The sequence below is a fragment of the Streptomyces sp. NPDC043908 genome (genome assembly GCF_056435525.1).
Genome location: NZ_JBWKEI010000002.1, coordinates 57,672 through 172,076, shown reverse-complemented (window position 1 = coordinate 172,076; position 114,405 = coordinate 57,672). Strand labels below are relative to the sequence as shown.

General features: G+C 71.7%; 106 protein-coding genes and 5 tRNA genes (2 of these 111 running past the window's edge). 79 read left to right on the top strand and 32 right to left on the bottom strand.

From position 1 onward, the window contains the following. Positions 1-336: the end of a phosphoglycerate dehydrogenase gene (gene serA, locus AC069K_RS05120; RefSeq protein WP_358836666.1), read on the top strand. It extends 1,254 nt beyond the left edge of the window; 336 of the gene's 1,590 nt are visible here — the last part of the coding sequence; its start codon lies off the left edge, out of view; the stop codon is at positions 334-336. 100 nt (positions 337-436) lie between these two features. After that, positions 437-1,033, top strand: a complete 597-nt coding sequence (locus AC069K_RS05115) for a TetR/AcrR family transcriptional regulator (RefSeq protein ID WP_478612204.1) — start codon at positions 437-439, stop codon at positions 1,031-1,033. Here the strand turns inward: AC069K_RS05115 and AC069K_RS05110 are convergent. Then, the gene (locus AC069K_RS05110) at positions 1,022-2,191 is read right to left on the bottom strand and encodes a PucR family transcriptional regulator (protein ID WP_478613283.1); all 1,170 of its coding nucleotides are present in this window, start codon (positions 2,189-2,191) and stop codon (positions 1,022-1,024) included. The genes AC069K_RS05115 and AC069K_RS05110 overlap by 12 nt on opposite strands. Positions 2,192-2,375: 184 nt before the next feature. Here AC069K_RS05110 and AC069K_RS05105 point away from each other — a divergent pair, with 184 nt between their 5' ends. Together AC069K_RS05105 and pruA are read left to right on the top strand one after the other, a co-directional pair. After that, complete coding sequence (locus AC069K_RS05105) at positions 2,376-3,302, top strand: proline dehydrogenase family protein (RefSeq protein WP_358836535.1); 927 nt, start codon at positions 2,376-2,378, stop codon at positions 3,300-3,302. A 34-nt stretch (positions 3,303-3,336) separates the two neighbouring features. Continuing rightward, positions 3,337-4,968 (top strand): L-glutamate gamma-semialdehyde dehydrogenase, encoded by a 1,632-nt coding sequence (pruA, locus tag AC069K_RS05100; protein ID WP_365100759.1) that lies wholly within the window; start codon positions 3,337-3,339, stop codon positions 4,966-4,968. Positions 4,969-5,056: 88 nt separating this feature from the next. On the opposite strand, the gene AC069K_RS05095 is transcribed toward pruA, so the two are convergent. After that, positions 5,057-5,761: a nitroreductase family protein gene (locus AC069K_RS05095; protein ID WP_365100761.1), complete on the bottom strand. Its 705-nt coding sequence runs from the start codon at positions 5,759-5,761 to the stop codon at positions 5,057-5,059. A gap of 66 nt (positions 5,762-5,827) precedes the next feature. On the opposite strand from AC069K_RS05095, the gene AC069K_RS05090 reads away from it, so the two are divergent. Further along, complete coding sequence (locus AC069K_RS05090; RefSeq protein ID WP_365100762.1) at positions 5,828-6,370, top strand: GNAT family N-acetyltransferase; 543 nt, start codon at positions 5,828-5,830, stop codon at positions 6,368-6,370. Between the two features lie 42 nt (positions 6,371-6,412). Here the strand turns inward: AC069K_RS05090 and AC069K_RS05085 are convergent, their stop codons facing one another. Continuing rightward, a complete protein-coding gene (locus AC069K_RS05085) occupies positions 6,413-7,261 on the bottom strand; it encodes an NAD-dependent epimerase/dehydratase family protein (RefSeq protein WP_478612200.1) in 849 nt (282 codons plus the stop codon). A gap of 124 nt (positions 7,262-7,385) precedes the next feature. Here AC069K_RS05085 and AC069K_RS05080 point away from each other — a divergent pair, with 124 nt between their 5' ends. Next, entirely contained in the window at positions 7,386-8,219 is an 834-nt protein-coding gene (locus tag AC069K_RS05080) for a helix-turn-helix transcriptional regulator (protein ID WP_358836540.1), read from the top strand. A 25-nt stretch (positions 8,220-8,244) separates the two neighbouring features. Here AC069K_RS05080 and AC069K_RS05075 read toward each other — a convergent pair whose 3' ends face one another. Both AC069K_RS05075 and AC069K_RS05070 read right to left on the bottom strand, forming a co-directional pair. Continuing rightward, on the bottom strand, positions 8,245-8,994 hold the full coding sequence (locus AC069K_RS05075; protein ID WP_365100766.1) for a hypothetical protein: 750 nt from the start codon (positions 8,992-8,994) through the stop codon (positions 8,245-8,247). Further along, entirely contained in the window at positions 8,991-9,341 is a 351-nt protein-coding gene (locus AC069K_RS05070; RefSeq protein ID WP_478612197.1) for a PadR family transcriptional regulator, read from the bottom strand. The genes AC069K_RS05075 and AC069K_RS05070 overlap by 4 nt, the downstream gene beginning before the upstream one ends. Positions 9,342-9,616: 275 nt before the next feature. Between AC069K_RS05070 and AC069K_RS05065 the strand changes: the two genes are divergently transcribed. Then, on the top strand, positions 9,617-9,748 hold the full coding sequence (locus AC069K_RS05065) for a hypothetical protein (RefSeq protein ID WP_358836543.1): 132 nt from the start codon (positions 9,617-9,619) through the stop codon (positions 9,746-9,748). A 28-nt stretch (positions 9,749-9,776) separates the two neighbouring features. Here AC069K_RS05065 and AC069K_RS05060 read toward each other — a convergent pair whose 3' ends face one another. Beyond that, the gene (locus AC069K_RS05060; protein ID WP_478612194.1) at positions 9,777-11,345 is read right to left on the bottom strand and encodes a purple acid phosphatase family protein; all 1,569 of its coding nucleotides are present in this window, start codon (positions 11,343-11,345) and stop codon (positions 9,777-9,779) included. A gap of 209 nt (positions 11,346-11,554) precedes the next feature. Between AC069K_RS05060 and AC069K_RS05055 the strand changes: the two genes are divergently transcribed. Both AC069K_RS05055 and AC069K_RS05050 read left to right on the top strand, forming a co-directional pair. Beyond that, positions 11,555-12,595 carry a 3-isopropylmalate dehydrogenase gene (locus AC069K_RS05055; protein ID WP_365100770.1) on the top strand — a complete coding sequence of 347 codons (1,041 nt, stop codon included), beginning with the start codon at positions 11,555-11,557 and terminating at the stop codon, positions 12,593-12,595. Between the two features lie 240 nt (positions 12,596-12,835). Next, positions 12,836-13,921: a branched-chain amino acid aminotransferase gene (locus tag AC069K_RS05050; protein ID WP_365100771.1), complete on the top strand. Its 1,086-nt coding sequence runs from the start codon at positions 12,836-12,838 to the stop codon at positions 13,919-13,921. 500 nt (positions 13,922-14,421) lie between these two features. On the opposite strand, the gene AC069K_RS05045 is transcribed toward AC069K_RS05050, so the two are convergent. Continuing rightward, positions 14,422-15,849 carry a cytosine permease gene (locus tag AC069K_RS05045; RefSeq protein WP_478612193.1) on the bottom strand — a complete coding sequence of 476 codons (1,428 nt, stop codon included), beginning with the start codon at positions 15,847-15,849 and terminating at the stop codon, positions 14,422-14,424. A gap of 169 nt (positions 15,850-16,018) precedes the next feature. Between AC069K_RS05045 and ureA the strand changes: the two genes are divergently transcribed. The 7 genes from ureA (at position 16,019) to AC069K_RS05010 (ending at position 24,932) form a co-directional block, all read left to right on the top strand. Further along, complete coding sequence (gene ureA, locus AC069K_RS05040) at positions 16,019-16,720, top strand: urease subunit gamma (RefSeq protein WP_478612192.1); 702 nt, start codon at positions 16,019-16,021, stop codon at positions 16,718-16,720. Then, a complete protein-coding gene (locus AC069K_RS05035; RefSeq protein ID WP_478612191.1) occupies positions 16,717-18,450 on the top strand; it encodes an urease subunit alpha in 1,734 nt (577 codons plus the stop codon). The genes ureA and AC069K_RS05035 overlap by 4 nt, the downstream gene beginning before the upstream one ends. Before the next feature lie 10 nt (positions 18,451-18,460). Further along, positions 18,461-19,495: an agmatine deiminase family protein gene (locus AC069K_RS05030; RefSeq protein WP_478612190.1), complete on the top strand. Its 1,035-nt coding sequence runs from the start codon at positions 18,461-18,463 to the stop codon at positions 19,493-19,495. Positions 19,496-19,520: 25 nt separating this feature from the next. Next, entirely contained in the window at positions 19,521-20,144 is a 624-nt protein-coding gene (locus AC069K_RS05025; protein ID WP_365113986.1) for a TetR/AcrR family transcriptional regulator, read from the top strand. Between the two features lie 80 nt (positions 20,145-20,224). Beyond that, positions 20,225-21,550 carry an MFS transporter gene (locus AC069K_RS05020; RefSeq protein WP_478612189.1) on the top strand — a complete coding sequence of 442 codons (1,326 nt, stop codon included), beginning with the start codon at positions 20,225-20,227 and terminating at the stop codon, positions 21,548-21,550. A 283-nt stretch (positions 21,551-21,833) separates the two neighbouring features. Then, a complete protein-coding gene (gene cimA / locus AC069K_RS05015; RefSeq protein WP_365113982.1) occupies positions 21,834-23,465 on the top strand; it encodes a citramalate synthase in 1,632 nt (543 codons plus the stop codon). A gap of 93 nt (positions 23,466-23,558) precedes the next feature. Beyond that, the gene (locus AC069K_RS05010) at positions 23,559-24,932 is read left to right on the top strand and encodes a hypothetical protein (protein ID WP_478612188.1); all 1,374 of its coding nucleotides are present in this window, start codon (positions 23,559-23,561) and stop codon (positions 24,930-24,932) included. 8 nt (positions 24,933-24,940) lie between these two features. On the opposite strand, the gene AC069K_RS05005 is transcribed toward AC069K_RS05010, so the two are convergent. Continuing rightward, positions 24,941-25,549, bottom strand: a complete 609-nt coding sequence (locus tag AC069K_RS05005; RefSeq protein ID WP_478612187.1) for a YceI family protein — start codon at positions 25,547-25,549, stop codon at positions 24,941-24,943. Positions 25,550-25,713: 164 nt separating this feature from the next. Continuing rightward, positions 25,714-27,057, bottom strand: a complete 1,344-nt coding sequence (locus AC069K_RS05000; RefSeq protein ID WP_478612185.1) for a helix-turn-helix domain-containing protein — start codon at positions 27,055-27,057, stop codon at positions 25,714-25,716. Positions 27,058-27,169: 112 nt separating this feature from the next. Here AC069K_RS05000 and AC069K_RS04995 point away from each other — a divergent pair, with 112 nt between their 5' ends. The 4 genes from AC069K_RS04995 (at position 27,170) to AC069K_RS04980 (ending at position 32,927) form a co-directional block, all read left to right on the top strand. Further along, on the top strand, positions 27,170-28,522 hold the full coding sequence (locus AC069K_RS04995; protein WP_478612183.1) for a M64 family metallopeptidase: 1,353 nt from the start codon (positions 27,170-27,172) through the stop codon (positions 28,520-28,522). A gap of 105 nt (positions 28,523-28,627) precedes the next feature. Next, positions 28,628-30,970: a polysaccharide lyase 8 family protein gene (locus AC069K_RS04990; protein ID WP_478613280.1), complete on the top strand. Its 2,343-nt coding sequence runs from the start codon at positions 28,628-28,630 to the stop codon at positions 30,968-30,970. A gap of 154 nt (positions 30,971-31,124) precedes the next feature. Next, entirely contained in the window at positions 31,125-32,708 is a 1,584-nt protein-coding gene (locus tag AC069K_RS04985) for an acyl-CoA carboxylase subunit beta (protein ID WP_365113970.1), read from the top strand. A 12-nt stretch (positions 32,709-32,720) separates the two neighbouring features. Beyond that, a complete protein-coding gene (locus AC069K_RS04980; protein ID WP_358990263.1) occupies positions 32,721-32,927 on the top strand; it encodes an acyl-CoA carboxylase subunit epsilon in 207 nt (68 codons plus the stop codon). Between the two features lie 275 nt (positions 32,928-33,202). Here AC069K_RS04980 and AC069K_RS04975 read toward each other — a convergent pair whose 3' ends face one another. From AC069K_RS04975 to AC069K_RS04940, 8 genes are all read right to left on the bottom strand, one after another. Beyond that, entirely contained in the window at positions 33,203-33,784 is a 582-nt protein-coding gene (locus tag AC069K_RS04975; protein ID WP_069978110.1) for a GTP-binding protein, read from the bottom strand. Then, positions 33,765-34,334 carry a DUF742 domain-containing protein gene (locus AC069K_RS04970; RefSeq protein WP_365107007.1) on the bottom strand — a complete coding sequence of 190 codons (570 nt, stop codon included), beginning with the start codon at positions 34,332-34,334 and terminating at the stop codon, positions 33,765-33,767. The genes AC069K_RS04975 and AC069K_RS04970 overlap by 20 nt, the downstream gene beginning before the upstream one ends. A 115-nt stretch (positions 34,335-34,449) precedes the next feature. After that, entirely contained in the window at positions 34,450-34,863 is a 414-nt protein-coding gene (locus tag AC069K_RS04965) for a roadblock/LC7 domain-containing protein (protein WP_026057603.1), read from the bottom strand. A 10-nt stretch (positions 34,864-34,873) separates the two neighbouring features. Then, on the bottom strand, positions 34,874-38,215 hold the full coding sequence (locus AC069K_RS04960; protein ID WP_478612179.1) for a nitrate- and nitrite sensing domain-containing protein: 3,342 nt from the start codon (positions 38,213-38,215) through the stop codon (positions 34,874-34,876). A 340-nt stretch (positions 38,216-38,555) separates the two neighbouring features. Beyond that, positions 38,556-39,137 (bottom strand): GTP-binding protein, encoded by a 582-nt coding sequence (locus tag AC069K_RS04955; protein WP_358837020.1) that lies wholly within the window; start codon positions 39,135-39,137, stop codon positions 38,556-38,558. Further along, on the bottom strand, positions 39,118-39,525 hold the full coding sequence (locus AC069K_RS04950) for a DUF742 domain-containing protein (protein WP_067164662.1): 408 nt from the start codon (positions 39,523-39,525) through the stop codon (positions 39,118-39,120). Before AC069K_RS04950 ends, AC069K_RS04955 begins: the two co-directional genes overlap by 20 nt. 109 nt (positions 39,526-39,634) lie before the next feature. Next, the gene (locus AC069K_RS04945) at positions 39,635-40,048 is read right to left on the bottom strand and encodes a roadblock/LC7 domain-containing protein (protein ID WP_067164664.1); all 414 of its coding nucleotides are present in this window, start codon (positions 40,046-40,048) and stop codon (positions 39,635-39,637) included. A 9-nt stretch (positions 40,049-40,057) separates the two neighbouring features. After that, complete coding sequence (locus AC069K_RS04940; RefSeq protein ID WP_478612176.1) at positions 40,058-43,765, bottom strand: sensor histidine kinase; 3,708 nt, start codon at positions 43,763-43,765, stop codon at positions 40,058-40,060. A 583-nt stretch (positions 43,766-44,348) separates the two neighbouring features. On the opposite strand from AC069K_RS04940, the gene AC069K_RS04935 reads away from it, so the two are divergent. The 9 genes from AC069K_RS04935 (at position 44,349) to AC069K_RS04895 (ending at position 48,361) form a co-directional block, all read left to right on the top strand. Further along, positions 44,349-44,534, top strand: a complete 186-nt coding sequence (locus AC069K_RS04935; RefSeq protein WP_365107017.1) for a hypothetical protein — start codon at positions 44,349-44,351, stop codon at positions 44,532-44,534. Between the two features lie 149 nt (positions 44,535-44,683). Beyond that, positions 44,684-45,475, top strand: a complete 792-nt coding sequence (locus AC069K_RS04930) for a fumarylacetoacetate hydrolase family protein (RefSeq protein WP_365107020.1) — start codon at positions 44,684-44,686, stop codon at positions 45,473-45,475. Continuing rightward, positions 45,468-46,946, top strand: a complete 1,479-nt coding sequence (gene gltX, locus AC069K_RS04925) for a glutamate--tRNA ligase (RefSeq protein ID WP_478612173.1) — start codon at positions 45,468-45,470, stop codon at positions 46,944-46,946. Before AC069K_RS04930 ends, gltX begins: the two co-directional genes overlap by 8 nt. 69 nt (positions 46,947-47,015) lie before the next feature. Further along, complete coding sequence (locus AC069K_RS04920; RefSeq protein ID WP_478612171.1) at positions 47,016-47,735, top strand: HAD family hydrolase; 720 nt, start codon at positions 47,016-47,018, stop codon at positions 47,733-47,735. An 89-nt stretch (positions 47,736-47,824) separates the two neighbouring features. Continuing rightward, a tRNA-Gln gene (locus AC069K_RS04915) sits at positions 47,825-47,896 on the top strand. Positions 47,897-47,937: 41 nt separating this feature from the next. Beyond that, positions 47,938-48,010, top strand: a tRNA-Glu gene (locus AC069K_RS04910). Positions 48,011-48,072: 62 nt separating this feature from the next. Further along, positions 48,073-48,145: transfer RNA gene (locus tag AC069K_RS04905), tRNA-Glu, on the top strand. Between the two features lie 16 nt (positions 48,146-48,161). After that, positions 48,162-48,233 (top strand) — tRNA-Gln (locus tag AC069K_RS04900). 55 nt (positions 48,234-48,288) lie between these two features. Next, a tRNA-Glu gene (locus AC069K_RS04895) sits at positions 48,289-48,361 on the top strand. 99 nt (positions 48,362-48,460) lie between these two features. Here AC069K_RS04895 and AC069K_RS04890 read toward each other — a convergent pair. Continuing rightward, positions 48,461-49,108 carry a MerR family transcriptional regulator gene (locus tag AC069K_RS04890; protein WP_478612169.1) on the bottom strand — a complete coding sequence of 216 codons (648 nt, stop codon included), beginning with the start codon at positions 49,106-49,108 and terminating at the stop codon, positions 48,461-48,463. A gap of 102 nt (positions 49,109-49,210) precedes the next feature. Here AC069K_RS04890 and AC069K_RS04885 point away from each other — a divergent pair, with 102 nt between their 5' ends. After that, on the top strand, positions 49,211-49,696 hold the full coding sequence (locus tag AC069K_RS04885) for a DUF4188 domain-containing protein (RefSeq protein ID WP_365107032.1): 486 nt from the start codon (positions 49,211-49,213) through the stop codon (positions 49,694-49,696). A 631-nt stretch (positions 49,697-50,327) separates the two neighbouring features. On the opposite strand, the gene ndgR is transcribed toward AC069K_RS04885, so the two are convergent. Then, positions 50,328-51,044 carry an IclR family transcriptional regulator NdgR gene (gene ndgR / locus AC069K_RS04880; RefSeq protein WP_005311436.1) on the bottom strand — a complete coding sequence of 239 codons (717 nt, stop codon included), beginning with the start codon at positions 51,042-51,044 and terminating at the stop codon, positions 50,328-50,330. A gap of 171 nt (positions 51,045-51,215) precedes the next feature. Here ndgR and leuC point away from each other — a divergent pair, with 171 nt between their 5' ends. The 4 genes from leuC to AC069K_RS04860 all read left to right on the top strand — a co-directional run bounded on the left by leuC (position 51,216) and on the right by AC069K_RS04860 (position 54,548). Further along, complete coding sequence (gene leuC, locus AC069K_RS04875; protein ID WP_478612166.1) at positions 51,216-52,640, top strand: 3-isopropylmalate dehydratase large subunit; 1,425 nt, start codon at positions 51,216-51,218, stop codon at positions 52,638-52,640. Positions 52,641-52,646: 6 nt separating this feature from the next. Further along, the gene (gene leuD, locus AC069K_RS04870; protein WP_478612164.1) at positions 52,647-53,240 is read left to right on the top strand and encodes a 3-isopropylmalate dehydratase small subunit; all 594 of its coding nucleotides are present in this window, start codon (positions 52,647-52,649) and stop codon (positions 53,238-53,240) included. Positions 53,241-53,487: 247 nt separating this feature from the next. Further along, positions 53,488-53,715, top strand: coding sequence for an SCO5555 family protein (locus AC069K_RS04865; protein WP_358837315.1), 228 nt, complete (start codon positions 53,488-53,490; stop codon positions 53,713-53,715). Positions 53,716-53,858: 143 nt separating this feature from the next. Continuing rightward, positions 53,859-54,548, top strand: a complete 690-nt coding sequence (locus AC069K_RS04860; RefSeq protein WP_358837316.1) for an HU family DNA-binding protein — start codon at positions 53,859-53,861, stop codon at positions 54,546-54,548. A 97-nt stretch (positions 54,549-54,645) separates the two neighbouring features. On the opposite strand, the gene AC069K_RS04855 is transcribed toward AC069K_RS04860, so the two are convergent. Next, entirely contained in the window at positions 54,646-54,849 is a 204-nt protein-coding gene (locus AC069K_RS04855) for a hypothetical protein (RefSeq protein WP_101390320.1), read from the bottom strand. A 10-nt stretch (positions 54,850-54,859) separates the two neighbouring features. Continuing rightward, entirely contained in the window at positions 54,860-55,483 is a 624-nt protein-coding gene (cofC, locus tag AC069K_RS04850; RefSeq protein ID WP_478612161.1) for a 2-phospho-L-lactate guanylyltransferase, read from the bottom strand. A 243-nt stretch (positions 55,484-55,726) separates the two neighbouring features. Here cofC and AC069K_RS04845 point away from each other — a divergent pair, with 243 nt between their 5' ends. From AC069K_RS04845 to AC069K_RS04835, 3 genes are read left to right on the top strand one after another with little or no spacing between them, the layout of a single operon-like run. Beyond that, a complete protein-coding gene (locus AC069K_RS04845; RefSeq protein WP_358837620.1) occupies positions 55,727-56,479 on the top strand; it encodes a lysophospholipid acyltransferase family protein in 753 nt (250 codons plus the stop codon). Next, positions 56,476-57,489, top strand: coding sequence for an NAD(P)H-dependent glycerol-3-phosphate dehydrogenase (locus AC069K_RS04840; RefSeq protein WP_478612158.1), 1,014 nt, complete (start codon positions 56,476-56,478; stop codon positions 57,487-57,489). The genes AC069K_RS04845 and AC069K_RS04840 overlap by 4 nt, the downstream gene beginning before the upstream one ends. A 34-nt stretch (positions 57,490-57,523) precedes the next feature. Then, positions 57,524-58,690: a D-alanine--D-alanine ligase family protein gene (locus AC069K_RS04835; protein WP_358990270.1), complete on the top strand. Its 1,167-nt coding sequence runs from the start codon at positions 57,524-57,526 to the stop codon at positions 58,688-58,690. Positions 58,691-58,735: 45 nt separating this feature from the next. Here the strand turns inward: AC069K_RS04835 and AC069K_RS04830 are convergent, their stop codons facing one another. Together AC069K_RS04830 and AC069K_RS04825 are read right to left on the bottom strand one after the other, a co-directional pair. Further along, the gene (locus AC069K_RS04830) at positions 58,736-59,218 is read right to left on the bottom strand and encodes a DUF3515 domain-containing protein (RefSeq protein ID WP_365107046.1); all 483 of its coding nucleotides are present in this window, start codon (positions 59,216-59,218) and stop codon (positions 58,736-58,738) included. A 20-nt stretch (positions 59,219-59,238) separates the two neighbouring features. Then, positions 59,239-59,472 (bottom strand): Lrp/AsnC family transcriptional regulator, encoded by a 234-nt coding sequence (locus tag AC069K_RS04825; RefSeq protein WP_064070330.1) that lies wholly within the window; start codon positions 59,470-59,472, stop codon positions 59,239-59,241. 248 nt (positions 59,473-59,720) lie between these two features. Between AC069K_RS04825 and AC069K_RS04820 the strand changes: the two genes are divergently transcribed. Then, positions 59,721-60,683 (top strand): thiamine-phosphate kinase, encoded by a 963-nt coding sequence (locus AC069K_RS04820; RefSeq protein ID WP_358833538.1) that lies wholly within the window; start codon positions 59,721-59,723, stop codon positions 60,681-60,683. Beyond that, entirely contained in the window at positions 60,680-61,489 is an 810-nt protein-coding gene (thiD, locus tag AC069K_RS04815; protein ID WP_478612155.1) for a bifunctional hydroxymethylpyrimidine kinase/phosphomethylpyrimidine kinase, read from the top strand. Before AC069K_RS04820 ends, thiD begins: the two co-directional genes overlap by 4 nt. An 83-nt stretch (positions 61,490-61,572) precedes the next feature. On the opposite strand, the gene rpmB is transcribed toward thiD, so the two are convergent. Next, positions 61,573-61,758 carry a 50S ribosomal protein L28 gene (gene rpmB / locus AC069K_RS04810; protein ID WP_003957616.1) on the bottom strand — a complete coding sequence of 62 codons (186 nt, stop codon included), beginning with the start codon at positions 61,756-61,758 and terminating at the stop codon, positions 61,573-61,575. Positions 61,759-62,000: 242 nt separating this feature from the next. Here rpmB and AC069K_RS04805 point away from each other — a divergent pair, with 242 nt between their 5' ends. The 9 genes from AC069K_RS04805 (at position 62,001) to mutM (ending at position 71,246) form a co-directional block, all read left to right on the top strand. After that, complete coding sequence (locus AC069K_RS04805; RefSeq protein WP_478612152.1) at positions 62,001-63,593, top strand: DAK2 domain-containing protein; 1,593 nt, start codon at positions 62,001-62,003, stop codon at positions 63,591-63,593. Between the two features lie 61 nt (positions 63,594-63,654). Continuing rightward, positions 63,655-65,862 (top strand): ATP-dependent DNA helicase RecG, encoded by a 2,208-nt coding sequence (gene recG, locus AC069K_RS04800; RefSeq protein ID WP_478612150.1) that lies wholly within the window; start codon positions 63,655-63,657, stop codon positions 65,860-65,862. A gap of 106 nt (positions 65,863-65,968) precedes the next feature. Further along, positions 65,969-66,553, top strand: coding sequence for a 16S rRNA (guanine(966)-N(2))-methyltransferase RsmD (rsmD, locus tag AC069K_RS04795; protein WP_478612148.1), 585 nt, complete (start codon positions 65,969-65,971; stop codon positions 66,551-66,553). Positions 66,554-66,573: 20 nt separating this feature from the next. Next, the gene (coaD, locus tag AC069K_RS04790; protein ID WP_365107140.1) at positions 66,574-67,056 is read left to right on the top strand and encodes a pantetheine-phosphate adenylyltransferase; all 483 of its coding nucleotides are present in this window, start codon (positions 66,574-66,576) and stop codon (positions 67,054-67,056) included. Between the two features lie 96 nt (positions 67,057-67,152). Further along, complete coding sequence (locus tag AC069K_RS04785; protein WP_478612146.1) at positions 67,153-68,295, top strand: ATP synthase F0 subunit B; 1,143 nt, start codon at positions 67,153-67,155, stop codon at positions 68,293-68,295. 210 nt (positions 68,296-68,505) lie between these two features. Next, positions 68,506-69,156 (top strand): YceD family protein, encoded by a 651-nt coding sequence (locus AC069K_RS04780; RefSeq protein WP_358833540.1) that lies wholly within the window; start codon positions 68,506-68,508, stop codon positions 69,154-69,156. 2 nt (positions 69,157-69,158) lie between these two features. Further along, complete coding sequence (rpmF, locus tag AC069K_RS04775) at positions 69,159-69,332, top strand: 50S ribosomal protein L32 (protein WP_026165248.1); 174 nt, start codon at positions 69,159-69,161, stop codon at positions 69,330-69,332. Between the two features lie 19 nt (positions 69,333-69,351). Further along, on the top strand, positions 69,352-70,185 hold the full coding sequence (gene rnc, locus AC069K_RS04770) for a ribonuclease III (protein WP_358833533.1): 834 nt from the start codon (positions 69,352-69,354) through the stop codon (positions 70,183-70,185). Between the two features lie 200 nt (positions 70,186-70,385). Beyond that, positions 70,386-71,246: a bifunctional DNA-formamidopyrimidine glycosylase/DNA-(apurinic or apyrimidinic site) lyase gene (mutM, locus tag AC069K_RS04765; protein WP_478612144.1), complete on the top strand. Its 861-nt coding sequence runs from the start codon at positions 70,386-70,388 to the stop codon at positions 71,244-71,246. Here the strand turns inward: mutM and AC069K_RS04760 are convergent. Next, the gene (locus AC069K_RS04760; RefSeq protein ID WP_478612142.1) at positions 71,219-71,632 is read right to left on the bottom strand and encodes a winged helix-turn-helix transcriptional regulator; all 414 of its coding nucleotides are present in this window, start codon (positions 71,630-71,632) and stop codon (positions 71,219-71,221) included. The genes mutM and AC069K_RS04760 overlap by 28 nt on opposite strands. 415 nt (positions 71,633-72,047) lie before the next feature. On the opposite strand from AC069K_RS04760, the gene AC069K_RS04755 reads away from it, so the two are divergent. Next, positions 72,048-72,458, top strand: coding sequence for a hypothetical protein (locus tag AC069K_RS04755; RefSeq protein WP_478612140.1), 411 nt, complete (start codon positions 72,048-72,050; stop codon positions 72,456-72,458). A gap of 347 nt (positions 72,459-72,805) precedes the next feature. On the opposite strand, the gene AC069K_RS04750 is transcribed toward AC069K_RS04755, so the two are convergent. Both AC069K_RS04750 and AC069K_RS04745 read right to left on the bottom strand, forming a co-directional pair. Then, positions 72,806-74,038, bottom strand: coding sequence for a helix-turn-helix domain-containing protein (locus AC069K_RS04750; protein ID WP_478612138.1), 1,233 nt, complete (start codon positions 74,036-74,038; stop codon positions 72,806-72,808). Between the two features lie 155 nt (positions 74,039-74,193). Beyond that, positions 74,194-74,565, bottom strand: a complete 372-nt coding sequence (locus AC069K_RS04745) for a GntR family transcriptional regulator (RefSeq protein WP_478612136.1) — start codon at positions 74,563-74,565, stop codon at positions 74,194-74,196. 421 nt (positions 74,566-74,986) lie between these two features. Here AC069K_RS04745 and AC069K_RS04740 point away from each other — a divergent pair, with 421 nt between their 5' ends. The 4 genes from AC069K_RS04740 to AC069K_RS04725 are packed head-to-tail and all read left to right on the top strand — an operon-like array spanning position 74,987 to position 78,323. Continuing rightward, positions 74,987-75,409 (top strand): XRE family transcriptional regulator, encoded by a 423-nt coding sequence (locus AC069K_RS04740; RefSeq protein WP_478612134.1) that lies wholly within the window; start codon positions 74,987-74,989, stop codon positions 75,407-75,409. A gap of 49 nt (positions 75,410-75,458) precedes the next feature. Then, on the top strand, positions 75,459-76,889 hold the full coding sequence (repSA, locus tag AC069K_RS04735; protein ID WP_478612132.1) for a replication initiator protein RepSA: 1,431 nt from the start codon (positions 75,459-75,461) through the stop codon (positions 76,887-76,889). A 1-nt stretch (position 76,890) separates the two neighbouring features. Further along, complete coding sequence (locus tag AC069K_RS04730) at positions 76,891-77,085, top strand: helix-turn-helix transcriptional regulator (protein ID WP_478612130.1); 195 nt, start codon at positions 76,891-76,893, stop codon at positions 77,083-77,085. Beyond that, positions 77,085-78,323 carry a tyrosine-type recombinase/integrase gene (locus tag AC069K_RS04725; RefSeq protein WP_478612128.1) on the top strand — a complete coding sequence of 413 codons (1,239 nt, stop codon included), beginning with the start codon at positions 77,085-77,087 and terminating at the stop codon, positions 78,321-78,323. Before AC069K_RS04730 ends, AC069K_RS04725 begins: the two co-directional genes overlap by 1 nt. 20 nt (positions 78,324-78,343) lie before the next feature. Here AC069K_RS04725 and AC069K_RS04720 read toward each other — a convergent pair whose 3' ends face one another. Further along, complete coding sequence (locus AC069K_RS04720; protein WP_478612126.1) at positions 78,344-79,186, bottom strand: CAP domain-containing protein; 843 nt, start codon at positions 79,184-79,186, stop codon at positions 78,344-78,346. Between the two features lie 180 nt (positions 79,187-79,366). Between AC069K_RS04720 and AC069K_RS04715 the strand changes: the two genes are divergently transcribed. The 4 genes from AC069K_RS04715 to AC069K_RS04700 all read left to right on the top strand — a co-directional run bounded on the left by AC069K_RS04715 (position 79,367) and on the right by AC069K_RS04700 (position 85,689). After that, positions 79,367-79,648 carry an acylphosphatase gene (locus tag AC069K_RS04715; RefSeq protein ID WP_358833529.1) on the top strand — a complete coding sequence of 94 codons (282 nt, stop codon included), beginning with the start codon at positions 79,367-79,369 and terminating at the stop codon, positions 79,646-79,648. Between the two features lie 382 nt (positions 79,649-80,030). Beyond that, positions 80,031-80,249 (top strand): hypothetical protein, encoded by a 219-nt coding sequence (locus AC069K_RS04710; RefSeq protein ID WP_067164723.1) that lies wholly within the window; start codon positions 80,031-80,033, stop codon positions 80,247-80,249. Positions 80,250-80,509: 260 nt separating this feature from the next. Further along, positions 80,510-84,067: a chromosome segregation protein SMC gene (gene smc / locus AC069K_RS04705; protein WP_478612123.1), complete on the top strand. Its 3,558-nt coding sequence runs from the start codon at positions 80,510-80,512 to the stop codon at positions 84,065-84,067. A gap of 206 nt (positions 84,068-84,273) precedes the next feature. Continuing rightward, positions 84,274-85,689, top strand: coding sequence for a sugar porter family MFS transporter (locus tag AC069K_RS04700; protein WP_358833527.1), 1,416 nt, complete (start codon positions 84,274-84,276; stop codon positions 85,687-85,689). A gap of 41 nt (positions 85,690-85,730) precedes the next feature. Here the strand turns inward: AC069K_RS04700 and AC069K_RS04695 are convergent, their stop codons facing one another. Together AC069K_RS04695 and AC069K_RS04690 are read right to left on the bottom strand one after the other, a co-directional pair. After that, a complete protein-coding gene (locus AC069K_RS04695) occupies positions 85,731-86,702 on the bottom strand; it encodes an LLM class flavin-dependent oxidoreductase (protein ID WP_365107072.1) in 972 nt (323 codons plus the stop codon). Positions 86,703-86,805: 103 nt separating this feature from the next. Beyond that, a complete protein-coding gene (locus AC069K_RS04690) occupies positions 86,806-88,254 on the bottom strand; it encodes a cytosine permease (protein ID WP_478612120.1) in 1,449 nt (482 codons plus the stop codon). Between the two features lie 189 nt (positions 88,255-88,443). On the opposite strand from AC069K_RS04690, the gene ftsY reads away from it, so the two are divergent. After that, positions 88,444-89,673, top strand: coding sequence for a signal recognition particle-docking protein FtsY (ftsY, locus tag AC069K_RS04685; RefSeq protein WP_365107077.1), 1,230 nt, complete (start codon positions 88,444-88,446; stop codon positions 89,671-89,673). Positions 89,674-89,824: 151 nt separating this feature from the next. Here the strand turns inward: ftsY and AC069K_RS04680 are convergent, their stop codons facing one another. Then, the gene (locus tag AC069K_RS04680) at positions 89,825-90,472 is read right to left on the bottom strand and encodes a bifunctional DNA primase/polymerase (protein WP_478612118.1); all 648 of its coding nucleotides are present in this window, start codon (positions 90,470-90,472) and stop codon (positions 89,825-89,827) included. A 429-nt stretch (positions 90,473-90,901) separates the two neighbouring features. Between AC069K_RS04680 and nsdA the strand changes: the two genes are divergently transcribed. From nsdA to ftsH, 6 genes are all read left to right on the top strand, one after another. Beyond that, positions 90,902-92,377 carry a transcriptional repressor NsdA gene (gene nsdA, locus AC069K_RS04675; RefSeq protein WP_358833522.1) on the top strand — a complete coding sequence of 492 codons (1,476 nt, stop codon included), beginning with the start codon at positions 90,902-90,904 and terminating at the stop codon, positions 92,375-92,377. Positions 92,378-92,712: 335 nt separating this feature from the next. Further along, a complete protein-coding gene (locus AC069K_RS04670) occupies positions 92,713-94,056 on the top strand; it encodes an ammonium transporter (RefSeq protein ID WP_478612115.1) in 1,344 nt (447 codons plus the stop codon). Beyond that, positions 94,053-94,391: a P-II family nitrogen regulator gene (locus AC069K_RS04665; protein WP_004924863.1), complete on the top strand. Its 339-nt coding sequence runs from the start codon at positions 94,053-94,055 to the stop codon at positions 94,389-94,391. Before AC069K_RS04670 ends, AC069K_RS04665 begins: the two co-directional genes overlap by 4 nt. Positions 94,392-94,428: 37 nt before the next feature. Next, the gene (locus AC069K_RS04660) at positions 94,429-96,876 is read left to right on the top strand and encodes a [protein-PII] uridylyltransferase (RefSeq protein WP_478612113.1); all 2,448 of its coding nucleotides are present in this window, start codon (positions 94,429-94,431) and stop codon (positions 96,874-96,876) included. 686 nt (positions 96,877-97,562) lie between these two features. Next, positions 97,563-99,104, top strand: a complete 1,542-nt coding sequence (gene ffh / locus AC069K_RS04655; RefSeq protein ID WP_365107087.1) for a signal recognition particle protein — start codon at positions 97,563-97,565, stop codon at positions 99,102-99,104. A 188-nt stretch (positions 99,105-99,292) separates the two neighbouring features. Continuing rightward, on the top strand, positions 99,293-101,209 hold the full coding sequence (gene ftsH, locus AC069K_RS04650) for an ATP-dependent zinc metalloprotease FtsH (RefSeq protein ID WP_478612110.1): 1,917 nt from the start codon (positions 99,293-99,295) through the stop codon (positions 101,207-101,209). A 13-nt stretch (positions 101,210-101,222) separates the two neighbouring features. Here the strand turns inward: ftsH and AC069K_RS04645 are convergent, their stop codons facing one another. Further along, positions 101,223-102,056: a methyltransferase domain-containing protein gene (locus AC069K_RS04645; RefSeq protein ID WP_365107092.1), complete on the bottom strand. Its 834-nt coding sequence runs from the start codon at positions 102,054-102,056 to the stop codon at positions 101,223-101,225. 165 nt (positions 102,057-102,221) lie between these two features. On the opposite strand from AC069K_RS04645, the gene proS reads away from it, so the two are divergent. From proS to AC069K_RS04570, 15 genes are all read left to right on the top strand, one after another. Continuing rightward, positions 102,222-103,634 carry a proline--tRNA ligase gene (gene proS / locus AC069K_RS04640; RefSeq protein ID WP_478612108.1) on the top strand — a complete coding sequence of 471 codons (1,413 nt, stop codon included), beginning with the start codon at positions 102,222-102,224 and terminating at the stop codon, positions 103,632-103,634. 260 nt (positions 103,635-103,894) lie between these two features. Next, positions 103,895-104,488 carry a hypothetical protein gene (locus tag AC069K_RS04635; protein WP_365107098.1) on the top strand — a complete coding sequence of 198 codons (594 nt, stop codon included), beginning with the start codon at positions 103,895-103,897 and terminating at the stop codon, positions 104,486-104,488. 270 nt (positions 104,489-104,758) lie between these two features. Further along, positions 104,759-105,199, top strand: coding sequence for a 30S ribosomal protein S16 (gene rpsP, locus AC069K_RS04630; protein WP_358835125.1), 441 nt, complete (start codon positions 104,759-104,761; stop codon positions 105,197-105,199). A 2-nt stretch (positions 105,200-105,201) separates the two neighbouring features. Continuing rightward, on the top strand, positions 105,202-105,441 hold the full coding sequence (locus AC069K_RS04625; protein ID WP_358835126.1) for an RNA-binding protein: 240 nt from the start codon (positions 105,202-105,204) through the stop codon (positions 105,439-105,441). Positions 105,442-105,586: 145 nt separating this feature from the next. Next, complete coding sequence (gene rimM, locus AC069K_RS04620; protein ID WP_478612104.1) at positions 105,587-106,195, top strand: ribosome maturation factor RimM; 609 nt, start codon at positions 105,587-105,589, stop codon at positions 106,193-106,195. Next, positions 106,195-107,016: a tRNA (guanosine(37)-N1)-methyltransferase TrmD gene (gene trmD, locus AC069K_RS04615; protein WP_478612102.1), complete on the top strand. Its 822-nt coding sequence runs from the start codon at positions 106,195-106,197 to the stop codon at positions 107,014-107,016. The genes rimM and trmD overlap by 1 nt, the downstream gene beginning before the upstream one ends. Positions 107,017-107,180: 164 nt before the next feature. Beyond that, positions 107,181-107,531 (top strand): 50S ribosomal protein L19, encoded by a 351-nt coding sequence (rplS, locus tag AC069K_RS04610; protein ID WP_358835129.1) that lies wholly within the window; start codon positions 107,181-107,183, stop codon positions 107,529-107,531. A 79-nt stretch (positions 107,532-107,610) separates the two neighbouring features. Continuing rightward, complete coding sequence (lepB, locus tag AC069K_RS04605) at positions 107,611-108,384, top strand: signal peptidase I (RefSeq protein WP_365107105.1); 774 nt, start codon at positions 107,611-107,613, stop codon at positions 108,382-108,384. Beyond that, positions 108,377-109,810, top strand: coding sequence for a signal peptidase I (gene lepB, locus AC069K_RS04600; RefSeq protein WP_478612099.1), 1,434 nt, complete (start codon positions 108,377-108,379; stop codon positions 109,808-109,810). Before lepB (AC069K_RS04605) ends, lepB (AC069K_RS04600) begins: the two co-directional genes overlap by 8 nt. Then, positions 109,701-110,648 (top strand): signal peptidase I, encoded by a 948-nt coding sequence (gene lepB, locus AC069K_RS04595; protein WP_365107143.1) that lies wholly within the window; start codon positions 109,701-109,703, stop codon positions 110,646-110,648. Before lepB (AC069K_RS04600) ends, lepB (AC069K_RS04595) begins: the two co-directional genes overlap by 110 nt. Positions 110,649-110,739: 91 nt before the next feature. After that, complete coding sequence (gene lepB, locus AC069K_RS04590; RefSeq protein WP_478612097.1) at positions 110,740-111,477, top strand: signal peptidase I; 738 nt, start codon at positions 110,740-110,742, stop codon at positions 111,475-111,477. Next, complete coding sequence (locus tag AC069K_RS04585; RefSeq protein ID WP_478613272.1) at positions 111,467-112,051, top strand: NUDIX hydrolase; 585 nt, start codon at positions 111,467-111,469, stop codon at positions 112,049-112,051. The genes lepB (AC069K_RS04590) and AC069K_RS04585 overlap by 11 nt, the downstream gene beginning before the upstream one ends. A gap of 13 nt (positions 112,052-112,064) precedes the next feature. Continuing rightward, entirely contained in the window at positions 112,065-112,373 is a 309-nt protein-coding gene (locus tag AC069K_RS04580) for a DUF2469 domain-containing protein (RefSeq protein ID WP_003965949.1), read from the top strand. A 253-nt stretch (positions 112,374-112,626) separates the two neighbouring features. Further along, a complete protein-coding gene (locus tag AC069K_RS04575; RefSeq protein ID WP_478612095.1) occupies positions 112,627-113,022 on the top strand; it encodes a YraN family protein in 396 nt (131 codons plus the stop codon). After that, on the top strand, positions 113,023-114,405 hold the 5' portion of the coding sequence (locus AC069K_RS04570; RefSeq protein WP_358835135.1) for a YifB family Mg chelatase-like AAA ATPase. Its footprint extends 234 nt past the window's final position; 1,383 of the gene's 1,617 nt are visible here — the first part of the coding sequence; the start codon lies at positions 113,023-113,025; its stop codon lies off the right edge, out of view.

Genomic DNA, 114,405 nt, shown 5'->3' with positions numbered 1-114,405 from the left:
CTCTCCGGCGGCGAGGAGGTCGCGGTCTCCGGCACGCTGGCTGGCCCCAAGCACCTCCAGAAGATCGTGGCCATCGGCGAGTTCGACGTGGACCTCGCGCTCGCGGACCACATGGTGGTGCTGCGCTACGAGGACCGCCCCGGCGTCGTCGGCACGGTCGGCCGGATCCTGGGCGAGGCCGGTCTGAACATCGCGGGCATGCAGGTCGCCCGCGCGGAGGAGGGCGGCGAGGCCCTCGCGGTCCTGACCGTGGACGACACGGTGCCGCAGCCGGTGCTGAACGAGCTGGCCGAGACCATCGGCGCGGCCTCGGCCCGCTCGGTGAACCTGGTCTGAGACGGGTTGCCCGCGCCCCGGTCCTCCCGGGGCGCGGGCGGTGCGCGCCTCGCCATACGCGCGTATTACACGTACGTATAAAACAGGGTAGGCTCCCCGCATGGGACACCGTGAGGATCTGCTCGAAGGCGCCAAGCGCTGCCTGCTGGAGAAGGGGTTCGCGCGGACGACCGCGCGGGACATCGTCAAGGAGTCGGGGACGAACCTCGCGTCCATCGGCTACCACTACGGCTCCAAGGACGCGCTGCTCGCACAGGCGTACATCGCCCTGGTCGAGGGTGTCTCGGACGCCTTCGAGGCGCCCGAACAGGGCCCGGCCACCGCGCCCGGCTCGCTGGAGCGCTTCCAGGAGGTGTGGTCGAACATCATCTCCACCATGGAGCAGCCCGGCTCGATGTGGCACCTCAGCATGGAGATCATCGTCATGGGTGATCAGCTCCCCGGGGTGCGCGACCATCTGGCGCAGGCCCAGCGCGAGGGCGCGCGCGGCATCATCCCCATGTTCATGGGGGGCGAGGAGGCCGAGGTCGGTGACGACGAGGTCGACACGCTCGGCAAGCTCTACATGACGCTGATGATGGGGCTCATCGCCCAGTGGACCTTCGACCCGGGGACGGCGGCGAGCGGCGCCGAGCTGACCGAGGGGATGCGGCGGCTCATCCGCGCCGTGGACGCCGGCGGGCCCTCACAGGCGTGACGCCTTCAGCGCCATGTGCAGCAGCAGCCGGTCCTCGCCGTCGGCGAGGTCGAGCCCGGTGAGCTGCTCGACCCGGGAGAGCCGGTAGTAGAGGGTCTGGCGGTGGATCCCGAGCGCCGCCGCCGTCCGTCCCGCCTGGCCCGCGTGGTCGAGGAACACCTCGGCGGTGCGGGCCAGTTCGGTGTGGGCCGGGGTGAGCAGGGAGGCGACCGCCGCGTCGTGCGCGGCGGTGCCGGGCAGCGCCGTCAGCAGCCGGTACGGGCCGATCCCCGCCCACTGGGCGACCGGGCCGAGCCCCGGTTCGGCGAGCGCGGCGCGGGCCGCGCCGGTCGCCTCGTGCCAGGAGGCGGGCAGCTCGCCCAGGCCCCGGCGGGCCGGCGCGACCCCGGCCGCGGCGCCCGGGCCCGCCGTGGCGCGCAGCCGCTCGGCGGCGGTCAGCGCGGGCGCGAGCGCGTCGGCCGAGCGCAGCCGCACCAGCGCCCCGAGCACCTGAGCGGGAGCGGCGGTGTCGTCCGCGCCCTCCTCGCCGTGCGCCCCCCACGGCACCGCGCACACCGCCGCCGTCCCCGGCACGGTCCGCACCGACGGGGTCTCCCGGGGCCAGGGGCTGACGCAGACCACCGCGTGCAGGCCGTCCGCGTCCGGGCCGAGCGCCGCCCGCAGGGCCGTCGTCGCCATGTCGCGCTGCCAGCCCGGCCCGGCGGTCAGGGCCGCCCGGAACTCGCGGGACAGGTCGGTGCCCGCCCGCGCCTCGTCGGCGAGCAGCCCGCCGATCCGGGAGGCCACCTCCATCGCCGCGGCCAGCCGGTCCTCGGCCGGGCCGGGGTCGGCGTCCAGCAGCCACACGTACCCGAGCACCACGCCCCGGTGGCGCACCGGCAGACAGATCCGGTCGCGGAAGACGCCCGCCTCGGGGGCGGCCGGGATACGGACCGGGCCGGTCGCGCGGGTGATGCCGAACCCCTCGAACCAGGCGCGGACCGCCGGGGTGGAGCGGCGGGTCAGGATCGAGCGGGTGCGCACCGGGTCCATCGCCGCGTCGTCCTCGGAGTCGTGCGCCCCGAACGCGATCAGCCCGAAGTCCCGGTCCTCCAGGGTCGCGGGGGCGCCGAGCAGCGCCGAGATCTCATCGACCAGGTCCTGGTAGTCGCCCTTCACAGCAGCCATTCTCGCGCACTCCGGCGCCGCCTTCAGACATCTGTCTGAGATGCGGGGCACGGATGCGTGACAGGTGTCGATGGCAGACGATCGGACGGATATCTAGGTTTCACGGTGGTTCTCCGTGCCGTTCCCCGATCGTCGGGTTCCGGCCTCCTGCTATCCCTTTCCATGGAGGTGCCCCGTGCTGGGTCCCGTGATCCTCGCCGCGTCGCGCAGCGACAAGATGCGCCGCTTCGTCTCGGCCGCCCCCGGCACCAAGCAGGTCGTCGACCGGTTCATCGCCGGGGAGACGGTCGACGAGGTCGTGCCGATCGTCGAGGACGCCGCCGCCAAGGGCCTGGAGGTCACCCTGGACGTGGTGGGCGAGGACATCACCACCGTGGAGCAGTCCCACGCCGCGCGGGACGCCTACCTCCAGCTGATCGAGCGCCTCAAGGCCCTGGACCTGGGCACCCGCGCCGAGATGTCCGTGAAGCTGTCGATGTTCGGCCAGGCGCTGGAGGGCGGCCACGAGCTCGCCCTCGCCAACGTCCGCCCGGTCGTCGAGGCCGCCGCCGCCATCGGCACCACGGTCACCCTGGACGCCGAGGACCACACCACCCTCGACTCGATGTTCGCCATCCACGAGGAGCTGCGGAAGGACTTCCCGCAGACCGGCTGCGTCATCCAGGCCTACCTCTTCCGCACCGAGGAGGACGCCCGCCGCCTGGCCGCCGCCGGCAGCCGGGTGCGGATCGTCAAGGGCGCCTACAAGGAGCCCGCCTCCGTCGCGTACCAGGACAAGGGCGAGATCGACAAGGCGTACGTCCGTGTCCTGAAGATCCTCATGGACGGCGAGGCGTACCCCATGATCGGGTCGCACGACCCGCGGCTGATCGCCATCACCCAGGAGCTCGCGCGGCGCGCCGGGCGCAAACTGGACGAGTACGAGTTCCAGATGCTGTACGGCATCCGCAGCGACGAGCACCTGCGGCTCGCGGCCGAGGGCCACCGGATGCGCGTCTACACGGCGTACGGCACCGACTGGTACGGCTACTTCATGCGCCGTCTCGCGGAGAAGCCGGCCAACCTGCTCTTCTTCGCCCGCTCCATCCTCACCAAGGGCTGAGCCCACCACCCCTCACCAAGGAGTTCAGAGACTCATGGACGCTGTAACCCAGGTCCCCGCTCCCGTCAACGAGCCGGTGCACGGCTACGCCCCGGGTTCGCCCGAGCGCGCGCGCCTGGAGGCCAAGCTCAAGGAGCTGGCCGAGAACCCGATCGACCTGCCGATGACCATCGGCGGCGAGAAGCGGATGGGCGGCGGCGAGCGCTTCGACGTCGTGCAGCCGCACAACCACAAGGCCGTCCTCGGCACCTTCGCCAACGCCACCACCCAGGACGCGCAGGACGCCGTCGACGCGGCCCTCGCCGCCGCCCCGGCGTGGCGTGCGATGTCCTTCGACGACCGCGCCGCGATCATCCTGCGCGCCGCCGAGCTGCTGGCCGGCCCCTGGCGCGAGACGCTGGCCGCCTCGACCATGCTCGGCCAGTCCAAGACCGCCCAGCAGGCCGAGATCGACACCCCCTGCGAGCTCGTCGACTTCTGGCGCTTCAACGTCCACTACGCCCGCCAGCTCCTCGCCGAGCAGCCCCCGGCGAACTCCCCGGGCGTGTGGAACCGCATGGACCACCGCCCGCTGGAGGGCTTCGTCTACGCGATCACGCCGTTCAACTTCACGGCCATCGCGGGCAACCTGCCGACCGCCCCGGCCCTGATGGGCAACGTGGTCGTGTGGAAGCCGTCCCCGACCCAGACCCACGCCGCCGTGCTGCTCATGCGGCTCCTGGAGGAGGCCGGTCTGCCCAAGGGCGTCATCAACCTCGTCACCGGCGACGGCCTGGCCGTCTCCGAGGTCGCCCTGAACCACCGCGACCTGGCCGGCATCCACTTCACCGGCTCCACCAAGACCTTCCAGCACCTGTGGAAGACGGTCGGCGCCAACATCGAGAAGTACCGCACCTACCCGCGCCTGGTCGGCGAGACCGGCGGCAAGGACTTCGTCGTCGCGCACCCCAGCGCCGACCGCGCGGTGCTGAAGACCGCGCTGACCCGCGGCTCCTTCGAGTACCAGGGCCAGAAGTGCTCGGCCTCCTCGCGCGCGTACGTCCCCGCGTCGATCTGGAACGACGGCTTCAAGGAGGAGTTCGCGGCCGAGGTCGACGCCATCACCATGGGTGACGTCACCGACCTGTCGAACTTCATCGGCGCCGTCATCGACGAGCGCTCGTTCGCCAAGAACAAGGCCGCGATCGACCGGGCCAAGGCCGACGCCTCCTGCACGATCGTCGCCGGCGGCACCTACGACGACTCGGTCGGCTACTTCGTCCGCCCGACCGTCATCGCGTGCACGGACCCCGAGAACGAGGTCTTCACGACCGAGTACTTCGGCCCGATCCTCGCGGTCCACGTCTACGAGGACGACAAGTACGACGAGATGCTGACCCAGATGGAGTCGGTCTCGGACTACGCCCTCACCGGCTCGGTCATCGCGGGCGACCGCGCGGCGGCGGCGTACACGATGGACAAGCTCCGCTACGCGGCGGGCAACTTCTACATCAACGACAAGTCGACCGGCGCCGTCGTCGGCCAGCAGCCCTTCGGCGGCGGCCGCGCCTCGGGCACCAACGACAAGGCCGGCGCCCCGCAGAACCTGATGCGCTGGACGCTGACCCGCGCCATCAAGGAGACGCTGGTCCCGCCGACCGACTACACGTACCCGCACATGGGCTGACCGCCGGTCGCCTCGCGAACCCCGCCCCCGTCCTTGGTCCCCCAACCGAGGACGGGGGCGGTTCGCGTTCCCGGCCGCGGGCCGGCGCTCAGACCTCCACCAGCACCTGGTCCAGGGACTTGCGTACGAGGTCGGGGACCTCGCAGCCCTCGGCGGGGTAGCCGACCGGGACCACCGCGAACGCCTTCTCGTTGACGGGACGGCCGAGCACCTCCCGCAGGAACCGCATCGGGCTGGGGGTGTGGACCAGCGCGGCCAGACCACTCTGGTGCAGGGCGCTCAGCAGCAGCCCGACCGCGATCCCCACCGACTCGTCCACGTAGTAGTGCTTGTGCCGGGTGCCGTCCTCGGCCAGCCAGTACCGCTGCTGGAAGACCACGATCAGCGCCGGGGCGTCGGTGAGGTGGCTCTTGACGGCGTCCGTGCCCAGCGGGCGCAGCGCCGCCAGCCACTCCTCGCCCAGCCGGCCGTCGTAGGAGACCCGCTCCTCGTGCTCGGCCGCCTCCCGTATCCGGCGCCGTACCTCCGGATCGCGGACGAGGACGAAGGTCCAGGGCTGCTGGTGCGCGCCCGAGGGGGCGGTCGCGGCGCACGCGACGGCGTCCCGGACCACCTGCTCGGGGACCGGGTCGGGGGAGAACTGCCGTACGGTCCTGCGCTCGTCCATCGTGGCGCGCAGGGCCGCCGCCCGCGCCAGGGACTCGGCGGCGGGCATCCGGGCGGGGCGGTAGGGGACCGGGCGGTAGGGCTCGCCGTGCGTGGGCGTCCACCGCTGCTGGGGGGAGGGTGACATGGGAGCGAGTCTGGCGCTGCCGTGCCCGGTACGTAAGGGCGCGAAGTGGCCTGTCACAGTGGTCCCATGACTGAGTCTCAGCACACCGCGCACACCTCGCAGCTCGGCCCGGACGGCCTGCCGAGGATCCGCGCCCTGCTCGACACCGCCTTCGACGGGGACTTCGACGACGAGGACTGGGACCACGGCCTCGGCGGCGTCCACTCCTTCCTCGACGACGAGCAGGGCCTCGCCGCGCACGGCAGCGTGATCATGCGCCGGGTGCTGCACGGCGGCCGGTCCTACCGCGTCGGCTACGTCGAGGCCGTCGCCGTGCGCGCGGACCGGCGCCGCCAGGGGCTCGGCGGGCGGGTCATGGCCGCCCTGGAGCACGTGATCGACGAGGCGTACGCGTTCGGCGCGCTCTCCGCCTCCGACGAGGGCGCCGCGCTCTACCGCGCCCGCGGCTGGCAGGTCTGGCCCGGCCGGATCGAGGTCCTGAGCCCGGACGGGGTGGTGCGCCTCCCCGAGGAGGAGGGCACCACCTTCCTGCGCCCGGCCGCGGGCCGCCCGCTGCCCGACCCGGCCCAGCCGCTGGTCTTCGACTGGCGCGACGGCGACGTGCTGTGAGGCGCGGGCCCCGGAGCGCGGGCGGGCGGCGAGGACAGGCCCTCAGAGCACGCCCGCGTCCCGGGCCGTCCACACCGACGGGTACAGCGGGCGGAAGCCCAGCTCGTCCCGGAGCCGCAGCGTCGACATGATCGTGTAGAACGGGTCCGGGTCGGTGCGTTCCGCCAGCTCCGGCGGTACCTCCACCCCGTTGAGCTGGTGCAGCTCGACCGCCGTCACAGGGCAGTCGTCCGCGATGTTGTACTTGCGGCCCGCCACCCCCGGCGCGTACAGCAGTCGCATCAGCGCCTGCGCCACGTCCGCGTGGTGCACCATCGGCAGCCGCTGGTACGCGGCCCACTGGCCCGCCCAGTACACCGACTGCGCCAGGTGCGGGTCGCCCTCGCCGTAGACGAAGGCGAGCGCGCCGACCCGGACGTCTAGGCCGTGCTCGCGGTGGAGGGCGAACAGGCCCTGTTCGGCGGCGGCCTTGGACTCCGCGTACGTCCCCCACAGCGGACCGCCGGGCACCGGCTCGTCGTCCTCGGTCAGCGGACGCCCGCGCCCCAGGCCGTACGCCAGGTTCGACGACACCTGGACGAACCGGCTCACCCCGGCCTCCAGCGCCAGCCGGCCCAGCGCCAGCGCCGCGTCGCGGTTGACCGCGCGGTTCTCCTCGTCCGTCACGTTCCGGTAGGACACCGCCAGGTTCACCACCGCGTCCACCTCCGCCAGCGCCTTGCGCACCGACTCCTCCTCGCGGACGTCGCCGACCGCGACCTCGTGGGCGCCGAGGGCCGTGCCGCGGGCCTCGTCGCGCACCAGGACCCGCACCAGGTCGGCCCGCTGGACCAGCCTCGGCACGAACCTGCGGCCGACCTCGCCCGTCGCCCCCGTCACCAGGATCCGCATCTTCCGCTCCTCTCGATGGCCTGGCCCCAGCCTGGCGCGAGCCGGCCCGCGGCGGGAGGGACGTCCCCATCCAGGGAGCGGCACTCCCTGGATACGGACCCGTACGGACCGTCATGCTGGGGGTGTGGACAGAGAAGAACTCGCGGACTTCCTGCGGCACTGCCGGGCCCGGCTCGAACCCGCGGACGTGGGCCTGGCGGCCGGGCCCCGGCGGCGGACGGCCGGGCTGCGCAGGGAAGAGGTCGCCCAGCTCACCGGGATGTCGGCGGACTACTACACCCGTCTTGAGCAGGCCCGCGGCTCGCGCCCGTCCCGGCAGATGCTCACCGCGCTGGCGCGGGCGCTGCGGCTCAGCCGGGACGGGCGCGATCACCTCTTCCACCTGGCGGGCGAGGAGCCGCCGCGCGAGCGGCACGGCTCGGTCCACGTACGACCGGGCCTGATGCTGATCCTCGACCGGCTGCACGACGCGCCCGCGCAGGTGATGAGCGACTGGGGCGAGGTGCTCGCCCAGAACGCGATGGCGGCCGCCCTGGTCGGCGAGGCCGCGCCGGGCCGGAACATCATCCGCGGCTACTTCACCGAGCCGTCGCTGCGCGCCCTCTTCCCGCCCGAGGACCGGGCCGGGCACGCCCGCAGCCATGTGGCCCAGCTGAGGGCGGTGCTCGCGGCCCGGCCCGCCGACCCGGAGCCGGCGGCGCTGGTGGCCGAACTGCGGGGGTGCAGCGAGGAGTTCGCCGCGCTGTGGGACGAGCACGAGGTGGAGACCCGGCACGCCAGGGCGAAGCGGTTCCTCCACCCGGTGGTGGGCCTGCTGGAGCTGGACTGCGAGATCCTGCTCAGCTCCGGCGAGGGCCAGTTCCTGGTGGTGCACTCGGCCCGCCCGGGCACCGAGGCCCACCAGCGGCTGGAGCTGCTGCGGGTGGTGGGCCTCCAGGACCTGACGGTCGGCGGCTGAGGGGCCGGGGTGTCTCGGGGCGGGGTCACGCGTCCTCGACGCCCTGTGCGATCTCGCGCTTGACGCGCCGCCAGCCCAGGGCGCAGGCCACCGGGGTGGCGACGGCCGCGCCGATCAGCGCCGGGTACATCACCAGATCGCCTCCGTAGTGCACCGCGGCGGCGCTGGCCGTGCCCGAGACGACCGCGGCGGCGAGCATCTGCTTGAGCTTGCCCCGGTAGGTGGTGCTCAGCAGGAGCTTCCTGGCGGGCGGCGCCACCAGCTCGTCGAGCCCGGCCGCCGGGCCGGCACTGGCCGCCTTGGGGCGCTTGAGGTACATGTACAGCAGCCAGTGCCCGCACGGCTCCCAGCCGTCGGGGGCGAGCCGGGCCGTGACCGCCTCGCGCTCGGCGGCGTTGCCGGCGTTCTCGCGGCGGTACTCCCACCGCATCGCCGCCGCCGGGTCGCGTCGGCAGACGAACCGGCCGAGCCGGTCCAGGCCCTCGACCTCCCAGCCCTGGTCGCCGTAGTGGTTGAGGTGCTTGCGGTCGGTGTAGATGTCGGTGGCCCACTTCCAGGTCTCCGCCTCCGCCGCCGGCTCCTGGGCGGCCCGGCCGCCGGTGAGCCGGGCCGCGAAGTCCTCCGGGGCGCCGAACTCCTCGTACGGATCGGTGGACCCGGACTCCGCCAGATAGCCGGTGAGCTCCGCGACGGTCGCCGTCACCTCGCTCCGCGGCATCCCGGCCGCCCGCAGCCTCCCGGCGAGGGCCCCGAAGTAGTCGCTCTGCTCGCTCATGACGGTCGTCCCCCTGGTGTCGCGCTGGTCAGCATGGTCTTCACGGCGGTGTGGAACTCCAGCCAGGACGCGCCCTGCTCGGCGAGGGCCCGCCGGCCCTCCTCGGTCAGCCGGTAGTAGCGGCGGCCCGGCCCGCGCTCGGCGGCGCGGAACTCCCCGACGGCGAGCCCGGCCTCTTCGAGCCGGTTCAGGACGGGGTAGAGCGTCCCGCCCTTGATCTCCCCGAGCCCGGCCGCGGCCAGGGTCTTGGAGATCTCGTACCCGTAGCTCTCCCCTCCCTTGAGGCAGGTGAGGACGAGGAGGTCGAGGACGCCCTTGAGCCAACTGGATCTGCGGTCTGCGGCCATGGCTGTATTCCAGCACCACCTAGATAGGAATGCAAACTAGATGGCACCGCCTGAACGAACGGCACCGGAGGCGGCCGTCTCAGATAGTAGGAAATCCGAGTAATCGTGGAGACAGAAGCGGAGTCCTCCCTTAGCTTGGGAGGAGCCGAACGTCTCGCTAGATCCAGCGAATGGCGGTCGCGAGCGCGGTGCCCCCAGGCAGGCAACCCCTGCGGCAGCGCTCCCCGCCCCTTCCGGCGCCTCGATATCCCCGTGATCTCAAGGAGTCGATCCTCATGTCCGAGACGACGACCGTCCGCCGTGTCCGCCATGTCGCCCGTACCAGCGACGCCGACCGCAAGAACGCCGCCGCGGCCCTCCAGCGCGCGCTCGACCGCAGGGACAACGGGGGCGCCACCGGGCACTAGCCCCTGGGCCGCGTGCCGTGCGCGGCCGTCAGCCCCGGCGGATCTCGAAGTGGTCGATCCGCGCGCCCGACTCGGCCAGCGCCGAGACCGTCATCGACGGGTGGAGCCCCGCCCGCACCCGCACGGCGAGGAACGAGTAGCCCGTGAAGCGCACCCGGGACCACTCCACGGTCCCGGATGCCTTCGCGCGGCCCTTGAGCCAGTGGTAGCTCGCCACGCTCTCCCGGTCCTTGACGTGGCCCTCGTAGCTGTCGGGGGCCGGGAAGCCGTAGAGCGCCCGGCCCGCGCCCCCGGCCGTGACATAGACGATGCCGTCCCGCGTCGGGTCGGTGCGCTCACCGATCGCCACCCTGCGGCCCACGGCGCCGCGCAGGATCGCGTCGGTGCGCTCGTACACATGGTTGTGGCCGTTGATGACCAGGTCCACCTGGTGCTTCTCGAAGAGCGGCACCCAGGCGTCGCGCACCCCGCCGTCCGAGGCGTGGGCGCTGGTGGTCGAGAAGGCGCAGTGGTGGAAGAAGACCACGACGAAGTCGACCCGGCGGTCGGCGCGCAGTTCGCCCAGCCGCCGCTCCAGCCACCGCGTCTGCCCGCCGCCGCTGATCCCGAAGTTGGCGGGGATCTCGTACGAGACGTCGTTGGCGTCCAGCGCGACCACGCCCACGTTGCCGTGCACGAACGAGTACGCCCCGGGCAGCCGGACCGGGTCCGGGCCGTTGCACGGCAGCGACCAGCGGGCGTTCTGGCCGCCGTAGCCGTCCGGCGAGTACCAGGCCTCCATGTCGTGGTTGCCGGTGGTCACCATCCACGGCACGGTCTTGGCGACCGACTCGGTCTGGGCGAGGAACTGGTCCCAGACGCGCGCGTCGTAGGTGTCGCCGCTGGTGCCCGAGCCGGACGGGTCGGCGTAGCAGAGGTCGCCCGCGTGCAGGTGGAACGCCGGGTTCTGACCGAGGATCACCTGGTTGTTGCCGAGCGCGTGGTAGCTGATGCCCTGGTCGCCGAAGGCCGTGAAGGTGAACGCCTCGGCGCGCTCGGGCGCGGTGGTGAAGGTGCCCAGCGTGGCGAGGTTGCGCGGGTCGGCCGGGTCGAAGCCGTCGTGGCCGACTCCGTAGGAGTACGTGGTGCCCGGCCGCAGCCGCTCCAGGCGCGCGTGCACGTAGTACTGCTCGGCCGCCGCGATCCTGCCCCCGTTGAGCACCGGCGTGGCGAGGTGGCGCATCTCGGCGCCGATGCGGTGGCCGAGTGCCCACGGCTTGAGCCCGATCCGGATGAACGGCCGCCGCACCGCGAACGGCACCTGCCAGGAGACCGCCATCTGCGTCCTCGGGTCGGCGCCATAGGCCAGATGCCGTCCGAACGGCGCCACCAGCGAACCGTCCACCTCGCAGGCCGGACCCCGCGAGGTGAGGACGGCGGGCGCGGCGTGGGCGGGCGCGGCCGCGATGCCGATACCGGCGCCGGCGACCGCGGCGGTCGCCACGGAGGTGCGCAGCACACCGCGCCGGGTCAGCCGCGCACGCAGGTACGCGTGCTGCTCGGCCATGTCCATACGGCCCGCGAGCTTCTCGGGGATGCCGAAACGAGGGATGTCCACGGCCGGAAACGTCCTCTCCTCACACGACGCGCGGCTCACCGACCGGTGAACGGGGCGCGTACAGCTCCTCATGCAACTCCCCTCGATTCCCCGGCACCTCACCCCCGCCAGCCATTCGGCGGCCTGCCCGAGGGGGAGGGGCCCGGCGCGTCCAGTCCGTATCGTGGACTCGACATGTCAATGCATGGGACGCGGAGTACGGTGCCCTCATGTCTCGCAGCATCGATCTCGCAGTGATCCCCGGTGACGGCATCGGCCGGGAAGTGGTGGCCCAGGGCCTCAAGGTCCTGAGCGCCGTCCTTCCAGCGGATGTGAAGCTGGAGACCAAGGAGTACGACCTCGGCGCCCGGCGCTGGCACCGCACCGGCGAGACCCTGCCGGACACGGAGCTGGAGGCGCTCGCGACCCACGACGCGATCCTGCTCGGCGCCATCGGCGACCCGAGCGTGCCGTCCGGGGTCCTGGAGCGCGGGCTGCTGCTGAAGCTGCGCTTCGCCTTCGACCACTTCATCAACCTGCGGCCGTCGAAGCTGTTCCCGAACACGGCGACCCCGCTGGCCGGCCGCCCCGAGATCGACTTCGTGGTGGTCCGCGAGGGCACCGAGGGCCCCTACACGGGCAACGGCGGCTCGCTGCGCACCGGCACCCCCGCCGAGGTCGCCACCGAGGTCAGCGTGAACACGGCGTACGGCGTGGAGCGCGTGGTGCGCGACGCGTTCGCCCGCGCCCAGGCGCGCCCCCGCAAGAAGCTGACGCTGGTTCACAAGAACAACGTCCTGGTCTTCGCCGGGCACCTGTGGAAGAACATCTTCGACGCGGTGGCGAAGGAGTACCCGGACGTCACCACGGACTATCTGCACGTCGACGCCGCGACGATCTTCTTCGTCACCCAGCCCGAGCGGTTCGACGTGATCGTCACCGACAACCTCTTCGGTGACATCCTCACCGACCTCGCCGCGGCCGTGACCGGCGGCATCGGCCTGGCCGCGTCCGGCAACATCAACCCGACCGGCGCGTTCCCCTCGATGTTCGAGCCGGTCCACGGCTCCGCGCCCGACATCGCGGGCCAGGGCAAGGCCGACCCCACGGCCACGGTCCTCTCCGTCGCCCTGCTCCTGCGCCACCTCGGTCACGAGTCCGAGGCCGCCAGGATCGAGGACGCCGTCCAGGCCGACCTGGCCGCACGGGACGGCTCGGCCCGTACCACCGACGAGATCGGCGACGCGCTCGCCGTACGAGTATCGGGCTGACCCGAGCGCTCTTTCCCAGACAAGCCGCCGGGTCGCACCAGCACCCGGCGGCTTTTCCTGTACGGCCCCGGGGTGCCACCATCAGTCCCTGGGCCGCACTCACACCGTTTCAGTCATGGTCCCGCACGAGCGATAATCGAACGTGGGACCGCGGCATGCGGAAAAGCTCGGACGTCCTAGCAGCAGCGAAGACGGCGTGAGCGCGGTCCGACCCACACAACCGGTGAAGGACACGCAACCATGACGACGCCCACGATCGAGCTCAAGCCCTCCGCGAACCCGCTGTCGGACGCGGAGCGTGACGCGATCCTGGCAAGCCCCGGATTCGGCCGCCACTTCACCGACCACATGGTGACGGTGAAGTGGACCGAGGGCCGGGGCTGGCACGACGCGGAGCTCACCCCGTACGCGCCGCTGTCGATGGACCCCGCCAACATGACGCTGCACTACGCGCAGACGATCTTCGAGGGTCTCAAGGCCTACCGTCAGCCCGACGGCACGGTGGCGACCTTCCGCCCCGAGGCCAACGCGGAGCGCTTCCGCGCGTCGGCCCGCCGGATGGCGATGCCCGAGCTGCCGGACGAGCTGTTCATCGCCGCCTGCGACGCGCTGATCCAGCAGGACCGGGCGTGGGTCCCGTCCTCCGGCGAGGCCTCGCTCTACCTGCGGCCGTTCATGATCGCGAGCGAGGTGGGGCTGGGGGTGCGCCCGGCCAACGAGTACCTGTTCATCGTGATCGCGTCGCCGGCCGGGGCCTACTTCCCCGGGGGCGTGAAGCCGGTGTCGGTCTGGCTCTCCGAGGAGTACGTGCGCGCGGTCAAGGGGGGTACGGGCGCGGCCAAGACCGGCGGCAACTACGCCGCGTCCCTGGTCGCCCAGGCCGAGGCGGCGGGGCACGGGTGCGACCAGGTGGTCTGGCTGGACGCGGTGGAGCACCGGTGGATCGAGGAGATGGGCGGGATGAACCTGTACTTCGTGTACGGCGACCGCATCGTCACCCCGTCGCTGACCGGCTCGCTGCTGCCGGGCATCACCCGCGACTCGCTGCTGAAGATCGCGCGGGACCTCGGCTACACGGCCGAGGAGGGGCGGATCTCCACGGAGGACTGGAAGCGGGACACGGAGGCGGGGACGCTGACGGAGGTCTTCGCGTGCGGGACGGCGGCGGTGATCACGCCGGTGGGGTCGGTGAAGTCGGCTCGGGCGAGCTGGACGCAGGGGGACGGTGAGCCGGGGGAGGTCACGATGAGGCTGCGGAAGGCCCTCCTCGACCTCCAGACGGGGGCGACGCCGGACACGCACGGCTGGATGCACCGTCTGGGCTGAAGGGTTTGCCCCACCCCGCCCCTTCCCTAAACCCTCCGGGGGCGGCGCAGCTCTCGGGGGGGAGCCCCCGTCCCCGAGCGGGGGCTCCGCCCCCCGCGCCCCTGAAGGCACGGGGCCTGCGGCCCCCACCCCCCGCTGCGCGTCAACCTGCCGCCCGGTGGGGGCTGGTCGCGCAGTTCCCCGCGCCCCTGAAGGTACGGGGCCTGCGGCCCTCGCACCCCGCTGCGCGTCAACCTGCCGCCCGGTGGGGGCTGGTCGCGCAGTTCCCCGCGCCCCCAAGGGGCTCCGCCCCTCGGGCGCCGGAAGAGCCGGAGTACCCAGGGGCGCGGGGAACTGCGCGGGCAACCCTCCACCGGGCGGCAGACGAACCCCGGGCCGATGAGGGGCGCGGGGGACTGCGCCACCGGGGCGTAGGCGAAGGGGTGTGGGCAACCCCCGCTCGTCCGCAGACGGACACGGGGGGGCGGGGGCGCAGCCCCGGGGGGTAGGGCGAGGGGACCTCAGCCCGTCTCCGCCCCCGGAGGGTTCAGGGAAGGGGCGGGGTGGGGGAGAACCCCGCGGCTCAGCGTCGCGTACACCGCACCCCCCACCACCCCCGAAAGCAAAAAGCTGCAATCCACCCCACCGGTGAACCGCAGCAGCGGCCCCGCGTACCCGGGAAGCGACACCGCCAGCACCCCCACCCCCGCCCCCAGCCCCCACGCCACCGCGGCCCGCCAGTTCCAGCCGCCCCGGTACCAGTACGCCCCGCCCCGCGACCGCCGGTTGAAGACCTGGAGGGCGTCCGCGTCGTACACACCCCGGCAGCGGACGAAGCCGATGAGGGTGATGACCGCCCACGGCGTCCCGACCGCCGTCAGCAGCAGGACGAACGACGTCATCGCCGCCTGCGCGTCCCACGCGTAGTGGCCGGCGAACACGCACACCGTCGCCACCCCGGCCACCGCGAACGTCGCCCGCGTACGCGAGGCGCGCGGCAGGATCGCGTCGAGGTCGAGCCCCATCGAGTACAGCATCAGCCCCGCGTTGCCCACCGACCCCGCCGACGCCGCGAGGAGGAGAGGCACCAGGTACCAGCCGGGCGCGGCCGCCACCAGCGGACCCGCGTAGTCCGCCGCCGCCCCCGCCGCGTACGCCGTGAACGTGCCGAACAGCTGCGGCACCAGCAGCCCGGCGACCAGGCCGAGCCAGGTCGCGTGCAGCACCCGGCGCGGGGTGTGGCGGGTGGGGGAGATGTAGCGCGTGTAGTCGCCGAGCAGCGTGATGAACGCGATCGGGCCGCTCAGCCCCGCCGCCACCAGCGCCAGCAGCCACGTGGGCCAGAACGAGCCGAGCAGATAGCCGCCCGCGTCGGGGAGGGCGGCCGTCGTGAAGTGCGGGGCGTAGGCCGCGATCCCCAGGACCAGCAGCGCGGTCATGCCGAACGCCAGGACCCGGGACAGGCGCAGCAGCACCCGGTACCCGTACACCGCGCCGACCACCGTCGCCGCCGCGAGCACCGCGTACACGATCCCGTACGAGACGCCGCCCATGGGCAGGCCGAAGAGCCGGTGCAGGACGCCCGCCATCGCGTCGCCGCCGATCCAGACCGTGAGGGCCGTGTAGCCGAGGGAGAGCAGCAGGCCGACCACCGAGCCGACCAGCCGGCCCCGCACCCCGAACTGCGCGCCCGACGACGTCGACAGGTTGGTCGCCGTGCGCAGGGACACCAGCGCCAGCGGGGCCGTCAGCACCGTGCCCACCAGCGTGCCCGCGACGACCGCGCTCACCGACGCCCACCAGCCGAGGCCGAAGGAGACCGGGAGCCAGCCGAAGACGATCACGCCCAGGCAGAGGTTGGAGCCGAGCAGGATCGACACCAGGTCGCGTGGCCCGCTGGTGCGTTCCTCCTCCGGGATCGTGTCGACTCCGCGCTGTTCGATCTGCATGGGCTGCCCCTGACGCTCGATGGCCTTGACGCGCTGGCCTGATTTCGACGTTCCGGTTCTTTGAGTGGCGTTCAATGTGGGGGCTCTCACCTGTTCCAGTCAACCCCTTGTTCAGTTCTCTACAGCGATTAGTGTGGTTAGAGTGGTGCTCTAATCGGAGGTGTGGTGCGTGCGACTTACCCCTACAGAACGTGACCGGCTGCTGCTCTTCGGCGCCGCCGAGCTCGCCCGGGCCCGCCGGGCGCGCGGACTGCGGCTGAACGTCCCCGAGGCCACCGCGCTCATCGCGGACACCGTCTGCGAGGCGGCCCGCGACGGGCGCCGGCTCGCCGACGCCATCGCCGCCGCCCGGAGCGTCCTCGGCCCCGACGACGTCCTGCCGGGCGTCGCGGACGTGGTCACCGAGGTGCACGTCGAGGCGGTCTTCGACGACGGCTCGCGGCTCGCCGTGGTCCCCGCGCCCCTCGGCGGCGCCGCCGGACTCGGCGCGGACGCCCCCGGCGCCGTGCTGCCCGGCCCGCAGGGCCCGGACCGCGAGCCCGCCCTCCGGCTCACCGTGCGCAACACCGCGCCCGTCCCGGTCAGCGTCACCTCGCACTTCCACTTCTTCGAGGCCAATCCGCGCCTCGACTTCGACCGCGCCGCCGCGTACGGGACGCGCCTGTGCGTACCGGCCGGGTCCTCGGTCCGGTTCGACCCGGGCGGCGAGGCCGAGGTCGGACTCGTCCCGATCGGCGGCGCCCGGATCGCCATCGGGTTCGCCGGACTGGTCGACGGGCCGCTGGACGCGCCCGGGGCCCGCCACGAGGCCCTGCGCCGGGCGGCCGCCTGCGGCTACCTGGGCGCGCGCCCGGAAGGAGCGGTTTCATGAGCAGGCCCAGCCGCCACAGCGACCACTGCGCGCCCGGCAGCCGCCACATCGACCCCGACGAGTACGCGGCGGTCTTCGGGCCCCGGGCCGGGGACCGGATCCGGCTCGGGGACAGCGGGCTCACCGTCCGGGTGGAGTCGGACTCCCAGCGGCCCGGCGACGAGTTCCTCGCCGGGTTCGGCAAGACCGCCCGCGACGGACTGCATCTGAAGGCCGCCGCGGTCCGCGACACCTGCGACGTCGTGATCAGCAACGTCGTCGTCATCGACGCGGTGCTGGGCATCCGCAAGGTCTCCATCGGCATCCGCGAGGGCCGCATCCACGCCATCGGGCGCGCCGGGAACCCGGACACCCTCGACGGGGTGGACGTCGTCGTCGGCACCGGGACCAGCATCGTCTCCGGCGAGGGGCTGATCGCCACCGCGGGCGCGGTGGACACCCATGTCCATCTGCTCTCGCCGCGCATCATGGAGGCCTCGCTCTCCTCCGGTGTCACCACGCTCATCGGCCAGGAGTTCGGCCCGGTGTGGGGCGTCGGCGTCAACTCGCCCTGGGCGCTGCGGAACGCCTTCGCGGCCTTCGACGCCTGGCCCGTCAACATCGGCTTCCTGGGCCGGGGTTCGTCCTCCGACGGCGCCCCGCTGGTGGAGGCGCTCGCCGAGGGCGGCGCCTGCGGCTTCAAGGTCCACGAGGACATGGGCGCGCACACCCGCGCCCTGGACACGGCGCTGCGGGTGGCCGAGGAGCACGACGTGCAGGTCGCGCTGCACAGCGACGGCCTGAACGAGTGCCTGTCGGTGGAGGACACCCTCAAGGTCCTGGAGGGGCGGACCATCCACGCCTTCCACATCGAGGGGTGCGGCGGCGGCCACGTCCCCAACGTGCTGAAGATGGCGGGCGTGCCCAACGTCATCGGCTCGTCCACCAACCCGACCCTGCCGTTCGGCCGGGACGCGGTCGCCGAGCACTACGGGATGATCGTCTCCGTCCACGGCCTCAAGCCGGACCTGCCCGGCGACGCGGCCATGGCCCGCGACCGCATCCGGGCCGGCACCATGGGCGCCGAGGACGTGCTGCACGACCTGGGCGCGATCGGCATCACCTCCTCCGACGCCCAGGGCATGGGCCGCGCGGGCGAGACCGTACGGCGCACCTTCGCCATGGCCGCGAAGATGAAGGCCGAACTCGGCCCCCTGGAGGGCGACGGCGAGGGCGACGACAACGCGCGCGTGCTGCGCTACATCGCCAAGCTCACCATCAACCCGGCGCTCGCCCACGGCCTCGCGCACGAGATCGGCTCCATCGAGGTCGGCAAGCTGGCCGACCTCGTGCTGTGGCGGCCCGCCTACTTCGGCGCCAAGCCGCAGATGGTGCTCAAGTCCGGCTTCCCGGCCTGGGGCGTCACGGGTGATCCGAACGCGGCGACCGAGACCTGCGAGCCGCTGGTCCTCGGCCCGCTCTTCGGCGCCCACGGCGCCACCCCCGCCGAGCTCTCCGTCGCCTTCGTGGCCCGCGCCGCCCTCGACCAGGGAGGCGATCTGATGCCGACCCGCCGGCGCCGGGTCGCCGTGCGCGGCACCCGGGGCATCGGCCCCGCCGACCTCGTCCTCAACTCCCGTACCGGAGCGGTCGACGTGGACGGACGCACCGGACTGGTCACCCTCGACGGCGATCCGCTGCGCTCGGAGCCCGCCGACTCCGTCTCCCTCAACCGCCTCTACTTCCTCTAAGGACCCGACGATGACCGCTGCCGCCGACGGCTTCCGCATGCCCGCCGAGTGGGCCCCGCACGAGCGCACCTGGATGGCGTGGCCCGGCCCCAACGTGACCTTCGCGAACGAGGACGAGCTCGCCGAAGCCCGCGCGGCCTGGGCGGCCGTGGCCCGGACCGTGCGCCGCTTCGAACCCGTCACCGTCGTCTGCGGCCCCGGTCAGAGCGCCGATGCCGGCGCCCTGCTCGGCCCCGGCATCGATCTCGTGGAGCGCGGGCTCGATGACGCCTGGATGCGCGACATCGGCCCCACCTTCCTGACCAACGGCTCCGAACTCGCCGCCGTGGACTGGACGTTCAACGGCTGGGGCGCCCAGGACTGGGCCCGCTGGGAGCACGACGCCAAGATCGGCGCGTACGTCGCGGACCTGGCCGGGGCGCGGACGTACGCCTCGCGCCTGGTCAACGAGGGCGGCGCGATCCACGTCGACGGCGAGGGCACGGTCCTGCTCACCGAGTCCGTGCAGCTCGGCTCCGAGCGCAACCCCGGCTGGACGCGCGAGCAGGTCGAGGCGGAGGTCCACGGCATGCTCGGCACCCGCAAGGCGATCTGGCTGCCGCGCGGCCTCACCGCCGACTACCCGCCGCACGGCTACGGCACGCTGGGCCACGTCGACATCGTCGCCGCGTTCGCCCGCCCCGGCGTGGTCGTCGCCCACACCCAGCCCGACCCGGCCCACCCCGACCACGAGGTGTGCAGGGAGAACGTGGCGCTGCTGCGGAGCCAGACCGACGCGCGGGGCCGGAGCATCGAGGTGGTGGAGGTCCCCGCCCCGACCGTCCTCACCGACGACCACGGCTGGGTCGACCACTCCTACATCAACCACTACCTCTGCAACGGCGGCGTCGTCCTGTGCGGCTTCGACGACCCGAGGGACGAGAACGCGGCGGGCATCTTCCGCCGGCTCTTCCCCGACCGGACCGTGACCCTCGTCGACGCACGTACGATCTTCGCTGGGGGCGGTGGCATCCACTGCATCACCCAGCAGCAGCCCAGGGTGTGATCCCGGAGGAACCAGGAGGAGGGGCATGGCCGGTCCGGCCCGCGCGCGGAAGAACGCGCCGCCGCGCGAGGAGGTGCTGGCCGCCGCCATGGCCACCATCGCCGAGCGCGGTCTCGACGGCCTGACCATGGCCGGTCTCGGCCGCGAGGTCGGCATGTCCAGCGGCCATCTCCTCTACTACTTCCACAGCAAGGACGAACTGCTGCTCCAGACCCTGGAGTGGAGCGAGGGCCGGCTCGGCGCCGAGCGCCGGGCGCTGCTCTCCCGGCCGGGCGCGGTCCGCGAACGCCTCGACGCCTACGTCGACCTGTATGTGCCCGACGGCGTCCGCGACCCGCACTGGATCCTGTGGCTGGAGGTCTGGAACCGCTCGCAGAACGCCGCCACCGACGCCGCCGCCCGCGCCCGCCAGGCCGCCATCGAGGGCGCCTGGCACCGCGACCTGGTCGCGATCATCGCGGAGGGCGTCTCGCGCGGCGAGTTCCGCCCGGTCGACGCCGACCGCTTCGCGGCCCGGCTGCGGGCGCTGCTCGACGGCTTCAGCGTCCATGTGGCGGTCGGCATACCCGGCACCGGACGCCCCCAAGTCCTCGACCACGTACGGGAGTTCGTGGACGAGTCACTCGTGCGACCCCCGACCGGGGGCTGAACACAACGTACGCAAGTACGCCTTATCGTTGCGTGCGTCACCCTTGTCGGCCGCACCGGGCTGGGCCACCGTGATCTTCCATGGGACGAGAGCAGTGGAAGAAGATCTGGGTCGGTTCGGCCGGCAACATGGTCGAGTGGTTCGACTGGTTCGTGTACGCCACCTTCGCGGTGTACTTCGCGGACGCGTTCTTCCCCAAGGGGAACGAGACCGCCAACCTCATGAACACCATGGGGATCTTCGCCGTCGGCTTCTTCATGCGGCCGGTGGGCGGCTGGCTGCTCGGCCGCATCGGTGACCGCCGGGGCCGCAAGGCCGCGCTGACCCTGACCGTCACCCTGATGTCCGCCTCCGCGATCCTGATCGCGGTGGCGCCGACGTACGGGGTGGCGGGGTACGGGGGAGTGGCGGTCCTGCTGGTCGCGAGGCTGTTGCAGGGCCTGTCGGTCGGCGGTGAGTACGCGGCGAGCGCGACCTACCTCACCGAGGCGTCCGACCCCCGCCGCCGGGGCTTCGCCTCCAGCTTCCAGTACGTGTCGATGACCGCGGGCCAGCTCGTCGGCCTCGGCCTCCAGATCGTCATGCAGCGCACCCTCTCCGAGGACGCGCTGCACAGCTGGGGCTGGCGCGTCCCCTTCATCGTGGGCGCGCTGGGCGCGGCCGTCGTCTTCTATCTGCGCCGCAACATGCTGGAGACCGAGGTCTACGAGGAGTCCGGCGCGGCGCGCGACGAGGAGCGGGGCACCCTGAAGGCGCTGGGGCGCCACCGCAGGGAGGCGTTCCTGGTCATGGCGCTGACGATGGGCGGCACGGTCGCGTACTACACGTACACGACCTATCTGACGAAATTCCTCTCCAAGAGCGCGGGCATGCCCAAGCCGACGGCGTCGCTGGTGTCGTTCTGCGCGCTGTTCGTCTTCATGTGCCTCCAGCCGCTCGCGGGCATGCTCTCGGACCGGATCGGCCGCCGTCCGCTGCTGATCACCTTCGCGGTGGGCTCGACGTTCCTGACCGTGCCGGTCATGACGATGCTCAAGCACGCGGGCACGTTCTGGCCGGCCTTCGGCCTGGCGCTGCTCGCCCTGGTGGTGGTGACGGGCTACACGTCGATCAACGCCTGCGTGAAGGCGGAGCTGTTCCCGACCGGCATCCGCGCCCTGGGCGTCGCGCTGCCGTACGCCATCGCCAACGCCCTGTTCGGCGGTACGGCGGAGTACGTGGCGCTGTGGTTCAAGCGGGGCGGGATCGAGTCCGGCTTCTACTGGTACGTGGCGGGGTGCGCCGCGGTGAGCCTGGTGGTGTACCTGACGATGAGGGAGACGCGGGACATCGACCTGCACCGGGTCGCGCCCGCCCCCGCCGCCGCCCCCCTGGCCGCGGGCACGGACGGGGTGCCCGCATCCTGAGACCCCGGGCCACGGCGTGGCGGCCGTGTGGCAGACTGCGACCGTGCTCGCTTTCCGGATGATTATGGACAGCAGCGCGCCGGTCCGCAGTGACCGCTGAACCCGCGGCACAACCCCCGCGGCAGCGGACATCGTGCCCCAGACCCGCGCGCAGACCCTTCGCACCCGCGAGGGGTCTTTTCGTTTCCCGGCCCCACCTCGGCCGGACGCGAACCGCACGCGATGATGGGGGCAGTGGAGCCAGCCAGTCCGGAGCCACTCACCCGACAGGAGTCACCCCAGCATGACGGCCAACGAGGCACCCGAGGACAGTCATGGCGTCGACCGCGTCGATGATGGATTCCACGTCTTCGACACCACGCTGCGCGACGGCGCCCAGCGCGAGGGCATCAACCTCACCGTCGCGGACAAGCTGACGATCGCCCGGCACCTGGACGACTTCGGGGTGGGCTTCATCGAGGGCGGCTGGCCCGGCGCGAACCCCCGCGACACGGAGTTCTTCGCCCGCGCCCAGCAGGAGATCACCTTCAGGAACGCCCAGCTGGTGGCGTTCGGCGCGACCCGCCGCCCCGGCGGCAGCGCGGCCACCGACCCGCAGGTCAAGGCGCTGCTGGCGTCCGGAGCCCCGGTGATCACGCTGGTCGCCAAGTCCCACGACCGCCATGTCGAGCTCGCCCTGCGCACCACGCTGGAGGAGAACCTGGAGATGGTCCGGGACACCGTCTCCCATCTGCGCGAACAGGGCCGGCGCGTCTTCGTCGACTGCGAGCACTTCTTCGACGGGTACCGGGCCAACCCCGAGTACGCCAAGTCCGTCGTCCGGGCCGCGAGCGAGTCCGGCGCGGACGTCGTCATCCTCTGCGACACCAACGGCGGCATGCTGCCCGCCCAGATCCAGGCCGTGGTCGCCACCGTCCTCGCCGACACCGGCGCCCGGCTCGGCATCCACGCCCAGGACGACACCGGCTGCGCCGTCGCCAACACCCTCGCGGCGGTCGACGCGGGCGCCACGCACGTGCAGTGCACGGCGAACGGCTACGGCGAGCGGGTCGGCAACGCCAACCTCTTCCCGGTGGTGGCGGCGCTGGAGCTCAAGTACGGCATGAAGGTCCTGCCCGAGGGCGCGCTCGCCGAGATGACGCGCATCTCGCACGCGATCGCCGAGGTGGTCAATCTGACGCCCTCGACGCACCAGCCGTACGTGGGCGTCTCCGCCTTCGCCCACAAGGCGGGCCTGCACGCCTCGGCGATCAAGGTCGACCCGGACCTCTACCAGCACATCGACCCCGGCCTGGTCGGCAACCGCATCCGGATGCTGGTCTCCGACATGGCCGGCCGTGCCTCCATCGAGCTCAAGGGCAAGGAGCTCGGCGTCGAGCTCGGGGACGACCGCGAGCTGGTCGGCCGGGTCGTGGCACGGGTGAAGGAGCGCGAGCTCAAGGGCTACACGTACGAGGCCGCCGACGCCTCCTTCGAACTGCTGCTGCGCGCCGAGGCCGAGGGCCGGGCCCGCAAGTACTTCCGCGTGGAGTCCTGGCGCGCCATCGTCGAGGACCGCCCCGACGGCACCCACGCCAACGAGGCGACGGTCAAGCTGTGGGCCAAGGGCGAGCGGATCGTGGCGACGGCGGAGGGCAACGGCCCCGTCAACGCGCTCGACCGCGCCCTGCGGGTGGGCCTGGAGCGCATCTACCCCCAGCTGGCCAAGCTGGAACTGGTCGACTACAAGGTCCGCATCCTGGAAGGCCGCCACGGCACGGACTCCACGACCCGGGTCCTGATCACGACCACGGACGGGGCGGGGGAGTGGGCCACGGTGGGAGTGGCGACGAACATCATCGGGGCGTCCTGGGGGGCGCTGGAGGACGCGTACACGTACGGGCTGCTCCGGGCGGGAGTGGAGCCGCCGGAGTAGCGGACCCCGCCCCGGGCCCTTCGCGGGCCCGCGGCCCCGCTCCGCGCCGGAGGTTTTGTCCGTTTCGAAAGCGACTCCGGTAGCGTCGGAAGCATGAGGCTCCGCGTTCTGCTCGCGTCCACCGCCGCCGCACTCCTCGCGCTGGCCCCCGTGGCCACGGCGACCGCCACCGCCGCGCCCGCCGCGTCCGGGGTCGGCGAGGTCGCCGCCGCGCTGAGGAAGGCGCCGGTGTACGTCGACCCGGGCGCCGCCGCGCAGCTCCCGGCCGCGCAGGCCGACGCCCTGGCCAAGAAGATCAAGGACGCCGACAAGCCGCTCTTCGTGGCCGTACTGCCCGCGACCTCCGCGTTCCCCAGGGACACGCTCCTGCGGAACCTCCGTACGGACACCGGCGTCACCGGCCTGTACGCGGTCCGCCTGGGCGACGCCTTCAACGCGGGCGCCGACCGGAGGGTCATGTCACCGCAGGCCGTGGAGAACCTGAAGACCGCGGTACGGGCCCCGGGCACCGCCTCGGACGCCGCCACCCAGCTGAACGCGTTCGTGGACCAGGCCCTGCCCGGCCTGCGCGGGCACGCCCCCGCCTCCTGGGGCGGCGGCGCGGGATCCGGCGACGACGACGGCGGCTCGGCGACCGGGCTGATCGCCCTGGGCGCGGTCGCCGTGGCGGGCGGCGCCGGCGCGTACGCCCTGGTGCGGCGCAACCGGAGGAGGAAGGCCGAGGAGGAGCGGGCGGCGCTCCGGCGGCTCCAGGTGGTCGTGGACGAGGACATCACCGCGTTCGGCGAGGAGCTGGACCGGCTCGACTTCCATCCGGCCGAGGCGGGCGCCGACGATGCCATGCGCGCCGACTACGAGCGCGCCCTCGACGCGTACGAGACCGCGAAGACCCTGATGGCGGCGGCCCGGCACCCCGCCGACGTGCGCGGGGTCACCCAGGCCCTGGAGGACGGGCGGTTCTCGCTCGCCACCCTCGCCGCCCGCCGCGAGCACCGGCCGCTGCCCGAGCGCCGCGCCCCCTGCTTCTTCGACCCGCGCCACGGCCCCTCGGTCGAGGACGCCACCTGGTCCCCGGCGGGCGGCGCCCCGCGCCAGGTCCCCGTCTGCCTCGCCGACGCGACGCGCCTGCGGGACGGGCAGGACCCGCTGGTACGGCAGGTCGACACGGACGGGGGACGCCGTCCGTACTACGACGCGGGTCCGGCGTACGGGCCCTGGGCGGGCGGGTACTTCGGCGGGGGCATGCTGCCCGGACTGCTGATGGGCACGATGCTCGGCTCCATGCTGGCCACCCCGGCGTACGCGGTGGACTACGGCGGCGCGGACTTCGCGGGGCCGGGGCAGGGCTTCGACGGGGGTGACGTCTCCGGGGCGGACTTCGACGCGTCCGACTTCGGTGGCGGGTGGGGCGACGGGGGCGGTGGGGACGGCGGTGGCGGCGGCTTCGACGGCGGCGGTGGCTGGTAGGGCCCGGCTCAGACCGACTTGATCGCCGAGATGTCGAAGGTCAGCCGGACCTTGTCGCTGACCACGACGCCACCGGTCTCCAGCGCGGCGTTCCAGGTCAGGCCCCAGTCGGAGCGCAGGATGTCGGCGCTGCCCTCGAAGCCGACGCGCTGGTTGCCGTAGGGGTCGGTGGCCGAGCCGTTGAATTCCAGGTCGATGGCGAGCGGCCGGGTGACGTCCTTGATGGTGAGGTCGCCGATGACGCGGTACTTGTCGCCGCCGAGCTGCTGGGCCTCGGTGGAGCGGAAGGTCATCAGCGGGAACCGCTCGGCGTCGAAGAAGTCGGCGCTGCGCAGATGGGCGTCGCGGTCGGCGATGCCGGTGTCCACGGACGCGATCCTCACCTCGATGACGGCGGAGGAGGCGGCGGGATCGGTGCCGTCGAGGGTGAGGGTGCCCTCGTGCTCGGCGAACGAGCCGCGGACGTTGGTGACCATGGCGTGGCGGACGGTGAATCCGATGCTGCTGTGGGCCGGGTCGATGGTGTAGGTGCCGGTGAGGGCGGCGAGGGCGGGGTCGACGGGGGCGGGGGCGGTGAGGGTGGTGGTGCCGCTGTTCTTGCGGGTGAAGATTCCCATGATGCTCGTGCTCCTTCGGCGGTTGGTTGAAGGTTCAACGAGATTGACTGTAGACCTATTCCGTTAAAGTTTCAACAACTCTGACGGCATGCCGCGCCGAGGCGGTGTCCGGAGCCGCCCGGAGGGGGCGGGGAGAGGGCGGGGGGCCCAGTACCGCGGGGGCCCTAGTACCGCGGTGGCACCGGCGCGGGTCCCAGCGTGGTGGTCCCCGGGGCGGCCCGGTGTCCCAGCCCCGTCCGGTACGCGTCGAGCGCCGCCTCCGTGCGCCCGGTCCGCCGCAGCAGATCGCCGAGGAGACGGCACAGGTCCGCCAGGTCGCCGGAGGCCCCGCTGCGCTCCAGGAGGCCGAGGGCGGTGACGTAGTGCTCCTCGGCCGTGTCGAGCTCGCCGCGCTCCTCGTGGATCAGCCCGAGCAGGCGGTGCGCGCCGCCCGCGTGGACCGCGCCGTGCCGGTCGCCCAGCTCGGGCGCGGGGTCCACGAGCGGGGTGAGCAGCGAGGCCGCCTCCTCGTGGCGGCCCAGGCGGCGCAGCACGTCGGCGAGTTCGACCTCGACCTGGCAGGTGAAGAGCGCGGCCCGTTTCGCCGCCAGCATGTCGCGGGCCGTGCGCAGCTCCCGCTCGGCCGCGTCCAGCTCCCCGCCCTGGGCGTGGACGTAGCCCCGCATCCAGTGGCAGTGCGCGAGATCGGTGCGCAGCCGCAGCTGGCGGTAGACCGCCTGGGCCTTGGCGAGGGAGGCGTCGGCGTCGGCCGTGCGGCCCTCGGCCAGGAAGGTGCGGGCGACCTGGCGGTGCATGCCCGCCACCAGGGCCGGATCGCAGACCTGCGGGGCGAGGGCGAGGGCCAGCTCGGCGGCGTGCGCGGCGCGGGCCTGGGCGCCCATGTCCAGATAGGGGCCGATGATCGCCGAGTAGAGGAGGACCAGGGACTCCGGGTCGTTGAGGCCCGAGGTGCCCAGCTCGTCGATGGTGGACTCCAGCAGGTAGCAGGCGTAGCGCAGCTCCCCGGCCAGGACGTGGGCGATGGCCCGGCCCCGGATCGCGCGCGCCCGGCGCGGCAGCGGCTCGTCCGCCTGATGGCGTTCGGCGGCCTCGAAGTGGCGTATCGCGTCGGGCAGTTCGCCGGTCTCCAGGGCGCACTCGCCCAGGCCCAGGAGGGCCTCGGCCTGTTCGGGGAGCAGGTCGTGCAGCTCGGCCTCGGTCAGCAGCCGGCGGTAGCGCACGGCGGCCTCGTCCGCGTCCCCGGTGGCCAGGAGCCGCTGGGCGTCGGTGAGTTCCAGGCGCAGTGCGGTGGCGAGGTGCGCGGGGCGGCCGGTGGCGAGCTCCTCGTAGGTGGTGCCCAGCCGGTCGGCGAGGTGGCGCAGCGCGGCCTCGGACGGCCTGACCTTCCCGGATTCCAGGGTGGACACATAGGCCGGGGTGTAGGCGGGCTCGGCCAACTGCCGCTGGGTGAGTCCCCGTTCGGCACGCAGTCGCTGCACCCGGCGGCCGATCACGGCAGGTTCGTCCATCGCGTCTCCCTCGTCCCAGGGCATTGCGCATGCCCCGCGCGCCCCCTAACTTAAGCGGACCGTTCAACAGATTTATCCGACCGCTTAACTTCCGTCACCGGGGGAGGATTTCATGCGCCCAGCCTTTCTGCGCAGAACCATAGCGGCGACCGGGCTCACCGGATCCGTCGTGGCCGCGTTCCTGTCCGTGCCCACCGAGGCCGCCGAGGCCGCCGACACGCCCGCGCCCCGGCCGCGCGTGGAGGTCGAGATACCCGGGCCGGAGGGCGGCGCGGTCGCCGGGTCCGGGCATGTGCGCGTTCCCGCGGCCGGTGCCGTGCGTTCCGGCGGCCGGCTCTCCGCGCGGGCCGCGGACGCCGACGGGCAGCTCGACGAGATCGTCGACAACGGGCCCAGCGCCGACCGGCTCGACGTGGTCATCGTGGGCGACGGCTACACCGTCGACCAGCAGGAGCAGTTCCACGCCGACGCCAAGGAGAAGTGGGGCGAGGTCACCGGCGTCGAGCCGTACACCACGTACCGGAACCTCTTCAACGTGTGGACCGTGGACGCCGTCTCCGCGCAGTCCGGTGTCTCCGGCGACCCCGCCCGGGGCGACGTGAAGAACACGGCGCTGGGCTCGTACTTCTGGTGCGACGGCATCGAGCGGCTGCTCTGCGTCGACCAGGACAAGGTGGACGCCTACGTCGCCAAGGCGCCGCAGGCCGACCTGGTGATCGTGCTCGCCAACAGCACGAAGTACGGCGGCGCCGGGTACAACGAGCCGAGCCAGAAGCTCGGTTACGAGGGCATCTCCACCGCGTCCGCCGGCAACGCCAAGTCCGGGCAGGTCGCCATCCACGAGACCGGGCACTCGCTGGGCAAGCTCGCCGACGAGTACTTCTACCCGGGCACGCCCGGCTACGAGCACTACTCCGGGCCCGAGGTCGCCGAGTCCAACATCTCCGTGCTGAGCGCCGAGCAGATGGCCGCGCAGCGCACCAAGTGGTACCGCTGGCTGGGCGAGACCTCGCCGGACGGCGGGACCGTGGGCACCTACGAGGGCGGCGGCTACTACGTCACCGGCCTCTCCCGGCCCACCGACAACTCCATCATGCGCATCCTCGGCAAGCCCTTCAGCCTGCCCGGCCGCGAGGCGATGATCGCCGGGTTCTACCGGCACGCCTCGATCGCCACGGCCGCCGTGCCGACCGCACGGACCCTGCGCGTCCACGACAAGGCGCGGGTGACCGTGCCCCGGCTGGTGGGCGCCGCGCAGCCGAGGATCCGCTGGTACCTGGACGGGCGGGAGCTCACCCGGTTCGAGGGGCGCACCTGGCTCGGGGTCGCCCAGGCCGTCCTCTCCCCGTGGGACCGGCGCACCCACCAGCTGAAGGTCACCGTCACCGACGGGACCGCGTCGGTGCGCGATCCCCAGGTGCGTGCCGGGCTGAGCGACTCCGTGGTGTGGAACGTACGTCGGTAAGCGCTTTCCGATTGGTGCGTCCGGGGCATTGAGGGCCCCGGGCGCACCGTGCTACACCAACGGCAGCGGTCTCCACCCCACCCCCCTCCGGGAGCCCCCGTGCCCTTGCTGCCGTCCCGACGCACCTTCCTGACCGTGGTGGGCGCAAGCGCTCTCACCCTGGCCGCCGTCCCCGAGGCGTCCGCCACCGAGGCGTCCGCCGCCGACGAGTTCGCCGTCCTGCGCGGGCGCTGGCGCGACCTCTCGCTCGGCACCGGCTTCGACGCGGGCGCCGAGCCGTACGCCTCCCGGCTCAGGGAGACCGGCGACCGCGCCCGCGCCTTCCGGGCCTCGATGGCCCCGGGCGACCACGGGCTCTGGCCGGACAGCCCCTTCGACCCGCCCGCCGGGATCACCCGCAGCTACAGCCGGCTGTGGACCATGGCCGAGGCCTTCCTCCAGCCCGCCACCGGCCTGACCGGCGACACCGCCCTGCTCGCCGACCTCCTCGCCGGACTCGACCACGTGGGGGCGACGGTCTACAACCCGTCCACCACGCGGTACGGCAACTGGTGGGAGTGGCAGATCGGCAGCCCCCGGCTGCTCACCGACCTCGTCAACGCGCTCTACGCGCACGTGGGCGAGGCACGCGTCCAGGCCGCCTGCGCCGCCGTCGACCACTTCGTGCCCGACTCGGTGTTCGCCGACTACTCGGGCACCTCCACCGGCGCCAACCGCGTCGACCTCTGCCGCTCGGTCGCCGTGCGCGGGGCGGTCGGCCGCGCCCCCGCCAAGCTCGCGCTGGCCCGCGACGCCCTCTCACCGGTCTTCCCGTACGTCACCCGGGGCGACGGCCTCTACGCCGACGGATCGTTCGTCCAGCACACCTCGATCGCCTACTCGGGTACGTACGGACAGGTGATGCTCGACGGGCTCGGGCGGCTCTTCACGCTGCTCGCCGGGACCAGCTGGGCCGTCACCGACCCCGCACGCCAGATCGTCCTCGACAGCGTGGAGCACGCCTACGCGCCGCTCATCCACAACGGGCTGGTCATGGACAGCGTCAACGGGCGGGCCGTGAGCCGGGGGTATCTGCGCGCGGACGACGCCCAGGTGATGCGGAGCGACCACTTCCACGGGGAGGGGCTCATGGCCGCCGTCGCCGTTCTCGCCCAGGGCGCCTCGCCGGCGGAACGGGCCCGGTGGCACGGGCTGATCAAGGGGTGGGCCGAGCGGGACCCCACGCACCCGGTGCTCGCCGCGCGGCAGTTCGGGGTCGCCGACCTCGCCCGGCTCCAGGCGGTGGTGGAGGGACCCGTGGCCGCGGCCCCCGAACCGGTCGGACACACCCTCTTCGCCGCCATGGACCGGGCCGTCCACCGGCGGCCCGGCTGGACCGCGAACATCGCCATGGCCTCGGACCGGATCTCGTACTACGAGTGCGGCAACGGCGAGAACCCGCGCGGCTGGCACACCGGCGCCGGAATGCTCTACTGGTGGCCCGGTGAGCAGGGCAACGACCAGTACACGGACTGGTTCTGGCCGACCGTGGACCCCTACCGGCTGCCGGGGACCACCGTGTCCACCCGGCGCCTCGCGGACCGCGAGGGCGGCGAGTGGGGCGCGTCCCGGCCCGCCGTGCGCTGGGTGGGCGGGGCGAACGACGGGGAGTTCGGGGCCGTCGGACAGCACCTGAAGGGCCTCGGCTCCACGCTCCAGGCGCGCAAGTCCTGGTTCTGCACGGCCGGGACGGTCATCTGCCTCGGCGCCGGGATCACCGCCACCGACGGCGTCCGGGTGGAGACGGTGGTCGACAACCGGAACCTGGGGGAGGGCGGGAGCGCCGTCTTCTCCCGGGACGGGGCCGCCCGGACCCGCTGGGCGCATCTGGAGGGGCACGGCGGCTGGGTCTTCCCCGGCGGCACCACCGCCCTGCACACCCTGCGCGAGGCCAGGACCGGGGCGTGGAGCGACATCAACACCACCAGCTCCACCGAGCGGCGCACCCGGACCTATCAGACGCTGTGGCTGGACCACGGGGTCGACCCGGCGGGCGCCTCCTACGGCTACCAGCTGATGCCGGGCGCCTCGCGGCAGACCGTGGCCGCCCGCGCCGCCGACTCCGGCTGGTTCACCGTCCTGGCCAACACCGCCGCCTGCCAGGCCGTCTCCGTCCCCTCACTCGGCCTCGTGTGCGCCAACTTCTGGCAGGCCGGGAGCGCGGGCCCGCTGTCGGCCACCGCCCCGGCGAGCGTGCTCGTACGGACCACGGGGGCGGCGGCCACGCTCCGGGTCAGCGAGCCGCCGCGCACCGGAGAGCCCTTCGAGGTGGTGTGGAGGCATGCCGTACGAGGGGTGTCCGGTGCCGATCCGTCCGTCGAGGTCCTGGCCGCCGATAAGGAGCTGCGGCTGCGGATCACCCCGGGCACGGTGGGCGCCTGCCATCGCTGTGATGTGACTCTCATCTGATCCGGTTGTTGGACCCCTACAACGCGGCACGGGTCTGAGCTGGCACTTCGCCTGCATCGCGGGATTGTTCTGTTCAGGGGTACCAGGAAAACGGTCCGGAGACTGTACAGAGTCGACGGCGGGAAATTCTTGGTCGGGTTCGTAGGGTCGATGCATGACCGTTGTGGACGAAACCCCGGGCGAGCCCAGTGACGCGCGTGGCCGTGTGGCCGAGCTGCTGGCCCTGCGCGAGCAGGCCCGGCGCGGGCCGAGCGAGCGCGCCACCGAGGCGCAGCACGCCAAGGGCAAGCTGACCGCGCGCGAGCGGATCGAGCTGCTGCTCGACCCGGGTTCGTTCAAGGAGGTCGAGCAGCTGCGCCGGCACCGCGCCACCGGCTTCGGCCTGGAGGCGAAGAAGCCGTACACGGACGGTGTCATCACCGGCTGGGGCACGGTCGAGGGCCGTACGGTCTTCGTCTACGCGCACGACTTCCGGATCTTCGGCGGCGCCCTCGGCGAGGCCCACGCCACCAAGATCCACAAGATCATGGACATGGCCATCGCGGCCGGTGCGCCCCTGGTCTCCCTCAACGACGGCGCCGGCGCCCGGATCCAGGAGGGCGTCAGCGCTCTCGCGGGCTACGGCGGCATCTTCCAGCGCAACACCCGGGCCTCCGGCGTCATCCCCCAGATCTCCGTGATGCTCGGCCCGTGCGCGGGCGGCGCGGCCTACAGCCCGGCCCTGACCGACTTCGTCTTCATGGTCCGCGAGACCTCGCAGATGTTCATCACCGGCCCGGACGTGGTCCGCGCGGTGACCGGCGAGGAGATCACGCAGAACGGGCTCGGCGGCGCGGACGTGCACGCCGAGACCTCGGGCGTGGCCCACTTCGCGTACGACGACGAGGAGACCTGCCTCGCCGAGGTGCGCTACCTGCTGTCGATGCTCCCGTCCAACAACCGGGAGAACCCCCCGTCGCACCCCAGCGAGGACCCGGCCGACCGGCGCGGCGACGTGCTGCTCGACCTGGTGCCCGCCGACGGCAACCGCCCGTACGACATGCACAAGGTGATCGAGGAGCTCGTCGACGACGGCGACTACCTGGAGATCCACGAGCGCTGGGCCCGCAACATCATCTGCGCGCTGGCCCGGCTCGACGGCCAGGTCGTGGGCATCGTGGCCAACCAGCCGCAGACGCTCGCGGGCGTCCTGGACATCGAGGCCTCGGAGAAGGCCGCCCGTTTCGTCCAGATGTGCGATGCTTTCAATATCCCGATCGTCACCCTTCTGGACGTTCCCGGCTTCCTGCCGGGCGTCGACCAGGAGCACGGTGGAATCATCCGGCACGGTGCCAAGCTGCTGTACGCGTACTGCAACGCCACCGTGCCCCGGATCTCGCTGATCCTGCGCAAGGCCTATGGAGGGGCGTACATCGTGATGGACTCCCAGTCCATCGGTGCCGACCTCACCTACGCGTGGCCCACCAACGAGATCGCGGTGATGGGCGCCGAAGGCGCCGCCAACGTCATCTTCCGCAAGCAGATCGCGGAGGCCGAGGACCCCGAGGCGATGCGCGTGCGCATGGTCAAGGAGTACAAGGCCGAGCTGATGCACCCGTACTACGCGGCCGAGCGCGGGCTGGTCGACGACGTCATCGACCCCGCCGAGACCCGCGAGGTGCTGATCGCCTCCCTGGCGATGCTGCGCACCAAGCACGCCGACCTGCCGTCCCGCAAGCACGGCAACCCGCCTCAGTAACGAGGAGCCCGAGTGAACACCCCGACTTCTTCCCCTTCCGTCCTCCGTGTGGAGAAGGGCGAGGCGGCGCCGGAGGAGCTGGCGGCCATCACGGCCGTCCTGCTCGCCCGCGCCGCCGCCCAGCCCGCCCCGGCCCCGTCCCGCGGCCGCGACACGGCCGGCTGGCGCCGCCTGGAGCGCACCCCCGGCTTCCGGACCGCGCACTCCTGGCAGGGCTAGCGCTTCGCTGGGGGCGGTGACTTCGTCTGCGGGCCGGTGGGGGGCCGGTCGCGCAGTTCCCCGCGCCCCTCAAAAGCGAAAGGCCCCGGCCGCTCCTTACGGAGCGGCCGGGGCCTTTCGCGCATGGCCGTGCGGTACGGGGCGACCACCAGGGGCGCGGGGAACTGCGCGACCAGCCACCACCGGCCCGCAGACGAACGACTGCGCTTCCAGCGCGAAAGGCCCCGCCGCTCCTCTCGGAGTGGGGGGCCTTCCGTGTCGTACAGGGGCAGGGCCTACCGCAGGCGTGCCATCAGCGCGTGCTCGACCAGGGTGATCAGCGCGCTCTTCGCGTCCGCGCGGTGGCGGGCGTCGGTGGTGATGATCGGGGTGTCGGGGCCGATCTGGAGGGCCTCGCGGACCTCGTCGGGGGTGTACGGCTGGTGGCCGTCGAAGCCGTTGAGGGCGATGACGAACGGCAGGCCGCTGTTCTCGAAGTAGTCGACGGCCGGGAAGCAGTCGGCGAGACGGCGGGTGTCCACCAGCACCACGGCGCCGATGGCGCCGCGGACCAGGTCGTCCCACATGAACCAGAAGCGGTCCTGGCCGGGGGTGCCGAACAGGTACAGGATCAGGTCCTGGTCGAGCGTGATGCGGCCGAAGTCCATCGCGACCGTGGTGGTCGTCTTGTCGCCCGTGTGCGTGAGGTCGTCGATGCCCGCGGAAGCGGACGTCATGACGGCCTCGGTACGCAGGGGGTTGATCTCCGAGACCGCGCCGACGAACGTGGTCTTGCCCACGCCGAAGCCGCCCGCCACCACGATCTTCGCGGAAGTAGTGGAGCGGGCAGCACCGCCGCTAGAGCTTGCGAAGTCCACTGAGCACCCTTTCGAGCAGTGTCACATCTGGCTGGCCGCCGGCGGACTCGTCGCCGCCGGGCTGGTGGATGGCGACAAGTCCGGCCTCCGCCAGGTCGGCGACGAGGATTCGGGCAACGCCGAGGGGGATGGAGAGGAGTGCCGAGATCTCGGCGACCGACTTGATCTCACGGCACAGTTGGCAGATCCGCTGGTGCTCGGGCAACTGCCCTTGCAGCCGGGCGGGTTCCGCCGTGGTGTGCACCAGCGCCTCGATGGCGAGCTGGTAGCGCGGCCGGGTGCGGCCGCCGGTCATGGCGTACGGACGCACCAGGGGGTTGTGCGTGCCGCCCGCCGGGGAAGGCTGGGGGGTCTGCCGCGGCTGCACCGGCTCGATGCGGGGCTGCGGCGGCTGGTCGTACGGGCCCGGCCGGCGGTGGGGCTGCTGGTACGTGTGCTGGCCCTGGCCGCTTCTGCTGGGGGCGGAGGGAAAGTTGAACCGGTTCTGCCCGTGCTCACCCTGAGACTGCTGTCCACCGTTGTATGGGTGTCCGCCTGGGGGTGTTGTCACGTTTCCTCCTCCGACTGCCGGTCGCCCGTTCCTGTGGGACCGCGCCACCGCACCTTATGGCGCGGTGGCGAGAAACGCACTGCCTGACTGGTAGTTGAGAACGGGAAGTTCACAACTAATTAAGGAGACTGCCCTGGAGTTCCGCGCGCAGGTCCGGGGTGAGGACGGTGCCCGCGCGGTCGACAAGGAGAGCCATCTCATAGCCCACGAGACCGATGTCGGCCTCGGGATGGGCGAGTACGGCGAGCGAGGACCCGTCCGAGATGGACATGATGAAGAGGAAGCCGCGCTCCATCTCCACGACCGTCTGGTTGACGGCGCCGCCCTCGAAGATCCGGGAGGCGCCCGCGGTCAGGGACGTCAGTCCGGAGGCAACAGCCGCCAGCTGATCGGCCCGGTCCCGGGGGAAGCCTTCGGACATCGCCAGCAGGAGTCCGTCGGCGGAGACCACCACCGTGTGGGACACCCCGGGGGTGTTGTCCACGAAGTTGGTGATCAACCAGTTCAGATTCTGCGCCGCCTGGCTCATCGGGCTCACACTAACGCTCCTGGTTGTAGGTGTTACTGGTGTCCGACCCCGCGCTGCGGCCCTGTTGGACACCGCGGCGCAGGTTGCTCAACCTGCCGCGGACGTCCTCCGGAGCGCGGGAGACCTGTGGGCCGCCCTGCGGGGTCTGCTCGGCCGCGCCCTCGACCAGATTGGCCTTGGGCACCCGCCGGGGAAGCCCGGAGGGGGTGACCCCGCCGGCCTTCGGCTCACGCAGCTTCTCGGCCCGCGTCCAGCGCTCGTCGTTGGTCGAACGCCAGTCGCCGGTGGGCTCGTCGGCGGTGGACGCGACGCCGTTCGCGGCTCCGGAACCGGTGCCGTTCACGGCCGCGTTCGCGGATCCGTTCACGGACGCGGGCCCGGTGCCGGTGCGGGCGTCGCCACCGTCGGGGCGCCGCTGCTCGGGCCGCTGCGGTTCGGACTTGTGCTGCGGCTCCTGGGCGGCGGGCTGCCAGTTCTGCTGGCCGCTGCCGCGCCTGGGCAGACCGGCGCCGGTCAGCTCGTGGGCGGAGGCCGGGGTGGGGCCCGGCCGGTCGAAGCCTACGCGGTCGCGGCCGTCGCCGGGAACGTCCGGAGCGGATTCCGCTTCCTCGTTCCCCTGCGGGTAGTCGGCCGTGTAGGAGTCCTGGTACGAGCCGTTCCGCTGCCACTCGCCCTGGTGGGGGGTGTCGCCGTAACCGCCGTCGTACTGCGGACCGTCGGCCGCGGGCGCCTGGTAGGCGGCCTCCGCATAGCCCTGGTCCCGGTAGTCGTTCTGCTGCTGTCCGTAGGACTCCTGCGGGTAGGCGCCGGGGTAGTCCTGCGCGTAACCCTGCTGTCCCTCGAACTGGTTGTCGTACGAGGTCTGCTGTCCGTTGTAGGACTCCTCGTACGGGGCCTCGTAGGACTGCCCGCCGCCGTAGTTCTCGTCGTACGCGGCGCCCTGCTGCACACCGTCGACCTCGTCGCGGTAGAGCGGACGGTCGCCGCCCTGCGCCTGGGCCTCCAGGGCCGCGCGGCGCTCCTCGCGCATCAGCGAGCGGTTGACCGGGTCGAGCTGGAGGCCCTCGCCCTGCTCGCCCGTCTCGTAGCGCGAGTCGTCGAAGCCGAGCTCGGCGGCGGTGCGCATGGCCGGGGCCGGGGCCTGGTACTCCTGCTGCTCCGGGATGATCTGCGAGACCGTGAAGTCGTCGCCGGGCGCCGCCTCGCCACCGCCACCGTGGGTGATCGCGTCCGGGAGCATGACCAGCGAGGTGGTGCCCGCCTGCTCGCCGGAGGGGCGCAGCTGGACGCGGATGCCGTGGCGGTCGGCGAGCCGGCCGACCACGAACAGGCCCATGCGCTGGGAGACGGCGGCGTCCACGGTCGGCGGGTTGGCCAGCTTGTGGTTGATGTCCGCGAAGTCCTCGGCGGTGAGGCCGATGCCCTTGTCGTGGATCTCGACCATGACGCGGCCGTCGGGGAGCCGGGTCGCGGTGACCCGGACCTTGGTCTGCGGCGAGGAGAACGTGGTGGCGTTCTCCAGGAGCTCGGCGAGCAGGTGCACGAGGTCGGTCACGGCCTGGCCGTGGATCTCGCTCTCCGGCACGCCGGACAGCTCGATGCGCTCGTACGACTCCACCTCGGAGGAGGCGGCGCGCAGCACGTCGACCAGCGGGACCGGCTGGTTCCAGCGGCGGCCCGGCTCCTCGCCGGCGAGGACCAGGAGGTTCTCGCCGTTGCGGCGCATACGGGTCGCGAGGTGGTCCAGCTTGAAGAGGCTCTCCAGCTGGTCCGGGTCGGCCTCGTTGTTCTCCAGGTCCGTGATGAGGGTCAGCTGGCCCTCGATCAGGGACTGGTTGCGGCGCGACAGGTTGGTGAAGATCGCGTTGACGTTGCCCCGCAGGAGGGCCTGCTCGGCGGCGAGCCGGACGGCCTCGCGGTGGACCTGGTCGAAGGCGCGGGCGACCTCGCCGATCTCGTCCGTGGAGGTGATCGGGATGGGCTCGACGCGGGTGTCGACCCGGCCGGGCTCGGTCCGCGAGAGCTGGTCGACGAGCATCGGCAGTCGGGTTTCGGCCACCTCGAAGGCGGCGGAACGCAGCCGGCGCATCGAGCGGCTCATCTGGCGGGCCACCATGCCGGCCAGGATGAAGGCGGCGAGCAGCGAGACCACGACGATCGCGCCGTTGATGTACGCGGAGGTCTTGGCGTCGTCGGCGATCTGGCCGGCCTCGTCCACCGCCTTGGTGACCAGGTCCTGCTCGATCTCGGTGTAGCCGTCGAACTTGGCGGTGGAGGCGGCCATCCAGGCCTCGGCGTTGATGCCCTGGGCCTTGAGCTGCTTGGCGCTCTGGCCCTCGCCGATCGCGGCGGCCATGCTGTTGAAGGGCGAGCCGTCGCGGGCCGGGGCGGCGCCGATGCGCGGGCCGTCGTCGGCCTGCTGGCGCACCGCGGGAAGGTCCTTGGCGGCCTGGGCGGCCTTGGCCTCCATGACCTGCTTCAGGTGCGCGCTGTCCGCGTCCGTACCACCGGCGTCGAACTCGCCGAGGGCGATGAACTCCAGGTAGTTGTACGAGTTGAACGCCTTGACCTGCATCTGGAAGGTCTTGGTGTCCTCGCTCGGCCGGAGGATGAGGTGCAGGCCGATGGAGCGCTGGAGCGACTCCGCGGCCTTGGCGAGGTCGACCGCGTAGACCATGCGGCCGTAGCTGGTGATGTTGCCGGTGCCCAGACCGAGCTCGTTGGAGAACGTGCTCAGGTAGTGGGGGATCTGGGTGTAGCCCTCTTCGGTCAGCACCGGGTTCTTCGCCTCGACGCCCTTGGCGTAGGCGGTCTTGCGCAGCGCGTCGAGGTTCTTCTCGGCGTCGCGGACCTTGGCCAGGCGGCGCTTGAGGCTCGCCGTGTCCGGCATGCCCTGCACTTCCTGGTCGAACTTGGCGCGGGCCGCGTCCGAGGTCGCGATGGCCTTGGCGATGACCTCGCTGTCGCGCTTGTTCTGGAGCAGGGGCTGAGCGGTGAGGTCACGCTCGTTGAGCAGGGCCTGGCCGTACTCCGAGGCGGCGCGCACGATCTGCGCCGTCTTCTCGGCGTCCCGCGCGTCGCGCCAGGTGGATATGGAGTTCTTGACCTCGAAGCCGCCCATGACGAGGCCGACGAGGGCGGGGATGAGGAGGATGGCGTTCAGACGGGCGGCCACCCGCCAGTTGCGCGGCGAGAACTTGCTCCGGCTCCCCGTGTCGGGACCGGCGGTCTGTCCCGCGCCCGCTCCCCCGGAGGGGGTCGGGTGCTCGTCCGGCGTCGCCGCACTGCGCTGCGGCGGGGTGAAGTTGCCCCGCGCCTGCTGCGTCGCGGAGCTCGTCGTGCTTCGCCTCACTCGACCAACAACCTCTCGGCGCCGGCACCTCTCGCGGTGTGCCTTTAAATGTTCTGAGCCGTACTACTCGGGAGTTCGTCGAATTCCAGCACGCCAGAGGGGTCCGTTCCAAACAGCTGGAATCCGGGGTTCCGAGTGGCACACGCCTCAGATAAAACGGGCATAAAGAGCGAGCCCCGCCAAAAGGCGGGGCCAATGTGAGCACAGTGACACCACGCGAACGCGGCGGGTGGCCGCGCCCGGGGAATTCTCTGTCGAAATGTTATGAACACAGGGGCGGATCGTGTCAAAGGACACAGTCCGCCCCCGTTCTCCTACGACAACTGCCGTATACGACTTCCTACTTGAGTCGTGCCATCAGTGCGTGCTCGACCAGGGTGATCAGCGCGCTCTTCGCGTCGCCGCGGTGGCGGGCGTCGGTGGTGATGATCGGGGTGTCGGGGCCGATCTGGAGGGCCTCGCGGACCTCGTCGGGGGTGTACGGCTGGTGGCCGTCGAAGCCGTTGAGGGCGATCACGAACGGCAGGCCGCTGTTCTCGAAGTAGTCGACGGCCGGGAAGCAGTCGGCGAGACGGCGGGTGTCCACCAGCACCACGGCGCCGATGGCGCCGCGGACCAGGTCGTCCCACATGAACCAGAAGCGGTCCTGGCCCGGCGTACCGAAGAGGTACAGGATCAGGTCCTGGTCGAGCGTGATGCGGCCGAAGTCCATGGCCACCGTCGTGGTGGTCTTGTCCCCGGTGTGGGTCAGGTCGTCGATGCCCGCGGAAGCGGACGTCATGACGGCCTCGGTGCGCAGCGGGTTGATCTCCGAGACGGCCCCGACGAACGTGGTCTTGCCCACGCCGAAGCCGCCCGCCACCACGATCTTCGCGGACGTGGTGGAGCGGGCGGCACCGCCGCTAGAGCTTGCGAAGTCCACTGAGCACCCTTTCGAGCAGCGTCACATCCGGCGTGCCGCCGGCCTCTCCATTGCCCGGCTGGTGGATGGCCACCATGCCGGCCTCCGCCAGGTCGGCGACAAGAATCCGGGCCACACCGAGCGGCATCTGCAGCAGCGCCGAGACCTCCGCCACCGACTTGACCTCGCGGCACAGGTGGCAGATCCGCTGGTGCTCCGGGAGGAGCGTGGCCAGGTGCGCCGGGTCCGCGGTCGTGCTGACCAGCGCCTCGATGGCCAGCTGGTAGCGCGGCCGGGTCCGGCCGCCCGTCATGGCGTACGGGCGGACCAGCGGCTGGTCGCCTTCACTGTCGTAGTGCGCGTCGTGCAGAGCGCCGTACGAATCGTGTGAGGCGGGTGGCGGGGTCATTGATCCTCCGGGCGGGACAGCAGGGACAGCGAGTGTCTTCGAGCCGTCTGATGTGGCCGGTGGGGGGCGGGGCGCGGCCGGACGGTGGTTTCTGACTGAGTGGGGGGCCTCAGTGGAGCAGGCTCCCCTGGAGCTCCGCTCGCAGGTCCGGGGTGAGGACGGAGCCGGCGCGGTCGACCAGGAGGGCCATCTCGTAACCGACCAGGCCGATGTCGCACTCGGGGTGGGCGAGCACGGCCAGCGAGGAGCCGTCGGAGACGGACATGAGGAAGAGGAAGCCGCGCTCCATCTCCACCACGGTCTGGGCGACGGTGCCGCCCTCGAAGATCCGGGACGCACCCGCGGTCAGCGAGGTGAGGCCGGACGCCACGGCCGCGAGCTGGTCGGCCCGGTCCCGCGGGAATCCTTCGGACATGGCAAGCAGCAGGCCGTCGGCGGAGACCACCACCGTGTGGGACACCCCGGGGGTGTTGTCCACGAAGTTGGTGATCAACCAGTTCAGATTCTGCGCCGCCTGGCTCATCTGACTCAACTATCGCTCCTGCTGGTGAGTGGGGTCCATCGAGAAACTGCCGGTCGACGGGCCGTTGCCGGCCTGCCGCCCCTGCTGGATACCCCGGCGGAGATTGGTCAGCCGACCGCGCACATCGTCGGGCGCGCGCGAGACCTGGGGGCCTGCCTGGTTCTGCTGCTGCTGTGCGGTACCCGCGACCAGGTTGGCACGCGGTACCCGCTTGGGCAGACCGGAAGTGGTGACACCGCCGGCGGCGGGCTTGCGGGCCCGCTCGGCCTGGCGGACGAGTTCGTCGTTGGGCGAGGGCCGCCAGCTGCCGTTGCCAGCCGCGCCGCCCGCGTCCCGCTGCCCGGGCGCCGGACGGCGCTCGGGGCTCTGCGGAGCCGCGGCCGGGGGCTGCGCCGGACGCAGGCCCTGGGGCCCGCCCTGACCGGCCTGGCCCGGGTGACCCTGGCCCTGCTGGGAAGCGGGCTGACCCGGCTGCTGACCGTCCTGACCGCCCTGGCCGTGGAACCAGTTGGTCTCCAGGGTGTCATACAGCGGCGTACGTCCGTCACCGGCGTGGGGCGCCGGCGGCAGGGCCTCGGGCTGCGACTGCTGCGGCGGGGACCCGGCACCCGGACGCCGGTTGCCCTGGGGCTGCTGCGGCGCCTGGTACTGCTGGGGCTGCTGTTGCTGCTGCTGCTGCTGCTGCGGGGGACGGGGCGCGTCGAAGTCCGGCCGGGCGAACTCCGAGGTGGCCGCGGGCCCCTGGCGGTCGTCCATCGGCGGACGGGCGTACTGGCCGGTGTTCTGGCCGGCGCCGGGAGCGCCGCCCTGACCCTGGCCCGGGTTCTGGCCGTACGCGCCGGGGCGCTCGAACTGGCCGGTCGCCTGCGGCGGCAGGGCCGCGGGGTCCTGGGAGCCCTGCGGGGCGCCGAAGACGTCCGGGCGCACGAACTGGCCGGTGGACTGCGGCGACGGGGGCCCGTCCTGGCGGCCGGGCGGCGGCCCGTCGAAGTCGGGGCGGGCGAACTCGGCCGTGGAGCCGGGGCCCTGGCGCTCGTCGAGCTGCGGCCGGGGGTACTGGCCGGTGTGCTGCTCGCTCTCCTCGTGACCGCGCGGTCCGTCCTGTGCCTGCTGCTCGTTGCCCCAGCTCGCGGCCTGCGGGCGCTGCGGGGCGCCGCCGCCGGGCAGCTCGGCGCGCGGGGCGCCGCCCTGCGGGGGCTGCGGGCGGTCGCCGCGGCGCGGGGCCGGCGGCTGCTGGGCCGGGATGCCGGTGCCGAAGGCGCCGACCTGGCCGAAGCCGCCCTGGTTCTGGCCCTGGCGGGGCTGCGGGGCGCCGCCGTCGCGCGGGGGCAGAGCGGCACGGGGACCCGCGCCCCCGGCCACCGCACCGCGCGGGGCGCCCGTGCCGAGCCGTCCGCCGCCACCGGGGCCGCCGGCCGGGCCGCTGCCGAGCGCACCGGCCAGACCCGCGCGGGCACCGGGGCCCGGGGTCACGCCGGGGCGGCCCGCGCCGGGGCCCGAGGGGCCCTGGCCCTGGGGGCCGCCGGGCTTGCCGGGAGCCTTCTTGCCGCCCTGGGCGACGTCGACGGGCAGCATGACGAGCGCCGTCGTACCGCCGGAGTCCGAGGGGCGCAGCTGGATGCGGATGCCGTGACGCAGGGAGAGGCGGCCGACCACGAACAGACCCATGCGGCGCGAGACCGAGACGTCCACGGTCGGCGGCGAGGCGAGCCGCTCGTTGATCGCGGCGAGGTCCTCGGGGGAGAGGCCGATGCCGGTGTCGTGGATCTCGACGAGCACCCGGCCGTCGGGCAGGGCGTGACCGGTGACGCGGACCTTGGTCTGCGGCGAGGAAAACGAGGTGGCGTTCTCCAGCAGCTCGGCGAGCAGGTGCACGAGGTCGTTGACCACGCGGCCGGCGACGTCGGTCGCGGGCACGGCGGCCAGTTCGATGCGCTCGTACTGCTCCACCTCGGAGGCGGCGGCGCGGAGCACGTCGACCAGCGGGACCGGGCGGGTCCAGCGCCGGCCGGGCTCCTCACCGGCGAGGACGAGGAGGTTCTCGCCGTTCCGGCGCATACGGGTCGCGAGGTGGTCGAGCTTGAAGAGCGAGGAGAGCTGGTCCGGGTCGGCCTCGCGGGACTCCAGCTCGGAGATGAGCGAGAGCTGGCGCTGGATGAGGCCCTGGGAGCGGCGCGAGAGGTTGGTGAACATCGCGTTGACGTTGCCTCGCAGCAGCGCCTGCTCGGCGGCGAGGCGGACGGCCTCGCGGTGCACGTCGTCGAAGGCCGCGGCCACCTGGCCGATCTCGTCCCGGGAGTGCACGCCGACCGACTCCACGGACGTGTCGACGTCCTGCGGGTCGGACTCGGAGAGCTGCTTGACGAGCTCGGGCAGCCGGTCCTGGGCGACCCGGGTGGCGGTGTCCTGGAGGCGCCGCAGCGAGCGGATCATGGACCGGGCCACGACGAACGCGCCGACCAGCGAGACGCCGAGGACGATGAGGATCAGGGCACCGTTGAGGATCGCGTCCCGCTGCGACTGGTCGCGCAGCTCGCGGGCCTTCTGCTCCATCTCGCCGAGCAGGGTCTGCTCGATCGTCTTCATCTGGTTGATCTTGTTGGAGTCCTGGTCGTACCAGTCGAGGTACGAGCGCCTGGTCTCCGTGGCGAGGCCGCCCTTGAGGACGCGCTGGGAGTACGCGTTGGCCGCGGTGATCTCCGTGTTGCCCTTGTCGAGCGGGGCCATCAGCTCTTCGGGGTTGCCGTGGTTGCTCTCGTAGACGATCGAGAACGACGACAGCTCCTGGCGCTCGCCGTCCGCCGCGGACTTGGCGTAGAGGCGGTCGGACTCGGCGAGGGTGCCGGTCTTGTCCTTGGTCGCGGGGAGCGCGGCGGCGATGATCGCGCGCTGGATGGAGGCGTACTCCTTGGCGGAGGAGAACGCGGCCAGCGCACGGGTGCGCTTGATCATCTCCGGGTTGGAGGTGGCCTGCGCCATGTCCTGGGAGAGGCTGAGCAGACCGCGGATGAGGCGGCTGTAGCCCTCGACGGTCTGGGAGTCCGAGACGTCGCCGCGGTAGGCGCTCTTGCGGATGTTGTCGAGGTCCTGGAGCTGGATCGCGATGGCCGTGACGTTACGGCGGATCGACTCCAGGGCGTCGTCGTTGTCCGGGTTGTCGACGTCCTGGGTGGCCGTCATGAACGACTGCTTGACCCGGTCGGTGGTGGACTTGGCCGTCTGGACCATGTCCGCGCCGGTGTCGGTGGCCAGCGGGCCCGCCGACTTGTCGCGCTCCTCCTGGAGCGCGGCGGCCAGCTCGGTGGCCTGCTTGGTCATGTCGGTGAGCAGCTGCATGTGGTCCAGCTGCTTCATGTCGTTCATCGACTCGTTGATGCGCAGCCCGCCGAGGGTGGTCGCGGCGACCACGGGCAGGGTCAGCAGCGCGACCAGTCGGGTGGAGATGCGCCAGTTGCGCAGGGCTATTCGCGACCCGGTGTCCACGGCCGGCTTCGGCTTGGGCGCGGCCGAGGGCTTCTCGCCGCCCGCGGCGGAGCGGCCCGTGGGGCCGGAGGGGCCGGCCTTGTCGTCACCGCCCGGCGAAGGAGCCGACGGATTCTGGGTGGCCCGGGGGTTCTGGGCGTGCTGGGGCGAGGAACTGACTGATGTGGGGCCAGTCCCGCCGTGCGGCTCCTGCTCCGCCGCAGCGCTGCCATCCCTCTTGAAACGTCCCTGCACTAGCGTCGCAACCTCTGGACCAGGCGTCCCCCGCTCTGAACGGAAGGGACGGTGTCGGCGTCGTGGGGCAAGTGTGCGCCCCATGTGTTGGTCGTGAGTGACCGGCGCTTGTTGGTCTCCCCCTCCCCGCCGCCACTCGGCGCTGCGTTGCGCCCCTGCGCGCCGGTCAGTGACCCGCGGCGGTGCGTGGAATTCCAGCACAGTGCCGGATCTCCAACAAGGCCCGTGTACCGGGCTGTGACCTGAGTGACACATTGTGATGAACGAGTCACGAGCCGTAGAAACTGGGCACGGATGAATCGGACTTTTGCCCACGAGTCGCTTACGTGGGAGGTGCTACCCAGTCGCCATGATCAAGAGCGGAATGGAGGGTTCAGTGGTGCAATGTCCGATTGGTCGGGCCGAGTTGACGGGGCGTATTGTCCGGAATGGTTACCAACTCGTGAGCAAACTCACACGATGATCGTCGCCTCTACAGCCGTTTGCCGGGAATTCGAATGTTTAGCCTGACGCTTTACAGGGATGGCCAATCCGACAACCGGCGCCGCCGCGCGCCCCGCAACCGACAGGGTCCGAACGGCAGATGAAGACGACGATGATGATCCGCACCATAGCCAACCCCCGCCGCACCACCCTCGCGCACCTCGCGGACGCCGAGGAGATGACGGCGGAGCTCCTGCCCGAGCACCCGGTCGACCTGCCCGCCCAGACGGCCAACCCGCGCCGCACCACCCTGATGGACGCCCCGGTCGTCGTCGCCGCCCCGTGAGCCGAGGGGGGCGCTCCCCCCTTCCCGTACGCCACCGGGCGCTCCCACCGGCCCGGACGGCGTCCTCGGAGCGCAGGTCGCCCCCTCACCCGCGTTAGCCTGGAGCGTCAGTCTCCAGCCAGCGACCAAGTGAGGGGCGACAGCATCCCGTGCGCATCGCCAGATTCTCCATCGACGGCAATGTCGCCTTCGGCGCGGTCGAGGACACCCCGCAGGGGCCCGTGCTCGACATCATCAAGGGCATTCCGTACGCCGACTTCGAGCTCTCCGGGACCAAGGTCCCGCTGAGCAAGGTCCGGCTGCTGCCGCCGGTGCTGCCGAACAAGGTCGTGGCCATCGGCCGCAACTACGCGGAGCACGCCAAGGAGCTCGGCAACGCCATCGTCGACGACCAGGGGCGTCCCGAGGCGCCCGTCGCCTTCTTCAAGCCCACCACCTCGGTGATCGGCTCCGGCGACGCGATCGAGTACCCCTCCTTCTCCGACGAGCTGCACCACGAGGCCGAGCTGGCCGTGGTGATCGGCCGGATGTGCCGCGAGGTCCCGCGCGAGCGCGTCAAGGACGTCATCTTCGGCTACACCTGCGCCAACGACGTCACCGCGCGCGACGTCCAGCGGCGCGAGAAGCAGTGGGCCCGCGCCAAGGGCTTCGACACCTCGTGCCCGCTCGGCCCCTGGGTGGAGACCGACCTCGACCCCACCGATCTCACGATCCAGGCGACGGTCAACGGCGAACAGCGCCAGCTGGGCCGCACCAGCGACATGATCCGCTCCATCGAGGACCTGGTCGTCCACATCACCGAGGCCATGACGCTGCTCCCCGGCGACGTCATCCTCACCGGCACCCCCGCCGGGGTCGGCCCCCTCAACGCCGGCGACGAGGTCGCCGTCACCATCGAAGGCATCGGCACTCTCACCAACAAGGTGATCAAGCGTGGCTAACGCGACGAACGTCCGCGTACGTTTCTGTCCCTCCCCGACCGGCAACCCCCACGTGGGCCTGGTCCGGACCGCCCTGTTCAACTGGGCGTACGCCCGGCACACGGGCGGCACCATCGTCTTCCGCATCGAGGACACCGACGCGGCGCGCGACTCCGAGGAGTCGTACCAGCAGCTCCTGGACTCCTTCCGCTGGCTCGGCCTGGACTGGGACGAGAGCCCGGAGCTGGGCGGCCCGCACGCCCCCTACCGCCAGTCCCAGCGGATGGACATCTACCGGGACGTGGCCGGCAAGCTGCTCGCGGGCGGCTACGCGTACCACTGCTACTGCACCACCGAGGAGCTCGACCAGCGCCGCGAGGCGGCCCGCGCCGCCGGAAAGCCCTCGGGCTACGACGGCCACTGCCGCGAGCTGAGCGCGGAGCAGAAGGCGGCGTACGAGGCGGAGGGCCGCACGGCCATCGTCCGCTTCCGGATGCCCGACGAGCCGATCACCTTCACGGACCTGGTCCGCGGCGAGCTGACCTTCACCCCGGACAACGTGCCGGACTACGGCATCGTCCGTGCCAACGGCGCCCCGCTGTACACGCTGGTCAACCCGGTCGACGACGCCCTGATGGAGATCACGCACGTCCTGCGCGGCGAGGACCTGCTCTCCTCCACCCCCCGCCAGATCGCGCTCTACAAGGCGCTCATCGAGCTGGGCGTGGCCAAGGAGACCCCGGTCTTCGGCCATCTGCCGTACGTCATGGGCGAGGGCAACAAGAAGCTCTCCAAGCGCGACCCGCAGGCGTCCCTGAACGTCTACCGCGAGCGCGGCTTCCTCCCCGAGGGCCTGCTCAACTACCTCTCGCTCCTCGGCTGGTCCTTCTCGGCCGACCAGGACGTCTTCTCGCTCTCCGACATGGTCGCGCGGTTCGACGTGGCGGACGTCAACGCCAACCCGGCGCGCTTCGACCTCAAGAAGGCCGAGTCGATCAACGCCGACCACATCCGCATGCTGGACGTGAAGGCCTTCACGGACGCCTGCGAGCCGTGGCTGAACGCCCCGCACGCCCCCTGGGCGCCCGAGGACTTCGACCGCGCCGCCTGGGAGGCCATCGCGCCGCACGCCCAGACGCGTCTGACCGTCCTGTCGGAGATCACGGCCAACGTCGACTTCCTCTTCCTGAAGGAGCCGGCCCAGGACGAGGCGTCCTGGGCCAAGGCGATGAAGGAGGGCTCGGACGCGCTGCTGCGCACGGCGCGCGAGAAGCTGGAGACGGCCGACTGGTCCTCCCCGGAGTCCCTCAAGGAGGCCGTCCTGGCCGCCGGCGAGGCGCACGGCCTCAAGCTCGGCAAGGCGCAGGCCCCGGTCCGCGTCGCCGTCACCGGCCGCACGATCGGTCTGCCGCTCTTCGAGTCCCTGGAGATCCTGGGCAAGGAGAGGACGCTGGCCCGCATCGACGCGGCGCTGGCGAAGCTGGCGGCATAGTCGCTTGACGTATGTCCCGAAGGGGCGTGGGCCGGTCCGGCCGACGCCCCTTCGGCGTACCGTCGTGGCATGACCGTCCGCGCCGTCCTCTGGGACATCGACGACACGATCTTCGACTACGCCTCGGCCGCCCGCAGCGGCATGAACGCCCATCTGGAGGTCGAGGGGCTGCCCGGCGCCTACACGTCCACGGAGCAGGCGCTCACGGCCTGGGACGAGCTCACCGCGTACCACTGGGCGCGGTTCGCGGCGGGGGAGACCGACTGGGAGGGCCAGCGGCGCGACCGGGTGCGCGCCTTCCTCGGCGCCGAGCTGAGCGACCCCGAGGCCGAGACCTGGTTCGAGCGCCATCTGGCCCACTACGAGGCCGCCTGGTCGCTCTTCCCGGACACCGTGCCCGTCCTGGACCTGCTCGCCGGCGGCTACCGGCACGCGGTCCTGTCCAACTCCTCCCTCCACCACCAGGAGCGCAAGCTCCGGGTCCTGGGCGTACGCGACCGCTTCGAGGCGGTGGTGTGCGCGGTCGAGCTGGGGATCTCCAAGCCCGAGGCGGCGGCCTTCCACGCGGCCTGCGAGGCGCTGGGGCTGGCCCCCGAGGAGGTCGCGTACGTGGGCGACCAGCCGGACATCGACGCGCGCGGCGCCCTGGAGGCCGGGCTCCTGGGGATCTGGCTGGACCGCAACGGACTGGGCGGCAGGCCCGAACTGGTCCGGATCACGGGCCTGGAGGAGCTCCCCGGCCTGCTGCGCCGGGATACCCGTTTTGGAGCGCCGGACACCTTCGGGTAATGTTCTTCCTGCGCCAAGGGGAGCGGGAAGAAAAGCCCGGAACCGACAGCGCGAGCGGAGCAGGATCCCCGGTGGGGATGGTGTTCCGATGGCCTATGGTGTAATTGGCAGCACGACGGTTTCTGGTTCCGTTAGTCTAGGTTCGAGTCCTGGTAGGCCAGCTCGCAGAGCTTATCTGCACCGCGGATTCCAGATCCGCAAAGCCCCCGTTGTGTAGCGGCCTAGCACGCTGCCCTCTCAAGGCAGTAGCGCCGGTTCGAATCCGGTCGGGGGTACAGATCCTTCCCAGGGGGACAGTCCGGGTCGCACCCGCTGACTCTCATGCAGGATCGCTAGGGCCCCCGTTGTGTAGCGGCCTAGCACGCCGCCCTCTCAAGGCGGTAGCGCCGGTTCGAATCCGGTCGGGGGTACTGGTCTAAACCACCATGGGCTATGGTGTAATTGGCAACACTACGGTTTCTGGTACCGTCATTCTAGGTTCGAGTCCTGGTAGCCCAGCGGATCGCATGATCGAAAGACAGGCGATTCACCGATCCCTCGGGATCGACAACACGCCCCCGTTGTGTAGCGGCCTAGCACGCCGCCCTCTCAAGGCGGTAGCGCCGGTTCGAATCCGGTCGGGGGTACGTGAGGAAGGGGCCCGGCACACACAGTGTGCCGGGCCCCTTTCGTTTCGTCCGGCCCCTTCGGCCGCCCCGCGAGCGGGCCGGCCCCGGGGGCGCGCGTCACGGCCGGACGAAGCGCCGCGCCGACTCCTGCGCCTGGGCCAGCCGCCGCAGACTCAGCAGCACCGGCTCGTAGAGCACCGTCAACGCCACGGCCGCCTCGACCTGTTCGGCGGGGGTGCGTCCGCGCTCCACCAAGTCCAGGTCGGTGACCGCCAGTTGCGCCGCCGCGGCCGCGTACGGCGCCAACTCCTCGGGGCCGCAGGGGTATCCGAGCCGGGCGAGCGCGGTCACCGCGGTGAGCAGCGTCCGGTACGCACCCGAGCTTCCGGCCGGGTCCGAGCCGCCGTACTGCCAGCCCAGCTCCTCGATCAGCGCGTCCACCGACGCGCGCGCGGCCCGCGCGTGCGGGTCGTCGGGACTGGGCTCCGGCGCGTTCGGCAGGGCCTCGACGGCCACGCCCAGGCGGGTGTGGTGGTCCAGGGCGTCGTCCTCCAGGGCCGCCAGGACCTCCTTGGCGGCGGCCACCGGCACCCGTCCCACCTGGATCAGCGCACGGACCAGCTTGAGCCGCCGCAGGTGCGAGGCGTCGTAGTCGGCCTGGGTGGCGGTGATCCGCTCGCCCGGCGGCAGCAGCCCCTCGCGCAGGTAGTACTTGATCGTCGCCGCGGAGACCCCGCTCCGCTCGCTCAGCTCGGCCAGTCGCATGCCCCTTGCGCCCTTCTTTGGAGAGTGCCACTATCTAACCACGGGATAGCGCCGCTATCCAATGCACGGCCGAAGCACACGGCCACGTCATGGGGGACTGTCATGAGCGCGAAGCTGATCGAGGGACGGATGACCGCGGGCGCCGAGGGGGACGTGGTGGTCTTCCTCATCGGAATGCGCGTCAACCGCTTCCGTGCGCTGCGCAGTTGGCTGCCGGTGACCTCGGCGATGCCTCGGATGCTCAAGGAGCTCGTCAAGGAGGAGGGCAGCGGGCTGCTCGGCTTCCAGCCGGTCCTCGCCGGGCCGCGCACCCTGGCGGTCGTGCAGTACTGGGAGTCCAAGGAGAAGCTCCTGGCCTACGCCTCCGCGCAGGACAAGGAGCACCGCCCGGCCTGGGCGGCCTTCAACCGCCGGGCGCGGGGGGCGAAGGGCGCGGTGGGCATCTGGCACGAGACGTACGTGGTCCCGGCCGGGTCGTACGAGTCGGTGTACGTCGGGATGCCGTCCTTCGGACTGGGCAAGGCGACGGGGGTGGTGCCGGTGGGGCGGCGGGGGGATCGGGCGGCGGACCGCCTGAAGGGCGCGTGAGGCGCCCCCGCCGGCCGGCGGTTGGGTCACGCCCGCTTCCCCGCACCCCTCCGGAGCACGACCCCTCGGGGGCACCCCCTGAGACCCCCTTGTTCGTCTGCCGCTCGGTGGACGGTTGCTCGCGCAGTTCCCCGCGCCCCTGGGGGCGGCTCCTCGGGCCCCTTGTTCGTCTGCGGCTGGGTGGTGGGCTGCTCGCGCAGTTCCCCGCGCCCCTGGGGGGTTCGGCCGCTCGGGGTGGTGTTGCGCTGCTAGGGGTCTTCGTTCGTCTGCGGCTGGGTGGTGGGTTGCTCGCGCAGTTCCCCGCGCCCCTGAAGGGCTGTGGCCGAGCTGGGTTCTCCGGTTGCGGGCAACCTCCCAGGGGCGCGGGGAACTGCGCGACCGGCCATCCACGGTCTGCGGACGAAAGGGGGTTGAGGGGCGCGGGGAACTGCGCGGGCAACCCTCCACCGGGCCGCGGGCCGAGCCGCCGGCAACCCGCCGCCGAACCGCAGGCAGGGGCCGGGGCAACCCGCCCGGTCCCGGGCAGAGGCGTGAGCGACCCCCACCGGGCCGCAGACAAAGTCCGGGCAAAAGAAACGCCCACCGCTGCGGCGCTGGAGCGGTGGGCCGGAGATGGACGGACGGGGGGCGGCTAGCCGTTGCGGCGCAGGGCTTCGGACAGGCGCGCGGCGGCGTCGATGACCGCCTGCGCGTGCATCCGGCCCGGGTGCCGGGTCAGACGCTCGATCGGCCCGGAGACCGAGACGGCGGCCACCACGCGGTTGGACGGACCCCGCACCGGCGCCGAGACCGACGCCACGCCCGGCTCGCGCTCGCCGATCGACTGGGCCCAGCCCCGGCGCCGTACGCCCGACAGGGCCGTCGCCGTGAAGCGGGCCCCCTGGAGGCCCCGGTGCAGGCGCTCGGGCTCCTCCCAGGCCATCAGGATCTGGGCGGAGGAGCCCGCCTTCATCGTCAGGGTCGAGCCGACCGGCACGGTGTCCCGCAGACCGGACAGCCGCTCGGCCGCCGCCACGCAGATCCGCATGTCGCCCTGACGGCGGTAGAGCTGCGCGCTCTCGCCCGTCACGTCGCGCAGATGCGTGAGCACGGGGCCGGCCGTGGCCAGCAGGCGGTCCTCGCCGGCCGCGGCCGCGAGCTCCGCGAGCCGCGGGCCGAGGATGAACCGGCCCTGCATGTCCCGCGCCACCATCCGGTGGTGTTCCAGTGCCACGGCAAGGCGGTGTGCCGTGGGTCGTGCGAGTCCGGTGGCCGCGACCAACCCCGCGAGGGTGGCCGGACCGGACTCCAGGGCGCTCAGGACGAGAGCCGCCTTGTCGAGAACGCCGACGCCGCTAGAGTTGTCCATGAAACGATACTCGCGTCTCACTCTGTGAAACGCAAGTTCAATTTTCTCCGGAACTTGCGAACCTGTACTGGCGGTCCGCACAACGGCCGCAGCCACCGTCCGGTCCCGGGGGCCCGGCGGTACACCCGGTCTCTAGTTGGGCCGGCGACGACGCCGGCCGGAGGTAAAGCGATGGGTAGGACACTCGCGGAGAAGGTCTGGGACGACCATGTCGTCCGGCGCGCCGAGGGCGAGCCCGACCTCCTCTTCATCGATCTGCACCTGCTGCACGAGGTGACCAGCCCGCAGGCCTTCGACGGGCTGCGCAAGAGCGGCCGCCCGGTGCGGCGCCTCGACCTCACCATCGCCACCGAGGACCACAACACCCCGACCCTCGACATCGACAAGCCCATCGCCGACCCGGTCTCCCGGGCCCAGCTGGAGACGCTGCGCAAGAACTGCGCCGATTTCGGCGTACGGCTGCACCCGCTCGGCGACGTCGAGCAGGGCGTGGTCCACGTGGTGGGACCACAGCTGGGTCTGACCCAGCCCGGCACCACCGTGGTCTGCGGCGACTCGCACACCTCCACGCACGGCGCCTTCGGGGCCCTGGCGTTCGGGATCGGCACCTCACAGGTCGAGCATGTGCTCGCCACCCAGACCCTGCCACTGGCCCCGTTCAAGACCATGGCGATCACCGTCGAGGGCGAGCTGCCCGACGGCGTCACCGCCAAGGACCTGATCCTGGCCATCATCGCCAGGATCGGCACCGGCGGCGGCCAGGGCTACGTCCTGGAATACCGCGGCTCCGCCATCGAGAAGCTCTCGATGGAGGCCCGGATGACCATCTGCAACATGTCGATCGAGGCCGGCGCCCGGGCGGGCATGATCGCCCCCGACCGCACCACGTTCGACTACCTCAAGGGCCGCGCGCACGCCCCGAAGGGCGCCGACTGGGACGAGGCCGTCGCGTACTGGCAGACCCTGAAGACGGACGAGGACGCGGTCTTCGACGCCGAGGTCGTCATCGACGCCACCGCGCTCTCGCCGTTCGTCACCTGGGGCACCAACCCGGGCCAGGGAGCACCGCTTTCGGCGTCCGTCCCCGACCCGGCTTCGTACGAAGACGCTTCGGAGCGCCTGGCCGCCGAAAAGGCGCTGGAGTACATGGGGTTGACCGCGGGGCAGCCGCTGCGCGCCATCGACGTCGACACGGTCTTCGTAGGTTCCTGCACCAACGGCCGTATCGAGGACCTGCGCGCGGCGGCCTCGATCCTCCAGGGCCGCACCGTCGCCGAGGGCGTCCGCATGCTCGTCGTGCCGGGTTCGGTGCGGGTCGCCCTCCAGGCCGTCGAGGAGGGCCTGGACAAGGTCTTCACCGCCGCCGGCGCCGAATGGCGGCACGCGGGCTGCTCGATGTGCCTGGGCATGAACCCGGACCAGCTGGCCCCGGGAGAGCGCTCCGCCTCCACCTCCAACCGCAACTTCGAGGGCAGGCAGGGCAAGGGCGGCCGCACCCATCTGGTGTCGCCGCAGGTCGCCGCCGCAACAGCGGTTCTCGGCCACCTGGCGTCCCCTGCCGACCTGTCCGACGCCCGTACGCCCGCTGGAGTCTGATCAGCCATGGAAGCTTTCACCACGCACACCGGCCGGGCCGTCCCGCTGCGCCGCTCCAATGTCGACACCGACCAGATCATCCCGGCCCACTGGCTGAAGAAGGTCACCCGGGACGGCTTCGAGGACGGACTGTTCGAGGCCTGGCGTAAGGACCCGGAGTTCGTCCTGAACAGGCCGGAGCGCCAGGGCGCCTCGGTGCTGGTCGCGGGCCCCGACTTCGGTACGGGTTCGTCGCGCGAGCACGCCGTGTGGGCGCTCCAGAACTACGGCTTCAAAACCGTGATCTCGTCCCGGTTCGCCGACATCTTCCGGGGCAACTCGCTGAAGAACGGCCTGCTCACCGTGGTCCTGGACCAGAAAGTCGTGGACGAGCTCTGGGAGCTGACGGAGCGCGACCCCAACGCCGAGATCACGGTGGACCTCCAGGACCGCCAGGTCCGCGCGGAGGGCGTCACGGCCCCCTTCGAACTCGACGAGAACGCCCGCTGGCGGCTGCTGAACGGCCTGGACGACATCAGCATCACGCTCCAGAACGAGCCCGACATCGCCGCGTACGAGGCGAAGCGGCCCTCGCACAAGCCCAGCACCTCGCTCGTCTGACCCGCCGGGACCGCCTCTTGGGCGGGCCCCGGGCAGTCTTTCGGCCCAACACGCCCCCTGTCTTTCGGGACAGGGGGCGTGTTGCGTTGCGGGGTGTCAGGGTGACGTCAACTAGCCTAGGCTGCACAGCAGATGGCCGGATTGGGTCTTGCGCGATCGGTGGTCGTTGGGGAGCCGGAAGCCACCCGGAATCCCTCAGTTGCCCCCGCCGGAGGCGACAACTCGCCCCAGATGGCACAATCGGCGCATGGAACGCGACAGCCAACTCGAGCTCTACCGGCTCGTCGCGGACCGGCTGAAAGAAGCGCACACAGTGGTGCGCGAACTGCAAGTCCCGGAGGGCGTACGGATGGCGCTGTCCCGGAAGCTGCTGGTCATCACAGCGGCTGCCAAACACGATCTCGCCGATGCGGCAAGGCGTCTGGAGCGGTTGATGAAGGACCTCGAAGAGGGCCGATTCCCCGAAGGCGACTGAGTCACAAGGAGTTCGGTGAAGCCGACTTCGTTGCGGCACTAGGGTGATTAGCCCGTTTCGTGTTTGATTTGCGGTATATATCTGCCTAACGTGCGAAAAAGCCAGAACAGATTCGTTCCGGCAATGTCTCCGAAGGGGAAGACGTGAACAAGGCGCAGCTCGTAGAAGCGATTGCCGACAAGCTCGGCGGCCGTCAGCAGGCCGCGGACGCCGTGGACGCCGTTCTGGACGCGGTCGTCCGGGCCGTCGTCGCGGGCGACCGGGTCTCGGTCACCGGTTTCGGTTCGTTCGAGAAGGTCGACCGTCCGGCCCGTTACGCCCGCAACCCGCAGACGGGTGAGCGCGTGCGGGTCAAGAAGACCTCGGTTCCGCGCTTCCGTGCGGGTCAGGGCTTCAAGGACCTGGTCAGCGGCTCGAAGAAGCTCCCCAAGGGCGACGAGGTCGCCGTGAAGAAGGCGCCCAAGGGCAGCCTCTCGGGTGGCACCTCCACCCGCAGCACGGTGAAGAAGGCCGCGGCCAAGAAGGCCACCGCCGCCAAGAAGACGACCGCCGCGAAGAAGACCACGACGGCCAAGAAGACCACCGCCAAGAAGGCCACGCCGGCCGTGAAGAAGACGACGGCGGCCAAGAAGGCCACCACGTCCGGCGCCGCCAAGAAGACCACGGCGACGGCGAAGAAGGCGACCCCGGCCAAGAAGGCCACCACCGCCAAGAAGGCCACGGCCAAGAAGACCGCGCCCGCGAAGAAGACCGTCGCGAAGAAGGCGCCCGCCAAGAAGGTCACCGCGCGCAAGACCACCACCGCCAAGAAGACGACCGCCCGCAAGAAGTAGGCACCGCGGACGGCTCACGCGCCGGGCCGGGCTCCCCTCGGGGAGCCCGGCCCGCGGCGTGTCGGCCCCGCCCCGCCCCGGCCGTGGCGGGCGCGGCTCAGAAGGTCTGGAGCGTCACCAGGGTGATCCGCAGGGACGCGCCCTCGCCCTCCGTCTCGATACGGACCCGCTGGCCCACCCGCAGCAGCCGCAGGCCGCCCGCGTCGAAGGCCTCGGCCCCGAAGTCCACCGGGGTGCCGTCGTCGAGCAGCACACTGCCGCTGCGGGTCTCGAAGTCGTATGTGTACGCGGTCGCCTGCATGGCTGGCAGCCTAGTACCCGGGCACGACCTCCACCGCGCCCCGCAGCGCCCCCGTCGCCGGACCCGCGCCCAGCGCCAGCGCGATCCGCAGATCCGCCCCGGTGTCCACGTCCCGGCGCACCGAGTCCACCCCGGTCAGCGCGATTTCCGCCGCCCCCGACGCCGAATGCGCGGCCCGGGACGGGCCGCCGAATGCGGGGGCCAAATCCACCCCGGGAGCGGCCGAAAGAAATGTCGTCCCGATTCCGGCCGCATCGGCGAGAAATGCGCGCGGAAATACGGAGGCGGCATCCAGTACCCGCCCCAATTCCGCCGGCCGCAGCGCGGGCAGATCCGCGTTCAGGGCCGCGACCGCCGCTTTGGGGCGCCCCCGCCGTACCGTGTACGCCCCGTGCGCGAGGGCGGCGTTGAGGCCCGCGCGCGGGCTGTCGGCGACGATGCGGGCGCCCAGCGCGGCCAGCTCCGCGCCCGCCAGCGGATCGTCCGTGACGACCGCCACATCCCGTACCGCCGGGCAGGCGAGGGCCGCCCCCACGGTGTCCAGGGCGAACGCCAGAGCGAGCCGGGGTCGCAGGGCCGCGCCGACGGCGGCCGTGAGCCTGCTCTTCGCCAGCGCCAACGGCTTCAACGGCACGACCAGGGACCAGCGGCCCGGTGCTGCGGTGTTCGTGGCGTCCCCCTCGCTCTCGTCGCTCCCGCCCGGTCGAACGGACAGCCGCTGGACAGGACGGGGGCCATTGTCACCCGGCCAGGAGCGGGCCCCGCACGGTCGGGGCGTACGGTGTTCTCGACAGACCGGAGGGCCGGGGCGACACTTGCTCCCTGCGCAAGTCGCGTGGTGGCCGACAGTGGTCTGTCCTAGAGGAAGGTGCTCCGAGTGTCCCGCCGCAGAATCGGCTTCTGGTACCGCCTGGCGGCGGTCATCGCCAAACCTCCACTGGTGGTGCTTTTCAAGCGGGACTGGCACGGAATGGAGAACATTCCGGCGGACGGCGGTTTCATCACCGCGGTCAACCACAACTCGTATCTCGACATGTTCTCCTACGGGCACTTCCAGTACAACACCGGACGGGTGCCCCGGTTCCTCGCCAAGGCCGGGCTCTTCAAGGTGCCCGTGGTCGGGCCGCTGCTGCGCGGCACGGGCCAGATCCCCGTCTACCGCGAGTCCTCCAACGCCTTCGGCGCCTTCCGGGCCGCCGTCGAGGCCATCGAGCGGGGCGAATGCGTCGTCTTCTACCCCGAGGGCACCCTCACCCGCGACCCCGACATGTGGCCGATGACCGCCAAGACCGGGGTCGCGCGCGCCGCCATGCAGACGAAGGCGCCCGTCATCCCGGTCGCCCAGTGGGGCGCCAACCTGGCGATGCCGCCCTACGCCAAGGAGAAGAAGGTCCGCTTCTTCCCCCGCAAGACCCTCCAGGTGAAGGCCGGTCCGCCGGTCGACCTCGCGCGCTTCTACGACAAGGAGCCCACCCCCGAGGTGCTGCGCGAGGCGACCGAGGCCATCATGGCCGCGGTCACCCGCCAGCTGGAGGAGATCCGGGGCGAGAGCGCCCCCGCCAAGCCGTACGATCCGCGCGAAGTCCGCGCACAGCTGCGCCGCAAGGCCGCCGGGGAGGGCACCAAGTGACGCACGCCGCCACCAAGGCAGCAGTATTCGGCACCGGCTCCTGGGGTACGGCGTTCGCCATGGTCCTCGCCGACGCGGGCTGCGAGGTGACCCTGTGGGGCCGCCGCCCCGAACTCGCCGAGGCGATCAACACCACCCGCACCAACCCCGACTACCTGCCGGGCATCGAACTGCCCGCCGCGGTACGGGCCACCACCGACCCCGCCGAGGCCGCCGCCGGTGCCGACTTCACCGTCCTCGCCGTGCCCTCGCAGACCCTGCGCGGCAACCTCGCCGCCTGGACGCCGCTGCTCGCGCCGGAGACCGTCCTCGTCTCCCTGATGAAGGGCGTCGAACTCGGCACCGCCAAGCGGATGAGCGAGGTGATCGAGGAGGTCGCCAAGGTCCCCGCCGACCGCGTCGCCGTCATCACCGGCCCCAACCTCGCCAAGGAGATCGCCCAGCGCCGGCCCGCCGCCGCCGTGGTGGCCTGCCGCGACGAGGCCGTGGGCCAGCGCCTCCAGGCCGCCTGCCACACCCCGTACTTCCGCCCGTACACCAACACCGACGTCGTCGGCTGCGAACTCGGCGGCGCCGTGAAGAACGTCATCGGCCTGGCCGTCGGCATCGCGGACGGCATGGGCCTGGGCGACAACGCCAAGGGCTCGCTCATCACCCGGGGACTGGCCGAGACCACCCGGCTCGGCCTCGCCATGGGCGCCGACCCGCTCACCTTCTCCGGCCTCGCGGGCCTCGGCGACCTCGTCGCCACCTGCTCCTCGCCGCTCTCGCGCAACCACACCTTCGGCACCAACCTCGGCCGGGGCATGACGCTCCAGGAGACCATCGCCGTCACCCGGCAGACCGCCGAGGGCGTCAAGTCCTGCGAGTCCGTGCTGGATCTGGCGCGCCGCCACGGCGTGGACATGCCCATCACCGAGACCGTCGTCGGGATCGTCCACGAGGGCAAGCCGCCGGTGGTCGCGCTCAAGGAGCTGATGTCGCGCAGCGCCAAGCCCGAGCGGCGCTGAAACCACCGGGTCGAACGGGTACGCTCATCGCGATATGAGCAGCGAGAACCTCCCCCAGAGCCCTGAATCGAGCACCCAGCAGCCGCGCAAGCCGCGGGTGGCCGTCGTGTTCGGCGGCCGCAGCTCCGAGCACGGCATCTCGGTCGTCACCGCCGGTGCCGTGCTGCGCGCCATCGACCGTACGAAGTACGACGTGCTGCCCATCGGCATCACGACGGACGGCCGCTGGGCGCTCACCGCCGACGAGCCGGAGCGGATGGCCATCGCCGACCGCAAGGTGCCCAGCGTCGCCGAACTCGCCGAGTCCGCCGAGGGAGCCGTCGTGCTCCCCGTGGACCCGAACAACCGCGAGGTCGTCTTCAGCGAGCCCGGCGCGGTCCCCAAGGCGCTGGGCGAGGTCGACGTCGTCTTCCCGGTGCTGCACGGCCCCTACGGCGAGGACGGCACCCTCCAGGGCCTGCTCGAACTCTCCGGCGTCCCCTACGTCGGCTCGGGCGTGCTCGCCTCGGCCGTCGGCCAGGACAAGGACTACATGAAGCGGGTGTTCACCTCCTTCGGGCTGGCCGTCGGCCCCTACCTGGTGATCCGCCCGCGCGAGTGGGAGCAGGACGAGCAGGGCGCCCGCAAGCGGATCGCCGCGTTCGCGGGCGAGCACGGGTGGCCGCTGTTCATCAAGCCGGCCCGGGCGGGCTCCTCCTTCGGCATCACCAAGGTCGACTCCTTCGACGGCCTGGACGAGGCCATCGAGGAGGCGCGGCGCCACGACCCCAAGTTCCTGGTCGAGTCGCTGCTGCGCGGCCGGGAGATCGAGTGCGGCGTCCTGGAGTTCGAGGACGGGCCGCGCGCGAGCGTGCCGGCCGAGATCCCGCCGGTGAGCGACCACGCCTTCTACGACTTCGAGGCGAAGTACATCGACTCGGCCGACGGGATCGTGCCCGCGCCGATCGGCGCCGAGGCCACCGCCGAGGTGCGCCGGCTCGCCGTGGAGGCCTTCGAGGCCGCGTCCTGCGAGGGGCTGGTCCGGGCGGACTTCTTCCTCCAGGAGAACGGCGAGTTCGTCATCAACGAGATCAACACGATGCCGGGGTTCACGCCGATCTCCATGTACCCGCGGATGTGGGAGGCGACGGGCGTGGACTACGCGGAGCTGGTGGACCGCCTGATCGAGGCCGCGCTGCGGCGCCCGACGGGCCTGCGGTAGCCGTCGCCGGCCGTCCGGCCGCGGCTGCCCGCGCCCGGCGGGGGCCTACAGGCTCGCCGGAACCGTCTTCTTGACGGGTCCGGCGAGCTGGGTGAGCCATCCGATGTCACCGGCGGCCTTCCCGGACGCCGTGCGCAGGGTGACCTCCACGTACGCCTTGCGGTAGGTCGTGGTGAAGCGGAAGCCGCCCGCCGACTGCTCCAGGAGCCAGTTGACGCCGTCCACGGTCACCCCGTCCGCCTCGGGATCGTTCATCTTCTCCGGCCGGTCGATCCCGCAGCGCAGTACGATCCCGTCATCGCCCCACCCGGCGGTCAGCTCCGACGCCGGGCTGGGATCGTTCCGCCCGAGCCCGTCGAGCCTCTGGGGCAGCGCCTTGTGCAGCGCGCCGCAGAGCGCGGCGGTCTCCTTCGGCGGGCTGGGAACCGTGATCGTCGCCTTCGCGTCCGTGGAGGAGCAGCCCGCGGCGGCCAGCAGGGCGAGGGCGGCTGCGGGCACGAGGAGGGACCGGCGGCGAGAGGAAGTCACCGGCCAAGGGTAAGCGGGGGCTACAGATGAACCACCGGGCAGGTCAGGGTGCGGGTGATCCCGTCCACCTGCTGGACCTTGGCGACCACCATGCGGCCCAGCTCGTCGACCGTGTCCGCCTGGGCGCGCACGATCACGTCGTACGGCCCGGTGACGTCCTCGGCCTGGATCACCCCCGGGATCTTCGCGATGGTCTCGGCGACGGTCGACGCCTTGCCCACCTCGGTCTGGATGAGGATGTACGCCTGTACCACGGAACCTCCAGGGCGGCCACGAGGATCATGTCCCCTCCCTACGGCGGGGAGGCCCAAGGGGGGAGGAAAGAGACGCCACGGTATCGCGTCGCCGTGCGCCCGCGGGAGTACCGCGCAGGCGCGGGCGCTCGCACATCCGCGTGCGCGCGGCAGAAGTTGACGTATGTGTTGACGGTACCCACCGAGGTGACGGCTCGCGACCGCGAGCGCGCCGGGTCCCAAGGGGTACGAGGATGAGAGGTGGCACGGTGAGAGGCACTGTGGGCGAGTTGGGGGAGTTCGGGCTCATCAGGGAGCTGACCTCCCGGCTCACCTCGACCCCCGCGGTACGGATCGGCCCCGGCGACGACGCCGCGGTCGTGACCGCACCCGACCGCAGGGTGGTGGCGAGCACGGACATCCTCCTGGAGGGCCGCCACTTCCGGCGCGACTGGTCGACCGCGTACGACGTGGGGCGCAAGGCCGCCGCGCAGAATCTGGCCGATATCGCGGCCATGGGCGCGGTGCCCACCGCGCTGCTGCTCGGGCTGGTCGTCCCGGCCGAGCTCCCGGCCACCTGGCCGGTGGAGCTGATGGACGGGATCCGGGACGAGTGCCAGGTCGCGGGGGCGGCCGTGGTCGGCGGCGACGTGGTGCGCGGCGACACCATCACCGTCGCCATCACCGCCCTCGGCGACCTGCGCAACCACGAGCCGGTGACCCGCGGCGGCGCGCAGCCCGGCGACGTGGTCGCCGTCACCGGCTGGCTGGGCTGGTCGGCGGCGGGCTACGCGGTGCTCTCGCGCGGCTTCCGCTCGCCGCGCGCCTTCGTGGAGGCCCACCGCCGCCCGGAGCCGCCCTACCACGCGGGCCCCGCCGCCGCCGGGCTCGGCGCCACCGCCATGACCGACGTCAGCGACGGCCTGGTGGCGGACCTCGGGCACATCGCGGAGGCCAGCAAGGTCCGTATCGACCTGCGCTCGGGCCTGATCGACATCCCGACGCAGATGAGCGACATCGGCCAGGCGGTCGGCGTCGACCCGCTCCAGTGGGTGCTGACCGGGGGAGAGGACCACGCGATCGTCGCGACCTTCCCGCCGGACGTGAAGCTCCCCGCCCGCTGGAAGGTCATCGGGGAGGTCCTCAACCCCTCGGCGCTGCCCCAGGTGACCGTCGACGGCGCCCCCTGGACCGCCAAGGGCGGCTGGGACCACTTCGGGGACGCGGAGTGAACACCGCGCCGCCCCGGGTGCTGACCGTCGCCGGATCCGACTCCGGCGGCGGCGCCGGCGTCCAGGCCGACCTCAAGACGATGCTGGCCCTGGGCGTCCACGGGATGAGCGTGATCACCGCGGTGACCGCGCAGAACTCGCTGGGCGTCCGGGGCGCCTGGGAGCTGCCCGCCGAGGCGGTCCGGGCGCAGTACCGCGCGGTCGTCGACGACATCGGCGTCCAGGCCGTGAAGACGGGGATGCTCTCCTCGGCCGTCCTGGTGGAGACCGTGGCGGACCTCCTGGCGGACACGGACGCGCCGGTGGTCGTGGACCCCGTGGGCGTCTCCAAGCACGGCGACGCGCTGCTGGCCGCCGAGGCGCTGGAATCCGTACGCCTGCGGCTCCTGCCGACGGCGACGGTGGCCACGCCCAACCTGGACGAAGTGGCGCAGCTCACGGGCGTACGGGTGGAGGACGAGGACGGAATGCGGCGGGCGGCGGAGGCGGTCCTCGCGTTCGGCCCGCGCTGGGCCCTGATCAAGGGCGGCCATCTCGCGGGCTCGGCGTCACCGGAAGCGGTGGACCTGCTCACGGACGGGAGCGAGGAGCACTGGCTCCGGGCGCCCCGCCGGGACAACCGCCACACCCACGGCACCGGCTGCACCCTGGCCTCGGCCCTGGCATCGTCCCTGGCCCAGGGCATGCCGGTACCGGAGGCGGCGAGGGCGGCCAAGCGTTACGTGACGGGGGCGATCGGTGCGGGCTTCGCCCTGGGCGCGGGCATCGGCCCCGTGGACCACGGCTGGCGCTTCCGCGCTCCCTGAAGAGCACAACAGAAAGCCGGTCCACCGAGGTGGACCGGCTTTCTGGGCAACCGGAAAGGCTGCGCTACGACGAAACGTCGGCGTTAGCGCGAGACCTTGCCGGCCTTGATGCACGAGGTGCAGACGTTGAGCCGCTTCGGCGTCCGACCGACCACGGCACGCACACGCTGGATGTTCGGGTTCCAGCGACGAGACGTACGGCGGTGCGAGTGCGAAATGTTGTTGCCGAAGCCCGGCCCCTTGCCGCAGACGTCGCAGTTGGCAGCCACGGGTCACTCCAAAGACTTCAGATGCACTTACAGTGAAATCCGGCGCACCGGATCAGAGATCTGAGGTGGCTTGCCGGGGGAATGGCCCGACTCTCGCCGGGCAACCGAAGCAGCATACAACGGCTGCTCCCGAGATACGAAACTACCATGACCGCCGCCGCCCCCGCCCCGGGCCGGAGCCGCCCGCCGGGTCTACCCTGCTGCTGGCCCGCAGCTCACCGGCCGCTCTAGGAGGACACCAGGTGCCGCAGACTCTCGACGCCGTCGCGGTACGCACCTGGTGCTCGCTGGCCCTGGACGGGCTCGGCCGGGACCGCGAGGAGATCGACGCGGTCAACGTCTACCCCGTCGCGGACGGGGACACCGGCACCAACCTCTATCTGACCGTCGAGTCCGCCCACCAGGCGGTCGAGGCGGTCTTCGCCGCGTACACCGAGGTGCCGGAGACGGCCGACGTCATACGGGCGATGGCCCACGGCGCCCTCCTGGGCGCCCGCGGCAACTCCGGCACGATCCTCTCCCAGCTGCTGCGCGGCATGGCCGAGGTCCTCGCCGAGCACGGCACCGATCTGGCCGGCGCCCTGCGCCGGGCGGCCGAGTCGGCGTACGAGGCGGTCGCGCACCCCGTCGAGGGCACGGTCCTGACGGTGGCGACGGCCGCCGCCGAGGCCGCCCGGGACACCGGCGGCGGCGCGGCGGCCGTGGCGAGCGCCGCCTACGCCGGCGCCCGGCGGGCCCTGGAGAAGACGCCCGGCCAGCTCGCGGTGCTCGGCCGCGCCGGAGTCGTGGACGCGGGCGGCTGGGGTCTGGTGACGGTCCTGGGGGCGCTGGCGCAGGCCCTCTCCGGCGAGGTGCCGGCCGTACGGCACGAGACGCGTACACCGCTCGACGGGCCCGCCTGCCCGGCCGAGGACGCCCCGGACGCGGAGAGCGCCGGACCCGCCTTCGAGGTGATCTACCTCCTGGAGGCGGACGACGAGGCGGTCGCCCGGCTGCGCGGCCGGCTGGACGCCCTCGGGGACTCCCTGGTGGTGGTCGGCGGCGACGGCCTGTGGAACGTCCACGTCCACGTGGACGACGCGGGCGCGGCCGTCGAGGCGGGCGTGGAGGCGGGCCGCCCGTACCGGATCCGCATCACCCACTTCGGCGCCCACCCCGAGCCGCGCGAACAGGTCCAGCGGGCCGTCGTCGCGGTGGTGCCCGGCGAGGGCCTGGCCGGACTGTGCGCCGAGGCCGGGGCGACCGCCGTCCTGGCCCGGCCCGGCGAGCCCCCGGCCAGCGGTGAGCTCGTCGACGCGATCCGCCGCGCCCACGCGCGCGAGGTCGTGCTCCTGCCCAACGACGCCGAGCTGCGCCACACCGCCGCCGTCGCCGTGGAGCAGGCGCGCGCCGAGGGCGTACGGGTCGCGCTCATCCCCACCCGGTCCGCCGTCCAGGGCCTCGCCGCCCTCGCGGTGCACGCCCCCGACCGCCGCTTCGACGAGGACGTGGTGGCGATGACCGCGGCGGCGGGGGCGACCCGGTACGCGGAACTGGCCGTCGCCGAGCGGCAGTCGTGGACCACGGCGGGCATCTGCCAGGCCGGGGACGTGCTGGGCCTCATCGACGGCGACGTGGCCGTGATCGGACAGGACCTCGGCCGGACGGCCCAGGCCGTCCTCGACCGGATGCTGGCCGCGGGCGGCGAACTGGTCACGCTGGTGCGGGCCGCCGACACCCCGGCGGAGCTGGCCCCCGGCATCGAGGCCCATGTGCGCGAAACCCATCTGGCGGTCGACACGGTCGTCTACGAGGGCGGCCACCAGAGTTCCCCGCTGCTGATCGGCGTCGAGTGACGCGCCGAGTCGTCCCCGGGGTGCCGGGGCCTCCTGCGGGATGTCAGTGGCGTGGTGTGCAATGGATCGCGTGCCCGCGCTCGAAGAACCCCTGAAGAAGCTGCTCGGCGGTCCCACCGCGAAGGTGATGGCCGAGCAGCTCGGCCTGCACACGGTCGGCGACCTCCTGCACCACTACCCGCGGCGGTACGAGGAGCGCGGCCAGCTCACCAGGCTGGCCGAGCTGCCCCTCGACGAGGACGTCACGGTGGTGGCGCAGGTGGCCGACGCGCGCGTGCACACGTTCAACGGCGGGCGCGGCCAGCGCCTGGAGATCACGATCACCGACGGCAGCGGCCGGCTCCAGCTGGTCTTCTTCGGCCGGGGCATCCACAAGCCGCACAAGGAGCTGCTGCCCGGCAGCCGCGCCATGTTCGCGGGCAAGGTGTCGATGTTCAACCGCCGCCTCCAGCTCGCCCACCCCACGTACGCGAAGCTGGCCGCCGACGGCGACGAGGACGGCGACACCGCCGAGGTGGTCGACTCCTGGGCGGGCGCGCTCATCCCGATCTACCCCGCCTGCAAGGGCCTGGAGTCCTGGAAGATCGCCAAGGCGGTCGACGCGGTGCTGCCCAGCGCCCGGGAGGCCGTCGACCCGCTGCCCGAGTCCCTGCGCGCGGGCCGCGGCTTCGTCCCGCTGCCCGAGGCGCTGCTCAAGGTCCACCGCCCGCACACCAAGGACGACGTGGAGCGGGCCCGCCAGCGGCTGAAGTGGGACGAGGCGTTCGTCCTCCAGGTCGCCCTGGCCCGGCGCAGGCACGCGGACGCCCAACTGCCCGCCGTGGCGCGCCGACCCGTCCCCGGCGGCCTGCTCGACGCCTTCGACGCCAAGCTGCCCTTCACCCTCACCGACGGCCAGCGGACCGTCTCGAAGGAGATCTTCGACGACCTGGCGACCGAGCACCCGATGCACCGCCTGCTCCAGGGCGAGGTCGGCTCGGGCAAGACGATGGTCGCCCTGCGCGCGATGCTCGCCGTCGTCGACTCCGGCGGGCAGGCCGCCATGCTCGCCCCCACCGAGGTCCTCGCCCAGCAGCACCACCGGTCCATCACGGAGATGATGGGCGAGCTCGCCGAGGGCGGCATGCTGGGCGGCTCCGCCCTCGGGACGAAGGTGGTGCTGCTCACCGGCTCGATGGGCGCGGCCGCCCGCCGCCAGGCGCTGCTCGACCTGGTCACCGGCGAGGCCGGGATCGTCATCGGCACGCACGCGCTGATCGAGGACAAGGTGCGCTTCCACGACCTCGGCCTGGTCGTGGTCGACGAGCAGCACCGCTTCGGCGTCGAGCAGCGCGACGCCCTGCGCGGCAAGGGCAAGCAGCCGCCGCACCTGCTGGTGATGACGGCCACGCCCATTCCGCGCACGGTCGCCATGACCGTCTTCGGCGACCTGGAGACCTCGGTCCTGGACCAGCTCCCGGCCGGGCGCTCGCCCATCGCCAGCCACGTCGTGCCCGCCCAGGACAAGCCGCACTTCCTGGCCCGCGCCTGGGAGCGGGTCCGCGAGGAGGTCGCCAAGGGCCACCAGGGGTACGTGGTGTGTCCGCGCATCGGGGACGACGAGGACCGGAAGAAGGCGGCCCGGAAGAAGTCCGCCGAGGACGACGCCGAGAAGCGGCCGCCGCTGGCCGTGCTCGACATCGCGGACCAGCTCGCCGAGGGCGCGCTCCAGGGCCTGCGCGTCGAGGTGCTGCACGGCCGGATGCAGCCCGACGACAAGGACGACGTGATGCGCCGGTTCGCGGCCGGCGAGGTCGACGTGCTGGTCGCCACCACGGTCATCGAGGTCGGGGTGAACGTGCCGAACGCCACCGCGATGGTGATCATGGACGCGGACCGGTTCGGCGTCTCGCAGCTGCACCAGCTGCGCGGCCGCGTGGGCCGGGGCTCCGCCCCGGGCCTGTGCCTGCTGGTCACGGAGATGCCGGAGGCGAGCGCGGCCAGGGCCCGGCTGAACGCGGTCGCGGCGACCCTGGACGGCTTCGAGCTCTCCCGGATCGACCTGGAGCAGCGCCGCGAGGGCGATGTGCTGGGCCAGGCCCAGTCGGGCGTGCGCTCCTCGCTGCGGATGCTCGCGGTCATCGAGGACGAGGAGGTGATCGCGGCGGCCCGCGAGGAGGCGGTGGCGGTGGTGAGCGGGGATCCGGACCTGGAGGGGCTGCCCGCGCTGCGGACGGCCCTGGACGCGCTGCTGGACGAGGACCGCGAGCAGTACCTCGACAAGGGCTGAGCGGTCCTTGGGCACAGGACGCCGGCGGGGCGCGCGGGCGGCGTCCGCGCCGGGTTCTGAGAAACTGGGGGACACCAGTGACACCCGTACACCGACAAGGACTCAGATGACCCGCGTGATCGCCGGCCGGGCCGGCGGACGCCGCCTGGCCGTTCCGCCGGGCAACGGCACCCGCCCCACCTCCGACCGCGCGCGCGAGGGCCTCTTCTCCACCTGGGAGGCCCTGCTCGGCACGCTGGAGGGCATCCGGGTCGCGGATCTGTACGCCGGGTCGGGCGCGGTCGGCCTGGAGGCGCTCTCCCGGGGCGCCGCGCACGCGCTGCTGGTGGAGGCCGACGCGCGGGCCGTGAAGATCGTCCGCGACAACGTGCGCGTACTGGGCCTTCCGGGCGCGGAGGTACGTAACGGAAAAGCGGAACAGATCGTTGCGGGCCTCGCTCCCGAAACCCCCTTTGACGTGGTGTTCCTCGATCCGCCGTACGCGGTGACCGATGACGATCTTCGGGAGATCCTCCTCACACTCCGCACTCAGGGGTGGCTCGCCGAGGCGTGCCTGGTCACCGTGGAGCGCAGCACCAGAGGCGGGGAATTCGGCTGGCCGCCGGGGTTCGAGCCGCTGCGGGCCCGCCGTTACGGCGAGGGCACGCTTTGGTACGGTCGCGCCGCCTCTACGTGCGAAGACGCACCATGACCGGGAGCGAGGGACTTCAGTTGCGCCGTGCCGTCTGTCCGGGGTCGTTCGACCCCATCACCAATGGACACCTCGACATCATCGCCCGGGCCTCGAAGCTGTACGACGTCGTGCACGTCGCGGTGATGATCAACCAGTCGAAGAAGGGCCTGTTCACCATCGACGAGCGGATCGGGCTGATCCGCGAGGTGACCGCCGACTTCGGCAACGTGGAGGTCGAGTCCTTCCACGGCCTGCTGGTCGACTTCTGCAAGCAGCGCGACATCCCGGCCATCGTGAAGGGCCTGCGCGCGGTCAGCGACTTCGACTACGAGCTCCAGATGGCCCAGATGAACAACGGCCTCTCGGGCGTCGAGACCCTCTTCGTCCCCACCAACCCGACCTACAGTTTCCTGTCGTCGTCGCTGGTCAAGGAGGTCGCGGCGTGGGGCGGGGACGTCTCCCACCTGCTGCCCGCCACCGTCCACGACGCACTCGTGGCGCGGATCGCCGAACAGCGCTGAGCTGACTGCCTGTCAGCTGGTGTCGGGCGGGCCCCGACTGGCCTTACAGTCGTCCCGTCCGTCTCCCAACCAGTCGTAGAGAGTGGCGAGCCCACGGTGGACGTGCAGAAGAAGCTGGACGAGATCGTCGACGTCGTCGCCGGCGCCCGCTCCATGCCCATGTCGGCCTCGTGCGTGGTCAACCGCGCCGAGCTGCTCGCGCTCCTGGAGGAGGTGCGCCAGGCGCTGCCCGGCTCCCTCGCCCAGGCCCAGGAGCTGATCGGCGGCCGCGAGCAGCTGGTCGAGCAGGCCCGCCAGGAGGCCGAGCGGATCATCGAGTCCGCGCACGCCCAGCGCGGCACGCTGATCTCCGACACGGCCGTCGCCCGGCAGTCCCAGGACGAGGCCGACCGCATCCTGGCGGACGCCAAGCGCGAGGCCGAGGAGATCCGGGCCGAGGCCGACGACTACGTCGACTCCAAGCTGGCCAACTTCGAGGTCGTCCTCACCAAGACCATCGGCTCGGTCGACCGCGGCCGCGAGAAGCTCCTCGGCCGGGGCCCCGGCCTCGACGAGCAGGGGCAGTCGGACGCGGACGCCCCCGAGTACAGCGCGGACCCCCAGACGCTCATCCAGCGGGCCGACCAGTACGTCGACGCCAAGCTCGGCGCCTTCGAGGCCGTCCTCGCCAAGACCCTGGAGGCCGTCGGCCGGGGCCGCGAGAAGCTGCACGGCCGGATCGCCTCGGACGAGCTGGGCGCCCACATGGCCGCCCAGGACGCCGCCGGGGCCCTCGGCGGCCACACCAGCGACGCGGACTACCTGGCGGGCCTGGCCGAGCTGGCCGACCCCCAGCCGCAGTCCGCCGCGCAGCCCCAGCAGCTCCAGCAGCCCCAAGTCCCCGCCCAGGTCTACGACCCGTACGGCTACGGACAGGCCCAGGCCCAGCAGGCCCAGCAGGATCCGTACGCCTACCAGCAGCCCCAGCAGCAGTACGCCCAGTACGGCTACGACCAGCAGCAGCAGGACCCGTACGCCTACGACCCGCAGGCCTACGCCCAGCAGCAGGTCCACCAGGACCAGGGGCAGGACCAGGGCCAGAGCCACGGTCAGAGCCAGGGCCACCCGCAGGGGCAGCACGACCACGACTACGGCCGGCAGACCGCGCACCCGCAGCAGCCCGCGCTCGACGAGACCAGCCTCTTCGACACGAGCATGATCGACCTCGAACAGCTGCGGCAGTACGAGCAGGGCCGCTGAGCGCTGCGCGGAAGCGCGGCCCGCGGCCGCGGTTCCCCGTCCCGTCCCGTCCGGGGCGGGGCGGTGGGGCCGGATTGGGTCAAACGCGGCCCGTCCAGTATCCTGGCTCTTCGGTCGCGCGTACGTCCGCGATCAACGCTGCCCCGGCATCGCCGCACCCACGGCGACGCATGGTGGCCAACCCTCCACGATCCGAAAGCGGGAAGAACCCTGAGTACGCACCTCGACCACCGCAACCCCCTCGTGTTCGACACACACGAGCTGGGTCGGCGTCCCGGTGCCCTCCAGCGGATCTCCCGCACGGTCGAGGCGCCCGCCGATCTCGGGATCGACGGCGTCATCGGCGTGCCCCAGGGCGCGCCCGTGGAGATCAAGCTCCGCCTGGAGTCGGTCATGGAAGGGGTGCTTGTCACAGGCACCGCCCGTGCATCGGCCGAGGGGGAGTGCGTAAGGTGTCTGGAGCCGCTGGAGCTCGCGCTCGATGCGGACTTCCAGGAGTTGTTCTCGTACCCTGACGCCGACGACCGGGGCCGCAGCAAGAAGGCGGAGCCGGTCGACGACGCCGAGGACGAGGACGACACCATCCCGCTTGAGGACGGTCTTTTCGACCTCGAGCCGGTGCTGCGTGATGCGGTGGTGCTCGCACTGCCGATGCAGCCGGTGTGCCGGGAGACCTGCCTCGGCCTGTGTTCCACCTGTGGATTCAGGCTTGAGGACGACCCCGACCACCACCACGACGCCGTCGACATCCGTTGGGCGGCACTGCAAGGACTCGCCGGGACCATCCAGGACGGCGAGAAGGACAACATGAGCGGCACTGCCTCTGACGTGCAGCGCGCCGCCGAGAAGCAGGAGAAGTAGCCGTGGCTGTTCCGAAGCGGAAGATGTCGCGCAGCAACACGCGCCACCGCCGGTCGCAGTGGAAGGCTGCGGTCCCCACCCTGGTTTCGTGTGAGCGTTGCCAGGAGCCGAAGCAGCAGCACATCGCGTGCCCGAGCTGCGGCACCTACAACAAGCGCCAGGTCCTCGAGGTCTGAGCGGCTGGTGAGAGGCCCGATGTCTGATCTGTCGAATGCCGGCGCCAAGAAGGCGGGCAGTAGCGACAACAACTCGGCCTCGTCCCACACGCTTCTGGAAGGGCGGCTCGGGTATCACCTTGAGTCCGCCCTTCTGGTGCGTGCGCTGACCCATCGCTCCTACGCGTACGAGAACGGCGGTCTGCCGACCAACGAACGGCTCGAGTTCCTCGGGGACTCGGTGCTCGGTCTGGTCGTCACCGACACGCTGTACCGCACCCACCCGGACCTCCCGGAAGGCCAGCTGGCCAAGCTCCGGGCCGCGGTGGTCAACTCTCGTGCGCTGGCGCAGGTGGGCCGCGGGCTCGACCTCGGCTCCTTCATCCGGCTCGGCCGGGGCGAAGAGGGCACGGGCGGCCGGGACAAGGCGTCCATCCTCGCCGACACCCTGGAAGCGGTGATCGGCGCGGTCTATCTGGACCAGGGTCTTGGGGCGGCTTCCGAGCTCGTCCACCGGCTCTTCGACCCCCTGATCGAGAAGTCCTCGAACCTCGGGGCCGGCCTGGACTGGAAGACCAGTCTCCAGGAGCTCACCGCGGCCGAAGGCCTCGGCGTTCCGGAGTACCTGGTCTCCGAGACGGGTCCCGACCACGAGAAGACCTTCACTGCTGCCGCCCGCGTCGGTGGTGTCTCGTACGGCACCGGCACCGGCCGCAGCAAGAAGGAAGCGGAGCAGCAGGCCGCGGAGTCCGCGTGGCGCGCGATCAGCGCGTCGGCGGACGAGCGGATCGCCCGGGCGAAGGCGGAGGCCGAGGCCCCCGCGACCGAGCCGGACGGCGGGACGCCGACCCCCGCCGCCGACCCGGCAGCCTGACCGTTTCCTGGACCCCTGCCCGCACGGATTCCGTGCGGGCAGGGGTTTTTCGTGCCCGCGCCGCACCGCCGCGTCCGGCCTCCGCCCCGGTCGCCGCCTCCCCGCGCGCCGGACCGCGGAGGGGTCCTGGGCGCGGGACCGGGGGAGGCGCGGGATACCCTCCAAGCACCCGTCGACCCGCGACCTCACCGGAGGAGCCCGTGCCAGAACTCCCCGAGGTGGAAGTGGTGCGCCGCGGACTGGAGCGCTGGGTGGCCGGGCGGACCGTGGACGCCGTAGAGGTCCTGCACCCCCGGGCGGTCCGCCGCCACCCGGCCGGCGCGGCCGACTTCGCGGCCCGGCTCGCGGGGCACCGCATCGGGGTCCCCCGGCGGCGCGGGAAGTACCTCTGGCTCCCGCTCGCCGACACCGGGCAGTCCGTGCTCGGGCACCTCGGCATGAGCGGGCAGCTCCTCGTCCAGCCGGAGAGCGCGCCCGACGAGAAGCACCTGCGGATCCGGCTGCGCTTCCAGGACACGGCCGGCACCGAGCTGCGCTTCGTCGACCAGCGGACCTTCGGCGGACTCTCGCTGCACGACAACACTCCCGACGGGCTGCCCGACGTCATCGCGCACATCGCGCGCGACCCGCTCGACGAACTCTTCGACGAGGCCGCCTACTTCACCGCGCTGCGGCTGCGCCGCACCACCGTCAAGCGCGCGCTCCTCGACCAGTCACTCATCAGCGGGGTCGGCAACATCTACGCCGACGAGGCCCTGTGGCGCGCCAAGGTGCACTACGAGCGCCCCACTTCGACCCTCACGCGCCCCAAGTCCGCCGAACTCCTCGGCCACGTACGGCAGGTGATGACCGAGGCGCTCGCCGTCGGCGGCACCAGCTTCGACAGCCTGTACGTGAACGTCAACGGGCAGTCGGGGTACTTCGACCGCTCGCTCGACGCGTACGGGCGCGAGGGCGAGCCCTGCCGCCGGTGCGGCACCGCGATGCGCCGGCGCCCGTGGATGAACCGGTCCAGCTACTTCTGCCCGCGCTGTCAGCGCCCGCCGCGCGCCGCGTCGTAGCGCTCGCGCGCCTTCAGGACCGACGGCATCCGGTCCTCCATGAGGTGGATAAGGCTCAGCAGCCGCTCGGCGACCTCGGCGCCCAGCGGGGTCAGGGTGTAGTCGACGCGCGGCGGATTGGTCGGCTGCGCCTCGCGGTGGACGAGCCCGTCGCGCTCCAGCGCCTGGAGGGTCTGGGAGAGCATCTTCTCGCTCACCCCGTCGACCCTGCGCCGCAGCTCGTTGAAGCGGAAGCCGCCCTCGTGGAGCGCGCCCAGGGTGAGGCTGCCCCAGCGGCCGGTGACGTGCTCCAGGGTGCCGCGCGAGGGGCACGCCTTGGAGAAGACGTCGAACGGCAGGTCCGCGGGGGCGGTGGCGGCGGTCTCTTCCCTACCGGTCTCTTCCATACCTCACACCATACGATGAGACAGCGCTAACCAGAAGTTAGCGCTGTCTCGGGTGTGGTAAGCAGTACGGGTACGGGCGCCAGCTGCTCAGACGCCAGGTGTTCAGAACGCCAGCCGCTCAGAAGCCGAAGAAGTGAAGGGCCGGTCCTCTGACCTGGGGCCCCGTAATCGATCAACGCTGCGACCTGCGATTTAGCCGTCGGTGGTTGTCAGCGTTGGTCGTCGTTGAGCACCCTTCGACGGCCCAGCGACGGCCCGCATCGTCGCCGGTGGGCTGGAGTGTCAGTGTCACGCCTTAGCCTGCTGGGAGCAGGGTAGCTGCGTGCGGTACTAGGAGAAGGGGAGGCAGTTGGCTTCGTGGGTTACGCCGCTTCTGGGTGGTGTGGGCGTTGTCATAGCAGCGGCGGCAGGGCCCTTGGTCACCGGCACAATTCAAAACCGTCGTGATGCGAGGCTCATCGCTGATCTTGAGCGCAATTGGGAGCTGCTGGGCAAGCTGCAAGCGGAGCAGCCCGATCACTGGACTCACGAGATTGCTCAACTAGATGCCCTGATCCGCAACCAGGTTGCTGCGGTGGCATCGAGGCAAACTCGGTATGTCGCCCATCGTCGTAGCTGGAGCGCCTTGGGCGCCGTATGCATGATCGTGGTGTTCGCGGTTCCACTGCTATGGCTGCTCGCTCTGCTCCATGCCTGGTGGTCATGGACCCTATTCGCCGGTTTGCTGCTCCTCGCCGTCATCCTCTGCGGGATCGGGCTCTACCAGACCTTCAACCCGCCAGAAGATCCGGCACCAGAGAGCGACTCGGGCGGCGGTGAACAATGAGGTCGGTGGAGCGGCTTTGGGCTGGAGCTGCTTTGGGGCGAGTGATCATGGCCCCGTAAGCTTCCGGCGAGTCGGGCAGTCTGTGGACCTGCCCGTTAAAGCACGACGTTGGGGCCATGATCTTAGAGGCTCGCCCCAAAGTGGCTGCCTAAAGCCGTGGAGCCGACCGCCCCAGCCACGACGTGTTCTGACCTCATGCCCGTATGCCTGCCTCTTGGGCGGGAGCGGGCGGCCGGCGGTGCCGAGCGGGGCGGAGACATGAGCGCGGGCGCCGCCGGCCGCCCGCGCCCGCCCGGAGGAGCGAAGCGACGACGGGTGCTTGATGATGTAGAGAAACCCGTAACGGCTCAGTTGGCCCGACTGAGGGACGTCAGGTGATCAAGGTACTCGCGGCCAACCGGTTCGGTGGCGTAGTCCTTGTTGACGATCGTGGCCAATTCGCGGCTGACCATGAGGAGCGACGGCAAGGATTGCCGTTCCCCCTTCAGCGCCCACTCGCCGTAGTTGACTGCCTGGTCGAGATTGCCCTGCCGGGCTGCGACGACGCCCAGCGTGATCCGTGCTTCGGCCATCCGCATTGGCGATCGTTCCGTGCCGTCGAAGTCTGTTCCAGCTCTGATCACCTCGTGCGCAAGGGTCTCTGCGAACCGATCTTCTCCGAGTAGCCGGTAGCAGTCCATCGCGTAGAAATCGAACTTGGCTGGGTCCACTACGAAGTGGTGATCAAGGTTCTCCGGGTAAGGAAGCCCTTCAAGCAACTTCCGACCACGATCTAGGGCTACCTCCGTCTGCCGCCGATCCCCCAAGCGAGCCCACCCTTTCGCCTCCTGGGCCGCGAGTTGGACGGCCACGCCATGGTTCGGCGCTGCTTCAGTGCCCGCTTGGGAGGCGGCAAGAATCCCTCGATAGTCACCGGTCGTCAGGGCGAACCATGCCCGCATCTCATGGGCCCACCCAGAGATCTCAGAGTTCCCGGCCTCGCTCGCGAGGGAGAGTGCTGCCCGGCGGGTGCTCTCGGCGGCGGCACGGTCACCCATGTCGTACTCGACGCATCCGATCAGAAGAGCCAGCCACCCTGAAAGCGTCAGTACCTCCCGGTGCTGTGCCAAGGTAAGCCGCTGGCCTTGCAGCCCGGCTACACGCTTGAGCCACTGCCGCCCTTCCATCGCGAGCTGGCCACTCGGGAGGTGCGGGTACTCAGAGCACAGGCGGTCGGTGGTGATCCGTAGTGCGTCCAGCGTCGCGCTGTCCACGTCTGATGCCTGCAAGCGGCTGATGATGTCCAGCGTCTCCATGCCGCTCACGGCAACGATCTCGGCGTTTCCGTCCCGGCGGCTTGCTACAGGAAAGATCGCGTGAGTCACCGTGCCGAACATCGCGGCAATGATCGGTTGGTAGAACTCGCTCGGGGTGACCTCACCCGACTCCCAACGCTTCCACTGCCGGAGCATGCTCGGCCCCTCGGGCAACTTCTTCGGGGAGTGTGCCCGGAGCGCTGCCACCGCCTCAGCCTGGGACCACTGCCGAGCCTCACGTTCGGCCGCGATACGTCGCGCCCATGTCGGTCGTTCGTCGCTCATGCGCTGCCCTCCCGTCGGGATGCCTGAGTCGAGTCTGGCACCTCAAAGGCCGGTGACACGGGGGGTGACAGGGGGTTGGCACCACGGCTGTCCCCTGGTGACACCGGGCTTGTCACTAGTAGGGGGATCACGCAGCGCGCATGGTGGATCACACGTTAGGCGCTGCCCTTGTGATCGGCTCGCTTCTCCAACTCGGCCACTCGGGCAGCAAGCTGTCGAATCTCGGAGTGGATGGCCATGATCTCGTCGCGCTCGACTGGCCCGTTAGCTCGCGTTACCGCACTGGCCTCGTTGGGCGGAGCCTTGACGAAGTACCCCCGCGTCGGCACCGACTCGATCAGCCCCTCAGCGACGAGGATCTGGAGCGCCTGGCCCACGGTCACCGTCGTGACCTCGAACCTATTGGCCATTTCCCGCAGCGTCGCCAGCCGATGGCCTGCCGGGAGTTGGGCGCCCGCGATCTCCCCGCGCAGAACATCAGCGATCTGCACTTTCTTCGGACGGGGATCGTCGGCGGCAACAGTCATGCGCACGAGTCTACGACTAGCACAAGCTAGCGCAACGTAGTGCACCAACTCTTGTGATCTAGTCTGACATATAGCAAGCTATGTCATGAGCCCGGAGGGCGGCGCATCTACCGCCAAGCAGCTTCGCCGCCCTCCTTCGTCCCACGAAGGGAAGTTCCATCATGCCTGCGACGCGTACCGGCTCGCACGTCTCGTACTTGTCCGCGACGTCCTTGGCGTTCTGGGACGTGGGTGTCCCGCAGACTCCGACTCCGTGCATGGCGTGCGGGCTTCCCCGCGCTGGCTGGGGCTGGGTAGAGCGGGATGGCCTCGGTGTCCTGGTGCATGACTTCGAGGGTGAGCAGGTGCCGTGCCCAATGGCGGTTCCATGGGACTGGGAGACCGGGGAGAGTGTCACCGCGACCGCCGAGGCGGTGTCGGCATGACTGCCCCCGTCGTGGTCCCGCTGACCAGCCGTTCCCGTCCCTCTGCACAGCCTCCGGCCAAGCTTCCGGCGCCCTCCCTTCTGGCGGGGGTGCGTGTGGCCCGTGGCTGGTCGCAGCTTCAGGTGATCCGCTCATTGCTGTTACTGGCTGAGCATTGGGGCTGGCAGATCGCATCTGAGACCTCATTGAAGGTTCAGCTCTCCCGGTGGGAGAACGGTGCCAACGTTCCGAACCCGACCTATCAGGTCCTGCTCTGCGCGGTGCTGCGGGCTACTCCGGCCGACCTGGGCTTCGGGCCTGTCGCTCGTCCGTCTGCTCCCCTCGCTGGCGACGACATCGCGACCCTCACCGACCGCGTACAGGCCCTGGAGACGCTCGTAATGCAGCTTGCTGTGCGACTCGGGGAGGTGGCCGCATGACCTCCGGGCCGCAGCCGGTACACGCCCTGCCCCTGGTGGGGGTCGCCGCGTGAGCATCACCTACCCAGTTGCCCCGGCCGCCCTTGCAGATGTGGCGGCGGCTGTGGGCACCGACCCGATCACCCTGGCTGATGCGCTGCGGGTGGTGAACAACCCGGGCTTCGAGCGCTGGCAGGAACAGGTCCGGCGTACCGGTGGCTGTGCTCAGCCGATCCACCTGTGCGGCTACTCGCGCACTGTAGACACGCGTACGGGGGAGTTCTTCGAGTACTCCACGAGCAGTGAGCCCGGTGGTCGGCTGCGGATCGCGTGCGGCAACCGGCGGGCCTCGCGCTGCCCCTCCTGCGCCTGGATGTACGCCGGGGACACCTATCAGCTCATCATGGCCGGACTCGTCGGCGGCAAAGGCGTCCCCGGCACCGTGACCGATCACCCTCGCGTCTTCGCCACCCTCACCGCCCCCTCGTTCGGCCCCGTCCACAACCGGCCCGCTACCGGGCACTGCCGCTGCGGCGCCCTGCACGGGGAGGACGACCCCCGGTTAGGCACGGCCCTGGACCCGGACCGCTACGACTACGCCGGGGCGGTGCTGTGGAACAACCACGCCGGGGCCTTGTGGCAGCGCTTCACGATCTACCTGCGCCGGGAGGTCGCAAAGCGCGCCGGACTGACCCAAGCCGAGTTCAAGGATCATGCGCGGGTCTCGTTCGGAAAGGTCGCGGAGTTCCAGAAACGCGGCGCTGTCCACTTCCACGCGATCATCCGCATCGACGGGCCTACCGGATCGGACTCCCCGCCCCCGGCCTGGGCCACGGTGGCGCTCCTCGACGACGCGATCCGTGCCGCTGCTGCCCGTGCCACCGTCCCGCTCGGGCCTGCCGGCGCTTTGCCCGCCCGGACCTTGCGGTGGGGTACGCAGATAGACGTGCAGCCCATCAGCTCCCTGGAGGGCCAGGACGAAGTGTCGGAACAGGCGGTCGGTGCCTACGTCGCCAAGTACGCCACCAAAGCCGCCGAGACCACCGGCACCCTCGACCGCCGCATCGGAGAACTGGCCGAACTCGACAGGCATCCGGGCCTGCCCGACCACACCCGGCGCCTCATCCAAGCCTGCTGGGACCTGGACGCGACCTATCCGGACCGCCTGCTCGCGCACTGGTCCCACATGCTCGGCTTCCGGGGCCACTTCTCCACCAAGACCCCGCAGTACTCGACCACCCTGGGAGCTCTGCGCGGGGCACGGGCCGACTGGCGCGCCCAGCAAGAACGCCACGAACGCGGCCTTGCCGACCCCGACCCCGACTCGGAGGACGACGCGGAGCAGGACACGACGCTCGTCCTCGCGCACTGGGAGTACGCCGGGCAAGGCCACACGCCTGGTGAGTCCTGGCTCGCCGCATCCATCGCCCGGGACATCAAGCGCAACCGCGACACCGCACGCGAAGCACTCGCCCAACTCGACGACACCGGGGAGTGGTGACATGAAGCGACCCCTCCCCGAGCGCTACCTCACGCCGCCCGACCTCGCCGATCTCTTCGGCGTTCCTCTCGAAACGATCTACCAGTGGCGCCGTAAGCGCACAGGGCCTCGGGGCTTCCGCGTCGGTGTTCACCTCCGCTACGACCCCGAAGACGTCCGGGCCTGGGTCGCATCTCGAATGGAAGGAGCCGCTTGATGGCCGGTCACGTGCAAGACCGCTGGTACAAGGTAGAGCCGGGGCCGGATGGCAAGCCCATCAAGGTCAAGACCGACCGCTACGGCACGGGCCTGCGCTACCGTGCCCGCTACGTCGGCCCGGACGGCACCGAGAAGAGCCAGTCATTCCCCGACAAGCAGAAGCGCCGGGCGGAGACGTGGCTCTCCAACATCGAGGCCGACATGTCGCGCGGCGACTACATCGACCCTGACGCCGGGAAGATCACGTTCAAGCAGTACGCCACACAGTGGATGACCACCCAGGTCACCGATCCCGCCACGCGTGAGTCAGTCGAGATGCGGCTGAGGCTCCACGCGATCCCACACCTGGGGGCGCGCCCCATCGGCTCGTTCAATCCCACGCACCTGCGGCTGTGGATGCGGATCTTGGAGGACGCGGGCCTTTCGCCTGCTTACCGGCGGGGGATCTTCGCCCACGTCTCAACGGTGTTCACCGCAGCCGTTGAAGACCAGATCATCCGTGCGAACCCCTGTAGTGCCCGGTCGGTGAAGGCGCCTCGGCTCGACCCTCGCAAGGTCAAGCCCTGGCCTGCCGACCGCGTCATGGCTGTACGCGCCGCTCTGCCGGATCGGTACGCAGCACTCATCGAGCCTGCTGCCGGGTGCGGGATGCGACAGGGCGAGGTGTTCGGTCTCGCCGTAGAGGACGTGGACTTCCTCGGCAGTGTGGTTCACGTCGTGCGCCAAGTGAAGCTGCTCCACAACCGTCCAGTGTTCGCCCCGCCGAAGGGTGGCAAGGAGCGGGACGTACCGCTGCCTGAATCGGTCGCCTTCGCGCTCGCTGGCCACCTCACGCGGTACCAGGCGAAAGAGATCACCTTGCCGTGGAAGACCCAGGGCGGGCCGCCCGTCACAGCAACTCTGATCTTCTCCAGCCCGGAGGGGCTCTCGCTGAACCGGAATCGGTTCAACCATCGGGAGTGGAAGCCCGCGTTACGTGCTGCGGGAGTTCCGGCCGGACGCGACAACGGAATGCACGCGCTGAGGCACTTCTACGCCTCGGTGCTCCTGGACGCAGGGGAGAGCATCAAGGCACTTAGCGAGTACCTGGGGCACCATGATCCTGGATTCACGCTGCGGACCTACACGCATCTGATGCCTGCCAGTGAGACCCGTACCCGGACCGCCGTGGATCGCGTCTTCAAGCACCCAGGTGCTACGGACGACGGCCCCGAGGCGGCCCAGACCGGTTCATAGGCCCCTGACCTGCGGCTACCTCAGAAGCCGAAGTCCTGCGTCCACCACGGGCCGCCCTCGCCCAGGTGCACGCCGACGCCCAGCGTCTTGTAGTCGCAGTTCAGGATGTTCGCCCGGTGGCCGGGGCTGTTCATCCAGGCCTCCATGACCGCCTTGGCGTCCGCCTGGCCGCGCGCGATGTTCTCGCCGCCCAGGTTGCCGACGCCCGCCTTGGCGGCCCGGTCCCAGGGGCTCCTGCCGTCCGGGTCGGTGTGGTCGAAGAAGCCGCGCGCCGCCATGTCGTCGCTGAACGCGGTGGCGAGCGCCGCGAGCGAGGCGTCGGCCTTCAGGGGGCTGCACCCCGCCTGCGCGCGCTGCTGGTTCACCAGCGAGACGACGGTGGCCGCGGCCGCCTGCTCGGCGGTGGGGGCCTCGACCTGCCGCTGCTCCGGCGCGACCGTCCTCGCCCTGGACGGGGTCGCGGACGGCGTGGCCGTCCTGGGCGCGGCCGCCGGGGCCGAGGGCTTCTCCTGCTTGCGGACCGGGGCCGGGGCGGCCGAGGACGGCTTCTGGGAGGGCGTGGCGGAGGGGGAGGTGAGCGGCGCGTGGGTGCTCGGCGAGGTGACCGGCGCCGAAGGAGCGGCGCTGGTCGGCTGCGCGGACTGCCCGCCCTGCTGGCGCAGGTCGGAGGCGCCGCCGCCGGCCTGGACGTGCTCGCCCGTGGATCCGCCGTTGAGCTCGAAGGAGGAGCCGCCCGGCAGCAGGCCGGAGGCTATGGCCACGGCGCCCACCGCCACGGCGGCGGACGCGCCGAGCAGCCCGGTGCGTACGGGCGCGGCGGGCCGCTTCTTGGCGGGCTCGACGGAGCGGCGATGGCGTCCCATCTGCGGGCCTCCCTCAGTGCTTCAGTGCTGCTCTTCGCTCAGTGCTGCGGTCCCTGGGCCCCGGATCCCGCGGGTGACGGACGCTGGTCCGAACGGGTGAGGCTCATTGCGTCGGGACTGTACGCCATGGCGCAAGAGGGCGAAGTGCTGCGTGAGCTATTGGCCGGTTAGCGTGCACCCATGAACGAAGATGCACGGCTGACCGCCTGGGTGCGCGGCCGAGTACAGGGAGTGGGCTTCCGCTGGTTCACCAGGGCAAACGCTTTGGAGATCGGCGGCCTCGTCGGGTTCGCCCTCAACCTCGACGACGGCCGGGTGCAGGTCGTGGCCGAGGGGCCGCGTGATAATTGCCACCGTCTGCTGGAGTGGCTGAGGGGCTCCGACACACCCGGCAGGGTCGACGGCGTCACCGAGATCTGGGCCACACCGCGCGGCGGCTACGACGGCTTCGCCATCCGCTAGGCCCCCCGGGGCGCGGGCAGGGCGGGCCGGGGAGGGCTTGCCGTCGGCCGGTCCGGTTCCGGGGCCCCTGACCTCGTACGACTTCGTTGTTGCCAATCCGGGCCGGGCGTGCAAGGCTGCCGCTAGAAGGAAGATCTCCACGCCCCCAGGGCTCCGAGGAGAGGCCTCGCCGGACGCGTTCCGGCTCGACGGCCCCCGGATTGCCCGCCGATGCGGGGCGTGATCGTGTTGACCGTCAAACTTTTTGGTGAGACGCTGAAAGCCCCGCGCACCTTAGCTGTTTGGCATGAAGAACCGCAGTCGAAGTCCAAACATCGCGGGTGCGATTCCCTCACGACCCACACCGCTTCGGTCGGTCACTCATTGTGGAGGACCATCCATCATGGCAAAGGCGCTTCTCGGTTACGTCGGCGGTTCCGACCCGCGACTCCTCGCCGAGATGCGACGGCTCCAGCAGCGTGTCCAGGACCTTGAGTCCGAGCTCGTACGGATCCAGTCCGAGAAGGACGCGCTGTCCGCTGCCGTCGCTTCGCACCGCGGAGACTCGCTGCTCGAAGGCATCGACATCGACGTACCCCAGGCGGAGCCTGCGCTCACCTGATTCCGGGCCGCGCCCGAAGGCCCGTAGGTGAGATCCACTCTCCCGAGATAGATATGCAAGGGACGCCCCTGGCGTCCCTTCTTTCTTTCCCGGCCCTCCCCGGGCTTCCCGGCCCTCCCCGGGCCGCCGCCACCCCTCATCCGCCCGTGCGTCCTTCTCCCGTCCTTCTCCTCGGGGTTGCCCTGTGTGGCCAGAGGTGAAACCGCCGGGGCCGCGGCTTCCCGGGGCGCGGGCGGGGGCGCAGAGTAGAGTCCGACGGCGTGCACCTCAAGGCCCTGACCCTGCGCGGGTTCAAATCCTTCGCTTCCGCGACGACTCTGAAGTTCGAGCCCGGCATCACCTGCGTGGTGGGCCCCAACGGCTCCGGCAAGTCCAACGTCGTGGACGCGCTGTCCTGGGTCATGGGCGAGCAGGGCGCCAAGTCGCTGCGCGGCGGCAAGATGGAGGACGTCATCTTCGCCGGGACGACCGGCCGCCCGCCGCTGGGCCGCGCCGAGGTCTCCCTCACCATCGACAACTCCGACGGCGCCCTGCCGATCGAGTACGCCGAGGTCACCATCACCCGGATCATGTTCCGGGGCGGCAGCAGCGAGTACCAGATCAACGGCGAGACCTGCCGGCTGCTCGACATCCAGGAGCTGCTCTCCGACTCCGGCATCGGCCGCGAGATGCACGTGATCGTCGGGCAGGGCCAGCTCGACTCGGTGTTGCACGCCGACCCGATGGGCCGGCGGGCCTTCATCGAGGAGGCGGCCGGCGTCCTCAAGCACCGCAAGCGCAAGGAGAAGGCGCTGCGCAAGCTGGACGCGATGCGGGCCAACCTCGCGCGCGTGCAGGACCTCACCGACGAGCTGCGGCGCCAGCTCAAGCCGCTGGGCCGGCAGGCCGCCGTCGCGCGCCGGGCCGCCGTCATCCAGGCCGATCTGCGCGACGCCCGGCTGCGGCTGCTCGCCGACGACCTGGTGCGGATGCGCGGGGCGCTGCGCGCCGAGATCGAGGACGAGGCGGCGCTCAAGCAGCGCAAGGACAGCGCCGAGGCCGAGCTGAAGGCCGCCCTCGCGCGCGAGGCGGAGCTGGAGGAGGAGGTCCGCGCGCTCGCGCCCCGGCTCACCCGTGCCCAGCGGACCTGGTACGAGCTGTCGCAGCTGGCCGAGCGGGTGCGGGGCACGGTCTCGCTGGCGGACGCGCGCGTGAAGAGCGCCACCGCCCAGCCGCCCGAGGAGCGCCGGGGCCGCGACCCCGAGGACTTGGAGCGCGAGGCGGCCCGGATCCGGGAGCAGGAGGCGGAGCTGGAGGCGGCCCGCGAGGCGGCCGAGCGCGCTCTGGAGGACACCGCCTCCCACCGCGCCGAGCTGGAGCGGGAACTCGCGCTGGAGGAGCGGCGTTTGAAGGATGTGGCCCGGGCCATCGCGGACCGGCGCGAGGGCCTGGCGCGGCTGCACGGCCAGGTCAACGCGGCGCGGAGCAGGGCGGGTTCGGCGCAGGCGGAGATCGACCGGCTCGCGGCGGCGCGGGACGAGGCGGGCGAGCGCGCGGCGCTGGCCCAGGAGGAGTACGAACAGCTGAAGGCCGAGGTCGACGGCCTGGACGCGGACGACCACGAGCTCGGCGAGGCCCATGAGCGCGCCAAGCGCGAGCTGGCCGAGGCCGAGGCGGCCCTCGGCGCCGCCCGCGAGGCGGCCACGGCCGCCGAGCGCAAGCGCGCCGCGGTGTCCGCGCGCCACGACGCGCTCGCCCTGGGCCTGCGCCGCAAGGACGGCACGGGCGCCCTGCTCGCCGCCCAGGACTCCCTCCAGGGACTGCTCGGCCCCGCCGCCGCCCTGCTCACCGTCGCGCCCGGCTACGAGGTGGCGGTGGCCGCGGCCCTGGGCGCCGCCGCCGACGCGCTCGCGGTGTCGGGCCCCGCCACCGCCGCCGAGGCGATCCGGCTGCTGCGCAAGCAGGACGCGGGGCGGGCCGCGCTGTTGGTGGGCGGGCTGCCGGGACCCGAGGAGCCCGAGCCCGTACGGCCGGGGGGGCCTCCGTACGCGGCGGACCTGGTGCGCGGCCCGCAGGAGCTGCTGCCCGCCGTGGGCAGGCTGCTGCGCGGAATCGTCGTCGTGGACACCCTGGAGGACGCCGAGGACCTGGTCCACGCCCGGCCGGAGCTGACCGCCGTCACCACCGAGGGCGACCTGCTCGGGGCGTACTTCGCGCAAGGGGGCTCCGCCGGGGCGCCCAGCCTCCTGGAGGTGCAGGCCTCCGTCGACGAGGCCGCCGCCGAGCTCGCGGAGCTGGCGGTGCGGTGCGAGGAGCTGGCGCGGGCCCAGCGGACGGCGGGGGAGCTGCGCGCCCGGTGCGCCGAGCGGGTCGAGGAGCTGGGGGAGCGGCGGCGGGCCGCCGACCGGGAGAAGTCGTCCGTCGCCCAGCAGCTCGGCCGCCTCGCCGGGCAGGCCCGCGGCGCCGCGGGCGAGGCCGAGCGTACGGCGGCGGCCGCCGCCCGCGCCCAGGAGGCCCTGGAGAAGGCGCTGGAGGAGGCGGAGGAGCTGACCGAGCGGCTCCTGGTCGCCGAGGAGATGCCGGTGCAGGAGGAGCCCGACACCTCCGTACGGGACCGGCTCGCCGCCGACGGGGCCAACGCCCGCCAGACGGAGATGGAGGCCCGCCTCCAGCTGCGTACGCACGAGGAGCGGGTCAAGGGCCTGGCGGGGCGGGCCGACGCGCTCGACCGGGCCGCCCGCGCCGAGCGGGAGGCCCGCGCCCGGGCGGAGGAGCGCCGCGCCCGGCTGCGCCACGAGGCGCGGGTGGCCCGGGCCGTGGCGGCGGGCGCGCGGACGCTGCTCGCCCATGTCGAGGTCTCGGTGGTGCGGGCCGAGCGGGAGCGGGCGGCCGCCGAGGCCGCGAAGGCCGTACGCGAGCAGGAGCTGGCCGCCGCCCGGGCCACCGGCCGCGACCTCAAGGGCGAGCTCGACAAGCTGACGGATTCGGTGCACCGCGGCGAGGTACTCGGCGCCGAGAAGCGGCTGCGGATCGAGCAGCTGGAGACGAAGGCGCTGGAGGAGCTGGGGGTGGAGCCGGCCGGTCTGATCGCGGAGTACGGGCCCGACCAGCCGGTGCCGCCGTCCCCGGCCGCCGAGGGCGAGGAGCTTCCCGAGGACCCGGACCACCCGCGCAACCGCCCCCGGAGTTTCGACCGCGCGGATCAGGAAAAACGGTTGAGGTCAGCCGAACGGGCGTACCAGCAGCTGGGAAAGGTCAACCCGCTCGCGCTGGAGGAGTTCGCGGCTCTGGAGGAGCGGCACCAGTTCCTCTCCGAGCAGCTGGAGGACCTGAAGAAGACGCGGGCCGACCTTCTTCAGGTGGTGAAGGAGGTGGACGAGCGGGTCGAGCAGGTGTTCACGGAGGCGTACCGGGACACGGCCAGGGAGTTCGAAGGCGTGTTCTCGCGGCTCTTCCCGGGCGGCGAGGGGCGGCTGATCCTGACCGACCCCACCGACATGCTCGCCACCGGGGTGGACGTGGAGGCACGCCCGCCGGGCAAGAAGGTCAAGCGGCTCTCGCTGCTCTCGGGCGGTGAGCGGTCGCTGACGGCCGTGGCACTGCTCGTGTCGATCTTCAAGGCGCGGCCGAGCCCGTTCTATGTGATGGACGAGGTGGAGGCGGCGCTCGACGACACCAACCTCCAGCGGCTCATCCGGATCATGGAGGAGCTCCAGGAGTCCTCGCAGCTGATCGTGATCACGCACCAGAAGCGCACGATGGAGGTCGCGGACGCGCTGTACGGCGTGTCCATGCAGGGTGACGGCGTCTCCAAGGTCATCAGCCAGCGCCTCCGCTAGCCCACCTAACCCATCTTCAAGACTTGAACAAGCACGACACGCCAGGGTCACTCAATTCACATCTCTTGCCCTATTGACTTCGAAACTTGAAGGCATAGTCTCTGCAACGTTGCTTTTTCCTTCAAGTGGTGGGTGACCCGAAGTTGTGCGCCACTTGAAGTGCCCCCAACGCCCGGCGACGCTGCCGGGCGGCCCCAGGAGTTCACGTGACCAGCACTACGCAGCCACCGGCCTCGGGAGCCCGTACGGCGCATCCCGAGCACCTCGCCCACGTCGTCTTCATCGCGGCGGCGGCAGCGATGGGCGGTTTCCTCTTCGGCTACGACAGCGCCGTCATCAACGGCGCCGTCGAAGCGATCAGGGGCCGCTACGACATCGGTTCCGCGGCGCTCGCCCAGGTCATCGCGATCGCTCTGATCGGCTGCGCGATCGGCGCCGCCACCGCGGGCCGGATCGCGGACCGTATCGGCCGCATCCGCTGCATGCAGATCGCCTCCGTGCTCTTCACCATCAGCGCCGTCGGCTCCGCGCTCCCCTTCGCCCTGTGGGACCTGGCCTTCTGGCGCATCATCGGCGGCTTCGCCATCGGCATGGCCTCGGTCATCGGCCCCGCCTACATCGCCGAGGTCGCCCCCGCCGCCTACCGCGGCCGGCTCGGCTCCTTCCAGCAGGCCGCCATCGTCATCGGCATCGCCATCTCGCAGCTGGTCAACTGGGGCATCCTCAACGCCGCGGGTGGCGACCAGCGCGGAAAGCTGATCGGCCTGGAGGCCTGGCAGGTCATGCTCGGCGTGATGGTCATCCCCGCCGTCCTGTACGGCCTGCTCTCCTTCGCCATCCCCGAGTCGCCGCGCTTCCTCATCTCCGCGGGCCGCGACGCGCGCGCCCGTGAGGTGCTCAAGGAGGTCGAGGGCGACATCGACCTCGACGCCCGCGTCGCCGAGATCGAGCACGCCATGCGGAGCGAGGAGAAGTCGAGCTTCAAGGACCTGCTCGGCGGCTCCTTCTTCTTCAAGCCGATCGTCTGGGTCGGCATCGGCCTCTCGGTCTTCCAGCAGTTCGTCGGCATCAACGTCGCGTTCTACTACTCCTCCACGCTGTGGCAGTCGGTCGGCGTCGACCCGACGGACTCGTTTTTCTACTCCTTCACCACGTCGATCATCAACATCATCGGCACCGTGATCGCGATGATCTTCGTCGACCGGATCGGCCGCCGGCCGCTGGCGCTCATCGGCTCGGTCGGCATGGCCCTCGGCCTCGCCCTGGAGGCCTGGGCCTTCAGCTACGACCTCGTGGACGGCAAGCTGCCCGCCACCCAGGGCTGGATCGCCCTGGTCGCCGCCCATGTCTTCGTGCTCTTCTTCGCCCTGTCCTGGGGCGTCGTGGTCTGGGTCTTCCTCGGCGAGATGTTCCCCAACCGGATCCGCGCCGCCGCCCTCGGTGTCGCCGCCGCCGCGCAGTGGATCGCCAACTGGGCCATCACGGCGAGCTTCCCGTCGCTGGCCGACTGGAACCTCTCCGCGACCTACGTGATCTACACGATCTTCGCCGCCCTCTCGATCCCCTTCGTACTGAAGTACGTCAAGGAGACCAAGGGCAAGGCGTTGGAGGAGATGGGCTAAACCCCGCTGCCCTCTCTCCTCGACACACGTACTGCCCCGGCTCACCCATGGAGCCGGGGCAGTACGTCGTCGGTGAACAGGCGCAGACTGCGCCACCCCTCCTCCAGCGGCATCCCGCCGCACAGAGGGTGCAGCACCAGGCTCTCGGCGCCCAGCGCCGCGCACTCCTCGGGCGTCACGATCCGGTAGACGCCCTCCGCGCGCAGCTCCTCGACCGTGGCGGCCGTCGAGCGGACCGCCGAGCGGATGTCCTTGGACTGCCAGGACGCGTACATCCGCGCCTCGTGCAGGAAGTGCTCTCCGTACAGCGCCCAGGCCCGGTCCGGGTCCTCACTCAGATGGAGCAGCGGCGTGCTCTCGGCGGGCATCATCGTCCAGCCCTCGGTGCCGTGCGCGGCCAGCTGCTCGCGGTAGTACGCCTCCACCTCCGGCAGGTGCGCGCTCGGGAAGAACGGCAGCCCCAGCCGGGCCGCCCGCCGCGCCGCCGCCTTCGACGAGCCGCCCACCAGCAGCATCGGGTGCGGCTGGGTGAAGGGGCGCGGGGTGACCCGCACCGTACGCCCCTGGTAGGTGAACGGCTCGCCCGTCCACGCCTTCAGCAGGGTCTCCAGGAGCAGGTCCTGGAGCTTGCCGCGCCTGCCCCACTCGACGCCCGCCTGCTCGTACTCCTCGGGCCGGTAGCCGATCCCCGCGACCGTCACCAGGCGCCCGCCGCTGAGCAGGTCGAGCACCGCGATGTCCTCGGCCAGCCGCAGCGGGTCGTAGAGCGGGCCGATGATCGCGGAGACGGTGACCGCGATCCGGCCGGTCGCCCCGAAGACCGCGCCCGCGAAGGCGAACGGGGAGGGCAGCCAGCCGTTGGCGGCGCCGTGGTGCTCCTCGGTCTGGACGGTGTCGACGCCGTGCGCGTCGGCGTACGCGGCCATCTCCACCGCGGCGCGGTAGCGGGCCGACAGCTTCTCGGGCGGCTCGTGCGGGGCCACCAGGTTCATGCGTACGACGGTGAACGGCATGGCAAAGTCCCCCTCCGCCGGGCGGGCCGGGTCCGGGTGGAACCGGTGGGATCCGATGGGACCCGATGGAACCCGATGGAGGGGGACGGTAGCTGACGAGGCGTCAGACAGCCAGGGGTGCGGGCTCCTCGGCCGTCTCGTCCTCGGCCGGGGCCGGGACGGCGGGCTTGGGCAGGACCACGTACAGCAGCCCCGAGACCACGATGGTGGCCACCCAGCCCAGGCCGTACTCGCCGACCGGGTTGTTCGCGGCGAGCGGGCCGGTGAACCAGTCCGAGGTGGTGAAGAGCAGACCCGAGCCCAGGCCCACCGCCCAGGCGGCGACGGCGGCGGGGGAGAAGCCGCCGGTGTACCAGTAGGCGCTGGTGGGCGTGGTGTCGAGCAGCGCCTTCGCGTCGTACTCGGTGCGCCGCAGCATGTCCGCGCCGAAGACGCCGACCCAGGCCGAGAAGGCGACGGCCAGCAGTGAGAGGAAGGCGATGAAGGAGCCCATGAAGCTCTTGGCGACCAGCATCAGCACGCCGCCGAAGGCCAGCGAGATCACGGCGTTGACCGAGACCGCCCAGTGGCGCGGGATCTTGAAGCCGAGGGTCTGCGCGGTGAAGCCGGCCGAGTACATCGACATGGAGTTGATCAGCACCATGCCGACCAGCGCGATCAGCAGGTAGGGCACCGCGATCCACAGCGGCAGGATCTCGCCGAGGAAGGAGACCGGGTCGGCGGCCGAGGCGAGGTCCGGGGTGGAGACCGCCATGACCGCGCCCATCAGGACCATCGGCAGCACGACGATCCCGGCGCCGCCGACGGAGCTCGCCACCATCGCCCTGGACGAGGCCGTGCGCGGCAGGTAGCGGGTGAAGTCCGGGGCGGACGGGATCCAGCTGACACCGCCCGCGGCGATCAGCCCGGTGCCCGCGACCATCAGCGACATCTTCCCGGCCGGACGGTCGAAGACCTCGCTCCAGTCGGTGTTCAGCGCCAGATAGACCAGCACGAGCACGGAGAACGCGCCGAAGAGGTAGGTCGCGTACTTGTTGCACTTCTGGACGACGTTGATGCCCAGGCCCGAGATCGCGAAGGTCGTCACCACGAAGAGCAGCAGCGTCACGATGATCAGGAAGGTGTTGCTCTTGATGCCGAAGACGATGTCCAGGACGGTCAGCATCGCGTAGGCGCCGGTGACCGCGTTGATCGTCTCCCAGCCCCAGCGGGCGACCCAGATCAGCGAGCCGGGCAGCAGGTTGCCGCGCTGGCCGAAGACCGCGCGCGAGAGCGCCATACCGGGCGCGCCGCCGCGCTTGCCGGCGATGGAGATGAGCCCCACCAGGCCGTAGCTGACGACGGGCGCGGCGACCGCGACGACGATCGCCTGCCAGAAGTTCAGCTTGTACGTCACGACCAGGCTCGCGCCCATCGTGAGCAGCAGCACGCTGATGTTGGCGGCGACCCAGGTCGGGAAGAGCTCGCGGGTTCTGGCGGTGCGCTCGCTGTCGGGGACGGGCTCAAGGCCACGGGTTTCCAGTGCGCCTTCGGACTGGGAGGTGGTGCTCATGGGGGTGCGGTTGCCTCTCGCTCGGCTCCGGGGGGAGCCGGTGGGGGTCATCTCGGGGGACTCTACGCGCGTTGATGCCTCCTCTTCCATCGTAACTTAATACGACGATTGCCCCATAGTTCCCTTTGATCTTCATGGGAAGACACGAGCGGGGCCCCGCGACGGGCCATGACTGATACTGGGGACGTTATGGAATTCGTCATCCTTGCCGTAGTCATCGCCCTGGTCGCGGTCGGCGCGATCAGCGGGCTCGTGGTCAGCAGCCGCAAGAAGAAGCAGCTGCCGCCCACGGCGCCGCCGTCCACGCCGACCATCACTGCCCCGCCCGCCGAGCCGCACGTCGGCGACGACGCCGCGGAGAGCGCCGAGGAGCAACGCCGCGCCATCGAGGAGATCGCCCTCCCCGAGGCGCCGGCGAGCCCCGTCGTGGTCGAGGAGGCGCCCGTCGAGGCGCCCGCCGCACCCGCGATCGAGGTGCCCGAGCCGACGGCCGGCCGCCTCGTCCGGCTGCGCGCCCGGCTCGCCCGCTCGCAGAACTCGCTGGGCAAGGGGCTGCTCACGCTCCTGTCCCGGGACAACCTCGACGAGGACACCTGGGAGGAGATCGAGGACACGCTGCTCACCGCGGACGTGGGCGTCGCCCCGACCCAGGAGCTCGTCGAGCGGCTGCGCGAGCGCGTCCGGGTGCTCGGCACCCGCACCCCGGCCGAGCTGCGCGCGCTGCTGCGCGAGGAGCTCGTCGCGATCCTCCGGCCCGACTTCGACCGCACGGTGAACACCGAGGGCAACACCACCGAGGGCGGCGCCGAGGTCCCCGGCGTCGTGATGGTCGTCGGCGTCAACGGCACCGGCAAGACCACCACCACCGGCAAGCTCGCCCGCGTGCTCGTCGCCGACGGCAAGTCGGTCGTCCTGGGCGCGGCGGACACCTTCCGCGCCGCCGCCGCCGACCAGCTCCAGACCTGGGGCGAGCGCGTGGGCGCCCGCACCGTGCGCGGCCCCGAGGGCGGCGACCCGGCGTCGATCGCCTTCGACGCCGTCAAGGAGGGCATCGCGGAGGGCGCGGACGTCGTCCTCATCGACACGGCCGGACGGCTGCACACCAAGACCGGGCTCATGGACGAGCTCGGCAAGGTCAAGCGCGTCGTGGAGAAGCACGGGCCGCTCGACGAGGTCCTGCTCGTCCTCGACGCGACGACCGGGCAGAACGGGCTGGTCCAGGCCCGGGTCTTCGCCGAGGTCGTCGACATCACCGGCATCGTGCTGACCAAGCTCGACGGCACCGCCAAGGGCGGCATCGTCATCGCCGTGCAGCGCGAACTGGGCGTGCCGGTCAAGCTCATCGGGCTCGGCGAGGGCGCGGACGACCTCGCGCCGTTCGAGCCGGGGGCGTTCGTGGACGCGCTGATCGGGGAGTAGCGACCGAGCCGGGCGCGCGGGTTCCCACCCGCGGGCCGCGGCCGCCAGGCGTCCCGGAAGGGGTCCACCGCACGGACGCGGTGGGCCCCTTCGTCCGTGCTGCCTCACCCCGCGCCGGGCTCCTCGGGACGTGGTCCGGTGCAGGCGCCCCTCAGGAAGGCGCCCGGTGGCAGATGTACGCCAGGGTGCCCAGCAGCAGGCGGGCCTCCGGGGGACGGGTCGCGGTGTCCAGGGACGGGGGGCGCAGCCAGTGGACGTCCCCCGACGGGGGCGCCTGCACGTACTCCCCGGGACCCGGGCAGACCAGGTCCAGGTCGGCGTCGTCCCAGCCCATCCGGTAGAGCAGGCGCGGCAGTTCGGCCGCCGCCCCCGGGGCCACGTAGAAGTGCGTACGGCCCGCCGGGGTCGTCGAGACGGGGCCCAGCGGCAGCCCCATCCGCTCCAGGCGCACCAGCGCCCGCCGCCCGGCCGGCGCCGCCACGTCCAGGATGTCGAAGGTGCGGCCCACCGGCAGCAGCACCGAGGCACCCGGGCACTCCGCCCACGCCTTGCCGACCTCGTCCAGCGTCGCGCCCGCCGGCACCTCCGGGACGAACGCCAGCGGGTGCGCCCCCGGCTCCGGGCAGACCGGATCGCCGCAGGAGCACTGGCCGGACAGCTCCCGCGCCCCCGGGGCGACGTCCCACCCCCACAGGCCCGTGTACTCGGCCACCGCCGTGACCTCGGTCGCGCGGCCGCGGCGCCGCGGGACGGGCCGGATTTCGCGGATCCCCCGGCCGCCGCCGATCGTGAAGCCCATGCCCCCTCCAACGGGTGATTGCCGACGGTGGTTACGTTCCGGAGTTCCCCGATCGCGCACTGCTCACCCAGCGGCTCGCGGCGGAAGGGAAGGTGGTGCGAACCGGTCCGCGCGCCCCGGCGTGCACCGTTCCACCGACTCCGTGTCGACCTGTGTCAAGTGAATCGCGCACGGCGGTGAGGGAGTTCATTCGAAGGGGTGGCGAATGGTGGCGTTTGTGGAATCGCCCTCGCCAGACGGGTGATCGTAGGATTACTTTCAGTACACGAACCCTGGAAACGCACGCGCTCGCGGGTATGCCAAAGGCAAGGAGCTGTACCGTCCGGAGGGTCGCGTCCTGCGGACAGGAAGCATGAACTCGCGGCATTCTGATAGGGGTTCGCGTGGCAGAGAAGACGCGCAGGGCTTTAGCCGAATGGGGGCGTTCCAGTGAGCGGCAGTGGGGCTAGCGGTACGAGCGCCGGCAAGCGCCCCAACGAACAGCTGAGTTCGTGGTTCGTGCGGAGCGGCTGGTCGAAGGGCGAGCTGGCGCGCCAGGTCAACCGGCGGGCGCGCCAGCTCGGCGCGCACCACATCAGCACGGACACCTCCCGGGTCCGCCGCTGGCTCGACGGCGAGATGCCGCGCGAGCCCATCCCGCGCATCCTCTCCGAGCTGTTCTCCGAGCGGTTCGGCAGCGTCGTGGCGGTGGAGGACCTCGGGTTGCGCACCGCACACCAGTCCCCGTCCGTCTCCGGCGTCGACCTGCCCTGGGCCGGCCCCCAGACCGTCTCCCTGCTCAGCGAGTACTCGCGCAGCGACCTGATGCTGGCCCGCCGCGGCTTCCTCGGCACCTCCCTGATGCTGTCGGCCGGCCCCGCCCTCATCGAGCCCATGCAGCGCTGGCTGGTCCCCGCGCCGCCCGGCGAGTCCATCAACGTGGAGACCCCCGCCAACGCCCGGCGCCCCTCCCGGCTCTCCCCGCCCGAGCTCGACCTGCTGGAGACCACCACGGAGATGTTCCGCCAGTGGGACGCCCAGTGCGGCGGCGGACTGCGCCGCAAGGCCGTCGTCGGCCAGCTCCACGAGGTCACCGACCTCCTCCAGGAGCCCCAGCCCGAGGCCACCGCCCGCCGACTCTTCCGGGTCGCGGCCGAACTCGCGGAACTCGCCGGGTGGATGAGCTACGACGTGGGCCTCCAGCCCACCGCCCAGAAGTACTTCGTGCTCGCCCTGCACGCCGCCAAGGAGTGCGGCGACAAGCCCCTCGGGTCGTACATCCTGTCCTCGATGAGCCGCCAGATGATCCACCTCGGCCGCCCCGACGACGCCCTGGAACTCATCCACCTCGCGCAGTACGGCAGCCGTGACTGCGCCACCCCCCGCACCCAGGCGATGCTGTATGCGATGGAGGCGCGCGCGTACGCGAACATGGGCCAGCCCAGCAAGTGCAAGCGGGCCGTCCGGATGTCCGAGGACACCTTCGGTGACGCCGGGCTCGATGGCGAGCCGGAGCCCGACTGGATCCAGTTCTTCTCCGAGGCCGAGCTCAACGGCGAGAACGCCCACTCCTTCCGCGACCTCGCCTACGTGGCCGGCCGCAGCCCCACGTACGCGACGCTCGCCGAGCCCGTCATGGAGCGCGCGGTCGAGCTCTTCGGCAAGGACGAGATCCACCAGCGGTCGTACGCGCTGAACCTCATCGGCATGGCCACCGTCCACCTCCTCAAGCGCGAGCCCGAGCAGTCCACCGTGCTGGCCGGAGAGGCATTGAAGATCGCCAAGACGGTCCGCTCCGAGCGGGTCAACACCCGGCTGCGCAAGACCGTCGACACCGCCGTGCGGGACTTCGGGGACGTGGCCGAGGTCATCCAGTTCACCGACCTCCTCGGCCAGGAGCTCCCCGAGACCGCCGAGGCCGTCTGACCGCCCCGGGGCGCCGCCACGGCGGCATACAGAACGCCGGCCGCGACGCCCACCCCGGCACACTCCGACTCGGCTCCCCCCGCCAGGTCAACCGGGAGACGTCGCGGCCGGTCACCCGTGAGCGTGCACGGGGACGGCGACCGGCCCTCCTGGGGCGATGATCCGGCAGTTCATACCCGCGTAACACGCCCGACCTCTTCGTCACGGCGGCGAAACATCGAGCGGCATCGGCGGAAACCGCGCTGCGCCAACCTCATGGCGCATAACGGCCCACCCCTTCGCAGCCACTCGTTCGCCCCCGCACGGGCCGCCGTACCGACGACGAGGAGACGCCGATGCCCCCAGGCATCACGCTCGCAGCCGACACGCCTCAGCTGTCCAGCGCCAACACCGGATTCATGCTGATCTGCTCAGCGCTGGTGATGCTCATGACCCCCGGCCTGGCCTTCTTCTACGGAGGCATGGTCCGCGTCAAGAGCACACTCAACATGCTGATGATGAGCTTCATCAGCCTCGGGATCGTCACGATCCTGTGGGTGCTGTACGGCTTCAGCCTCAGCTTCGGCGAGTCCAACGGCTTCATCGGCTGGTCCAGGGACTACCTCGGGCTCAGCGGCATCGGCATCGTCCAGCTGTGGCCCGGCTACACCGTCCCGGTCTACGTCTTCGCGGTCTTCCAGCTGATGTTCGCCGTCATCACCCCCGCGCTGATCAGCGGCGCGCTCGCCGACCGCGTCAAATTCAGCGCCTGGGCGCTGTTCATCACCCTGTGGGTCACGGCCGTCTACTTCCCGGTCGCGCACTGGGTGTGGGCCTCCGACGGCTGGCTCTTCAAGAAGGGCGTCATCGACTTCGCGGGCGGCACCGCCGTGCACATCAACGCCGGAGCCGCGGCCCTCGGCGTCATCCTCGTCATCGGCAAGCGCGTCGGCTTCAAGAAGGACCCGATGCGGCCGCACAGCCTGCCGCTCGTCATGCTCGGAGCCGGGCTGCTGTGGTTCGGCTGGTTCGGCTTCAACGCCGGCTCCTGGCTCGGCAACGACGACGGCGTGGGCGCCGTGATGTTCGTCAACACCCAGGTCGCCACCGCCGCCGCCATGCTCGCCTGGCTCGGCTACGAGAAGCTCCGCCACGGCTCCTGCACCACCCTCGGCGCCGCCTCCGGCGCGGTCGCGGGCCTCGTCGCCATCACCCCCTCCGGCGGCTGCGTCAGCCCGCTCGGCGCGATCGCGGTCGGCGCCATCGCCGGTGTGCTGTGCGCCATGGCCGTCGGCCTCAAGTACCGCTTCGGCTACGACGACTCCCTCGACGTCGTCGGCGTCCACATGGTCGGCGGCATCGCCGGCTCCCTCCTCGTCGGCCTCTTCGCCACCGGCGGCGTACAGTCCGACGCCAAGGGCCTCTTCTACGGCGGCGGCCTCGACCAGCTCGGCAAGCAGGCCATCGGCGTCGGCGCGGTCCTCGGCTACTCGCTCGTCGTCTCCGCGGCCCTCGCCTTCCTGCTCGACAGGACGATGGGGATGCGGGTCGCCGAGGACGACGAGGTCTCGGGCATCGACCAGGTCGAGCACGCCGAGACGGCGTACGACTTCAGCGGCGCCGGCGGCGGCACCGCCGTCCGCTCGCACGCCCCGGCCCCCGGCGAGAAGGCAGCGCAGAACAAGAAGGTGGACGCATGAAGCTGATCACCGCGGTCGTCAAGCCGCATCGCCTGGACGAGATCAAGGAAGCCCTCCAGGCCTTCGGGGTCCACGGCCTCACGGTCACCGAGGCCAGCGGATACGGGCGCCAGCGCGGCCACACCGAGGTCTACCGCGGCGCCGAGTACACCGTCGACCTCGTCCCCAAGATCCGTATCGAGGTGCTGGTCGAGGACGACGACGCCGAGCAGCTGATCGACGTCGTGGTCAAGGCCGCCAGGACCGGGAAGATCGGCGACGGCAAGGTGTGGAGCGTCCCCGTGGAGACGGCGGTCAGGGTCCGCACCGGCGAACGTGGCCCCGACGCCCTGTGACGTGGCCCCCCGATTCGGTACGGACAGGAGCTGCCGGGTGACGAGCGCGGACGTCAGCACAGACACAGAGGACTCCGGATCCGGCGGCTACGCGGCGGCCCGGCTGCGCCTCCTCCAGCAGGAGGCGCGGTCCGGGCCGCCGCGCCGTGCCGCCCTGGCCGCACTCACCGACGACTGGCTGGCCCAGCTCTTCACCGGAGCCGCCCGCGCGGCCGGGGTGCGCGGCGCCGCCCTGGTGGCCGTCGGCGGCTACGGACGCGGCGAGCTGTCGCCCCGCAGCGACCTCGACCTGGTGCTCGTCCACGACGGCAGCGCGAGCGCCGGCGCCGTCTCCGCGCTCGCCGACGGCCTCTGGTACCCGGTGTGGGACCTGGGCCTGGCCCTCGACCACTCCGTGCGCACCCCCGCCGAGGCGCGCAGAGCCGCCGGCGCCGACCTCAAGGTGCACCTCGGCCTCCTGGACGCCCGCCACCTGGCAGGTGAGCAGAGCCTCACGGCCTCCCTGCGCACCACCGTCCTCGCCGACTGGCGCAACCTCGCCCCCAAACGGCTCCCCGAACTCGACGCGCTCTGCCGTGAACGGGCCGAACGCCAGGGCGAGTTGCCGTTCCTCCTCGAACCCGACCTCAAGGAGGCGCGCGGCGGGCTGCGGGACGCCACCGCCCTGCGCGCCGTCGCCGCGTCCTGGCTCGCGGACGCGCCCCGCGAGGGCCTGGACGAGGCCCGCCGGCGCCTCCTGGACGTCCGCGACGCCCTCCACCTGGTCACCGGCCGCGCCACCGACCGCCTCGCCCTCCAGGAACAGGACGCCGTCGCCGAGGCGCTCGGCGTGCTGGACGCGGACGTACTGCTGCGGCAGGTGTACGAGGCCGCGCGGACCATCGCGTACGCCAGTGACGTCACCTGGCGCGAGGTCGGGCGGGTCCTGCGCGCCCGCTCGGCCCGGCCCCGGCTGCGGAGCCTGCTGGGGGGACGCACGGCCGCCCCCGAGCGGACCCCGCTCGCCGAAGGCGTGGTCGAGCAGGACGGCGAGGTGGTGCTCGCGCTCGCCGCGAAACCCGAACGCGACCCGGTCCTGCCGCTGCGGGCCGCCGCGGCCGCCGCCCGCTCCGGGCTGCCGCTCTCCCTGCACGCGGTCCGCCGGCTCGCCGCCGCCGTCCGGCCGCTGCCCGTGCCCTGGCCCGCCGAGGCCCGCGAGGAACTGGTGACGCTGCTGGGCGCGGGCGAGTCCACCGTGCCCGTCTGGGAGGCGCTGGAGGCCGAGGGCCTGATCACCCGGCTGCTGCCCGACTGGGAGCGGGTGCGCTGCCGTCCGCAGCGCAACGCCGTGCACACCTGGACCGTCGACCGCCACCTGGTGGAGACGGCCGTACGCGCCTCCTCGCTCACCCGCCGCGTCCACCGCCCCGACCTGCTGCTCGTCGCGGCCCTGCTCCACGACATCGGCAAGGGCTGGCCGGGCGACCACAGCGTGGCGGGCGAGGTCATCGCGCGCGACGTGGCCGCCCGGATCGGCTTCGACAAGGACGACGTGGCCGTGGTCGCCACGCTCGTACGCCACCATCTGCTGCTCGTCGAGACCGCGACCCGACGCGACCTGGACGACCCCGCGACGGTACGGGCGGTGGCCGAGGCGGTCGGGACGGCCTCCACCCTCGAACTCCTGCACGCGCTCACCGAGGCGGACGCCCTCGCCACGGGCCCCGCGGCCTGGTCCGCCTGGCGCGGGTCGCTGGTGGCGGAGCTGGTGAAGCGGGCGGGGGCGGTGCTGGCGGGCGAGCCGGTGGACCCCGAGCCGCCCCTGGCCACGGCCGAGCAGGAGCGGCTCGCGATGGAGGCGCACCGCACGCGCGGGCCGGTCCTCGCGCTGCGCGCCCACCCGGAGGCGCCGGCCGACGACAGCGCCCGCGAGCCGCTCGGCGTCGAGCTGCTGATCGCCCTCCCGGACCAGCCCGGGGTGCTGCCGGCGGTGGCGGGCGTCCTGGCGATGCACCGGCTGACCGTACGGACGGCGGAGCTGAGGGCGATCGGGCTGCCGGACCCCCTGGCCGGGGAGATTCTCCTCCTGGACTGGCGGGTGGCGGCCGAATACGGCTCGCTCCCGCAGGCGGCCCGGCTCCGCGCCGACCTGGTCCGCGCCCTCGACGGCTCCCTGGACCTCCCGGCCCGCCTCGCCGAACGCGAGGCGGCCCGCCGCCGGGGCCCGGCCGTGCCCCCGCCCCGCGTCACCGTCGCCCCGGCGGCGTCCCGCCTGGCCACGGTGATCGAGGTCCGCGCCCAGGACGCGCCGGGCCTGCTGCACCGGATCGGCCGCGAACTGGACCGTGCGGGGGTACGGGTGCGGAGCGCGCACGTCTCGACGCTGGGGGGGAACGCGGTGGACGCGTTCTATGTGACGGACGGGGGAGGGGAGCCGCTGGGGGTGGGGGTGGCGGCGGGGGTGGCCCGGGGGGTGGAACGCGCCCTGGCCCCCCGGGGGGACTAGCCCCCACCCCGCCCCTTCCCTAAACCCTCCGGGGGCGAGCGGGGGACAAGGCCGTCCTCCCCTGCACCCCGCCCCGGGGCTCCGCCCCGAACCCGCTATGAGGCTCCGCCCCTGCCCCCCCAACGCGGGGCCTGCGGCCCCTGCACCCCGCTGCGGGGCTCCGCCTCCGGCCCTCGGGGTGGGGCCCCTGCCGTGGCTGTGCCCCCGCCCCCGCTGCGGGGCTCCGCCCCGGGCCCCGCTCCTCAAACGCCGGAGGGGCTGAATCGCTCCCGCCCGAGGCTCCGGGCTACAGCGGCCGCAAGTACCCAAGGGGCGCGGGGAACTGCGCGCCCAGCCCAAGACGACCCGCAGACGACAACCGAGCCCTGAGCACCCCAGGGCGTCCCACAGACGAAGACCGGGCCCTGCCCTCAAGGGGCGCGGGGAACTGCGCGAGCAACCCAAGACGTCCTGCGGACGACAACCGGGCCCTGAAGGGGCGCGGGGAACTGCGCGAGCAACCCAAGACGGCCCGCGGACGAAGACCGGGCCCAAAAGGCGCGCGCCCGCCCGCGGGCAAAAGGCGGCCCGCCGCACCCCCGCCCCCGGAGGGTTAAGGGAACGGGGCGGGGTGGGGAAAACCTCTCCCGGGATACCCTGGGGGGCGTTCACCCGACCGCCCTACGAGCCGAGGATCCGCGACCACCGTGTTCGACACCCTCTCCGACCGCCTCAGCGCGACATTCAAGAACCTCCGGGGCAAGGGCCGCCTGTCCGAGGCGGACATCGACGCCACGGCTCGCGAGATCCGTATCGCCCTGCTCGAGGCCGACGTCGCCCTGCCCGTCGTCCGCGCCTTCATCAAGCAGGTCAAGGAGCGCGCGTCCGGCGCCGAGGTCTCCCAGGCGCTCAACCCCGCCCAGCAGGTCGTCAAGATCGTCAACGAGGAGCTCATCACCATCCTCGGTGGTGAGACCCGCCGACTGCGGTTCGCCAAGACCGCCCCGACGGTCATCATGCTCGCCGGCCTCCAGGGCGCCGGTAAGACGACGCTCGCCGGAAAGCTCGGCCACTGGCTGAAGGGCCAGGGCCACGCGCCCCTGCTCGTCGCCTGCGACCTCCAGCGGCCGAACGCCGTCAACCAGCTCTCCGTCGTCGCCGAGCGCGCGGGCGTCGCCGTCTACGCGCCGGAGCCCGGCAACGGCGTCGGCGACCCGGTCAAGGTCGCCCAGGACTCCATCGAGTACGCCCGGTCGAAGCAGTACGACGTGGTCGTCGTCGACACCGCCGGCCGCCTCGGCATCGACCAGGAGATGATGCGGCAGGCCGCGGACATCCGCGACGCCGTCAAGCCCGACGAGATCCTCTTCGTCGTCGACGCCATGATCGGCCAGGACGCGGTCAACACCGCCGAGGCCTTCCGCGACGGCGTCGGCTTCGACGGCGTGGTGCTCTCCAAGCTCGACGGCGACGCCCGCGGCGGCGCCGCGCTCTCCATCGCGCACGTCACCGGCAAGCAGATCATGTTCGCCTCCAACGGCGAGAAGCTCGACGACTTCGACGCGTTCCACCCGGACCGCATGGCGTCGCGCATCCTCGACATGGGTGACCTGCTCACCCTGATCGAGCAGGCGGAGAAGACGTTCAGCCAAGAAGAGGCCGAGAAGATGGCCTCCAAGCTGGCGTCGAAGAAGGGCCAGGACTTCACGCTCGACGACTTCCTGGCGCAGATGGAGCAGGTCCGCAAGATGGGCTCCATCTCCAAGCTGCTCGGCATGCTGCCCGGCATGGGGCAGATCAAGGACCAGATCAACAACATCGACGAGCGCGACGTGGACCGCACCGCCGCGATCATCAAGTCGATGACCCCGGCCGAGCGCCACGACCCGACCATCCTCAACGGCTCCCGCCGCGCCCGTATCGCCAAGGGCTCCGGTGTGGAGGTCAGCGCGGTCAAGAACCTCGTCGAGCGGTTCTTCGAGGCCCGCAAGATGATGTCGCGGATGGCCCAGGGCGGCGGCATGCCCGGTATGCCCGGCATCCCGGGCATGGGTGGCGGACCCGGCCGCCAGAAGAAGCAGCAGAAGCAGGCCAAGGGCAAGCGCAAGAGCGGCAACCCGCTGAAGCGCAAGGCCGAGGAAGAGGCCGCCGCCGCCCGCCGCGAGCAGGGCCCCCAGGCACTGCCCGGCGCCGCCCAGGTCCCGCAGGACTTCGAACTGCCCGACGCCTTCAAGAAGTTCATGGGCTGATCGGCTCGCCCCTCCCGACGAGGACGCGTACGTCCTTATAAGGAAGAAGAGGGCCAGTTGTGAGGAAGAGAGGGTCCGCTGTCGTACCGCAGCGGACCCTCTCTCGTTCCCCGGCCCCTTCGGCCCACCCGGAATGCCCCGCTCCGCCCGCTCTTCGATAATCGCCGTACCGGCCAGAGGAGAGCAGCGTGCCCAGTCCCGTCCCCCCACGCGATCGCACCGACCAGCCGTGGCGCTCCGAGGGCGCGCCCCCGCCGCCCCCGCCGAAGCGGAAGATGCCCGGGGGCTGGGGCGGCCTCGTCCTCACCGCACTCGTCGTCTACCTGATCACCAATCTGATCCTGTCGTTCTTCGACGGGGCCAACGAGCCGACCCTGTCGTACACCGAGTTCAGCAGGCAGGTCGCCGCCGGCAACGTGGAGAAGATCTACTCCAAGGGCGACGCCATCCAGGGGCAGCTCAAGAGCTCCCAGACCGTGCCCGGCGGCAGCGACACGTACACGAAGTTCACCACCCAGCGGCCCACCTTCGCCGACGACGACCTGTGGGCGCAGCTGACCAAGCAGAAGGTCACCGTCACCGCCCAGCCGGTCGTCGAGCACCGCAGCTTCCTGGCCAACCTGCTGATCTCGCTCGCCCCGATGCTCCTGCTCGTCGTCCTGTGGCTGTTCATCGCGCGGCGGATGAGCGCCCGGATGGGCGGTGGGATGCTGGGCCGCAAGGCGCCGCCCAAACCGGTCGAGCTGACCGAGGACAAACGGACCACGTTCGAGGACGTGGCCGGCATCGACGAGGTCGAGGGCGAGCTCAACGACGTCGTGGACTTCCTCAAGAACCCCGCCGACTACCGCAGGATGGGCGCCCGCATGCCCGGCGGCGTCCTGCTCGCGGGCCCGCCCGGCACCGGCAAGACCCTGCTCGCGCGGGCCGTTGCGGGCGAGGCGGGCGTGCCGTTCTTCTCCGCGTCGGCGTCCGAGTTCATCGAGATGATCGTCGGCGTGGGAGCCTCGCGGGTACGCGAACTGTTCGCCGAGGCACGCAAGGTGGCCCCCTCGATCATCTTCATCGACGAGATCGACACCATCGGACGGGCCCGCAGCGCCGGCGCCGGAATGGGCGGCCACGACGAGCGCGAGCAGACGCTCAACCAGATCCTCACCGAGATGGACGGCTTCTCCGGATCCGAGGGCGTCGTCGTCATCGCCGCCACCAACCGGGCCGACGTCCTGGACCCGGCGCTCACCCGGCCCGGCAGATTCGACCGGATCGTGCAGGTCAGCCCGCCCGACCGGGGTGGCCGCGAGTCCATCCTGAAGATCCACACCCGGGAGATCCCGATGGCCCGGGACGTGGACCTCGCCCAGCTGGCCCGCACCACCCCCGGCATGACCGGCGCCGAACTCGCCAACCTCGCCAACGAGGCCGCCCTGCTCGCCGTCAAGCGCCGCCAGAGCGAGGTCACCCAGTCCGACCTCTCCGACGCCCTGGAGAAGGTCCAGCTCGGCGCCGAACGGCCGCTGGTGATGCCCGAGGAGGAGCGCCGCCGCACCGCCTACCACGAGAGCGGCCACGCCCTGCTCGGCATGCTCCAGCCCGGCGCCGACCCCGTCCGCAAGATCACCATCGTGCCCCGGGGACGGGCGCTCGGCGTGACCCTGTCCACCCCGGACGCCGACAGGTACGCGTACACCGAGGACTATCTGCGCGGCCGCATCATCGGCGCGCTCGGCGGCATGGCGGCCGAGCACATCGTCTTCGACGTGATCACCACCGGCGCCGAGAACGACCTCGAACAGGTCACCAACCTGGCCCGCGGCATGGTCGCCCGGTGGGGCATGAGCAAGAAGATCGGCCCCCTCACCGCCCTGCCCGGCGACTCCCAGCAGGCGTACGGGCTCGCCGCCGCCCCCGAGACCCTGGACGCCATCGCCACCGAGATGCGCCGGATCGTCGACGAGTGCTACGCCGAGGCGTGCCGACTGCTGCGCGAACACCGCCACCGGCTCGACGCGCTCGCCGAGGCGCTGCTGAAGAACGAGACGCTGGAGGAGGAGGCCGCCTACCGCGCGGCGGGCATCGCGCGCGCGGCCGGGGCCGACCTCTGAACGCCCCGGGGACTCAGGGCGTCCGGGCGATCAGATAGCGGAACACGTTCGCCATCCACACCGTGCCGTCCGCGCGCAGATGCGGATGCAGCGCCTCCGTCAGCTCCTTCTCGACCTGGACCTGGTCGGTGGCCCGGGCCGCCGCGTCGAACAGGCCCGTCGAGAGCAGCCCGCGCACCGCGCTGTCGATGTCCGCGTAGCCGAAGGGGCACGCCACCCGCCCCGACCCGTCGGGGCGCAGACCGGCCCGCGACGCCAGGTCCTCCAGATCGTCGCGCAGGCTCGGCCGCCAGCGCGGGGAGTCGGTGAGCCGGGCCGCCACCCGCAGCACGCCCGAGGTCGCACACCGCTCCGGCGGACCCCAGCCCGCCAGCACCACCGTGCCACCGCGCTCGGCGAGCCCCACCGCGGCCTCCAGCGCCGGCCCGAGGCCGTCCGCGTCGCCCGCCGCACAGCCCACCGGCTCGAACGCCGTCACCAGGTCGTAGCGGGCCGCCGACGCGTCGGCGGCGGCCTCCGGGCCGCCCTCCAGGAGGCGGGCCCCGTCACGGCCCCACACCCCCTCCGGGCGCAGCCGCTCACGCGCCAGCGCGAGCCGCTCCGACCGGGTGTCGACACCCGTCACGCGCGCGCCGCGCGTGGCCGCCATCAACAGGGCGAGCCCGGAGCCGCAGCCCAGGCCGAGCAGCCGGGTGGCGGCTCCCACCTCCAGCCGCTCGTACACCGCTTCGTAGAGCGGTACCAGCATCCGCTCCTGGATCTCCGCCCAGTCGCGCGCGCGGGCATACGCCTGCGCGGGCGGGGCCGAGGCCGCGGGGGACTGGTGCCGGACGAGCGTAGGTGTCATGGAAAGCGCCCCAATCCGCAGAAGAGGTCAGCTGTGCGCTGATGGAAAGCCCCCGTGCACGTGCGGTCGCACTCCCCCCGTATGCCAGGGAACTCCGCATCCGCCATCCCGTCCAGAGGGAGGGCGATTCACGTTCGGGGCCACCGGGCCCGTACCATTCGCGCCATGGCAAAGGCACCCGTTCTCACGCCCCAGGCGGAAGACTTCCCCCGCTGGTACCAGGATCTGATCAACAAGGCCGAGCTCGCGGACAACGGTCCGGTGCGCGGCACCATGGTGATCCGACCGTACGGCTACGGCCTGTGGGAGCGGATGCAGCAGGAGATGGACGCACGCATCAAGGACGCCGGCGCCCAGAACGCGTACTTCCCGCTGTTCATCCCCCAGTCTTACCTGACTCGCGAGGCTGAGCACGTCGAGGGCTTCGCGCCCGAGCTCGCGGTGGTCACGCACGGTGGCGGCAAGGAGCTCGAAGAGCCCGTCGTGGTGCGCCCCACCTCCGAGACGATCATCAACGACTACTTCTCCAAGTGGGTGCAGAGCTACCGCGACCTGCCCCTGCTCATCAACCAGTGGGCCAACGTGGTCCGTTGGGAGATGCGCCCGCGCGTCTTCCTCCGTACGAGTGAGTTCCTCTGGCAGGAGGGCCACACCGCACACGCCTCCTACGAGGACGCCCGCGACTACGCGGCGCGCATCCACAAGGACGTCTACGCGGACTTCATGGTCAACGTCCTGGGCATCGACGTCGTCCTGGGCCGCAAGACGGCCAAGGAGCGGTTCGCCGGCGCCATCAACACCCTCACGCTCGAAGGCATGATGGGCGACGGCAAGGCCCTCCAGCTGGGCACCAGCCACGAGCTCGGCACCAACTTCGCCAAGGCCTTCAACACCCAGTACCTCTCCAAGGAAGGCAAGCAGGAGCTGGTCTGGCAGACCTCGTGGGGCGTCTCCACCCGCATGGTCGGCGGTCTGATCATGTCGCACGGCGACGACAACGGCCTGCGGGTGCCGCCGCGCCTCGCGCACGTCCAGGTCGTCGTCATGGCGATCAAGGGCGACGAGGCCGTCACCAAGGTCCGCGAGATCGGCGCCCGCCTCAAGGCGCTCGGCATCCGCGTCCAGGTCGACGACCGCGTGGACACCCCCTTCGGCCGCCGCGCGGTCGACTGGGAGCTCAAGGGCGTGCCCGTACGCGTCGAGGTCGGTCCGCGCGACCTGGAGGCCGGCACCGCGATGCTCGCCCGCCGCATCCCCGGCGGCAAGGAGCCCGTCTCCCTCGACGCGCTCGGCGAACTGCTGCCCAAGGTGCTGGAGGAGGACCAGGCGCAGCTGCTGCGCGAGTCCCGCGAGCGCCGCGAGTCCCGCACCAGCGACGTGACCACCCTCGAAGAGGCCGCCGAGGCGGCCACCGCGGGCGGCTGGGCGCGCATCCCCTGGGCCACGCTCGGCGCCGCGGGCGAGGCCAAGCTCGCCGAACAGGCCGTGTCCGTACGGTGTCTGGTCACCGAGGACGGGTCGGTCCCCGAGACCGACGACGCACCCGGTACCGTCGCCATCGTCGCCCGCTCCTACTGAGCGGCCCGCGGCCTGTTCCGGTCGGCCGAAAACGCCTCTTGCGTACCGGCCGGATCCTGGAATCCCGGCGCGTGGACATCATCTACGCGCCGGGGCGTACGCGCCGCTACGTACTACCTTGGTGCGAGCTGTGAGGCTTCTCCGCAGATCAGCGCACCCGCCCTCGTCCGGACGCATCAACGGCAACTGACGGGTACGTGCAAATTATTTGGGATGCCCCGGAATAGGAACACCGGGGCACTCCGGCTCGTTGTCACGACGTGAGCACGACACCACCTGTTCTCGCCGCAGAGCTGGCGCAGGCGTGGGCCGACATTCAGCGGTACCACCCCGAGCTGCCTGACCTTGCCGCGCCCGAATCCCTGATCGGAGAGTCGTCGTCCGCCTGCGGCGCCGCACTCTCCTTCGAGCGACTGCTCCACGAGGCAGTCCACGGCATTGCCGCCGCCCGGGGTGTCCGCGACACATCCCGGGCCGGGCGGTACCACAACCGCAGATTCCTGGCCATCGCCGAGGAGCTCGGCCTCGACCATCCCGAGGAACCGCACCCCAGCAGCGGCTTCTCCCTGGTCGCGCTGAACCCCGAGGCGAGGCGCCGCTACCGGCCGACCATCGAACGGCTCCAGCGGGCCCTCAAGGCGCACACCGTGGCCACCGCGGCCGACACCAAGCGCTCCTTCCGGGGCCCGGCCGCACGGCACGGATCCTCGGGCGGCGGCGTCCGCGTCAAGGCCGTCTGCGACTGCGGCCGCAACGTGCGCGTCGTCCCCTCCGTGCTCGCCCAGGCGCCGATCGTCTGCGGCGGCTGCGGCAAGCCCTTCCGCATCCCCGAGGTCGTGGCCGCGGCGAGCTGATCCGGGACCGGCCGCCCGACGGGGGCGGCGCGGGCCGTCAGGCGCGGACACACACGGGTGTGCCGCTGTGCCGCCGTGCAGCCCGGGGGTGCCCCACGGACCCCCGGCGTGCCCGGCGCCGGCATGTGGCACAATGGACAGCTGTACTCGACAGCCGCACAGGAACCCTCTCGCCTCCGGCTGACGCGTCCATCGGGCACTTTGAGTACCGCAACCCCACGTGGCATCCCGTTGTGCCCAACCACGTCAAGACCAGGAGACACCACTCCAGTGGCAGTCAAGATCAAGCTCAAGCGCCTCGGCAAGATTCGCCAGCCGCACTACCGCATCGTCGTCGCCGACGCCCGCACCCGCCGTGACGGTCGCGCGATCGAAGAGATCGGTATCTACCACCCGACGTACAACCCGTCGCGCATCGAGGTCAACGCCGAGCGTGCGCAGTACTGGCTGTCGGTCGGCGCCCAGCCCACCGAGGCCGTCCTCGCCATCCTGAAGCTCACCGGTGACTGGCAGGCGCACAAGGGCCTCCCGGCCCCCGCGCCGCTGCTCCAGCCGGAGACCAAGGAGAGCAAGCGCCGCTCCTTCGACGAGTTCGCCAAGGCTCTCGAGGGCGACGACACCAAGGGTGAGGCCATCACCCCCAAGGCCAAGAAGGCTGACAAGAAGGCGGACGAGGCTCCGGCCGACGCCGCCGAGTCGACCGAGGCCTGAGCATGCTCGAGGAGGCTCTTGAGCACCTCGTGAAGGGCATCGTCGACAACCCCGACGACGTGCAGGTCGCCTCGCGCGCCCTGCGCAAGGGGCGCGTGCTGGAGGTCCGGGTCCACCCCGACGACCTCGGCAAGGTGATCGGCCGCAACGGCCGCACCGCCCGCGCCCTGCGTACCGTCGTGGGCGCCATCGGTGGCCGTGGGATCCGCGTCGACCTCGTCGACGTGGACCAGGTCCACTGACAAAGTTGGTTGTTTTACCAGATGCGCCGGCTCGGGCCGGGGAGGGCCACGCGCCCTCCCCGGCCCGCAGTCGTCTGTACAGCCGGAATCCCGAGGGCTGTAGCCACCGAAACACCGTAGGCATCCGACAGGAAAGTTGAACGACGTGCAGCTGGTAGTCGCGCGGATCGGCCGCGCCCACGGCATCAAGGGCGAGGTCACCGTGGAGGTGCGCACCGACGAGCCGGAGCTGCGGCTCGCCCCCGGTGCCGTACTGGCCACCGACCCGGCCTCCACCGGACCGCTCACCATCGAGACCGGCCGCGTCCACAGCGGCCGCCTGCTGCTGCGCTTCGAGGGCGTACGCGACCGGACCGGCGCCGAGGCCCTGCGCAACACGCTGCTCATCGCCGACGTCGACCCCGAAGAGCGCCCCGAGGAAGACGACGAGTACTACGACCACCAGCTCATCGACCTCGACGTCGTCCTCGCCGACGGCACCGAGGTCGGCCGGATCACCGAGATCTCGCACCTGCCGTCCCAGGACCTGTTCATCGTGGAGCGGCCCGACGGCACCGAGGTCATGATCCCGTTCGTCGGGGAGATCGTCACCGAGATCGACCTCGACGAGCAGCGCGCGGTCATCGACCCGCCGCCCGGCCTGATCGACGACCGCGCGGAGATCGCCTCCGGCCGCGACGAGACCGAGGACGACGGGCCCGAGGGCGACCACACCGACGGGGACGAGACCGAGACCGACGGGGCCCGGAACTGATGCGGCTCGACGTCGTCACGATCTTCCCCGAGTACCTGGAGCCGCTGAACGTCTCCCTCGTCGGCAAGGCACGCGCGCGTGGACAACTCGACGTCCACGTACACGACCTGCGGCAGTGGACCCACGACCGGCACAACACGGTCGACGACACCCCCTACGGCGGCGGCCCCGGCATGGTCATGAAGACCGAGCCCTGGGGCGCCTGCCTCGACGACGCACTGGCCGACGGCTACGAGGCGGGGGCGCACCGCCCCGTCATGGTCGTCCCCACCCCCAGCGGACGGCCCTTCACCCAGGAACTCGCCGTCGAACTCTCCCAGAAGCCCTGGCTGATCTTCACGCCCGCGCGCTACGAGGGCATCGACCGCCGCGTCATGGACGAGTACGCCACCCGGATCCCGGTGTACGAGGTCTCCATCGGCGACTACGTCCTCGCGGGCGGGGAGGCCGCCGTCCTGGTGGTCACCGAGGCCGTGGCCCGGCTGCTGCCCGGCGTCCTCGGCAACGCCGAGTCCCACCGCGACGACTCCTTCGCCCCCGGCGCCATGGCCAACCTCCTCGAAGGGCCCGTCTACACCAAGCCCCCCGAGTGGCGCGGACGCGGCATCCCGGACGTCCTGCTCAGCGGCCACCACGGCAAGATCGCCCGCTGGCGCCGGGACGAGGCGTTCCGCCGCACCGCCGAGAACCGGCCCGACCTGATCGAGCGCTGCGACCCCTCCGCCTTCGACAAGAAGGACCGCGAAGTGCTGTCCATCCTCGGCTGGGCCCCCGAGCCCGGCGGCCGATTTTGGCGCAGGCCGCAGGACGTGGAAGAATAAGCCGCTGCTGTACGCCCGGCCCATGCCCCTGCCACAGGGGGAAGGGCAATGCGTTCCCCGCGCACGCGGGAGTCGCCCCACGGCGGTCCGGCCGCGGACAGCACCTCGAACCCCATCACGAATTCCGCTGATGACCTGTGGCATCGGCGAGGAAGCAGAAGAACATGGCCAGCCTGCTCGACTCCGTCAACGCCGCGACGCTGCGCAGCGACGTCCCGGCCTTCCGCCCGGGTGACACCGTCAACGTCCACGTCCGCGTGATCGAGGGCAACCGCTCCCGTATCCAGCAGTTCAAGGGCGTTGTCATCCGCCGCCAGGGCGCCGGCGTCTCCGAGACCTTCACGGTCCGCAAGGTCTCCTTCTCCGTCGGCGTCGAGCGCACCTTCCCGGTGAACTCCCCGATCTTCGAGAAGATCGAGCTCGTCACCCGCGGTGACGTCCGCCGCGCGAAGCTGTACTACCTGCGCGAGCTCCGCGGCAAGGCCGCGAAGATCAAGGAGAAGCGCGACAACTGAGCTCCGGCTCGGCGGTGAGCTGCGGCCCACCACGCGCGCGTAACGGGTCCACAGGCCGGGCGGATAGGCTCAGCCCCCGATGGACACCGAAGCACAGCACACGGAGCGCGACCTCCCCTCCACCCCTCAGCCGGGGCCGGAGCGGAGGTCGCGCTCCGCGCGTTTTCCCGCCCTCGCCGGCCACCTGGAAGGGCCCTGGCGCAAGAGCGCCGCCCTGCTCGCCGTCTGCCTGCTCTTCCTGCTGCTGCTCAGCCACTTCGTCATGCAGCCCTTCCTCATCCCCAGCGGCTCCATGGAGCCCACCCTGAAGGTGGGCGACCGGGTCATGGTCAACAAGCTGGCGTACCGGTCCGGCGGCCGGCCGGCCCGCGGTGACGTCGTCGTCTTCGACGGCCGCGGCTCGTTCACGGACGAGCCCCCCGAGGGGAACCCGGTGGGCAGGGCCCTTCGTTCAGCGGTGGCGGCCCTGGGCCTGAGGGAACCGGCCGGGAACGTGTACGTGAAGCGGGTCGTCGGAGTGGGCGGGGACCGGATCGTGTGCTGCGACAAGGGCGGGAGGATCCAGGTGAACGGGACACCGGTGACCGAGGAGTACGTGTACCCGGGCGACGCCCCCTCCCAGGTGCCGTTCGACATCGTGGTGCCCGACGGCACCCTGTTCGTCCTGGGCGACCACCGCTCCCGCTCCAGCGACTCCCGCGACCACCTGGGCTCGCCGGGCGGCGGCATGGTGCCGGTGGACCACGTGGTGGGCCGGGCCGACTGGATCGGCTGGCCGCTGGGCCGCTGGTCGGGGATCGACGGCTCCGGCGCCTTCGCGCGCGTGCCCGCACCGGGCGGCGCCCATGGGTAGCCGCGGACGCCCGCGCTCCTCGGCACCCCGGCCGGCGGACGAGCCGCTGCCCACGGGCACGCGGCCGACCTCGCGCGCGGCAGCGCGGGGGGCCAGGGGCGGTACGGGACGCGGCGACCTGCCGGGTGCGTCCCGTCGCCGCGGCAGGCCGGCCGAGGAGTCCGGGACCGACCCGCTCACCGACCCGCTCACCGACCCGCTCACCGACCCCTTCGCCGCCTCCGGACCGCCCACGGGGTACGCGACGGGCCCCGTGGGCCTCGCGGACCCGGCCGGCCCCGAGGAGCTCGTCCCGCCCGCCGGCGCCGTACCGGCGCCCGCCCCCGCCCCTGCCCGCCCGCCCGGCCGCCGGGCCCAGCAGGGCCGGGCCGACCGGCGCAGGCTCGCCCGCAAGGTGAAGCGGCGCAGACGCCGGTCCGCGGTCAAGGAGATACCCCTGCTCGTCGGAGTGGCGGTGCTCATCGCCCTCGTACTGAAGACGTTCCTCGTCCAGGCCTTCGTGATCCCCTCCGGCTCCATGCAGGAGACGATCACCATCGGCGACCGGGTGCTTGTCGACAAGCTGACGCCCTGGTTCGGCTCCCGGCCGCACCGCGGCGACGTGGTCGTCTTCAAAGACCCCGGCGGCTGGCTGAAGGACGAGAAGAAGACCACCGGCGGCAGCGACCCCGTCGTCGTCAAACAGGTCAAACAAGCCCTGACCTTCATCGGCCTGCTGCCCTCCGACAACGAGCAGGACCTCATCAAACGGGTCGTCGCGGTCGGCGGCGACACGGTGAAGTGCTGCGACGGCAGCGGCAGGGTCATGGTCAACGGAACGCCCCTGGACGAGCCCTACGTCCATCCCGGCAACCCGCCCTCGGAGATCACCTTCGAGGTGAAGGTGCCCGAGGGGCGGCTCTTCGTGATGGGCGACCACCGCTCGAATTCGGCCGATTCCCGCTTCCACCTCGACGAGCCGTACCACGGCACCGTCTCCGAGGACGGGGTCATCGGACGGGCCGTCCTGATCGGCTGGCCCTTCGACCACTGGCGGTGGCTGGAGGAGCCCGGGACATTCGGCTCGGTGCCGGACGCGCCCGGCAGGTCGGACACCGCACTCGGCACGTCGCATAGGGTGTCCTCCCGGGATCCGGCTGCGGATCCCGGCAGATCACGTGAAGTCGCAGTACATACATCGATATCGGATGACCCGAAATCGAACGAAGCGATCCGGCTCCCGAGCCCTGCGGAACTCCCGCTCGTTATGGGAGTGGTGGGCCTGCGTCTGGCACGGCGCGGGCGGTGGCACGGAGTGAGGAGTGGATGTGGGGGATTTGGCGGTCGGCGCACGATCCGGACACGACGAGCCCGAGGAGCGGCCGGACGGGCCCGCCGACTCTCCCGCACAGGCTCAGGCCGGCGGCGGCGGTGGCGGCACCGTTGACGGCGGCTCGGGAGGTGACGGCGAGCCGGGCGACGGCTCGGACCGCGCCCCCAGGAAGCAGCGCTCCTTCTGGAAGGAGCTGCCGCTGCTCATCGGCATCGCGCTGATCCTCGCGCTGCTGATCAAGACCTTCCTGGTGCAGGCCTTCTCGATCCCCTCGGACTCGATGCAGGACACCCTCCAGCGCGGTGACCGGGTCCTGGTGGACAAGCTGACGCCGTGGTTCGGCTCCACGCCCGAGCGCGGCGAGGTCGTCGTCTTCCACGACCCGGGCGGCTGGCTGGAGGACCAGAAGCCGGCCGAGCCCAACGCCGCGCAGAAGTTCCTCAGCTTCATCGGCCTGATGCCGTCCGCCGAGGAGAAGGACCTGATCAAGCGGGTCATCGCGACCGGCGGCGACACCGTGGAGTGCAAGAAGGGCGGCCCGGTCAAGGTCAACGGCAAGGCCCTGAACGAGCCGTACATCTACCCCGGCGACAGCGCCTGCGACGACATGCCCTTCGGCCCGATCAAGATCCCCAAGGGCCGGATCTGGGTGATGGGCGACCACCGGCAGAACTCGCTGGACTCCCGCTACCACCAGGAGCTGCCCGGCGGCGGCACGGTCTCCGACGACAAGGTCGTCGGCCGCGCCTTCACCATCGCCTGGCCCCTCAACCGCATCGACTGGCTCGGCATCCCGGGCACCTTCGACCAGAAGGGCCTCAACGGCATGGCCTCGACGGCCCCCGTGGCGGCGGGGCTCGCGGGCGCGGTGCCGATCGTGCTGTGGCGCCGGCGCCGGCTCACCCGCCCGAGTGACGCGAACGAGGGCACCGACCTCACCCGCGAGGGCTGACCGCGCGGATACCGCCGGGTAGGGTGCCGTCCCAGATCGTCGATCTCCGGAGCCCGCGCAGGACGCGGGCGACCGGGGGAGGAGCACTGGGATGAGCGCGACAGGACGCAACGACGACGGCCGCGGCCGCGGTCTCGGCCATCTGCTGTCGGGACTGGCCGTGGCCGTCGGCTGTGTGCTCTTCCTCGGCGGATTCGCCTGGGGCGCCGTCGAGTACAAGCCGTACACGGTGCCGACCCAGTCCATGAACCCCACCGTCAAGGCGGGCGACCGGGTCCTCGCCCAGCGCATCGACGGCGCCGACGTCAAGCGCGGCGACGTGGTGATCTTCAAGGACAAGGCCTGGGGCAACGTCCCCATGGTCAAGCGCGTCGTCGGCATAGGCGGCGACACGGTCACCTGCTGCGACCGGGGCGGCAAGCTCACCGTCAACGGCCGCGAGATCGACGAACCGTATCTGCACGACACGGCCGCCTCCACGACCAAGTTCCACGCCACCGTCCCCAAGGACCAGCTCTTCCTCCTGGGCGACGAACGCGACGTCTCGCTGGACTCCCGGGTGCACCTGGAGGACGCGGCGAACGGCTCCGTGCCGCGCTCCGCCGTCAGCGCGCGCGTGGACGCCGTGGCATGGCCGCTGGGCGGCATGCTGGAGCGTCCGACGGGCTTCAAGACCCTCCCGGGCGGCATCTCCCGGCCCGGCCCGCTGACGCTGGTGGTGGGCGCGGTGATCGCCGGAGCCGTACTGATCGTGGTGGGGGCCGCGTACGGGCCGCTGGCACGGCGGTTCGGGCGGCGCACGATGGGGGCCGGTGCCGGTGCGCGCTGAGGGCGGAGGGCCCGGGGACCCCGCGGAGCCCGGGCCGGGCGAGGCGGTGCGGGAGTTCCGCAAGGTCGCCCGGGTCGTCCTGCTCGATCCGCAGGACCGCATCCTCCTGATGCACGGATACGAACCGGACGACCCCGCCAAAACCTGGTGGTTCACCCCGGGCGGCGGCCTGGAGGGCGACGAGACGCGGGAAGAGGCCGCGCTGCGCGAACTGGCCGAGGAGACCGGGATCACCGAGGTGCGACTCGGTCCGGTGCTGTGGCGCCGGATGTGCTCGTTCCCCTTCGACGGCCGCCGCTGGAACCAGGACGAGTGGTACTTCCTCGCCCGTACCACCCAGACCGAGGCCGCGCCGACGGGCCTCACCGAGCTGGAACGACGCAGTACCACGGGGCTGAGGTGGTGGACCTCCGCCGAACTGTCGGCGGCCCGTGAGACGGTGTACCCGACCAGACTCGCCGAGCTGCTGCGCACGCTGCTCGACGAGGGTCCTCCGCTGACGCCGGTGGTCCTGGCTCCGGAAATCGTCCAGGGGCCCGGGGGGCTGACGCACAATAGGGGGACGCACGGCTGAAGGGGAACATGCCATGAGCGCCGAGGACCTCGAAAAGTACGAGACCGAGATGGAGCTGAAGCTCTACCGGGAGTACCGCGACGTCGTCGGTCTGTTCAAATACGTGATCGAGACCGAGCGGCGTTTCTACCTCACCAACGACTATGAGATGCAGGTGCACTCGGTCCAGGGCGAGGTGTTCTTCGAGGTGTCGATGGCCGATGCCTGGGTCTGGGACATGTACAGGCCGGCCCGGTTCGTGAAGCAGGTCCGGGTCCTCACGTTCAAGGACGTGAACATCGAGGAGCTAAACAAGAGCGATCTGGAGCTTCCGGGGGGCTGAGGCTGAACTGGGCCGATGGGCTCGGCCTGACGGTCCGACCGGGAGGCGGGACGGCCGACCCGCCTGGGCGCCCCTCCCCGCCTGGGCGCCCCTCCCCGGCTGAGTTTGCCGATTCCGTCGTGCTTTAGCCGGAGCCGGAGCCGGAGCCGGAGCCGGAGCCGTCAACGGATCGCGGAGATTCCCCCTCGCGGGTGGCCGGGTTTTCCACAACGGCCCGGTTGTCCACCAAGATCCACAAGGTGGCGGCGGGTGCGTGACAGTCGGTGCCGGAGGTGGTGCCGAGATGAACGCACGAGGAGCGCTCGGACAGTACGGCGAAGACGTGGCGGCCCGAATGCTGGCCGACGCCGGAATGACCGTGGTCGCCCGCAACTGGCGGAGCGGCCGGACCGGAGAGATCGACATCGTCGCCCGCGACGGCGACGTCCTGGTGGTCTGCGAGGTCAAGACCCGCAGAGCGGGCAGCCCGTTCGCACACCCCATGGCGGCCGTCACCCCCGCCAAGGCCGAGCGGCTCAGGCACCTCGCCGAGCGATGGCTCACCGACCACGGAGGACCACCGCACGGCGGCGTCCGCATCGACCTCGTCGGCGTCGTCCTGCCCCGCCGCGGCGCACCCCGAGCCGAGCACGTCCGGGGGGTGGCGTAGATGGGATTCGCCCGCACCTGCTCGGTGGCGCTCGTCGGCGTCGAGGGCGTCGTCGTGGAAGTCCAGGCCGACCTCGAACCCGGCGTCGCCGCCTTCACCCTCGTCGGCCTCCCCGACAAGAGCCTCAGCGAAAGCCGCGACCGCGTCCGGGCCGCCGTCGTCAACTCCGGCGGCGACTGGCCCCAGAAGAAACTCACCGTCGGCCTCAGCCCCGCCTCCGTCCCCAAGAGCGGCAGCGGCTTCGATTTGGCCGTCGCCTGCGCGGTCCTCGGCGCCGCCGAACGCATCGACCCCAGAGAACTCGCCGACCTGGTCATGATCGGCGAACTCGGACTCGACGGCCGGGTCCGCCCCGTGCGCGGCATCCTGCCCGCCGTCCTCGCCGCCGCCGAAGCCGGATACGAGCAGGTGGTCGTCCCCGAACAGACCGCCGCCGAGGCGTCCCTCGTCCCCGGCATCTCCGTCCTCGGCGTCCGCAGCCTGCGCCAGCTCATCGCCGTCCTCACCGACGAACCCGTCCCCCAGGAGGAACCCGACCAAGAGGGCCGACCCGACTCCATGCTCGCCGGACTCGTCGTCCCCGGCGCCGGCGTCGGCACGGGCCTCTCCGTCGACGCCGACACCAGCCCGCCCGACCTCGCCGACGTCGCCGGCCAGCGCACCGCCCGAACAGCCCTGGAAGTCGCCGCCGCCGGCGGCCACCACCTGCTGCTGTACGGACCGCCGGGCGCAGGCAAGACCATGCTGGCCGAACGCCTCCCCGGCATCCTGCCGCCGCTCACCCGCCAGGAGTCCCTCGAAGTCACCGCCATCCACTCGGTCGCCGGAATCCTGCCCCCCGGCAAACCCCTCGTCCACAAAGCCCCCTACTGCGCACCCCACCACTCGGCGACCATGCAGTCCCTCATCGGCGGAGGCAACGGCCTGCCACGACCCGGCGCCGTCTCCCTCGCCCACCGCGGCGTCCTGTTCCTCGACGAAGCACCCGAATTCACCGGCAAGGCCCTCGACTCGCTGCGCCAGCCGCTGGAAGCCGGACACGTCGTCGTGGCCCGCAGCGCCGGCGTCGTCCGCCTCCCCGCCCGCTTCCTCATGGTCCTCGCCGCCAACCCCTGCCCCTGCGGCCGCCATACCCTCCACGGCGCCGGCTGCGAATGCCCCCCGTCCGTCATCCGCCGCTACCAGGCCCGACTCTCCGGCCCCCTCCTGGACCGCGTCGACCTGCGCGTCGAAGCCGAACCCGTCCGGCGCGAGGACCTCCTCGCCCAGGGCGGCCGCGGCGAAACCAGCGCCCAGGTCGCCGAACGCGTCCTGACCGCCCGGGAACGCGCCGCCACCCGCCTCCAGGGCACCCCCTGGACCACCAACAGCGAAGTCCCCGGC

Bases quoted from the DNA above. Each gene is read 5' to 3' on its own strand.
- AC069K_RS05085 (WP_478612200.1), bottom strand. From the start codon at position 7,261: ATGCGGATCCTGGTGACGGGGGCGACGGGCGAGGTCGGCCGCAGGTTC.
- AC069K_RS05050 (WP_365100771.1), top strand. From the start codon at position 12,836: ATGACGACGCCCACGATCGAGCTCAAGCCCTCCGCGAACCCGCTGTCG.
- AC069K_RS05070 (WP_478612197.1), bottom strand. From the start codon at position 9,341: ATGGCCGCAGACCGCAGATCCAGTTGGCTCAAGGGCGTCCTCGACCTC.
- AC069K_RS04950 (WP_067164662.1), bottom strand. From the start codon at position 39,525: ATGACCCCGCCACCCGCCTCACACGATTCGTACGGCGCTCTGCACGAC.
- AC069K_RS04670 (WP_478612115.1), top strand. From the start codon at position 92,713: ATGCCCCCAGGCATCACGCTCGCAGCCGACACGCCTCAGCTGTCCAGC.
- AC069K_RS04995 (WP_478612183.1), top strand. From the start codon at position 27,170: ATGCGCCCAGCCTTTCTGCGCAGAACCATAGCGGCGACCGGGCTCACC.
- ftsY (WP_365107077.1), top strand. From the start codon at position 88,444: ATGGAATTCGTCATCCTTGCCGTAGTCATCGCCCTGGTCGCGGTCGGC.
- AC069K_RS04730 (WP_478612130.1), top strand. From the start codon at position 76,891: ATGAAGCGACCCCTCCCCGAGCGCTACCTCACGCCGCCCGACCTCGCC.
- lepB (WP_478612097.1), top strand. From the start codon at position 110,740: ATGAGCGCGACAGGACGCAACGACGACGGCCGCGGCCGCGGTCTCGGC.
- AC069K_RS04885 (WP_365107032.1), top strand. From the start codon at position 49,211: ATGAGCGCGAAGCTGATCGAGGGACGGATGACCGCGGGCGCCGAGGGG.
- AC069K_RS05000 (WP_478612185.1), bottom strand. From the start codon at position 27,057: ATGGACGAACCTGCCGTGATCGGCCGCCGGGTGCAGCGACTGCGTGCC.
- AC069K_RS05090 (WP_365100762.1), top strand. From the start codon at position 5,828: ATGACTGAGTCTCAGCACACCGCGCACACCTCGCAGCTCGGCCCGGAC.
- AC069K_RS05075 (WP_365100766.1), bottom strand. From the start codon at position 8,994: ATGAGCGAGCAGAGCGACTACTTCGGGGCCCTCGCCGGGAGGCTGCGG.
- leuC (WP_478612166.1), top strand. From the start codon at position 51,216: ATGGGTAGGACACTCGCGGAGAAGGTCTGGGACGACCATGTCGTCCGG.
- AC069K_RS04715 (WP_358833529.1), top strand. From the start codon at position 79,367: ATGAACGAAGATGCACGGCTGACCGCCTGGGTGCGCGGCCGAGTACAG.
- AC069K_RS05020 (WP_478612189.1), top strand. From the start codon at position 20,225: ATGGGACGAGAGCAGTGGAAGAAGATCTGGGTCGGTTCGGCCGGCAAC.
- proS (WP_478612108.1), top strand. From the start codon at position 102,222: ATGGCAAAGGCACCCGTTCTCACGCCCCAGGCGGAAGACTTCCCCCGC.
- lepB (WP_478612099.1), top strand. From the start codon at position 108,377: ATGGGTAGCCGCGGACGCCCGCGCTCCTCGGCACCCCGGCCGGCGGAC.
- rsmD (WP_478612148.1), top strand. From the start codon at position 65,969: ATGACCCGCGTGATCGCCGGCCGGGCCGGCGGACGCCGCCTGGCCGTT.
- rnc (WP_358833533.1), top strand. From the start codon at position 69,352: ATGTCTGATCTGTCGAATGCCGGCGCCAAGAAGGCGGGCAGTAGCGAC.
- AC069K_RS05065 (WP_358836543.1), top strand. From the start codon at position 9,617: ATGTCCGAGACGACGACCGTCCGCCGTGTCCGCCATGTCGCCCGTACC.
- AC069K_RS04690 (WP_478612120.1), bottom strand. From the start codon at position 88,254: ATGAGCACCACCTCCCAGTCCGAAGGCGCACTGGAAACCCGTGGCCTT.
- AC069K_RS04835 (WP_358990270.1), top strand. From the start codon at position 57,524: ATGAGCAGCGAGAACCTCCCCCAGAGCCCTGAATCGAGCACCCAGCAG.
- cimA (WP_365113982.1), top strand. From the start codon at position 21,834: ATGACGGCCAACGAGGCACCCGAGGACAGTCATGGCGTCGACCGCGTC.
- AC069K_RS04945 (WP_067164664.1), bottom strand. From the start codon at position 40,048: ATGAGCCAGGCGGCGCAGAATCTGAACTGGTTGATCACCAACTTCGTG.
- AC069K_RS05025 (WP_365113986.1), top strand. From the start codon at position 19,521: ATGGCCGGTCCGGCCCGCGCGCGGAAGAACGCGCCGCCGCGCGAGGAG.
- AC069K_RS05005 (WP_478612187.1), bottom strand. From the start codon at position 25,549: ATGGGAATCTTCACCCGCAAGAACAGCGGCACCACCACCCTCACCGCC.
- AC069K_RS04665 (WP_004924863.1), top strand. From the start codon at position 94,053: ATGAAGCTGATCACCGCGGTCGTCAAGCCGCATCGCCTGGACGAGATC.
- AC069K_RS05055 (WP_365100770.1), top strand. From the start codon at position 11,555: ATGTCTCGCAGCATCGATCTCGCAGTGATCCCCGGTGACGGCATCGGC.
- AC069K_RS04740 (WP_478612134.1), top strand. From the start codon at position 74,987: ATGACTGCCCCCGTCGTGGTCCCGCTGACCAGCCGTTCCCGTCCCTCT.
- AC069K_RS04760 (WP_478612142.1), bottom strand. From the start codon at position 71,632: ATGGAAGAGACCGGTAGGGAAGAGACCGCCGCCACCGCCCCCGCGGAC.
- AC069K_RS04865 (WP_358837315.1), top strand. From the start codon at position 53,488: ATGGAACGCGACAGCCAACTCGAGCTCTACCGGCTCGTCGCGGACCGG.
- AC069K_RS05035 (WP_478612191.1), top strand. From the start codon at position 16,717: ATGAGCAGGCCCAGCCGCCACAGCGACCACTGCGCGCCCGGCAGCCGC.
- rplS (WP_358835129.1), top strand. From the start codon at position 107,181: ATGGCCAGCCTGCTCGACTCCGTCAACGCCGCGACGCTGCGCAGCGAC.
- AC069K_RS04890 (WP_478612169.1), bottom strand. From the start codon at position 49,108: ATGCGACTGGCCGAGCTGAGCGAGCGGAGCGGGGTCTCCGCGGCGACG.
- trmD (WP_478612102.1), top strand. From the start codon at position 106,195: ATGCGGCTCGACGTCGTCACGATCTTCCCCGAGTACCTGGAGCCGCTG.
- AC069K_RS05095 (WP_365100761.1), bottom strand. From the start codon at position 5,761: ATGTCACCCTCCCCCCAGCAGCGGTGGACGCCCACGCACGGCGAGCCC.
- AC069K_RS04645 (WP_365107092.1), bottom strand. From the start codon at position 102,056: ATGACACCTACGCTCGTCCGGCACCAGTCCCCCGCGGCCTCGGCCCCG.
- AC069K_RS04855 (WP_101390320.1), bottom strand. From the start codon at position 54,849: ATGCAGGCGACCGCGTACACATACGACTTCGAGACCCGCAGCGGCAGT.
- recG (WP_478612150.1), top strand. From the start codon at position 63,655: ATGGATCGCGTGCCCGCGCTCGAAGAACCCCTGAAGAAGCTGCTCGGC.
- AC069K_RS04935 (WP_365107017.1), top strand. From the start codon at position 44,349: ATGAAGACGACGATGATGATCCGCACCATAGCCAACCCCCGCCGCACC.
- AC069K_RS04580 (WP_003965949.1), top strand. From the start codon at position 112,065: ATGAGCGCCGAGGACCTCGAAAAGTACGAGACCGAGATGGAGCTGAAG.
- AC069K_RS04680 (WP_478612118.1), bottom strand. From the start codon at position 90,472: ATGGGCTTCACGATCGGCGGCGGCCGGGGGATCCGCGAAATCCGGCCC.
- AC069K_RS05010 (WP_478612188.1), top strand. From the start codon at position 23,559: ATGAGGCTCCGCGTTCTGCTCGCGTCCACCGCCGCCGCACTCCTCGCG.
- AC069K_RS04710 (WP_067164723.1), top strand. From the start codon at position 80,031: ATGGCAAAGGCGCTTCTCGGTTACGTCGGCGGTTCCGACCCGCGACTC.
- AC069K_RS05030 (WP_478612190.1), top strand. From the start codon at position 18,461: ATGACCGCTGCCGCCGACGGCTTCCGCATGCCCGCCGAGTGGGCCCCG.
- lepB (WP_365107105.1), top strand. From the start codon at position 107,611: ATGGACACCGAAGCACAGCACACGGAGCGCGACCTCCCCTCCACCCCT.
- AC069K_RS04625 (WP_358835126.1), top strand. From the start codon at position 105,202: ATGCTCGAGGAGGCTCTTGAGCACCTCGTGAAGGGCATCGTCGACAAC.
- AC069K_RS04720 (WP_478612126.1), bottom strand. From the start codon at position 79,186: ATGGGACGCCATCGCCGCTCCGTCGAGCCCGCCAAGAAGCGGCCCGCC.
- ndgR (WP_005311436.1), bottom strand. From the start codon at position 51,044: ATGGACAACTCTAGCGGCGTCGGCGTTCTCGACAAGGCGGCTCTCGTC.
- AC069K_RS04745 (WP_478612136.1), bottom strand. From the start codon at position 74,565: ATGACTGTTGCCGCCGACGATCCCCGTCCGAAGAAAGTGCAGATCGCT.
- AC069K_RS05045 (WP_478612193.1), bottom strand. From the start codon at position 15,849: ATGCAGATCGAACAGCGCGGAGTCGACACGATCCCGGAGGAGGAACGC.
- AC069K_RS04965 (WP_026057603.1), bottom strand. From the start codon at position 34,863: ATGAGCCAGGCGGCGCAGAATCTGAACTGGTTGATCACCAACTTCGTG.
- pruA (WP_365100759.1), top strand. From the start codon at position 3,337: ATGGACGCTGTAACCCAGGTCCCCGCTCCCGTCAACGAGCCGGTGCAC.
- AC069K_RS04920 (WP_478612171.1), top strand. From the start codon at position 47,016: ATGACCGTCCGCGCCGTCCTCTGGGACATCGACGACACGATCTTCGAC.
- AC069K_RS04725 (WP_478612128.1), top strand. From the start codon at position 77,085: ATGGCCGGTCACGTGCAAGACCGCTGGTACAAGGTAGAGCCGGGGCCG.
- AC069K_RS04985 (WP_365113970.1), top strand. From the start codon at position 31,125: ATGACCGTTGTGGACGAAACCCCGGGCGAGCCCAGTGACGCGCGTGGC.
- AC069K_RS05115 (WP_478612204.1), top strand. From the start codon at position 437: ATGGGACACCGTGAGGATCTGCTCGAAGGCGCCAAGCGCTGCCTGCTG.
- AC069K_RS04750 (WP_478612138.1), bottom strand. From the start codon at position 74,038: ATGAGCGACGAACGACCGACATGGGCGCGACGTATCGCGGCCGAACGT.
- AC069K_RS04695 (WP_365107072.1), bottom strand. From the start codon at position 86,702: ATGCCGTTCACCGTCGTACGCATGAACCTGGTGGCCCCGCACGAGCCG.
- leuD (WP_478612164.1), top strand. From the start codon at position 52,647: ATGGAAGCTTTCACCACGCACACCGGCCGGGCCGTCCCGCTGCGCCGC.